We start from the raw sequence: 115,343 nt of genomic DNA, 5'->3' as shown, positions 1-115,343 counted from the left end.
TGCCGCGTCCGTGAGCCACTGACGCCAAAGACACGAAGGGCCGGGAAGACGTCCGTGGGACGCCGGCTCCCGGCCCTCGTGCTGACGGATGGCTACTGGTCGTCGCAGGGCGTGCCCAGGCGGGCGCCTTCGTACACACCGAGCTCGTTGTAGATGAGCGGCAGGTTCTCATCCACGGGCACCTGGCGCAGCTCCAGCCGGCGCTTGGTGTTTTCAATCCACATGGCGGGCTTCGCCTTGTCGAGCAGCAGGCGGAGGTCACCGCGCTTGGTGGAGAAGATCTCGCCTTCGGAGTCGGAGATGACGTTGGTCATCTTCTGGGCCTTCAGGCTGCCGCGCGGCCCGATGAAGACGCGGTAGTTCTTCTGCTCCGCCTCGTGGAAGCCACGGTCCACGAAGTAGTAGGCGCCCTTGGTGTCACGCAGCAGCGCGTAGGGCACGAACTTCTGCGGGTTGGGCTGGAAGGTGGCCTTGCGCAGCAGCTCCGCGGCCGGCTCACCGTCCAACATGGTGAGGTCAATCTTCTTCTCACCGCAGGTCAGGGAGCAGGTGCGCTCCTTGCGGTCAATCTCCACGCTCGACATCACCCGCCAGTCGATGCCGCGGAAGTTGGGGTTCGCGCCCTTGTTGAAGAAGCGCGGGTCCAGGAAGGACGTGGCCGACGTGTAGGGGCCGGGGCGGGGCACCTGGACGAACTGTTTCTCATCGCCGTAGTAGAGGACGGCGTTGGTGTCCTCGTCGTCGGGCGTGAGCGCCACGTAGTGGCCCTTGCCGTCGGTGCACACCGACGTGGCCTCCAACATCATCTTCTCGCCGAGGTTGGACTCCTTGCCCCAGGGGGGCTGGATGGGCTCGGCCGCCATGGCGGCGGTACACGCGAAAGACATCGCCGCGAAGGCGAAACGCTGGAATCGCATCGTGAAGGCTCCGACTACAGGTTCTGCTTGAAGTACTTCGTGGCGAACTTGTCCTGATTGGGGGCGTCGCGGGAGGTCGTCCAGATGACGCGGTCCGCTTCAAGCTTGGGTTCCAACGCGGAGCCGAAGCGGCAGCTGACCTGCTTCACCTTCTCCTGGATGGTCTGCTTCGCGATGGCGGACGCCGTACACAGCTCCTTGAGGCTGGTCAGCGGGGTGCCACAGAAGCTGGAGATGCTCAGCTCCTTGAGCTGGTCCTCGTTGATGCTGCTCCAGTCGATGCGGGCGGCCACGGACGTGCCACACGCGTTGTTCATCTCTTGGAGGGTGGCGGCAAATTCCTTGTTGTGGCCGGACTCCTCGCCCTTGCGGTCGAAGGCCATCAGCTTCGTCAGGGTGCCATCCTTCATCTGCTTCTGGTGCTGCGCGTAGACCTCCTCCGGCTTCAGCGCGGCGGTCTTCTTCTCGTCATAGGCCAGGCGGATGGGGCGCTGGCGGCCGGGCACGTAGAGCTCGTACTTCGTGTCCCGCACGTGCAGGGCCGTGTACTTACGGCCGTGCCACTGGGTGCTGTAGTTGAACTGCTCGGTGCTGCGGGTGCTCCAGTCGTTCTGCTCGTAGGGGAACACCAGTCCGTCGAACTCCGAGCCCGTGCCCTTCACGCGCAGGATGAACTTCTTGTCGGAACGGGGCGTGAGCGGCACCACGGCCACCTCTTCGCCCTCCGTACCGGAGTACACCTTGCCAGCTTCCACCGGCGCGGCGGCCAGGGCAGGCGACGCCCCCAGCGCGACTGCCGTGACAATCACTGCGACCATGTTTCTCAAGCGAATCACCTCGTGTTGCATGAGGGCCCCCCAACCCGGATGGCCCGCTGTTTCAGAGCTCGATGTCGTGCTTCTGGCAGAACTTCTTGACCTTGGCACGCTCCGCTGACGCGACCTTCGGCCACTCGCTGACCGCACCTCCCAGGTCCTTCTGCTGGCAGTAGGCGCGAGTGAGCAGCGAATACGCCGCCATGGAGCGCTTCGTGCGCTGGCTGCTGCGTGCCAGCGCGATGGCGCGGCTGGCGTCACCCGAGGCCAACGCGCTTTCTCCGTCCTTCAACAGCTTGCGGACCTGCTCGGGAAGTTCTTCCTTGGGCTCGGGACGCGTCACCGGGCGCGAGGTCGGCTTGTCGGGCGGGGTGACAGCGGCCACCACCTGCTGCGGGTTGTCTGCGTCCGGCGGAGTCTGCGTGCCGTTGGCCTGCTGCGTGCCGTTTGCCTGCTGCGTGCCGTTTGCCTGCTGAATGCCGTTTGCCTGCTGCGTGCCGTTTGCCTGCTGCGTACGATTGGCCTGCCGCGCGTCCTGGGGCGCGCGGGCGTCCGCCATGGGCGTCGTGGGCGAGCCCGTGGCGGAGGTGCCACCCTTCATCCACCAGACGAGTCCCACGCTGGAGGCCAGCAGGACCGCCGCGGTGGCGCCGATGAATGCACCGCGCCCCTTTGCCGCGGGGGGCGGTGAGACCGGCGTGGACGGGGCGGACAACAGCGCCGCGGCGGCATGGGCTTCGGCGGCGCCCGGGATGGGCACGGGAACGCTCACGGCCGTGTGGTGCTGAGCGGGGCGTTCCGGCACGGGAATGGCCGGAAGCTGCTTCGAGATGAGCGTGGGCTCCAGGCCAGGCGGGTCGATGAGCGACGCGGCGGACAACTGCGCCACGCCCATCTGCCCCGTGGCGGATGGACTGAAGCCCTGCTGGCCGGTGCCGGGCGCCATCGTGGAATCGAAGCCCTCGCGGCCCGTGTCCGGTGCCACCTTCAGGCTGCCGGGCGGGACGGTGGCGGATAGTGAGGCCGGGCCCGCGGAGGGCAGCGCGATTCCGGACGCCGGGGCCTGGGGACGCGGGGCGGGCTGGTTGCCCGCCGTGGTGGACAGCGAGTGCAGCGGCGTGCCCGTCAGGTCCGCGATGAAGGAGGAGACGTCCGGGTAGCGCTCGTCCACGCCCTTGGCGAGCGCGCGCATCACCGCGGAGATGGCCTCCGGCGTGGCCTCGGGACAGAGCGGGGCCAGGGGCTCGGGCGGCTCATAGACGACGCGGAAGATCATCTGTGCGAGGCTGCCTGAGCCGAACACGGGTTTGCCGGCCATCATCTCGTAGACGATGCACCCCAGCGCGAATACGTCCGTGCGTGCGTCGATGTCCCGGTTCTTCCCTTGGGCCTGCTCCGGAGACATGTACTGAGGCGTCCCGATGATGGTCGCCTCCTGCGTCTGCACCGTCGTGGAGCTGAGGACCTTGGAGATGCCGAAGTCGAGCAGCTTCACGCGCTCGCCCACCACGCCACCGGAGTCGGTGGGCACCAGGAACACGTTGGCCGGCTTGAGGTCGCGGTGGATGACGCCCGCGCCGTGCGCCGCCTGGAGCGCCGAGCCCATCTGCCGGGTGAAGGAGACCACGTCCTCCATGGGCAGGCGCCCGCGCTCCAGGCGCTCCTGGAGGCTCTCACCGCGCAGGTACTCCAGCACCAGGAACGGGTTGCCGTTCTCCAGGGTGTCGTAGTCGAGCACCTCGACGATGTTGGGGTGGCCCAGCCGCGAGGCAATCTCCGCTTCCCGGCGGAAGCGCGCGAAGATTTCGGGCGTCAGGTGGTCGCCGCCACGCAGCACCTTGACCGCCACCTGCTTGCCGGGAAGCCGCAGGTGTTGGGCCAGGTACACCGAGCCCATTCCTCCCCGTCCCAGTAGGGAGACAATCCTGTACGTATTCCGCAGGACCTCATCAATGCGGAGGTCACCATCAGCGGGTAGGGTCATGGGGCTGGGACTCTCAGGCAGGGCATTCCGGGGAAACTTCGCCCATTCCATCCTCCCACCCCCCCATGAGGCAACCCTCCTGATGTCGCAGCACACCCAGCCGGGTCGTAGCATGCGACGAGACTGGGCGTCCCACCGGCAGCCTGCTAAGGAGGCGGGCGTATGCCGAAGGCCAAGACTCCCAAACCCCCGGACTCACTCGAAGTTCGAGTGCGCCGCATCCACAGGCGGGACCTGAACCGGACCTGGGAGTTCCTCAAGCTCGTCTTCCGGGACGTGAACCGGGAGACGGTGGAGTACCAGCGGCCTCGCTCCAAGCGGCGATTCCTGGAGGTCTACACCTCGGAGTGGATCGAACAGCTCCTCTATGAGGTGGACGGTAGCATCGTCGGTTACTCGGAGTGCGCCTTCGAGGCCACCGGGGACGACAACTGGGTGAACCCCCGCTGGTTCGAGAAGCGGGGCATGCGGCCGCTCTTCGTGGAGGAACTGGCGGTGCACCCGGACTATCAGGGGCGGGGCGTGGGCAGCTTCATGTTGGATCAGCTCCAGCACCTGGCCCGGACGCGGGGCTGCACGCACCTGGTCCTGGAGGTGGCGGAGAACAACGAGTCCGCCCTGACGTGGTACCGGACGCGGAGCTTCTACAAGCTGGATGCCGCCATCTTCATGGCGCAGAAGGTGCCCGGCGAACCGGACCTGCTGCCGCCGCGCCGGTTGAAGCGCCGGCAGAAGCCCACCGTGGAGACGGGGACGCCCTCGACGGGCCCCATGCCGGAAACCGCGCCCACCCGGGCCCGGGCCGCGGCACGCAAGGGGCGCGCGCCCGCGGCGAAGAAGAAGAGCAGCTGAGGCTGCTCAGTCTTCGAACGAGGCCGCCGCCCGGGGCCCGAGCGGCGGCACGCGACACAGGACTTCGGTGTCGCTCAGGCTGGCTGAGGTAGGCGGGACGCGTCCGGCGCCGGCTCGGTGGCGACCGCCGTCGTCGCGGTGAGCGCGGGCTGTGGCACGGGCGCGATGATGGACTCGCCCACCGTCTCGCCGTGCTGGCTCAGGTCCAGGCCTTCATCCTCGTGCTCGCGGGTGACGCGCAGTGGGACGATGCGGTCCACCAACTTGTAGAGCAGGAACGAGCCGGCGAAGGAGAACACCGACACCAGCACCAGCGCCAGCATGTGCATCATGAAGGTGCGCGTCTCGCCGTAGATGAGGCCCACGTCCTTGGCCAGCACGCCCGTCAGCACCATGCCCACCACGCCGCCCAGGCCGTGGCAGGGGAAGACGTCCAGCGTGTCGTCAACGGAGGTGCGGTTCTTGAAGTGCACCGCCGCGTTGCTCACGAAGCTGGCGACCAGGCCCACGAAGATGCTCTGCCCCACGGTGATGAAGCCGGCCGCGGGCGTCACCGCCACCAGGCCCACCACCGCGCCGATGCACGCGCCCATGGCGCTGGGTTTGCGGCCGCGCAGCCAGTCGAAAGCAATCCATCCCAGCATCGCCGCCGCGGACGCCGTGTTGGTGGTGGCGAAGGCCAGCGTGGCCAGCGATGAGGCCGACATCGCCGAGCCCGCGTTGAAGCCGAACCAGCCGAACCACAGCATGCCCGTGCCCAGCATCACGAAGGGGATGTTGGCGGGCGCGTGCGTCGTGTTCTCCACGTGCACCTTGCGGCGGCCCAGCACCAGCGCGCCAGCCAGCGCCGCGAAACCCGCGGACATGTGCACCACCGTGCCGCCCGCGAAGTCGAGCACGCCCCACTGACGGAGGAATCCCTCCGGGTGCCACGTCCAGTGCGCCAGCGGCGCGTAGATGACGAGCGTGAAGAGCACCATGAAGAGCACGTACGCCTTGAAGCGCACGCGCTCCGCGAACGCGCCGGTGATGAGCGCCGGGGTGATGATGGCGAACTTGAGCTGGAACAGCGCGAACAGCATCAAGGGGATGGTGGGCGCCAGGTCCGGGTGCGTCTCACCGCCCACGCCGCTGAACATGAAGAAGGTTCGCGGGTCGCCGATGAGCCCATGGAAGCTGTCGCCGAAGCACAGGCTGAAGCCCACCACCACCCAGAGCAGGCTGATGACCGCCATGGCGATGAAGCTCTGCAGCAGCGTGGACACCACGTTCTTCAGCCGCACCATGCCGCCGTAGAAGAAGGACAGGCCCGGCGTCATCAGCAGCACCAGCGCGGTGGCTGTGAGGAGCCACGCCGTGTCCGCGGTGTTGATGGGCCCCCCTTGCTTCAACTGCGCCGCCGGTTCGACCAGCAACCCCGCCACACCCACACCCACCAGAAGGGCCATCGCCAACCACTTCTTCATTGCGCCTCCGTCTGGAAGAATGACGCAATGCATGATGTGGTGTGTTCGCGCTAGATTCAATCCAGGCTGGGCTTATTTTGCGCCCAGGCAGGTTAAAATGGTCCGGATTTAGTCTAAGTGGATGCTGGCTGGCGGGCGGGGGCTCACTTCACCTGGAGGCGCCCATCCTTGATTTCCAGGTCTTCACCGCCCTTGAGGACCACGGTTCCCGCGTCCGTCTTCACGGAGCAGGGCCCGGAGCCCTGGATGGTGACGGAGGCCGTCTGGCTCTTGCCGAACGTCACCGACGTCTTCACGCCGCTGCACACCACGGACCACGAGTGGTCGCGCGAATCGCGGTTGTAGTAGCGCACCGTCACCGCGGCCCACGCGGCGGAGGACGCGAGCAGGGATGCAACCAGTGTCACCGCGGCGAGCTTCGTCTTCATGCCTTCTTCCCTGAGTCAGGAGCGTTGGTGCCGCGCACACTGGAGCACGGAGTTGGTGCTTGTCCATGCCTCGCGCGTGACGGCAGGCCGAGTCATACGACGCATCCCTGACAGTCGCCCGGACAGACAGGTGCTTTGCCTACGTACAAACCACCACGCCTCAGTGGGTGGGCGTGGGCAGGTCGGAAACGTCGGTGGCGTCCACGTCGGGCGCGCCGCGCTCCAACTCCCCGGAAGATCGCCATCCGCCAACGATAGTGCGGCGCACGAAGGCAGCACCGGCAGGAGCCCACGAGGGCGGCTGCGGTCGACATGGCCGCCGGCGAGCGCAGCCTGTCGCGCTCACGTAGCACCGACCAGGGGGCAGGAACGCCCTCCGTGGCCACCGAAAATTCGGGTCCAGTGCCACGCGTGCGTTGGCAAACGCGTGATTGCGTGCACGGTACTGCGAATGGGGCCCCGAAGAGTGCAGGGGCCCCAGCCCGCGGTCGTCGCCGCGGAACAGACGGTCTATGAGCAGAGCAGCCGCGCGAACCACGGATCGCGCATGATGGAAATCCCATCCATGAGGTGCGTAAGCCTCAACGGAGTCGGTGAGGATGTATCATCGTCGACTCCGCCGAGAGCTGGCATCAGTGAATGGAGTTGGGGATGGTCAATGCACCGCTGACCGTGGTCGCGCTGGCTCTCGGAACATGGTCATACGCGGTCATTGGCTGTCCGGAGCGCGCATAGCCTTCCGAGCGAATCGCGTCGATGTGGAGAAAGGAGGTGCCGGGCGGAAGCAGGTCCGGAGGAATAACGACGGAGGTCGCGTCCCCGGCGAGATAGATGTGAGCGCCACCCACGCGAGAGGGCGCTCCGAGTGACACGACATAGCCGTCGGGCGCGCCGTCCGCAGGCGCCTGCCAGGAGATAACCTGAGGTCCGCTGGTGAGCGTTCTCGGGAGGTATCCGTCGGCCCCATCCACCATCAGGGCACGGGGCGGTTGTACAAGGGGACGAATGGGCCGGCCCGAGAGGTTCGCAACACGATCCACCCATGCAATTGAGCCGGTGGTGAAAAACTGATTCGCCCCGGGGGCGCGGGGAATGCGAAGGCTCACGAACGCACGAACCAGCACATCCCGGTTGGATGGATAGGGGTTTCCATAGACAAGGGTGGTCTGGACATCCTCCGCCATGGATGGTGGGCGCAACATCGCCGCGAGGATGGGCCCATTCGTGGGAATCCTCACATCCGCTTCCCCGGGGATGGTGGTGACGATGGAGAGCACGAGAGGACGCGCCTGGGCGCCTGGATGCGTTTGCTCGGCGAGGGCCTTGAAGTCGGAGACCTTCCAGTCCACGGAGAGTGAATGCGTGCTGGGCACAGCTTGGAGGCTTCCTTGGATGGGCATCAGATGGGTGCCGTCGAAGTCGAGCGGGGGAAGCTGAGCGGAACGCACCATGGAGCTGTATCCGAGTGGAGTGCCCTCGGGCAGCGTCTCGGCCTGTCGCGGGGCGTACTGGTGCACCCAAATCCTATCCCCGCGTTCTCGTTCGAAGACTGGGACAGTGTCCGTGGTGCCGATACTCCTACCCGAGTCGTTCCATGAGGTCTGGCCTTCGGCGAGTCCGTCAGACATCGCCAGAATCGCGGAGAAGGGAACTTCTTCGGACATGATTTCTAGCGAGTGGCCCGGCGCCTCGGGCGGCGTTGGGAATGGGCTGTACTGCCAGGGTTCCAGGTGAGTCAGCGAGATGTCCGCATAGACGAACGACCTGTCTTGCAGCCGAACATCGGGACGCCCCACGAGGTTGATACTCAGGTCCACGTCACGAGCGCGGGTGACGACGTAGTCCGTGCCCACCTTTACGTAATACGTTCCATCCGGCACGTTCGAGAAGATGACCTCTCCAGGGCCGCCGATTCTCCCCGGAACTTCATTCAGCGAGGTTCCGTCCGCGACGAAGAGGGAGATGGGCGTCCTCTCGAAGTCCTCGGGGCGCATCTCGATTCCCCCGGGCGAGTGGTAGCGTCGCACGCGTTGGATGCGCACCTGGAGGGCCGGGTCCTCGTGCGGCCCCGCATCCGGAGAAGGGCCCGCATCCGGAGAGGGGCCCGCGTCGGGTAATAGGCCCGCATCGGGTATTGGGCCCGCGTCGGGAGTCGGAGAAGGCGGCTCTGGGTCGGAGCATCCCAACGCGGTCATACAAAGCAATAGAGGTAATGCGAGTGAACGGCTCATCGACATGATTCGTCCAATGAGTGCCCAGAGGCCCGGCCGCCAGCGGGAGGTGTGCGCTGTCTTGCGGCCCCTCGCTTGGAGCGAGCAGCCGCCGACAGGCGCGGTTGTACATGGCGGTCTTGGAAATATTCCAATCAAAGAGACGAATGATGGGTGTGCAGCTTTATGCACACCCTCCCATCCGCTTCCGGTGCCCGGCCAGTTGACGATTCATGCCGTCTGGGCGGAGCTCAGCCCCCGGCAACGGCCATTCCGTCCTTCATCTCCTCCGACGCCTTCAACACGAGCACGTCTCCAGTCTCAATCGCGCCGAACACCTCGACCTTCTCGCCGGCACGCATGCCGCGCGATACAGGCACGCGCTTCGCCGCGCCATCCTGCACCCGCAGGACGTAGGTGCCCATTCCGCTCTCCACCAGCGCCGTCCGGGGAATCATGACGGTGGGTCCCTGCGAGGAGAGCGAAATGCTCGCGTCGGCGACCATCAAGGGCAAGAGCGCCCCGTCCGGGTTGTCGACGTCCGCCTCGATTCGCTCCGCGCGAAGTGCCGCGTCGAGCGCCCCCGCCCTCCGGGTGATGCGCGCGGAGAACTCGCGCCCCGGGAGCGAGCGTATGGTGAACTTCACTGTCTCACCCAGCCGGACATAGGGGCTGTACGCCTCTGGAATCGACACGTGGAGCCGAAGCTTCTGGACGGTCCGCACCACCAGCATCGGCTTGTGCGAGCCCCGGCCCGAGGGGCCCACGTAGGTCCCGAGCTCCACGTTCCGTTCCGTCACGACGCCGTCGAACGGTGCCCGCATCACCAGGTAGCTCCGCATGGCCAGCAGCTCGTCGTAGTGCGCCTTGGCGGCGACCACTTGCGCGGCATCCGCCTGCTCCTTCGCCCGCGCCTGGTCGATCGCGTCGCGGGCCACGGCACCCTCGGTCGCGCTGGTCCGCACGGTGCGCTCGTAGCTTGCCTTCGACGCGACATGGAGCGCCTCCATCGCGGCCCACCGCGCCCTGGCGGATGCGAGCTGCGCTTCAATCTCCGGCGCTTCGAGCGTCACCAGCACGTCGCCCTTCCTGACGACGTCGCCGATATCCACTCGGAGGTGCTTCACGTAGCTGTTGACCTTCGCGTACACGTCCACCGTCTGGTCCGCGACCAGCTCGGCCGGAAGTCGCATGTTCGACGCCAGCTGGGATGCCTCGACCCGGAAGGTCTCAGTGGCTGCGCGCGCGGTGGGCACGGTGGCCCCCACGGAGGGCTCTGCGGTCCGGCAGCCGCTCACACTCGCTAGCCCACCGAGGGTCAGCAGGATGCACCAGCGGTTCGCTCGTGTACGCATTTCAGGCAGCTTCCATGGCATGGTGTTCACTCTCCACATCGGTAGGGTCAAGAGACCGGGACGTCGTAGGGACCGCGTCCTGCGCCCAGGCGAACGCGAGCGGCAGGCCGAACAGCACCATCAGCGTCGACGCGCTCAGGCCACCGATCACTGCTCGCGCCAGGGGGGCCATCTGGTCGCCGCCCTCCCCATGCCCGATGGCCATGGGCAGCATTCCCGCGAGCATTGCCAGCGTCGTCATCAAGATGGGGCGCACGCGCAGCGATACGCCTTCGAGCGCGGCGAGGGGCGCGTTCGCGCCCGCCTTCCGGCGCTGCTCGGCGCTCGCCACCAGCAACACGCCGTTGGCGATGGAGACACCGACGGCCATGATGATGCCCATGTAGGACTGGAGGTTGAGCGTGGAGCCGGTGAGTCGCAGGGAAATGACTGCGCCCAGCACGACGGCCGGCACCGCCGTCAGGACCACGGTGGCCAACCGGAACGACTGGAAGCTGGCCGCGAGCAGCAAGAAGACGACCAGGACCGCGACTACCAGCCCGTTCGCGAGGCTGCGCATGGTGTCGTCGAGGACGACGGAGAGTCCCGCCATCTGCACGTTGACGCCCTTGGGCAGCTCGCCCATGGATGCAATCGCCGCCTGCACGTCGCGCCGGGCCTGCGCCAGGTCCTTGCCGTGAATATTCGCGGTAACCGAGGCGAACGCCATGGTCCCCAGGTTGTGCGTCTCCCCGTACGCGATGCCAGGGGTGATGGTCGCCACGTCTCCGAGGACGGGGCGGGTCGCGTTCTTCAACAGCGGCACCTGCGCCAGGTCCTGCTCGCTGTTCAGCTCGCTCGCGGGCGTCTGGACCTGCACGTCGTATGCGATGCCCATCATGCCCTCGACCCACATGTTCTTGGACGTGTAGCGCGAGGACGACGTGGACGCGGTCAGGGAGCGCGTGACGTCCTGCATGTCGATGCCCAGCTGGGCCGCGCGAATCCGGTCCACCTCCACGTTCAGGGCCGGGTAGCGCAGCGACTGCTGCACCTGCTGGTCTCGCAGATAGGAGATGCCCCGGAGCTTCTCGAGCAGCATCCCCGCGTATTTCTCGTTGACCTTCTTCTTCATCCCGGAGAACCGGACCTCGATGGGATACAGCGCGCCCTGACCGAGAATCTTCTCCGTGATTTCCACGGGCTCGAACGCGACCTGGACATCTGGCATCGCCTCGCGCACTCGCTGCCGGATGCGCTCCTTCAACGCGTCGATGTCGCCGACGCCACCCTCGAAGGCGACCTGCAGGAGCGCCTCGTGGGGGCCCGCGTTGTAGAGATAGATGGGGCTGATGGCGAACGATGAGGGGTGCTGGCCCACGTAGGCCGAAGAGATTCGGACCTTCCCGGCGCCCACGACTTCTTCGACGAGGCCCATTGCCTGGTGGACGACCTGCTCGGTCTTCTCGATTCGGGTTCCCTCCGCCGCGCGGAGCCGCAGCTGGAGTTGGCTGGAGTTGACTCTCGGCAGCACGTCCTTGCCAATGCGCTGGAGCGAGACCACCGCCAGGACGATGAGGCCTCCCACGCCTGCCAAGACGAGCAACTTCCTGTGCGGCAGCATGCGCTCGATCACGCGGCGCACGCGCCCAGGGGGGAGGCTGGCGCCCTCACCGCCCGGGGGCGGGCCGTGCTGCTTGAGCATCCAGTTCGCCAGCACCGGCACCAGTGACTGCGAGAGCAGGAAGGAGACGACCATCGAGCATCCGATGGCCAGCGCGAGCGGCCGGAAGAGCGCCCCGGGGATTCCGCCCATCGTGAGGGCGGGCGCAAAGACAGCGAGGATGCACAGCAGGATGAGCAGCTTCGAGAAGGCGATCTCCAGGCACGCGTCCCACACCGCCACCGCCACCGCCTTGCCGCGGTGGAGGTGCTGATGGATGTTCTCGATGGTCACCGTGCTCTCGTCCACCAGGATGCCAACTGCGAGCGCCAGGCCGGCCAAGGTCATGATGTTGATGGTCTGGCCAAACAGCTTGAGGAACAGCACGCCGGAGATGATGGCGATGGGAATCGTGATGATGACGATGATCGCGGAGCGCATGTCACGCAGGAACAGCAGGACCATCAGCCCCGTCAGCACCGCGCCGAGCACGCCCTCCGCAATCAGCCCCTTCAGGGCCCCCACCACGTAGACGGACTGGTCGAACTCGTAGGAGATGTGAACGTCGTCGGGCAGGTTGCTCTGGATTCGGGGGATGGACTCCTTGAGCTGCTGTACCACGTGCACCGTCGAGGCATTCCCCGCCTTGGCGACGTTGAGATAGACGGAGCGCTTGCCGTTCACCAGGGCGTAGCCGGTGGCGATGTCGGCACCGTCCTTCACGGTCGCGACATCCCGGACGTAGACGTTCGCCACCGAGCCCTTGAGGAGCGGGATGTTCCCGAAGTCCTCCACGGCGCGAAGGGTGCTGTTGGTCGGCGTGATGTAGGTCATGTCACCGACGTGGACGTTCCCGGAGGGCGCCGTCACGTTCTGGCGAGCGATGGCCTCCACGACCTGTTCGGGCGTGAGGTTGTGCACGCGCAGCTTCTCCGGCTCGATGTTGATTTCAATCGTGCGCGGGCTGCCGCCGAACGGGGGCGCCGTCGTGAGGCCGGGGATGGAGATGAGGAACGGCCGTGCGGTGAAGTTGGCGATGTCCTGGAGCTGGTTGTTGGTCTTGCTCTCGCTGCGGAACACCAGCTGTCCCACCGGCTGCGACGAGGCATCGAAGCGGATGATGAAGGGGGGAGGCGCGCCGGGGGGCAGGAACACCTGGGAGCGATTCGAGAGCGCGTTGATCTCCGCGACCGCTTGCCCCATGTCGGTGCCTTCGTAGAACGAGAGCTTCATCAGGGTCAGGCCCTGGGTGTTCTTCGTCTCGATGTTCTTGATGCCGTTCGTGAACAGCATCATGTTCACGTACATCTTCGTGAAGTACCCCTCCATCTGTGCTGGCGTATACCCGTTGAAGGTATGCGCGATGTAAACGACAGGGAGGTTCATCTCCGGCAGGACGTCGACCTTGATATCTTTGGCCGCACGCACACCAAAAAAGACCATGGCGACGACCAGCACGAGGACGGTGACGGGCCTTCGTAAGGAGACCTTCAGGATGCTCATTGCTTCTTCACTCCACGGACCTGCTGCAGGAATTCGTTGAGGTCACCGGCCGCGGCCGACTTGAGAAGAAGGGCTTGCCAGATGCCGTTCTGGGCGAGCTCGAGGTCGACATCGGCCCGGGTCGCGGAGAACGTCGCCTGGGTGAGTTCGACAATCGTCCCGAGCCCACTGTCGTAGCGGGCCTTGCTCTGCTGGAACCCCTCCGCGGCGGCGTCCCGTTGCAACACGGCGTGGTGGGTCACCTCTCGCGCCAGGGAGAACTTGTGCTCGGCGAAGCGCGCCTGGGCAACCAGCTCCTGGGTGGCCAGCTCCTGCTCCTGGTGGAGCGCGCGGGTACGTGCGTCCTGCGCTGCCTCGCTGGAGAAGCTGCGCAGCACGGAGGTCAGGTTCCAACTCAATCCCAACCCGACCATGGTGTTGCCCCGATCGATGCCGACCCCGCCGAGGTACCCGCTCGAGAACGCGCCCTGGTCCTGCGCGTAGTTGGAGCGAAAGCCCGAGCCGCGCCCCTGCAACATGCCGAAGGCGAAGAGCGTGGGCAGGCCCTCGGCCGCGGCCACCTTCCTTTCCTGCTCGCCGCGGCGGACCTTCCCTTCGTGCTCCGCGAGGACGGGATGCCCGGGCGCGACGTGCGCTGGCGCGCCGGGCTCGGGCGTCGACTGGTGGAACGTCGGCTCAAGCTGGAACTCGCGATACGGAACGCCCATCAGGACCGCAAGCTCCTTCGATGCCAGGAGCTCGGCGTCATAGGCCTTGAGCTGGAGGGACCTGGCGTTGGCGAGTTCGGCGCGCGCGAAGGAGACATCCACCCCGGGGACCAATCCGTTCTCGGCGTGGCTCTGGACGGACTCGAGCACGACCTCGAAGCGTGCCACGCTCTGCTTCTGGATGTGGGTGATGCGCTGAGCGGTCGATAGGTTGAGGTACGCGTGGGTGACGCGAACCTCATGCTGGAACCGCGCGAGCTCGAGTTCGCGCTGTTTCAGTTCGTGCGTCCTCTCCGACAGCTCAATCTGCCGGTCGAGACGGCCGAAGGTGGAGACGTTCCAGTGGACGAGCACCGAGTACAAGGCGCCGAACGCCGCGTTCCAGTTCTGCTCCGGCAACGGGAGACTGGTCGATGCATTGGAGGGGCCGCCAGGAGAATAGAGCGTCCCATGCAGGGCATTCACGGTGCCGAACGTCTGCTGCGCCGACAGCATGACGTCGGGGAGATAGCTCTTCCGGATATATGACACATCATGCTCGGCCGCGTCGCGACGAGACTGCTTCGCGCGGATGTCACCGTAGTTGTGAAGCGCGGTGTCCAATGACTCGCGCAGGGTCAGCGTTTGAGCCGGGGCTTCGGCCGGAGATAAGGCAACGGCGAGCACGGCGCCGAAGCCTGAAATGGCGGCGGCGCCACGCGAGAGCAATGCAAACCCGAACACGACATCTCCTTGGTGATTCACGCACAGCGACGAGGTGCGCCGAGTCTGCCGTCCGCGGATGCGTGCGAGCGAACTGGCTGACTCGACGTGTTCCTAGGCGCGTCAGGCGTGGAGCGTGACACCTTGAGAATTGTTGGGGTCCGACGGGGGCCGCGCTGCGGGGGCTCACCAAGCCGCCCGCGCCATTCGTGGGCGGCGTCCGGGACTTCCCAGCGGGGGCTGACCTACCGGGACGCCCCCGCAGCCTGACGCGAGTAGGCGGCGAAGGTCTGGTCGTTCTCGAAGTAGAGCGCGGAGTTGTCCTGGGTGATGCCGATGACGGCCGTCGCCTTGTCCACGGGCCGCTGACTCACCGGGTCAGTCGCGGTCCGGAACGTCGCGTTATTCGCGAGCCGGTCCTTGCACATCTCGCAACAGCCGTAATACGTGCGCCCGCTGACCTCGACCGGTATCTGTGGCCGGCCCATGTGCTGGTCGTTCACCATGCAGACAAGGCTGCGGTCCGTGACGAGGGTGAGGTGGCCTTGCTGCCCCGCACTCTGTTCAGGGACTGGAGGCGCTGGCGTCATCTTCATGGTGGGCGTGGCCTGCTGTGTACAGGCCCCCGCGAGCATCATCAGTCCTACTACAGCCCAGATATTGGCTCTCATCGTCATGTCTCCCTTTGAAGGGTCTCCGCCAAGCCGGAGTTCACGATTCTCGAGCGGCCGAACGCCTCATGACCTGGCGGAGGCCAGGGCTCCGAGGGAAATTCGGGGCGATGGTGCGAGTCCGCGCCTCGGCGGGCGTTCGAGAATCAATCGCGTTTGTTCAGGAGTCATTCTTTCCGAAAACGCGGCGCAAGAGGCCAGGAACAATCCCTGCTCCGAAGCCCATGCCAAGGCCGACGACGCCCGATGCGCCCATGCACGCGCAGCCCATGGCGCCGGTAAGTAGCGCGAGCCCGGAGGCGGAGACCCAGAACCAGGGGCCCGCGCGACGCTGGAGGCTGACCCCCGACACCGCCATTCCCGCGACCACACCGCCGAGCACACACGCAGGGATGCACAGGTAGGAGCAGTTGGCTGTGCCACAGGTGTGCAGGGCGCCGGTGCCGAGCGCGAGCGCGAGCGGGACGAGCCCCGCGATGACGCCAGGCAGGAACGCCTTCTGCGGATCGCGGCCGTGCCAGAGCATCATCGCTCCCATGAGCGCTGTCGCCAGGCCGAACGTGAGAGGTGGCGCGGGCCGGCTCGCGAGAAGGGCGGCAATCGCGGTGACGACGACAATCGGGAGCACGCCCACGAGCGCGCGTCGCAGCCTCGCGAGCTCGTAGGTCCGGCGCACCCGTCGTTGAAGCAGTTGGATGTCAGTCGAGCCCATAGAGCCTCCTGAAAGCCTTTCGGAGCCGGTCCAGTGCGCGCTCACGGCGCTTTCGCAGCGTGGCGCCAGAGACCGACGCGGCCTCGTCCCAGAACGTGGCGATGAGCACCTCGCGGTCCAACTCCGAGAGCTCTCCCAGGGCGGCCATCGCGGCGGCGGTCAGGTCCCGCTGGAGGAACTCCTCCTCCGCGTGAGGTCCGGCGCACGAGGGCATGGCGTCCGCGTGGGATTCGCGCCGGCGATCTCGGCGGCGCGCCAGGGTCCGGCACTCCCAGCCCGCGATGGCGAGGGCCCAGGGCATCGCCGGACGGGTCTTGTCGAAGTCGGAGGCGCGTTCGAGAATCTTGTGCATCGCTTCCTGACCCGCGTCAGCGGCGTCTGCCTCGTTCCTGAGCAGGCTCAGGCATAGCTTCTGGATGGGGCCCCAGAGCAACTCGAAGACACGCGTGAACGCGACCCGGTCGCCCTCGGCGAGCCGTGCCATCAGCGCATCGAGTTCAGAGACCGTGCGCACGCTCATGCTGAATGCTTCCGGTTCAGGCCCGCACCTCGAGGGAAGTCACCCTGCTCCCCTGTGAATCGGTCAACCCAGCGACATCGGGGCACGAGCAGGAGCCCTCCGGCCCGCGCAAGCTACCTGTTCCTGCTCCGTCGCGAAGTCAACAGCGGTATGCATCAAGAAGGTCCTCTGGGACGGGCCTCATGCCGTCCTCGCCCCTTCTAGGCGGCACGGGCGATGAGCGTGACAGGCCTTCGTTCGAATTCCCCGGACATGGCGCAAGGCGTCCCGTCACCCAGGCGCCATCCTGGCAGAGGCCCGGACCTTCCCTCCCAGGGCATCCAGGCCCAAGGGGGGGGGAGCGCCCCTGTGCCAGGGAGCTGGGGCACTGTCACGGAGGGGAGCGGTCGATTTCCTGCAATCCTTCCGCTAGCAACAACCCAAACGTGGGTGCCCACGACGGACAGCGCCGCGTCGAGCCCGAGAAGGGCACCACCTCCGCCGCGCCCACTTCCAACGCCACAGGCGCCCAGAAGGAAGTCCAGTCTGCGAAGGCCCGGCTCGACGACTACAACCGCTGCCACCCTCATCGCGGATTGAAGATGATGTCACCCCGCGAGTTCCGTACTGCCAATTTCCAAGCCTGAGCTGTCCGATTTGACGGGGGCAACTCCAGGGGGCCTGCCCCAAATTCGGTCGCTGCGTCATGGGGGCGCCAAGGCCACTTCATGCAGTGCGTCCTTCGGCGGGTGGGCCTACGACGCTCCGGTGTGAGGACGAAGACTCGGGATGGGGACCGGCATATGTCCGGTCCCCGACTGGCGAGGTGTCCTGCGGGAGGATGTCCCAGCGTCGCAACCAGGTGCACGGTGGCTGACCCACTCCTTCCGGATCGCCCCATGTTCAAAGCCCCCAATTCCGACGTGGTCGCCAGCGCGGCCGAGTCCGTCGACAGCCGCCCCCTCCTCACGTCGCTGTCCGACGTGGGGCTCCTTTCCAAGGAGCGAGGACGCGCGCTGACGGACAAGCTGAACCGCTTCTTCGAGGCGGTCCGTGCCCCATCAAAGAAGACCGACGAGGCGTTCTGGACGGCGTTCCAGCAGGAGTTCGGCTTCGCGACGGTCGCGCCCTCCGAGCGCGTCACGCCGATGAACGCCGCCAACCTCTGCCCGGAGCCCACGGCGCTCATCGAGTCGCTCAACGAGCTGCGCCTCGAATACAACCTCAACGTCTCGCAGCAGATGCGCACCGCGCAGGGCGAGCGGGTGCTCCAGTTGGAGCGGACGCGCAAGAGCCTGGCCGCCGGCCTGGGCCTGAGCGACCCGACCGACCTCGCCATCGTGCGCAACGCCACGGAGGCGAACAACGCCATCAATTGCGGCTTTCGGGGCTGGAGCGCGGACGGGAATGACACCGTGGTGATGTGGGCGGAGAACCACCCCACCAACCGCGAGGCCTGGAAGATGCGAGCCGAGTGGCCCGGCGGCCCGACGCCCTTCAAGGTGGAGGAGGTGTCCTTCCCGACGAACGCCCCGGAGGCGGACATCGCGGCGGCCTTCATCAATCGAATCACCGAGCGCACGCGCTTCGTGACATACACGGAGACGGCCAACAGCAATGGCTTCCGCATGCCCGAGTCGGTGATGCGCGCCATCTGGGAACACGTGAAGACGAACCGGCCGGACTGCCATGTCCACATCGATGGCACGATGGCGTGGGGCGCGCGCCCGCTCAACCTGGCGAACGCGTACTGCCACAGCCTCGTCTCCAGCGCTCACAAGTGGTTCCTGGGGCCCAAGGAGACGGGCATCCTCTTCATGCGCAATGAGAAGGCCCGGAACTTCATGCCAAGCATCTTCGGGTACGACTACCGCATCGTCATCGTGCCGTACCGGGAGCTGCCGGAGAACGCGCTGAGGTTCGAGCTCATCGGGCAGCGCGACGACGTGAACATCATCGCGCTCGACCTCACCCAGATGATGTGGACGGTCCTGCAACCGCGCAGACCCCACGAGCGCATCGCCCAACTCGGCCAGCACCTCATGTCACGGCTCCAGAAGTCGGGGAGCCGGTGGAAGCTCGTCACGCCAAGCGACTCGGCGCGCAGCTGGGGAGTGGTGCGCGTCGAGGCGCCGAAGGAGCACCGGGAGAAGACGCTGTACGACTGGCTATACGAGGACCCGCGCTACCGCATCGCGGGCTCCGGGGACCACATGACGTTCCGCCTGTGCCCGCACATCTACAACACGATTGCAGATGTGGATCGGGCCGTCGATGGGATGAATGCCTGGTACGAGGACAGGCATTTGTGATGGGCGCAGGATGCTCCCAACGTGGCTCAGACGGACGCCCCTGGCCGCTCGCCTGATTCTTCCGGACGCTGCTCCGGGGGCGCCATGAACTCGGGGCCTACGGGCTCGGGCACGGACTCGTTCACCACCGAGTCCGTGTACGTCAGGGCCTCGTCGTCGAGTCTCCAGCCAATCACGTCCCGCAGCGGCTCCAACTCGCCGGGGTGGCGGGCTCCCCACAGCGCCACTGTGACGCCGGGCTGGTCCAGCACCCAGCGGACCGCGAACGGGAGCACGCCCTTGTCGTAGCGCTCGCGCGCGAACTGCGCGAGCCGCTGGACGGCCTGCAGGTACTGTGCGTAGCGCGGAGGCAGGAACTTGGGGTCGGTCTGTCGCAGATCGTCTCCTTCGAACCGGGTGTTCTCGTTCATCGTCCCGGTCAGGAGTCCCCGGCAGAGTGCGCCGTAGGTGAGGGTAGCCACGCCATTCGTACGGCACCAGGGGATGATTTCCTCCAGGGCTTCCCGCTCGAAGAGGTTGAGCGGGGGCTGCGCCGAGGCGAGCGGCGCCACACGCCGGAATCGCTCCATCGCGTCGATGGAGTAGTTGGAGACGCCGATCGCGCGGATCTTTCCGGCGCGCTGGAGGTCGAGCAGCGCCTGGGCAGTCTCCTCATAGGGCGTGGAGAAGTCCGGCCAATGGACCTGGTAGAGGTCGATGTAGTCAGTGCGCAGGCGCCTCAGCGAGACCTCGAGCTCCTGGATGACCTGTTGTCGCGATGAGTTGCGGATGACTCCGTCCCCGCGCCGCTCCAGGCCCACCTTGGTTGCCACGACGACCTGCCCACGACCGCCACGTTCGGCGAGCGCCCTGCCCACGACCTCCTCCGAGTGCCCGAAGCCGTATGCCGGCGCGGTGTCGATGAGCGTGATGCCCAGGTCGAGCGCCGCGTGGATGGTCCGCACCGACTCGTCGTCGTCGGTGCCGCCCCACTGTGACCCGCCCATGGCCCAGGTGCCCAGGCCCACGCGGCTGGCAGGGGCCGAAATGCCGAGAATCGATGCGTACTCCATGGCTCTCCTCCGTGTGCGTATTGCTGCCCTCATCGGGGGGCGGCGCGGCCTCGGGGCTGGCGTTCAGGATGGATGGTGCATCGGCGGTGTCGCTCCGCCGCCCGTCGGCAGCGCCTTGATTCCCCGCTCGATCGTCGAATTGCAGCCGTGGGTCGTTGATGCGGGCGCCACGAGCGCGTCCGGGACCTCCGGCTTGACCAGGGGGCTCGCACGTGCGGATGCGTGCCCGGCCGGTTGGCGGGGGCCTCTTCGGGTTTGCATCGTTGTCCCACCATGCCTGGCTGCGAAACGCCCCTTTCGTGTCATTCGTCGCCCTGGCACATCGGTGTGCACCGCGCACCTGCGAATCAAGCTGTCGCCTGACAGGGGCAGGGAGCCGACTCGCACTGCCCGGCTGACGAGGGAGTGGCACTGCCGCACGGTGCGGCCGTCTGGCCCCTGCTTTCCGTCGCGAGGGCGTGCCTATTTGAAAGACATACCCGTCATTGAGCGAGGTGCGGCATGCATGCGGTGGCAGTGTTTCCAGGGACGCGCGAGGTTCGCCTCGTCGACCCGTCGGAGCCTCGGCCCGTGACGGGCTCTCAGGTGCTCCTGAAGGTCCTCGAAGTGGGCATCTGCGGCACGGACCGGGAGATCGGTGCCTTTGAATACGGGACGCCTCCTCCGGACTCCGACCACCTCATTCTCGGGCACGAGGCGCTCGCGGAGGTGGTGGAGACGGGCCCGGACGTCACCCTGGTCCGCGAGGGAGACCTCGTGGTCCCCACCGTTCGCCGTCCCTGTCCCCATGCGCGCTGCCGTCCCTGTCGCGCGGAGCGTCAGGACTTCTGTGTCACGGGGGATTTCCGGGAGCGGGGCATCAAGGCGGCGCACGGCTTCCTCCGGGAGTGGGTGGTGGAAGAGGAGGAGCACCTGGTCGTGGTGCCCCGCAAGCTCTCCGACGTGGCGGTGCTGGCCGAGCCGCTCTCCGTGGCCGCCAAGGCCGCGGAGCAAGTACAGGCCATCCAGCGGAGGCTGCCCTGGGAGCGCGCACGCGTGCGAGTCCTGGCACTTGGCGCCGGGCCGGTGGGGCTCCTGGGCGCCATGAGCATGGTGGTGAACCACTTTGACACCTTCGTCTACTCCCTGGAGCCCGCGGCCAGCGAGCGCGCGAACCTCATCCGCTCCTTCGGTGCCACCTACGTCTCCGGACAGGACGTGCTCCTCGGGGAACTCGGAAAGAAGATCGGGACGTTCGACATCATCTACGAGGCTGTGGGCGTGTCGAAGGTCGCGTTCGCGGCCCTCGATGCGCTGGGGCCCAATGGGCTCTTCATCTTCACCGGCATTCCCGCGCACGGCGGCCCGAACCCCGTGGATACGGACACCCTGATGCGCAACATCGTGCTGAGGAACCAACTGCTCCTCGGGACCGTGAACGCGAGCCGGAGCGCTTACGAGCTGGCGCTCCGCGAGCTGGAGCAAGCGATGTTTTTGTTCCCGCAGAGCGTGCGCGCCCTCATTACCCATCGGGTTCCCATCCAGGAGGCGCCCGCGCTCCTCACGGGACCCGGTGGCATCAAGCAGGTGGTTCAGCTGGCTTCATGAGTGAGGAGTCCTGGGGCTCCGACCCGGGGCCTGCTCCGCCGCCGGCCCGGAGCCTTGTGATGGCGGGCCGACGCGGCTGAGGCCCACTCCTCTGCCCGGGCGCGCTGGGGCGGAGCGTTGCGCGAGCCCGCCTCACATCCCAATGTCCAGGCATGTCATCCCCCCTCGAGCACTACGGCCTTATCGGCGACCTGACGACCATTGCACTGGTATCACGGAGCGGCTCCATCGACTGGATGTGCCTGCCGCGCATCGACTCCGATGCCTGCTTCGCCAAGTTGCTCGGCACAAACGAGCATGGCTACTGGGGCCTCCGGCCCACAGTGGAGGTCCGGACCGTCCAGCAACGCTACCGGCCGGAGACGTTGGTGTTGGAGACGGAGGTGACCTGTGACGGCGGCCGGGCGCGCATCATCGACTTCATGCCTCCGGGGGAGACTGAGCACGACATCATCCGCATTGTCGAGGGGCTCGAAGGTGAGGTCCCGATGCACTCCGACCTCAGGGTGCGCTTTGCCTATGGCAAGTTGACCCCCTGGATTCAGTGCAACAGCCACCGCGCTACCCTGACCTCGGGGCCAGACGCGCTCGCATACAGCAGCCCGGTTCCGCTCGTACCGGACTGGGACGCGTCCCGCCTGGAAGCGGACTTTGTCGTCCGCGCCGGTGAGCGGCTCCCCTGCTCGCTGACGTTCTATGCGTCGCACATGGCTGCGCCGGGGCACCCTGTCGATGCGGAGCGGGACCTGGCGCGGACTGAGCAGTACTGGCGTGAATGGGCGAGCCGGTGCCGATACGAGGGCTCTTTTCGCGACGCCGTGGTCCGCTCGCTCATCACCTTGAAGGCGCTCACCTATGAGCCGACCGGTGGCATCGTCGCGGCACCGACCACGTCGCTCCCCGAAGAACTCGGCGGAGTCCGAAACTGGGACTACCGCTACTGCTGGCTTCGAGACGCATCCCTCACGCTCGAAGCGCTGATGCGAGGAGGCTACCTCGATGAGGCGCGGGCCTGGCGCGACTGGCTGCTGCGTGCCGTCGCGGGCGCTCCGGCTGAGGCGCAGATCATGTACGGCGTCGCCGGCGAGCACCGTCTCCCCGAGGTCGAGCTGCCATGGCTTCCCGGCTACGAGGAGTCCCGGCCGGTGCGCATCGGAAATGGCGCGTATGGCCAGTTCCAGCTCGACGTCTATGGTGAAACGCTGAACGCCATGTACGAGGCGCGCGCGTACGGGGTACCGGAGGCCGGATCGCTCCCCTGGGACACGCTGAAGGTGCTCGTCGACTTCGTGGAGAAGAGCTGGCAGCGTCTGGACGAGGGCATCTGGGAGATCCGCAGCAAGCGCCAGCTCCACTTCACGCACTCGAAGCTCATGGCGTGGGTAGCGGTGGATCGAGGCGTCCGCTTCGTCGAGCAGTTCGGTGCCAACGCGCCGGAGAAACTGAAGAAGCGCCTGCCCCGCTGGCGCGCGCTGCGCGAGGAGATCCGCGCCGACATCCTGGCGCGTGCCTACAACTCGCGCGTGGGGGCCTTCACGCAGTCCTATGGCTCGGACGCCCTCGACGCGAGCGTGCTCCTGATTCCGCACATGGGCTTCCTGCCTGCGGATGACCCGCGGATGTTGGGCACTGTCGCCGCCATTGAGAAGGGCCTCACCAAGGCTGGGTTTGTGGAGCGCTACGTGTCCGAGACGGGCGTGGACGGACTGGCGGGGCATGAGGCCACGTTCCTCATCTGCAGCTTCTGGCTCGTCGACAACTACACCATGGTTGGCCGTCTCGACGAGGCGGGGGCGCTGTTCCAGCGCCTCGTCTCCATCCGGAACGACCTCGGGCTGCTGGCCGAGGAGTACCACCCCGGGCTGCACCGCCAGCTTGGCAACTTCCCACAGGCGTTCTCACATGTCGGGCTCATCAACAGCGCCGTGTTGCTGGAGGCCAAGCGGGCAGGGCGGGACGTGTCGTTCGCCGCCATGGCCGCCGCGAGCATGCACTAGGCGCTCGAGGCGCAACCACTCCCCAGCCCCACTTTAGCCAGGGCAGGTGTCGCCTGTGTCAGGAACGCAGTCGACTCGGCTGACGTGCCAAGCTGACCACCCGAAGGGGGCGAGCGCAACGCACCCGCTCCCCCCACCGCGCGGGCTGGCACACTTCCGCCTGGAGGTCGCTATTGGCCGGGCCTTTTCCATTGCTACGACGTACCCGGCCTGCCTCACACGGACAATGACTTGGAGCACCTGTTTGGCAGTTGCTGCTACCACGAGCGCCGGTCGTCATCTTGTGCCCCACGTGACATGCAGAGCGTGTCGATGTTGCGACCTCCAGTGGGGGCCCGCTCATGTGTTAGCGGCCGTGCGCAGCGCCGCGAGGAATTGCTGCACGACCGGCGAGTCCGCTTGGCCGTCGTACACGAATTCGACGTCGAAGCGGCCGTCGAGCTCGTCAATCGCGACCAGCCGCACCGTGCGCGGGCACGTAGGTGAAATGCTCTCCGGCACGAACGCGTAGCCCATTCCGGCTGCGACGAGTCCGATGAGCGTCGGGATGTCGCTGCCGACCTGCGCGATGCGCGGCGTGAAGCCGGCCCGTCGGCACTGCTCGAGCAAGAACCGGTGATGCGCTGCGGACCGTAGTGGGTCGAACCAGACGAACGGCGCGCCTGCGAGCTCGGCCAGTTGACGAGGCGCGCGGAAGCGCTGGCCCGGCGTGGATAGCATCGCGAGCACGAATCGGTCGCGTAACAGCCGCATGCCTGACAGATGCGGTGCCTCGCTCTGTCGCCACGCCATGATGCCGCCATCGAGATCGCCGCGTGATATCGCAGCCGCCTGCTCGGCTGATAGCATTGGCGTGATCGACAGCATGACGTCCGGACAGGCGCTCCGGAAGGCCTTGAGAACGTTCGACACCATCGGCAACGGGAAGTAATTCGGTAGCACGCCGAGACGCAGCTCGCCGAGCTGGCCGGCCGCGCTGCGCAGCGCACGTTCGCGGCTGCCCTGCAGCTCGGCGAGTAGGCGCGTAGCGTCCTGCAGGAAGCTCGCGCCGGCTGCTGTGAGTGCGATGCCCGTCGAGCGGCGGATGAGCAGCGGGGTGCCGACCGCTTCCTCAAGCTCGCGGATCTGCCGGGAAAGCGCGGGTTGCACAATCCCGACTGCGCGGGCACCGGCCATCATGCTGCCGGCCTCAGCGACCGCCACAAAGTAGCGCAGATGGCGCAATTCGACCTGTCGCACGCGATGCCTGTCCGTTCCGTCGATATACCTATGAGGCATGACGGGATGTACTGAAGAGTATTGGAAAGTATGAGGGGGCGCAGCTTAGGTTGTCCAGTGTCACGACAGCTGTCCACATGTTGCGGACGTTTGTCGCACTTCGTTATATGCCACTCCATATCCAGACCCCCTACATCCGTTCGCAAGCTGCATCCCGCCGGCTCGGCAAAGACGTCCTGTTCAAGCTCGAGGCGATGCAGCCGTCCGGCTCGTTCAAGCTGCGCGGCGTCGGTGCGGTATGTGACGCGCGGCGCGCGGCAGGCTCCCGTCGCTTCGTGTCGTCGTCGGGCGGCAATGCGGGCATTGCGGTCGCCTATGCTGGTCGCGAACTCGGCGTGCCGGTGCTCGTCGTTGTTCCGGAGAGCACGTCCGCGCGCGCACGCGACCTGATCCGTCTCGAAGGCGCGGAGTTGATCGTCCACGGCGCGTCTTGGGCAGAGGCGAACATGTTTGCGCAATCCGTGATTCGCCCTCATGACGCGTTCGTGCATCCATTCGACGAGCCAGAGCTGTGGCAGGGCCATTCGACGATGATCGACGAGATGGCGGCAGCCGGACCGAAGCCCGACGCGGTCGTGCTGGCAGTTGGCGGCGGTGGGTTGCTGTGCGGCGTTCTCGAAGGGCTGGCTCGCAACGGCTGGTGCGATGTGCCGGTTGTCGCGGTCGAAACCCAAGGCGCAGACTGCTATGCGCGTTCGATTGCGCAGGGTCGGCCAGTCGAATTGCCTGCGATTACGAGTGTCGCCACGTCGCTCGGCGCGAAGCGGCCTTGCGACGCGGCGCTTGAGTGGGCGACACGCCATGCGGTCGAGAACATCGTTGTGTCCGATGCGGCAGCAGTGGCCGCCTCACTGCGGTTTCTCGACGAGCACCGGATTCTGGTGGAGCCCGCGTGCGGGGCCGCACTGGCCGCGCTCGACGCGACATCGTCGGTGCTTGCCGCCGCGTCACACATCGCGGTGATTGTCTGCGGTGGCGCCACGGCTACGGTTGAGTATCTGCAGGCATTGAGCAGCCGGGAGCGATGACAGCGGGTCGAACGTAACGCCACGGAGGTTTCTCTCCGATACCAGCCAGTACAACTTGGGGGGCACGGCACCGGGCTCCTCTCAAAGCAGCGCTGGTTGATGGCACGACGGCGGGGACCGTCGCGGTCCGCTGGTGAGTGACGTCCTTCTTCGGCCTGGGGGCCGCCGGGTATGCCGAGCGCTACGACAGCGCGCCGCTGGAGGACCCGGGCCGACGCAATTCATGGCTCGCCCTGTTTCTTCGAGGGCGATTCCGCCACGGAGCAACCGGATTCAGGGGTGGAATAGCCACTCCGGCCATTCCTTCACTCGACAAGCCTCACATAGCCTTGCCGAAACAGGGACCACGTCCCTCCCTGTTGGGTGGGGGACTCGTACTGATTGAAGAGATCCGCGTAGGTGCGGTCCGCACCGTTGTTCTCGGCCGACATAGAGAGCCATGCCAGCCCCAGAGGGAGTCGGGTCACAGGCGTCAGCTCCGCGGGTAGCTCGAACGGCGTGAACGATGTCATGTAGCTGGGGGCCGTCAAGCAAGCCAGAGGGTGCATGGACTGTCGAGCCGTGGTTCGCTTCGCTCGTAATAGCAGCACTGGCGCCCAGCCTGCGTCGAACGGGTGTGGTCGATGCGCACCACCGCCGCGTGGTGTGATAGCCGTACGCCGCCGCCGATGGCACTCGTGCCACCTGCCATCCGCGCTGCCCGGGTGCCATCTGCGTCTACCTGGGGCATGACGAACCTGTGCGACCCTGCGCGCCTCGCTCACTCGCATTGACGCGCCTTCCAACGTGGCCTCGCCGCACGCATGACGCAGCGCTTAAATTAGGAAGGCACAGGGTAAGCGCTCTCCCGTTCTCGCGTGCGGTGCGTGGACGACTCTCTGGAGGAGGTTGACGAGTGCACGAGTACGATTCGATCGCGGACTGGTATGCATCCCACCGCGCAGGCCACATGGGCGTCCCGGAAGTGACAGCGCTCGCGGCCTCACTTCCGGCCGGTGCCTTGGTGCTGGACGTCGGCTGCGGCACTGGACTGCCGCTGACACGGGTGCTGCTGGAGCACGGCTGCCACGTGATGGGCGTGGATAGCTCCCGCGAGCTGCTGGCGCGATTTCGAGTGAACTTCCCCCACGTGCCGGTGATCTGTGCGCCCATCCAGTCGTGTGAGCTTCAGGCGCGGACCTTCGACGCCGCGATCGCGTGGGGGGGCCTGTTCCACCTGCGCCACGAAGAGCAGGAACAGGCGATCGCCAATATCGTCAGGGCATTGAAACCTGGCGCCATGTTCCTCTTCACCTCGGGCGACGCCCACGGCTCCATCGACGGCGAGCCGATGAATGGCGTGCCGTTCCGCTATCACTCGTACAGCGTCGACGGGTATCGCGACCTGCTGCGCGCGCATGGACTCACGCTGGAAGCGACGCACACGGACCCAGGCGGGAACGTCTACTTCCTGTCGCTCAAGACTGGATAAGGTGGCTTCTCGCCATCCGTGACACCCTGGCCCGAAGCGTTCCTGATTGCGGCGGCCTTGGCTTGTGAATCGAGTTCGAGGGCACGGCCCGAAAACTGGGCAGAAACCCATGCCTTTCGCCCACCTTGGTCAGCGCGAGGCTTCTCGGTGGAAGTCCTTTCTTCGGGCCTGTCCTGACACGCTTCCAACATTCGGGGGGTAGAGTCTGCGGCCCCATGGTGCCCACTCCCTCTGGACCTCCTGTTGCTCGCGCCTCCTCGCTCCGGTTGACCCGGGCGACCGCCACCGCCTTGTCGGCGATCCTCTTCGTCCTGGGCTGCGCCCAGCCCGCCCTCGTCCTGTACAACACCGGGACGCGGCAGGAAGACTCGATGTGGGGCGTGTCCCTCCTCCTCGTCGGCTGGTTGGGCGTGTTCGTGATGCAGTGGGGCTGGTTCGCAAATCCCCTGCTGCTGCTCACGCTCGCCCTGCTGTTGATGGGCAAGTACCGGGGAGCCTTCTGGGTAGGCGTCGTGACGGTGCTCGTCGGACTCTTCACTTTGTCCTGGTACCTGCACTCCATCCCCGCGGACGAGGCCGTTAGCCCGGACCGGCAACTCGAACTGCTCTATCCGACCCTCGGATACTTCTTCTGGATGGGCAGTCTGCTGGTGGGACCCGTCAGTGCGTCCATCCTCGCGAAGAAGGAGGCCGAAGCGAAAGCCGCCGCATCCCGTGCCCCCGTGGCCGTCTGACTGCCCCCTCGCGGACTTCCCCCCTGTGTCAGGGAGGTTGTCGCCCTGGCAGGGTGGCAGAGCCGATGACGTCCCCTCGGGGCCGGCGGGAGTTGAGCGAAGCAGATTCCAGACTCGTTGCCGCCACAGTAAGGCGGTGGCGGCAACGAGCGAGGGACGGAGACCATCATCCGGTCCCACGCCCCACCTCACGCATCAGGGCTCAAGGGCCGCACTGCGCGGGGCCTGAGTTATCAGAGAACACGTTCCCCAAGCTCGGCGCGGTGAAATCCGTGGTGAAGGTGTCATAGTTGGGGGTTTTCGCGCGAGTGATTCCGCACCCCATGGAGTGACGAAGCGTGGTCTGGGTAATGATGGGACCCTTGTCAACGATTACCCTGACGTTCGCGTTTGGGTTCCCATCGCTCGCGTGCGAGCCGCCGTACTCGACCACGGCCTGCGTCAGCTTGCTCGCAGCCGTCGCCATCTCGCCGAACACAAGGCCCTGCCAATGGCCAGACATGGGGAACTCCGCGTCGGCCGTCAGCGTGATGGGGACCTCGGCCGTTCCCTCGGCACGCAGATTTCCACCCTCTCCCGTGCCGATCTCGAAGTAGCTCAGGCGACCGAAGCGCAGCGTGACTCCCGGGCTCAACGTCAGCGTCGGAGTGGTTGCGCCATCGACATAGACGGAGTCCTCCATGGCGTAGGGGACGCCAACGTTGACCCAGGTCTGCGAGCGGTCCACCTGCCCGCCCGGCGACCGGATGACGTTGCGTCCGTTGGACATGAAAACACTGTCACCCGGGAGGCTTCCGAGTTGGTTGACTCCCATGTAGATGGGGGCATTCGCCACGTCCGTCACTGTCAGCCCCATTGAGTTCGAGCCGAAGGCACCTTCGTGCATGAACGTGATGCCCTGGGACGCGCTGTGCTGAATCGTCACGTCCTGAAAGTTGGGACGCACGGTGCTTCCACTCACGATGATGCAGGCATCGTTCGCGGCGCCGTAGCCCGAATTCGAACCACAGTACTCAACGACGGCGTGGGAGATGCTGCTGGAGGTGGCCCCTTCCAAGAAGTACACGCCCTGCCACTGGCCCGGAGCCGGCGAGTCGGCATTCGTGGTGAAAGTCACCGGCTTCTCCGCTGTCCCCTGGACCCGGAGCGCCCCGCCCTCGCTGCCGTAGCCAATCTCGATTGATGCGCCATGCTCAAAGCGGATGTTGCACCCCGCTTCGATGGTGAGCACCGGGGTGCCGGGACCCGCAACGACAATGTCATCAAGGACGATATGCGGGTTGTCCACCTCGCGCCACGTCTCGCTGGTCAAGATGCTTCCGTGTGGATGAATGGCCCCCCGAACCGTTAGCGTCAGGTTCCCGCTCTTGTTCCCCGATGCAGCGGTGACCGTCGCAGTCCCTGCCCCCATTCCCGTCACCGTCCCGTCCCGCTCCACACGCACGACGGAGGGTTCGCTCGAACTCCAGGTAACGTCGTCAAGCACCACCGGCTGGCCACGGCTGTCCCGCCCCGAGGCGGTCAACGCGAGCACTTCATTGACAGCGAGAGTACTCTTGCTCCCCGCGACGGTGATGGTGGAGTCCGTAGGCGTGGGCCTGGGAGGGGGAGGATCATCTCCCTTGCCAGGTTCGGTGCCACAGCCAGCAACGAAGAGGGACAAGAGCAAACAACACATACGAGAAGCGCGCATGGCACTTCCTCCAAAGGGTGAGTATTGCGCGCATCCGTATCGGTGCGGGCTACGTGGGAACTCAAGCCCTATTGGACCTTCCATGCGGGGCGTATCAAGGCGGCTAGTGGTTTTCCACGAGGTGCAAGTCTCTCAGCCCTGCGCCCCCCAGAACGCGGCGATCAACTGGGCTCGGCTCTGGTTGCCAGACTTCTTGAGGATGTCGGTGATGTGTACCTCCACCGTGCGCTCGGCGCACCGTAGGCGGTTCGCGATGTCCCGGTTCGAGATTCCCTGCGCGACCAGTTCCAGGACCTCGGCCTGGCGGGCCGTGAGCGTCCCGTGCCAGGCAAGGAGCCGTCTGCGAGCCCCCGTGGAGCTCCCGCCTCGTGGCGTTCTCAGGAGTGCGCTGACCTCCGCCTGGAGATGGGAGATTCGCTCCAGCATCAGCAGGTGGGCCTGACTGGCCACCTCGCTTCCGAGAGCGAAGGCCGTTCGGGAGGGCGGGAGCAGGAACCGATAGACGGCTCGACGCGGCGCGAGCTCCATCTCCACCTGAGCCCGGGGCAGGCCGATGAGCCGTGGCGAGTTCGCGAGCGAGGCGCTGCAGATGCGGAAGAACGCCGGCGAATCGCGCCAATCATCTGGCAGCGAAAGTTCGAGCTGGAGCCGATCCGGCCCGAGCAGCTTGCTCCGGACCATTATCCGAGGATGCGCCCAACTCCCGACGGAGATCACCAACCGGAGGAGCTGAAGAGGCGAAAGTACCCTTCGGGCCACCGCCAAAATCTCGGGGGTTTGCTCGTTCACCGCCAGTGCGAACTGCTCGAGGCCCCCCAGCGGACTCCATGCTTGTTCGATCCGGTCGTTGAATTCGCAGAAGGAATCCCAACTGACTCTACGAAGCGGTCCGGTCAGCTCGCGCTCCTCGACGGACGGCTTGCCCAGGAGCGTCGCGCGAGGGACTCCATGGCGTTCGGAGACGTACAGCCCAGCCTTGATGATAGAGATAGGGACGTGATTCAAGACGAAGAGCTGAGCGTCAGTCTCGGTTCAGAGAAATGGGGGCACCCTATTACTCCCCGAGGGACTCTACAAATTTGTGCGCCCCCCAGTGCCCGAGATAGGTAAGCGTTCAGGGGGGCTGGGCGGTTGAAGAAGGAGCAGGCGCGCAGTCGGCGGGAGGCTTGTCGCTCGCTGACGCGGCGTGGGACATGAGACACGGCCTGTCGAGGCCGAGGTCGACCCCAAGGATGCGCGCATCGCGGAGCTCGAGCGTCAGGTCATTGTTGGGTTCCCCTCTCACGCGATGGCGGCATGCGAGTGCGGCGCTACCAGTCCGTGGAATTGCCGCCGCTCAAGGCCCACGTCACGCAGAGGTGTTCCGCCCTCAGGAAACCTGTGATCGTTGTGCCTTGAAGTGGCCGATGACGTCCGCGTGGTCTCCCTGGATCAGGTAGCTGCGGGCCTCATCGGGCCAGACCTGCGAGACGCAATTGACGAAGCCATCGTTGTCGGCGGAACGAAGCCGCCGTTGTGCTTGGGGGCAAAAAGCTCGCTAATCGTATGCGTGCGGCATCGTCGTTGTGGAGGATTAAAGGCAGTCAGCGTGTGAAGTATGTTGAACAGGGTTGGTGTCCACGACTTGCTCGGTGGGGAGATGGTTACGATCGATCGGACTCGGATTTGATACTCTTCAATGAAAGCAGCCTCTTTCTCGAGCTCGTCACCCTCGGCATGGGCTGGACTCGGGAATGCAGGGGAGGAGGGCGCGGCCAAGGACCCCCAACCCCACGCCCCGCAATCCGCGCGCGCCCTCGTACATAAGGCGGAGAAACAGGCGGGAAGCGCTCACCTGTGGGACGGTGCTGCCTAGCCGGTGTGCGAGCGCGGTTCCCCGGTGAGGCGTTGAGATGAACTGCACAGTACGAAGCTACTTGAGCAGTGGGGAAGGTGGGTCCGCACTTCTTGCCTCCTCCTATCTCCGAAGGTTGATGAGAAGCTGGCGGAGGTCGAGGCCTCCCGTCGAATGGCCAATCATATGGATGTCGTCTTCAGGCGCTATCGCCCTACGAGCCTGCAGCTCAGACAGCCATAATTGGTTGGGGACGCTGTGGGGAGCGCGAGGCTTCTCGGTGCACGCTTCCAACCTTCGGGGGGGTAGAATCCGCGGCCCCATGGTGCCCACTCCCTCTGGACCTCCTGTTGCTCGCGCCTCCTCGCTCCGGTTGACCCGGGCGACCGCCACCGCCTTGTCGGCGATCCTCTTCGTCCTGGGCTGCGCCCTGCCCGCCGTCGTCCTCTACAACACCGGGTCGCGGCAGGAGGACTCGATGTGGGGCGTGTCCCTCCTCCTCGTCGGCTGGTTGGGCGTGTTCGTGATGCAGTGGGGCTGGTTCGCAAATCCCCTGCTGCTGCTCACGCTCGCCCTGCTGTTGATGGGCAAGTACCGGGGAGCCTTCTGGGTAGGCGTCGTGACGGTGCTCGTCGGACTCTCCACTTTGTCCTGGTACCTGCACTCCATCCCCGCGGACGAGGCCGTCAGCCCGGACCGGCAACTCGAGCTGCTCTATCCGACCCTCGGATACTTCTTCTGGATGGGCAGTCTGCTGGTGGGACCCGCCAGTGCGTTCATCCTCGCGAAGAAGGAGGCCGAAGCGAAAGCCGCCTGAGTGGCTGCGGACTTTGCCTGCTGCGTGCTCAGATGGCACCGCGAGAGTGAAAGCCGCACGCGGGCACGACGCCGCGACCGAACTCTGGATAGGCGCATGCCTCGGTTCAACTGGGCTTGCGCGTGATGGACACGAATCCAGTGGGGACTGGCTTACCGGGCACCCAGTTCTCCATGGCGCTTGAGAGCTTTGTCACCTGTTGCGCGAGTGGGAACACCTGTTCCGGAATCCGGGTCTTGTCAAACCATGCCGACTGCTCGCCCTCCGGAGTTTCTCGCTCGAATTCGACGCTGGCCGAGGACTCGGACGCGTCGAAGTCCAGGTCATCGGGGTCCAGGTCCGCGACGCGGTTCCAGGCGTCGAGTTCCGTCTGGGCGAGCCGCGCGTCGACAACGCCCCCTTGGGGAAGCTGGAGTTGAACAGCACCGCTCGAGTGCACTGTCAGGGTGCGGTTGCCGACGGTCCACCGCGTGAGCGCACCTTCGATGACGGGCGATTGAAGCGGGTCGTCCGCGAGGTCGTCTTGAGAGGGCAGTGCGCCGGGATAGAGGTCTTTGGCCGAAGTGAGAGGCTTGGCGGGGGTAAACTCGGTGCGTGCGCGCCACGAGCCAGTCCCCAAAAGCCAGGTGAGGAAGTCGCGCGCGCGTGCCATCGATTCGGGATGGCCTCGCTGGTCGATTCTCACACCGTCCGGGTGAACGGAGACCAGCACACCCTCGGTTGGGAACTCGGTGGGATTTTCGATGCGCCAGTCACGTGCATCACGGGCGGCCCGCACGCGTCCGGCGAGGAAGAACTGCTTTCCATTCACGGGATCTCGCCAGGCCCAGGGCAGGGCGCTGAGGTGCGCCTCAATCGCCGCGACGTCGACCGGGCCATTGGTGCGGGTGAGCCATGCGCTCTCGAACGTCACGACAGGTGCCTCCACGGGTAGAGCAGGTTTACGGCTTGGTCCTTGTCCTCATGTGCCCGGATTCGACGATCTGCTTCTCGAACTCCTTATACTGCGTCTGGTTGCTACCACTGTTGTACGGGTTCGTCACGGACTCGGGGCCCTTGGGCACAGGTTTGCCGTCCGGGCCGATCTTGAACGCTACACTGCTCTGGCCCACCGGGCTGTTGACCCCGAGGGACAGGACCTCGATGCTGTAGCTCGGCTGCGGGGTAAACATGTCTCCCTGCGGCTTGAACCGGACGACCGTGCCATCCGCATAGAGGTATGTCTCATGCGGCTTGCCGTTGGGGAGCGTGGTGTCGCCCAGCTTCTGTGCGCGGCCCGCTTTGACCTCCTGCCGCAAGAATGCCTGCATCTCCGTGGTGGAGAAGTCCTTCATTTGCGGCGCGAGCCGCTGCGCCTCCGCCCCGCGCGTCCCCCCGATGAACGCCGTCAGTGTGGCTTGGTCGTTGGCGTTGATGTTCCACGTGCTTGGGTTCTTTATGACTGAAGCGGCACGGCGCTGAGCTTCGGCAAAGGCAACCTCGTTGGCTTTCTTCTGTGCCGCACCCTTGGCCGCCGCGGTCGCCTTCTTCCCTGCCTGCTTCGGATCTGCCCCGTTGAGGCGTTCCGCCGTGTAGTGCTGCGAATACGTATCGCGCCAGACCTTGTCGACTTGCGAGAGGGCCGTGGGATCGCCCGTAAAGTCCATCTTTCCGGCGATGTCCCTGACGGCGTTGGGCGCCTGCTTGCTCAGGCGCTCATCTACCTCGGTCTTTATTGTCGCCCCGTCTTCGGCGGCGACGAAGCCGCGAGCCGGAGCCAGTGAGTCGAGCTGCTGCTCGTGCTTTGCCAACTGGGTGCGAAGGCTCTCCAACTCGCGCGCCATGTCCGCGCGCTGTGCCGCGGTCGGGGCCTGGTCACCGTTGTCCAGGCTGCGAAGGCGGGCGTCGAGCGTCTTCTGCACGGTCTCCAGGTCGCTGATGATGCTGCTGAGCTTCTTCACCTCAAGCTGAGATTCGAAGCCCTGTGTCCCATGGCCCGGCTTCTGGGTGAGGGCCTGGAGGGCGCGGTCGCGGAGCTGGCGCACCTCTCCAAGAGGCCCCTCGTACTTCTGAAGCGTTCGGGCCGTCTCAAGGTGCGCCTGGATCTGGGCAGGCGTGGCGGCGGGGCCGGCCTCGATATGGACCCGGCGACTGTCTCCATAGCGCACCCGGACGGAACTGCCCGCCAGCTCCGGATTGCGCACCACGGGAATCTCTCGAGGCTGGAGCCCCTTGGCCAACCCCGCGGACGTCAAGCCGCCGGTGGCTCCTCCGAGGACGGCCCCCGTGCCGGCCTGCACGGCCACCTGGCCCAGGCCATCCACAAGGCCGTTCTGCCACGTCTCGCTGCGCGTGGCGGCATCCACTGCGCCGCCGGCCGCGCCTCCGACCACGCCTTCCTTGATGCCCTGCTTCGTGGCCGCGAGGACCGTGTTCTCCACGGCCTCCTTTCCCGCCGTCGTGGTCACGCCCTTCGCGGCGGACGAGGCCGCCACGCTGGCGCCCTTGGTCACGGGAAGGATGACCGTTCCGCCCTCGACGGCGCCAATCAAGGCTTGCCGCCCGGCGTCCTCCCAGCCCGCGGCGCCGCCCTGCATCACCTCGTAGGTGAGGGCCCGGGTGGTCGCGCCCAGCGCTGCATAGCCCGCGATGGCCAGTGGGGTCGCCGCGCCGCCGGTGAGCACCACGGCCGTGGTGGTTGCCGCCACCACCGCGACTGTCGCGGCGCCCTCGGCGAGCGAGTCCTTGCTGCTCTGCAGCGACTTCACGTCATCCGTGGCGAACCCGACGGAGCGGTTGGCCGTCGCGGCGTCCCCGGTCTGGATGGCCTTCTCCGCGTCGCCCAGGGTCCGGTTGAGCCGGTCGTTGTCGGACTCGCCCTTGATGGCGCCCTGGACGTTGTCCAGGACCCAGGAGCCGAAGCCGGACTCGTTGGCCTGCTGCTCACGCAGGCGGCGCACCCGCTCCTGGGCCGCGTTGGGGGCCTTGTCGTCCACCGCGCCCAGGTCGAAGTCCTGCTTCAGCAGCTCCAGGTGGTCCCGGCCGCTGAGCTCCGAGTCCAGGCGGGAGCGCAGGTCCTCGCCATACTTCTGCTTGTAGGCGGCGGAGATGTCGTTGATCTCCGCCTTGGACTTGCCTTGCAGCACGTTGCGGATGGCATCCTCGTCGGTGCCCGCGCCATCCACGGCCAGCCGGAGCTTCTCCGCGTCGGCAGCCGCCTGGGCCTGCTTGTCGCCTTCCTTGGGCGGGTTGAGCAGGCGCAGCGTCACGTCCTTGTCCGCGCCGTCCCACTTGCGGATCTCGTCCTCCAGGGACTTGCCCGTCATCTTCTGGTACTCGGCCTTGATGCTGGCCAGCTCCTCGGGCTTCTTGCCCTCGAGGACGGCGCGCACGCCCGACTCGTCCGCGCCGAAGAAGCCATTCATGGCGCTGGTGAGGCGGGCCGCGTCCGCCTTGGCCGGGTTGTCCTGGAGCAACCCCATGGCCCGGTCGTAGTCCTCCGTACCCAGTTCGTCCTTCAGCCGGTTCTTGAGCGCCTCGTCCTGCGCGAGAATCTTGCGCTGCTCCGGAGTGGCCTTCTCCAGGCGCTCGAAGATGCGGTCCTCGTCCGTGCCCAGCCCATCCATGTCCTTCTTGAGGCCGTCCTTGATGGACTGGGCCTCCAACTGCTCCCGCTGCTCCGGTGTCTGGGATTGGCCCGCGGCGAGCATGTTGCGAGCCCGCCCCAACTGCTCCGGGTTGAGCGACTTGCCCAGCTTCTCCAGCATGAAGTCCTGGGCCGACTGCCCGGGCTTGAGGCCGCCGTTCATCTCCGCGAACTTCTGCGCGGTGGCCTGCCGCTGCTCGGGCGTCTGCTTTTCCAGCACCTTCAGCAGGTCCTCGTTCGAGCCGAACACGCCGTCCAGCTCCGCCTGGACCTGCACCGCGGCGCTCTTGGCCGCGTCGCCCTGGAGCAGCGCCACGGCGTGCTTCTCGTCCGCGCCGCTCAGTTCGTCGCGGATGACGGAGTCCAGGTCCTTGCCGTAGTGGTCCTTGTAGCCCTTGCGGATGAGGTCGATCTGCTCGGGGGACTTGCCCTCCAGCGTCTTGAATATCGTGTCCTCGTCCGTGCCCCAGCCCGTGACGCCGCCTTCCATGGCGTCATAGAGGGCCGCCGCGTCGCGGTCCGCCTGGGACTGGGTATAGGAGGGGGCCTGCGGGGTGGTCTGGGTTTGAGGCGCGGCTTGAGGAGCGTCCGCCACCATCATCCGCTGGAGCGAGTCCGGGACCTTGGCGTCCGTGATGGCTTTCTGGCGCTCCGCGGAGCCGGGGGGCGCGGCGAAAATCTTCGCGGCGGCGTTCGCGGAGAGGATGCCCGCGGGTTGGTAGTGGGGCTGCTCCTTCAGGTAGGCCTGGAGGTTCGCGTAATTCTTGCCCGTGGAGGGGTCCACGATGCTGTTGCCCTGGCGAATCATCACGTGCCCGGACTGGCCCTCGGCGCCGGGACGGGAGTCCTTGAGGAACACCATGTCCGCGCGCGAGCGTAGGTCGGGCGTGGCCTTCTCCACCCAGTCCGCGGCGACGTCCAGGCAGTTGGCCTTGCCGTCGCGCGAGTTCTCCGTGAGGAGCGAGGAGGACTCCGACAGCGAGGGCCCGCTCTTGGCGTTCTGCGGGGTGAAGCTGGAGTGGTCATTGCGCGCCGCGGGCGGCTTGGGCTCCGCGGGCTTGGGTGCGGGCGGACGTTCCGGCTCGGGAGGACGCCGCACGGGAACGTGATTCGTCAGCCGTCTGCCGTTCCCGGTTCCGTCGATTGCCATTGTGCGTCTCCTCGCCAGCCATCCAGCGGGCATTGCTGCGGCACGGAGCCCCCCATGCCCAAATCAGGTCGAGCGCGGAACTCCTCCTTGTCCTTGTCTGGCGGAGCAGTTCCGAAGTTGCGTCAGTCTTCAGAAGCCTATCATCAACGAATGTAGGTGGAGGGGCGCGGGAGGGGGGAGGTGAAAGACAGCTCCCGAATCCGCATGCGAAGGTGAGTGGTGGTCTCCAGGCGCCTGGGCGGGCCGTCGTCCTGGGATTGGACGTGGGCGTGGGTGTCCACTTCCAGCTCGTACCGGATGGGCCAGAGGCGATCCAAGCTCATCACGCACCCTCCCTGGCCACGGCTCTGCGTGCGGGGTTCGGTGGAGGAGGGGGGCGAGAACAGCTCCATCCTCAGGCCGACCTCCTTCTTCTCCAGTGTCTTGAATTCCACCGTGGTCGTGGACAAGGGCCCCTGGGTCTGGTGTTCCCAACGCGCACCCAGGCCCACCGCGGACGAAGGGAGGAACGTGCCCATCCCTCCGAGCGTCTTGAGCAGCTGTTGCAGGGGCCCGTCGAGGTGGGACGAGAGGTCCTTGGGGAGCGCGACCTGGAAGTGGTTCGAGCGCCCGTGCGGGCTCACGCGTCCCTCGCCACGCAGGCCCGGGAGCGGGGCCAGCTCGGCGCGGAGCGCCTCGGCGTCCTTCACGGGGGTGCCCGCCTTCACGCGCAGGTCCATCTGCTCCAGCACGAAGCGGTAATGGACGTCTCCGTCGTCCCGGGAGATGCGAGTCACTTCCACCGAGAGCGCCATCTGGATGCCGGGTGGGGAAGGCAGCTCTCGGGTCCGGCCAGAGTGGCGCACGGACACATGGCTCTCCGCGCGCACGCCGATGCGCTGGATGCTGCCCGCGAGCGGGCGGAGCTGGAGCAATGTTTGCGGAGCCTGGCCCTGGTGAAGAACCTTCACGAGTGCATTCCTCCCTTCCAATGCCAAAGAGGGGCCGCGAAGCAGTGCCGTGTCCGCGGTGGCGACATGGATGCTAGATGAGGGGGGTGTCGAGTGCCAGCAACCGCTCGGCATCCGCGCGCAGACCCCCTGTGTCAGGGAGGATGTCGCCTGGGCGGACTCGCCGAGCTGTTGATGTCCTCTGCGCGCGCCTCACTCACTCGCCTTGACGCACCCCATGATACAGCGACCGGATTTTGGGTAGGCACACCCCGCTCGTTCACTTGTTCGCAGTTGTGATTGCATCGCTATGACTCCCGGTCGGACAGGCTCACTCAGCCTGTGGGTTGCGTGAACGCTTGTGGCGTCGTCCAGCTTTGCCGCGAAAGCTTGTTGATCTGAATGAAATTGAATGGGCGGCTACTTATGGTGCAGGTGTAGCTTTCTCAAAGCGTCGATCCGGCACCAGCCACATCAGCGCACCCAGTACATAGGCCGCATCGGAAAGATATCCATTGAAGAAGGCGGTGATGATGCCGGACAGGTAGAGAATGGGTGAAATCTTGCCCTTGAGGTCGCGTCCGACGGCCAGCGCCAGCGTCGACTTCCGGCCTGCATCGCCACCATGCAGGCTTGCAGCAGCCACCAGGCGAAGGCGCACATCAGGAGTACGAAGCCATAGAGCGCCAAGGCTAGGGGAGCGAAATGGTTTTCGCCCATCCAGCCGGTGGTGAAGGGGATCAACGACAGCCAGAACAGCAGGTGCAGGTTGGCCCACAGCAGGCCGCCGGTGACATGGCTGATGGTGTGCAAGAGATGATGGTGGTTGTTCCAGTAGGTGCCGATGTAGATGAAGCTGAGCACATAGCTGAGGAAGACGGGGAGCAGCGGCTGCAGATCGGCCAGTTCGCTGCCGTGCGGGACCTTGAGCTCCAGCACCATGATCGTGATGATGATGGCGATGACACCGTCGCTGAATGCTTCCAGCCGGTTCTTGTCCATGCTGCCCTCCGTGCACGATTCGAATCGCCTGGCGGACGACCCGAGTAAGGTATGCTGCGCTGCCCTCCAGTACCAATCCTCGCGAACACAACGGGAGCATCGTGAAGAGACACGTCACGATTGCCGCGGTGAGCCTGGCCTTGCTGCGCTCATGTGCGCCAGGGCATGCACCTCGGCGGCCGATGCTGCCAGCAACGGCGCGCTCCTCGCAAATGGTGGCAATGAAGTCTGGGTGCACCGCATCCGCGTCCGTTTAACGTGATGGAGAAAAGCGGAGCAGAATCAGGGACCTGAGTAAAGCCGAGCAGACAGGTCCGCCGAAACGGCGTGGCCAGGAACATTCTTCCGGCATGAGGACGAGTGTTGATGGTCACCAGGAAGTGCAGATTTCTGGTCGTGGACGGCCAGGAGTTGGGAGCTTCGTGGCCAGGGGCAATGCTGGGTGCCGCCGAAAAGCTGAGGAGAGGGGCGCGCGCAGGTGGAGTCTGGGGCTGCGCGCGCCCTGAAAAGTCAGAAGGCCCACTGGTACGCGCCCCTCTCGCCTTGACGCACTGCTTGGTGGACGTGGCGCGCTCGTGACGCGGCGACCAGGCCCGCGTGCCCGTAGGCGATGACGAACCGTACCCCATTCAGTCCTCGCTCAAGGAGCTGGCGCAGCAGTTCCAGCCAGGAGTCCATCAACTCGCTGCGCCCAGCGTCACGTCCAACAGGTTCCGGTGCCCATCCTCTCCCACACCGCAGGCCATCCGGGTTGAGACGTTCTGCACCGTGCACACTGCGCTCGCTCTCATTGCCGCGCTGGCGAATGTGGATTTGACGCGTCAATGTCGCAGCCCCTCTCCGCCAACATGAGTGAGACCGTCCGTACCTCGCAGTTTGTGTGCGGGGCGAACCAGGCGGGGACGATGAATCCAGCCGCTCTGCCGAGGCGACGTCTTCCCTGACACAGGGGCAACCTCCTCTATGCCCATCCCTTCACCTGCCTTTGGACTCGGGCCAAGATGCACGACTGGTTCGAGCGACACCGCCGCTGACTATGTTGGATTACTTCGCGGACACTCCACAATCTCCCCAGGGGCCGGAGCTTCTTCCTGGATGATGTCACCTTTGTGCACGCCATTGTCGCGGTGCTGGAAGTGACGACCGCGCGAAGTGTGTGAAGACGGGCCGTTCGAGTCGCGCCTCTCGCTGACTCTCCCCGAGGAGTTCTTCATGCACCGTGTCATGAGCTGGATGCTCATCCTGGCCACTGTCTGCCTCGCAGCCCCCGTCCAGGCACGCGACTGGTTCGTCCGCGCGGGCGCCACGGGAGGCGATGGCTCGCGGGAAAGGCCGTTCGCCGACCCCTGGATGGCGCTGGAGCGCCTGGAGGCGAACGACGCGGTCCACGTCGCCGCGGGGCGGTACTACGGCAAGCTGGAGCGTGGCAACTGGGAGCTCGTCTTCCCTGGAGTCCGGTTGATCGGCGGCTATGACGCGGCCTTCCAGGAGCGCAATCCCTGGAAGCACCTCACCGAGCTCACCTGGCGCAAGGGCTCGCCAAACCGTCCGGATGTCTCACTCGCCCGTGTCAGCACCAGCACGCAGCGAGACACGGCAGGCGCGACCATCGATGGCTTCTTCATCGACATGCAGGACACCTATGACTACGTCGGCGAGGGCGGCAACTTCGACGCGGGTGCCCTCCAACGCAACGGCGCCGTGGACCTGGCCAAGGGCGGAGTCCTGCGCAACTGCATGATTGTCAATTCCCTCCACGCCGTGCGCACGTCGCCCGGAGTCGTGGTGGAGAACAACGTCATCGTCAACTCCATCTCCGCCGCCATCGTCTCCAAGGGCGGCGGCGACCAGGACCCGCCCGTCACCATCCGGAACAACACCATCGCGTTCATCTGGGCCACCAAGGCCATCGCCGAGGGCGGGACCGATGGCGCCGGCATCGACGTGGCGAACAAGGCGCTCCTGGAGAACAACCTCGTCGTCCACTCCGACAATCACGGCGCCCAGGTGACGGTGCCCTCCAAGGTGACGCTCCAGGGCAACGCGTTCTGGAGGAACCTCTTCTCGAATGCCGCCTTCTATTTCGAGGGCAAGAAGTCCTCGCTCGATGACTCCGACATCGCGGACGCCGAGGACGTGGGCTTCGCGCGGGCGGGCGGCAACGTGGCCGTGGATCCGCGGCTCCCCTTTGAGTCGGCCTGGTACGAGCGGTTCACCCGCCGAGAGGGACGCGGGCGGAAGTTCGACGCGAAGGCCTGGGAGGAGACGCGCACCAGCGCGGGCCTCCCCGCTACGGGCGAGCCCCTCTCCCTCTTCGCGCCTGCCTATCCGCCGGGGGCCGTCCCCCAGCTCGTCACCCCAGGCAATGCCTCAGTCGGGCAGGGCGCTCGCGCGACGGGACTCAAGCTGGCCTTCTCCACGGCCTCCGCGGCGGCACCAGCCAAGGTCTACGCGCGGGTGAGTCTCGCCAGCATCCAGGCGAACCCGAAGAGCCACGACGGTAGGGACGTGGAGGTCATCGTCGGGAGCCAGGGAGTGGCGAACCCGGACAATGGCCCGGTGGGTACCTCGCGAGAGACCCACAAGGCCGTCTTCCTGGTCGACGAGAAGAACGAGGCGCGCGCCACGGGACTCTTCAGGAAGGGGACCGCCGCCGAGCGCGTTATCGACGCCATCCCCAACTACGGCTCGGGCCCGCCCAGGGACCTCTTCGTCGTGCGCGGCACCGCGAGAGCCCGCGAGGGCCATCCTCGGTACGCCCTCGTCATCGACTCGGTCGAGCCCTTCGAAAAGGAACTCGCCATGGCCCCCCGTCCGAAGGGACGGGACTGGTTCGTACGTGCCGGCGCGACCGAGGGCGATGGCTCACGCGAGCGGCCCTTCAAGGACCCCTTCCAGGCGTTGGAGCAGGCCCAGCGCGGAGACCGCATCCTGGTTTCGCAGGGCGAATACGGCGGCAAGCTGAAGAGCGGCAAGTGGGTGGTGGATGGCAAGCAATACCTCACGCTGCTCGGGGGATGGGACCGGGACTTCCAGCGCAGGGACCCCTGGAATACTCCCACCCTCCTCCACTGGCCGCCCGACTCGAAGACGTCTCCGCAGGGGTACCTGCTCGAGGGCAATGGCGACCACACCGGGCTCATCGTGGATGGCTTCGTCTTGGATCGCCGCACGCTCAACCGGTATGACCCGGACGGCTTCCTCGACCTCAACGTCTCTCCCGACAGCGAGCATGTCTGGGTGTCCTCGCCGGAGACGGCGATTCGCAACTGCACCTTCGTCAACGGCGCGGGCGCCGCGGTCCGGATGAGCAACGCGGTGACGTTCGAGAACAACATCGTGGTGAACATGGTCTCCGACGGCATCCGCGTCACCGGAGGCTTCGGCACGCGGCCCGCGAGGATTCGCGACAACACCTTCCTATTCGTCTGGAACCGCAACCGGCCCCATGACGGCTCCAGCTCCACGGGCACCGGGGTCGCGCTGGGAGGCAACGCGCCCGCGGTGCTGGAGGGGAATGTGTTCCAGTACATCGACAACTTCGCGGTGCGCTCCAGCGCCAATCCGGGCGAGGTGGTCCTGACGGGCAATGCGTTCTTCCGCAACTGGGCCACGTTTCGCGCCACGCAGGGGACACCACCGCCCACGGTGGACGAGAAGTCCATGCACCTGCTGGCAGACCTTCCTTTCAAGAAGCAGGAAGGCAACATCGTCGCCGACGGAGGATTCGACCTGGACCCCGCGCTCTACGCGAGCTGGTTCGCGCGAACCTCGAAGCAGACCAGCCGCTTCACCGTCGAGGAGTGGGAGCAGGTCGCGCCGCCGTCCACGGGCGCGGAGCCGGCGAAGGCCGGGTTGGGCAAGGCGTTTGACTGGAGGGCGGCCGCGAAGCTGTTTCCAAAGAACGCCCAGGTGAAGGGCGCGCGGCCGAGAAAGCTGGAGAACGGGGGATGACCATGAAGAAGACGCTGACCGCAGGGATGCTCGCGCTGCTTGTCGCCCTGCCCGCGGGGGCAGATGAAATCGACGACAAGGTGCGCGCCATTGAAGACAACCTCAGTCGCATCAAGGACCGGCTCGACGGCATCGTCTCGGACTCGAGTTCCAGCGACATCGACTCCGCGCTCGACACCCTGGGCAACGTCAGGAATGACGTGGAGCGACTCAAGTCGCTGAACCCGCCGAATGACCCGGGCAGGACGATGGCGAACTCCTACCTGGACTACATTCAGAAGTTCCGGGAGTCGGCGCAGTACCTGAAGCGGATGAAGGACGCCCAGGTGAAGGCGGACGAGTCCCGCCTCGCCGAGCGCTGCACCGAGGCCGACCGGAACCTGAAGTCCTTCATGCAGACGTTCGTCGACAAGAAAGACCCGACGGGGGTCTTCAAGATTCCAGATGAGGCCGAGAAGATTGGCCGCACCTACAGCGACGAATACCGGAAGCACCAGGAGGTCCACAGCGAGCTGGACCGCTGGCTGAGTTATGCACGGAGCTTCTCCGAGTCACACAACCGCTGGTCGGACGTGAAGTCCGAACTCCACGATGGCGTCAGCGATATCTGGGACCGTTGGACGCGGCGGATGAACGAGACGAAGTCGACGTGCGTCGAGGTCGCGAAGGGCAAGGACTCCGAGGTGGTGAAAGAAGCGATGTCGAAGCTCAGCAACTTCGGGCAGATCCGCACGGTGATACGCAAGAAGCTCGATGAGCGGCTGCTGACCATCGCCTCGAAGGTCAAGGACCTCGACTCGCGCAGCGGCGATGCGTCCTCGGAAATCATCGAGGCACTTCGCGCCGTGGATGACGTGCTCGGCTTCCTGGGCGACCTGAAGGACATCCAGGGCGAGGATTCGGAGGCCCGCCAGCTCGTGGAGCGCTGGCCGTCGCACACGCGGGCGCTGAAGGAAGCCATCGAGTCGATTCGCAGGCTGAAGTCCGAGCAGTACTTCCTCGAAGGAGACGTCCGAGCCTGCCGCGCGGACGAGGTCCGGCTCCAGGAGGCGATTCGTCAGCACGTCGGCAACAAGGACGACCACGCGCAAGGGGTCGTGAAGCTCAAGGAGATGTCCGACTCGCTCGAACGGACGTGGACGGGCAAGAAGGCGGAGACCGACCGCCAGAAAGAGGCGATGGAGCGGCGCGCAGCGGCCGCCAAGTCCTTCTCCTTCACCGAGGGAAACTGGTCGAGCATCAAGAGCAACCTCGATGCCTCCGCCGACAAGATACTCGCCTACTGGAACACCCGGCGCTCGGAGATCTACGAGAAGGACCCCTGCAAGAACCTTGTCCTCGGAGAGAAGAACCCCGACGTCGCGCGCGCGGGGCAGGAGCTCAGCCGCTACGCGGTGGGCATCGCGGAGAACTACCGCTCACTCCGGAAGGACTTTCGGGAATGGGAACGCGATGTCCTCGCGTTCCGGAAGACCGCGCAGCAGGACGCCGATGCAATCCGCGAAGCCTTCTGCAAGGAGTACGACTGGGAGCAGAAGGTGAAGGAGATTTCGGACGGCTACGCGTCGACGCTCAATAGCCAGTGGGGTTCGCTCACCGGGCGATATGACCGCATGTTGAAGGCCGTCGAGGTCCTCGTCACGGCGAACAAGGTCAAGTCCGCACCGGCGCTCCAGCGTGCGCTCGTCGCGAGGATGAAGAGCATCGAGAATATCAAGGAGGGCCAGATGCTCGGCTCGAACAGCCCGAAGATCCAGGCGCACATCCGATACGGAAAGGAAGAGCACCGGCGCCGCCAGTCGTCGAGCTGTCCGCAGGGAGCCGAGCTCTACATCGAGGGCGATCACTGCGACAATCCGAACCCGCGTTACAAGGGCCGCGGCTGTCTGATCGACTGCATCCGGGACTGCCAGGTACTGGAGATCAAGCCCGACAACATCGCCGAGATGAAGAAGGGTGAAAAACAGGGGGAAGCGTACACGAAAGCGTTGCACAAGAAGTACAAGGCGCTCGGTGATGCCATGTTCAAGGAGCCCGGCTACGAGGAACTCGCGGACTGCGAGGACAAGAGCAACAAGCGGCTCAATCTCAAGGAACACTCCGTGCAGCCGTATCCGTTCTGTGCGGACCGGGACGGGAGCTTCTTCCCGCTGCTGTCCGACATGCCCACCGACCAGCCGCCAGAGAATCCGGAAGGGGGCTGAGAGCCCACCCGCTCGAGACGTGAGGTTGCTACAGTCCTGAGACACAGCGCATGACGAAGCATCCTCACGAACTTGACCTGACGAAGCTTCCCCACCTCCGCTCGGAGGAGGTGAAGCGCATCGGTTGAACCCTTTCACGCGACATCTACCTTGACGCTCACCGTCTCCCGCCTCCCGGCAGTTGCTGCCGCGAGTGGTGGAAACCTTTGGTGAGCACTTTGGGGGGGGGACGGCCGACGCGGGGCTGACGGCCGCGCGGAATGAGTCTTGGTGCGAGAGTGGGGTAATCACTACTGCTTCGGGCTGAAGGCCAACCAGCCCACCCTGCACGAGTACGCCATGCGAGTTATTGCCTCCAAGCAGTGCCCGGCCCGCTCTCGCACCAAGGAACGGGCGGTGGTGCGCGAGCTGTGGACGCACGCGCTGGCGCCCGACGAGGTGGACTTCCCCGGAGCGCGACTGTTGCTGCTGGTGCGTCAGCAGCACTGGGACGATGAGAACAAGCTCGTGGTGGAGGACTACCGCTACTTCGTCACCTCCCTGGACACCACCGTCTTCAACTTCAACCAACTGTTGCGGTTGGTGCGGGTGCACTGGGGTATCGAAAACCGACACAACTGGACGCTCGACGTCGTCCTGGTCGAGGACGCGCGCCAACCCTGCCGCCCGATGCGCACGGCCCTGGAGGTGGTGGCCTGGCTGTGGGCGATGGCCTTCAATCTGCTCTACTGCTTCAGCGCGCGTCTGCCTCTGGACGGCCGGCCGTCACCTCGTGGAGTGGACACGCGGCCTTCTCACGAAATCGCAGACACCCGAGAACGCATCAGGCCAGCCCCCAGCCCCGCGTCCGGCGGGAGGGCGCCGTCAGGGCTCGGTGTCGAGGGCCAATAACTGCTCGGCCTCCGCGCGCAGAGGCCCCGAGGGGACGGCGGCTATGACTTGGCGTGCCAGGTCCCTGCCAGCCTCGACCTCACCTCGTGACAGCAGGACGCGTGCGAGATTGAGGGCGGGCTCCACTCGCCCATTGCTGCGCTCCAGGGCGAGCGACAGGAACTCACGCGCCTCGTCCAGGGCCTCGGCCTCTCCCGCGGACTCGCGCAGCGGCAGCAGCCCGGCCGCATTCGCGGCGAGCCAGTCTCCTGGGTCCGACTCCATCAACTGGCGATAGAGTTCCAGTGCCTGCTCGGGCCGCTCATGCTCCAGGGCTTCGGCCCAGGCCAGCCGCGTGGCAGAGGAGGCTTCCCCAGACTGCTCCAGGGCCTCGCAGAAGCTCACGAGCTCCTCGATGCGTCCCAGGCTCAGCAGGACCTGCGCCTTGTCGGCGTTGAACCCCGCGTGCTCCGGATGTGCGCTCAGCGCACGCTCCAGGAGCATCAGGCCCGCCTCGAGCGCGCCGTCGCCCGCCAGCAGCGAGCCTAGCAGCCCCTCTACCCAGGCTGGCTCGTTCACCACGGGCAACGCGGCCTCCAACAGTTGCCGCGCCTCATGGCGCTGTCCCTGGAGCAGGAGGATGCGGGCAAGTGCCGTGTAGCTGGCCGAGTGACTGGGATTGAGGTGCAAGGCATTCTGGAGGGACGCGATGGCCTCCTTCGTCTGGCCCAGCTCCAATTGCACCGTGGCGAGCGTGAAGGCATACATCCACTGTGCTGGCTCGAGCGCGGCGACCCGCTTCAGCGGCGCCAGCGCGTCCAGTGGTCGTCCCTGTCCCGCGAGGAAGTCCCCCAGCGCATGGGCGACCTCCGCGCGCTCGGGTTCGTCCGCCTGGCACTGGCGCAGTAGCGCCTCCGCGGCGGCGGGCTCGCCCGTCGCGACTTCAACCAGGGTGCCCACCCAGCGCAGTGGCCACTGCGCGCTTGCCTCTGGCGGCGCGCGAGCGAGCGTATCTCGCGCGGTTGAATCCCCCCCGCAACGCCACGCAGCGCCCCTGCGGTTCGCGCGTGGCGACCTCCTTCCGCGGTGTTCCGAAGAGCGCCAAGGTCGCCTGCGCTCCTGCCTCACCCGCTGGGGCGACACGTCACGACTTCCCCGTGACGTGTCTCACGGCCGTGTGACATGCCAAGGGCCTGGCGGCCTGCTCGGCGCCTCGTGCCGCTGACACCTGGCCAGGCAGGGCGTGACGCGGCGCGTGGGACGTGACGTCACCGTGACACTCGACTCCGCTCGCCACCTTCGGGCCCGACTCCCCGTCGCTGGTGCTCCTTCTGGCTGACATAGGAATCTCTTTGGGTCGTTTCACGTTCGTTTCTTCGGCGGCTCGTTTCCCGTGAGGCAAGGCTGTCTCGACTTGGACGAATTCACCGGAAGGGTTGCCCTGGTGCGCGCGTGAGTTCGTCGCGGAGGTTCTCCTTGCGCACGGCTCCCGGATGGCTGGGAGTCCTCTTGTTCCTCCTGTTGTGCCCTGCCGTCGCGCCGGGTGCTCAGGAGCTCGGGTTGATGCAGGTGGGCGGCGCGCGCCCCTTCCAGGCCGAGTACATCACCGAGGTCCTCTACGACCGGGTGGGGCTGCTCTGGATAGGAACTCGCGAGGGCCTCTACCTCCACGACGGCCAGGGCTTCCGCAAGTTCCAGTACGAGCTGGGCAACCCTGCTTCCCTGGCAAGCAACGCGGTGCGCACCCTGCACGAGGACGCCCAGGGACGGCTGTGGGTCGGCACGATGACGGGTGGCTTGAGCCTCGTGGACCGGGCTCGCTGGTCCTTCCGGCACTTCCGTCACGACTCCAGCAACCCCGCCAGCATCCCCCATGACGGTGTGTTCACCCTGGCCGACGCCGACGATGGGCGCCTGTGGGTGGGCACCCACGCGGGACTCGCGCTGCTGGACCCGGAGACGGGAGTGGCGGAGCGGATTCCGCTCCAACCAGGCGGGGGCCAGGAGTTCGTGATGGCCCTGAAGCACGACCGCACGGGTGCGCTCTGGGTGGGCACGCTCTCGCGAGGACTGTTCCGACGCGGGCCCGGCGCCACGACGTTCGAGCTCATCTCTTCCGAAGAGCGAGGCCCTGGCTCCAGGGACATCTTCAGCCTCGCGGCGGACCCGGACGGCGGGATGTGGGTGGGCACCCGTGACGGGCTCTACCGGGTAGAGCGCGACGAGGCCTACCTGCGCCGCGCCCGGCTGTCTCCACCGGAGATCGCCCAGAAGGTGAAGATCGTCACGGAGCTCGAGCCCGATGGACACGGGACGCTGTGGATCGGCTCCTTCGGCGGTGGACTCCTCCGCGTGGACACGGCGACGGGCGAAGTGCGTGAGGAGCGTCTCCCGTCCGCGGGGCCTGGCTACGAGCACCGCATCGACGAAGGCGCGCTCACGTTCGACGCCGCTGGCAACCTGTTCATTGGCACGTTCGGGATGGGCTTGTTCTACGCGCCCTTCCGGCAGGAGACCTTCAGGACACTGCGAGGAAAGGCCGGGAACTCGGCCTCCGGGCTGACGTACGAGGACGTGTGGGCGGTGATTCCGGATGGCGACAGCCACCTGCTCGTGGGCAGCTTCGGCGGAGGCGTGGACCGGGTGGATGTGCGCTCGGGGCAGGTCGTCCCACTGCCTGGGCCCGTGTTGGATGGCGTCGACACTCGAGGCGTCCTCAGCCTCCTGCGCACCCACGACAGGGAGCTGTGGGTCGGCATCTCGATGGGCGCCTATCGCCTGGACCCGACGACAGGCCAGTTGCTCAAGTTCTACCGTCGCACGGAGCGCGGGGCGAGCGACCATCCTGGCTTCGTCAACACGCTGCTGCAGGACGCTCGTGGCCACGTCTGGCTGGGCAGCGGGGGACAGGGGCTGCAGCGCTACCGGCCGGAGACCGATGACTTCGTGGCCTTCCGTCACGAGCCCTCGAATCCTCGCTCCCTTTCCGATGACTTCGTGACGGTGCTGCTGGAGGACCGGCGCGGGCGCTTCTGGGTGGGAACGCGCTCGGGCGGACTCAACGTCTGCTCGGCCAGCGAGGACACGGTGGAGTGCATGCGCCTGGGCTCTGACTCGACGCTGCACTTGAGCCACTACTACGTGAGCACGCTCATGGAGGACCCTTCGGGCGCCATCTGGGTGGGGACCGTGGGCGGAGGCCTCCAGCGGGTGTCTCTCGACGACTCCGGGCTGCCGGTGTCCGTGGACCTCTGGACGAGCACCGACGGGCTCATCGACAACAACGTGATGGCCACGGCGCGTGCCCCCGACGGGGGTATCTGGGTGGGGACTCGCGCGGGCCTGTCACGGCTGGACGTGGCCACGGGGGCATTCGAGAACTACGCCGCCTCGGATGGTCTGCCCACTGACTCGTTCAACCCGGCGGCGGTGACGCTCCTGGGCGGCCGGCTCTACTGGGGGAGCTCCAAGGGACTCGTGGACCTGGACCCCTCGGTGCGCCCGCCCCGCGAGCCCTCGCCGCCGCTCATCCTCACCTCCATCGAGGGGCTGGAGTCGGACTCTCTCCCGAACCAGCCGGTGTGGGACCTCCCTGGCCTGGATGTCCCCTGGCGCCAGCCTTTCTCGCTCGAGTTCTCGCTGCTCGACTATGCGCGCAACGGCGTGGAGTACGCCTATCGTTTCACGGCGGAGGAGCCCTGGCTCTCGCTGGGGACGCGCAATCAGCTCACGTTCCACTCGCTCCCTCCGGGGGAGCACTCGCTGCGGCTGCGCGCGCGCAGCCCGGGCCGAGACTGGGTCGAGATGCGTCCGTTCACCCTCCGCGTGGCGCCGCCCCTCTGGCAGCGGACCGATGTGCGCTTCGGCGCGCTGGCGGTGGTCCTGCTCGCGGTGGTGGTGGGGCTGGTGTGGCGGACTCGGCTGCTCGTCGGGCGCAACCTCGCGCTGCGCACGTTGCAGGCGGAGCGCGAGCAGGCGCTCGAGGAGGCGGAAGCCGGGCGTGAGCGCCTGCTCCGCCTCACCATGCGGCTGGAGGCCGCGAAGGAAGAGGAGCGCAAGCACCTCGCCCGCGAGCTGCACGACGAGTTCGGCCAGGCGCTCACGGCGGTCAAGCTCAACCTCGGGTTGATGAACACCTCCGCGAGTCCCTCGGTGACGCGCCTGCCCGAGGTCGTCGCGCTCATCGACCGGCTCATCGGGCAGGTGCGGGCGCTCTCCGTGGACCTGCGCCCGCCGCAGCTTGATGAGCTCGGGCTGGCCGCCGCGCTCGAGTGGTATCTGCGCGAGGTGGCCCGGCGCAGTGGCGTCGAGCTCGTGTTCACCGCGTCGTCGGCGCCTCCCTCGCTGGGCAAGGGGCGGGACATCGCCGTCTTCCGAATCATCCAGGAGGCGGTCACCAACGCCCTCCGACATGCCTCCGCGCGCCGCATCGACGTGCGGCTGGAGACCGTGGGGCGCGTCATCCGGCTCGAGGTGCGAGATGACGGCAAGGGGTTCGACGTCAACCAGGTCCTCACGGGCCGGGGGCCGGGCAGCTTCGGCGTGTTCGGGATGCAGGAGCGGGTGCGCGACCTGGGGGGACACTTCGAGGTGACCTCGCGTCCGGGGGAGGGGACGCGGGTGGTGGCCGAAGTGAGGGCGGACGTGCGGGAAGACTATTCCGGAGGACCACATGCGCGTGTTGCTGACGGATGACCACCAGTTGGTGCGAGCAGGCCTGCGTGCACTGCTGGAGTCGCTGGGTGGGGTGACGGTGCTCGCCGAGTGCGGCGATGGGCATGAGGCCCTGACGCTCACGGACAAGCTGCAGCCGGATGTGTTGCTCCTGGACCTCTCGCTGCCGGGGCTCAATGGCATCGAGGTCGCCCGGCGCGTGCCGAAGCTGAGCCCCTCCACGCGGATCCTCATCCTCTCCATGCACACGTCGGCCGAGTACGTGGCCCAGGCCTTGCGCGCGGGTGTGGCGGGCTATCTCGTCAAGGACTCGGCGGTGGAGGAGCTCAAGGTTGCACTGGAGTCCGTGTGGCAGGGCCGCACCTACCTGAGTCCCGCCATCTCACAGACCGTGGTGGAGGGCTTCCTGCGCATCACCGACGATGAGAGGCCCGCGGCGAATCCGCTGGACCGGCTTACCTCGCGGCAGCGGGAAATCCTCCAGCTCATCTCCGAGGGAAACGGCACGCGCGCCATCGCCGAGCGGCTGCAGGTGAGCGTGAAGACGGTGGAGGCGCACCGGACGCAGCTGATGGAGCGGCTGGCCATCTATGACGTGCCCTCGCTCGTGCGCCTGGCGGTCCGGTATGGGCTCGTCCCGGGAGAGTCGTCGTGACGTAGGGGATTCCTGAGGGGAGGTTAGGGGGCTCCCCGATGGTGGGGCTCTCCGACGGGGCCGTAGGGTCGTCGTGCGTCCCAAACCGTCATGGAGACCCCCCCGCCCATGAGACTGATTTCACGCCCCTCCTTCTCCAGCGCCGCGCTGGTGGGCCTGCTGAGCGTCGTGCTCACCGCCTGCGGCTCGGACCCGAAGCCCCCCGGTGAGCCCGATGCCGGAGGCGGAGGAGTCCCGTCCTACGCCGTGGGCGGCACGATGTCGGGCCTGCGTGACGACGCCCAGGTGGTGCTGCGCAACGGCGAAGAGTCCCTGCGCGTCACCACCAATGGTTCTTTTGCCTTCAGCCAGAAGGTCGAGCGAGGTGCGGCCTACGCCGTCACCGTCCAGTCGCCGCCTGAGGGCGCCTCCTGCACCGTGGAGAGCGGCAGCGGCACGATGGGCAACGCGGACGTCACCAGCGTCGCCGTCACCTGCGGCGCGAACACCTATCCAGTGGGCGGTGTCGTCTCTGGCCTTCCCGAGGGTGCCTCGCTCGAACTGCGGAACAACGACGGGCCCGTGCTCACCGTCTCCGCGAATGGGCCGTTCCGGTTTCCCGCGGAGGTCGTCGACCTCGCCGGCTACTCGGTGACGGTGCAGTCGTCTCCGGCGGGCCATGCCTGCACCGTGGAGCGCGGCGCCGGCACGGTGAAGGGCTCGGCCGTCACCGATGTGGCCATCACGTGCGCGGCGAACACCTTCGGCGTGCGCGGCTCGCTGTTTGGCCTGACGCAGGGGCAGTCGGTGGTGGTGAAGAACAACGGGGGCGATGCCATCACCATCACCGCCAGCGGGCAGTTCGCCTTCGCGACGCCGGTGGCCTTCGGCGCGAGCTACGACGTCACCGTCGAGGCGGTGTATCCGGTGGCCTGCACCGTGAGCCGGGGGACCGGAACCATGGGCAACCAACCGGTGACGAACGTGAGCGTCAGCTGCAAGACGACACGGTTCTCGCTGGGTGGCACCGTGACGGGTCTCCTTCACGCAAGCTCGGTGGAGCTCACGAACGGCACGGAATCGCTCCGCGTCAACACGGACGGCTCCTTCGCCTTCGTCGGGCCGGTGGATGACCTGAGTGGCTACTCGGTGACGGTGAGCTCGCCGCCCAGGGGCCAGGCCTGCGACGTGCGCAATGGGACGGGCACCGTGAGCGGGGCGAATGTGAACAGCGTGGCCGTGACCTGCTGGGCGTTGGAGTACTCGCTGGGCGGAAGCGTGGCGGGACTCTCGGGGGGACAGTCGGTGGTGCTGAAGAACAACGGAGAGGATGCGCTCACCGTTGCGTCAAATGGCTCCTTCACTTTCTCGAAGCCGGTGTCCTACTGGAGCACGTATGCCGTCACCGCCGAGGCTCGCTACCCGCTGATCTGCAGCGTGCCGAATGGCACGGGCCGAATCGAGGTAGGGGGCATCGCGGACGTGGTGGTCTCCTGCACCACGCGGTCCTTCACCGTCGGAGGTGAGGTGGCGGGGCTCGTCGAGGGAACCACGTTGGAGCTGTGGAACAACGAGCAGGAGCGTCTCACCGTTTCCGCGAATGGGCCCTTCGCCTTCCTCCAGCCGGTGGCGGACCTGAGCGCCTACTCCGTCTCGGTGAGGACCCAGCCGGAGGGACAGTCCTGTGAGGTGCGGCAGGGCACGGGCACGCTGGGGGGCGCGACCGTCACGAGCGTGTCGGTCGTCTGCTCGCCGATGTCCTATCTCGTGCGCGGCACCGTGGCAGGGCTGGGGGAGGGGCAGTCGGCGGTGCTGAGGAACAACGGAGGGGATGACCTCACGGTCTCCGCCGATGGAGCCTTCGCCTTCCCGACGCCGGTGGCCTTCGGCGCGACCTATTCCGTCACGGCCCAGGCGACCGCGCCGCTGGTGTGCACCGTGTCGAACGGTACGGGCACGATGGGCGAGGGTGACGTCACCCGCATCGAGGTGCTCTGCGGCACGGCGTCGTATCCCGTGGGTGGCAGCGTGAGCGGCCTGGCCGAGGGCGCCATGCTCGAGCTCCAGAACAACGGCGACGAGGTGCTGCCGGTTTCGGCCAATGGTGCCTTCACCTTCGCCCAGCAGGTCGCGGAGCAGGGCAGCTACTCGGTGACGGTGAAGACTCAGCCGGAGAACCAATGCTGCGCCGTGAACTCCGGCGGGGGGACCGTGAGCGGTGCGCCCGTCACGAACATCGTCGTCACGTGTGAGAACGTCTACCGGCTGCGCGTCAGTGTTTCGGGGCTGACCGGCACGCTGGGGCTGAAGTCCGGCGCGGACGCCCTCACGGTCGCCACCGACGGGGAGTCTTCGTTCCCGCTGCCGCTGCGTCCTGGCGAGGCGTATGCGGTCGAGGTGAGCCGTCACCCGATGGGACAGACCTGCGAGGTCTCGGGCGGAACGGGCACCATGGGCGAGGCCCACGTCACCGTCATGGTGGCCTGTGAGGCGAACGCGATGGTGGTCCGGGTGGGCGCGGGCGCCGCGGCCCTCAACTCGAATGCCACGGAGGTCTTCATCGATGAGTACCGCCCCATGGGTGGTGCTCCCGTGCGCACCTTCGCCATTCCCGCCTCGAGCGCGGCGGGGGCGGCCCGCCTCACGGTGTCCGGCAGTGATGTCCAACAGGGTTTCCTCTCGCGCTCGGGCAATGGTCGCCTGCTCACCTTCACGGGCTTCGATGCGGACGTGGGCCTGGCGAACGTCTCGGGCACGACCGCATCGGCGACACCTCGGGTCATCGGGCAGCTGGACCTCGCGGGGACCTTCACCCTCCCTGTGCGTCTGAGCGATGCCTATGACCGAGACCAGGTGCGCGGGGCCTCGACGGTGGACGGTACCGGCTACTGGCTGTCGGGTCGAGGCGGCGGCATCCGCCATGCGCTGCCTGCCGAGAACACCACGGTGTCGACAGCCATCTCCACGGGCGTGATGGACACCCGCTTCGTGAGCCTGTTCGACGGCCGCGTCTACTTCTCGCTCGGAACCCCTCCGATCCCGAATCCCCAGGGCTACAACCAGGGCGTCCTGACGTTCCCCACCGAGCAGCCCACCGCGGCGGTCGCGCCGAACCAGCTCCCCTCGCTCTCGATGGTGCTCAACTCGTCCGGCTTCGCGCTGCTCGATGAACGTCCCGAGGTGGCCGGTGTGGACACCGCTTACGTGTCCATCAACGTCAACCAGAATGCGAACCAGGGCGGGACTCCGGACACGTTGCGCCTGGAGAAGTGGACCTTCGACGGGGTGAGCTGGAGCAAGGTGTCCAGCTTCGTGCCCACCTTCGCCGTCGCGGGGACCACCACCGTGCGTATCGCCACCCATGGCGTCTCGGCGGTGCGGACTCCCCGAGGAGTTCGCGTCTACGTCACCACGTACCTGTCGAGTGGTGGTGGCGCGGGCAACCTCCTGGTGTCCTTCCTGGATGATGGAAGCTCGTTCACGCCGTCCGTGCGTGTCGTGGCCACGGCGCCGGCCAACACCAGCTTCCGAGGCGTGAGCGCCAGCCCGCTGCCCTGAGTCGTGAAGCGCGCGGCATCAGCGCCCCTAGGGGATTCCTGAGGGACTTCCAGGGGCGCCCCCGATGGTGCGCGCCGCCCGAATCCGTACCGTTTCGTTTCCAACTCCATGGTTGCTGTTCGTCGCACGCGCGGCGGTTTGCTGCAGAGAGGTCCATCCATGTCAGTGCGTTCCCGTTGTCGTCTGCTTCACCCCGCGTTGCTGGGGCTGGTCGCGGCGGCAGTCCTTGTCGGCTGCAGTAGCGAGAAGTCCTCCCCCACCGTGAAGTCCCTGCGGATTACGCCCGAGAGCTTCTCTCTCTCCGTGGGCATCGGCGCGGACGTCACCGCGACCGCCACCTTCTCCGATGGCAGCACGCGGGACGTCACGCGCGAGGCTTCGTGGTCCTCGACGGATGCCGCCATCGGTACGGTGTCCTCCGAGGCGGGCGCCGCGCCCCAGGTGCGCGCGCTGGCCAAGGGGCAGACGACGCTGCGCGCGACCTACTCCGACGTCTCCGCGCAGGCGCGGCTCGACGTGACGGATGCCACGGCTGTCTCTCTCTCCATCGAGCCGAAGGACTTGTCGCTCGCCGTGGGTCTCACGCGGCAGCTCGCCGCCACGGCTGTGTTCTCGGATGGCACCTCACACGGGCTCACCAGCGACATCACCTGGTCCTCCTCCAACGAGGCGATTGCCGCGGTCTCCGCGAGCGGCCTGGTTCGCGCCGGTTCGCCCGGAGAGGCCACCCTCAAGGCCCGGTTCGGAACGCTGGAGGCCACCGTCAAGGCGACCGTCACCGCGGCCGTCGTGACGTCGGTGGCGGTGACTCCGGCTGACGCCTCGATGGCTCGGGACAGCACGCTGATGCTGACCGCCATGGCGACGCGCTCGGATGGCACGACGGTGGACGTCTCCAATGAGGCCACCTGGAGCTCCAGTGACGCGAGCATCGTGTCGCTGAACAAGCGCGTCGCGAGCGGCGTCGCGCTGGGCCGTGCCCAAATCACCGCGACCTTCGCGGGCATGAGCGGCGGCACCGAGGTGACGGTTTCCGAGGCCGTCGCGCTCGCCGTCACGCCGGCGGCGAGCATGCTGATTGAAGGCCACCCGAGCCAGCTCCACGCCGAGGCCACGCTGTCCAACGGTCGTACCCAGGATGTCACCGCGAGCGCCGCCTGGACGAGCAACACGACGGACGTGGCCGTGGTCTCCATGACCGCGTCCACGCGTGGGCAGGTGACGCCGGTGGGGCAGGGCTCCGCCACCATCACCGCGACCTTCAACGGACTTCGCGGTACCGGCCAGGTGAGCGTGTCGAAGCTGAACATCACCAGCGTCGTCCCGACGTTCCAGACGATGGAGGATGGGGTGGTCTCCTTCACGGCGCGGCTCACCAAGGCCCTGCCGCCCTCGACGCGGCTGCGGTGGCGCGTGTCGGTGATTCGTCACAACCCTCCGGCCGATCTCCACCTGCCTCCCACCGACAGCCCCGTGGTGGGCCAGCCGGTGCGCTACTTCTCGGGCGCCGCGGGTGAGGTGGCCGACCGGCCGGAGACGTGGACGGGCGGCTCGGAGACCGACGCGAGCGGCGCGGCGTACATGAGCCAGGAGTCGGGCTTCGAGTTGGGTGCGACTGAGCTTCAGGGAGCGGAGGGCCACACGTACTCCTTCCGCACGCGGTTCGCCATCAAGGGCGACTACACGTTCAACGTCGAGCTGTTCGAGGTCGGAGCCGCGGGCGAGCTGGCTCGAATCGGGGATGCCGCGGAGCTGCGCGCCACCGTGGGCACGATGCGCGCGACGGATACCTCCGAGCTGCTGCTCTTCACCGCTTCTCCCTCGGCGGGGGCCCAGACGGATGAGGAGTCCTTCCCGCAGGCGTTCGCCGTGCGCCCGGATGGCTCCCAGTTCCGTCAAATCACCCAGGCGCCCACGCCGTTCTTCTCTCCGCGAGACGTCCACTCGGAGGTGATTCGTTCGCCGGACCGCAAGTCGGTGGTCTGGGTGGACGGGCGAGACAAGTTCGGGGGCGTCTACTTCCAGGGGCTCCTCTACATCGCGGACGCGGACGGCAGCCGGGTGCGGCGCCTCACCCAGGCGAGCTCGTTGCTGTGCGGAGAGCGCATGCCGGAGTTCTCGCCGGATGGGCAGTGGATTTCGTTCTTTAGGTCGTGCATGCGCGACCCGTACCCGGGACGTGATGGCCTCGAATTCACCTTCATCATCCGCGCTGACGGGACGGACGAGCGCCGCGTCCTCATCAATGGCATCAACGACATGCCGCCGCCCGTTCCCATCTCGCCGCTGGTCTTCTCCTCCTTCTCGCGCGACAGCAAGACGCTCTACACGGTGGAGTACGCGCTGAACGGCACCCAGCTCTGGGCCTTCTCGCTGGAGGATGGGAGCGCGCGCTCCATCATCAACTTCTCCGTCCAGGGGCAGGAGATGGCCTCCATCATTCGGTTCCCGATGGAGCTGCCCAACGGCGATCTGCTGTACCACTACGGGAACGAGGACGTGTGGTCGGACACGTGGCTGGAGCGCATCCGGCCCGACGGCACGGGCCGCGAAATCGTGCGGCCCGTCATGCTCGGCAGCAGGAGCGAGTTCCTCCAGTCCCTCTTCACGCTCTCTCCCGATGGCACGAAGGTCGCCTACACCGAGCGGGACCCGGTGACGGGGAGCAACACCATCATGGTGTCCAACCTCGACGGCTCGGAAGCCGTCTCCATGGGGACCCCTCCGACCTACTTCGTGCGGCGCATCTTCTGGGCTCGCTAGCGCGCATGCCGAGCACATCCATCCCTCTTTCGAGGTCCATCTCGTGAAATCGCTCCTCAAGAACCTCGCCGGTGTCGCGCTGGCGTTCGCGGGCACGCAGGCGGGTGCCGACTCCCTTCCCAACTACGATGCACTGCTTGAGCGCTCGCCCGCTCCCGGAGCCCGCTCGCTCCTGGAGGACAGTGAGAGTCTGGGCGGACAGGTGCTGCACCGCGAGCACCGGCTCGGCGTGCCGACCTTCGTCTGGGCCTCGCGGCCCGCGCAAGGTTCGGCGTTCCCCCCGTCGCTTCGCGCGGCCAGCGACTACGCGCGGATGTCTCCGGCGACCGCGGCCCGGCTCCAGCTCGATGCGCTGGCTCCGTTCCATGGCGGCCGGTCGCTCTCGCAGGTGGGGACTTCGGTCGCCAGCGTTCGCCGGAGCCCGCTGGGCTCCTCAGTGGTGACGCTGCGGCAGGAGGTGGGTGGTGTCGAGGTGTTCCGTGGCACCGTCAACCTGCTCCTCGACAAGGAGAACGTGCTGGTGGCCGTCTCAGGTCACCTCTCGCCGGACGTGGGGCAGGGCAACAAGAGCCCCGCGCGCTCCTTCCGGATGGGGGCTCCCCAGGCCGTGGCCGCGGCGTTCGCGGACCTGACGGGGCAGTCGCTCGATGCCAGCCTGTTGCGGCTCACGGGCGGGGCCTCGGGCCGCTACTCGCATCATGAGCTGGTCCCCTATTCCCGGCCGCTCCCGGTCGGGTTGCGCATCCCTGCTCGAAGCAAGCAGGTGCTCTTCCAGCTTCCCGAGGGACTGCTCCCCGCCTACTACGTGGAGCTGAACACGAGCGCCGCGGGCTCCTCGGCTTCGGATTACTACTCGTACGTCATCGCCGCGGAGGACGGCCGGGTGCTGTTCCGCAAGAACCTCACGGCGGACGCGGCGCACAGCTACCGCGTCTGGGCGGATGCCACGTCTCCGTTCACTCCGTTCGCTGGACCGTCGGGCAACTCGCACATCCCGCACCCGACGGGGACGCCGGATGGCGACGTGCCGCTCTTCGTCGAGCGCAACCTGGTGACGCTCGACAACGCGCCCTTCAGCCGCAATGACCCGTGGCTGCCCGTGGACGCCCAGGAGTCGGTGGGCAACAACGTGGACGCGTACGCGGACCTGGCCTCGCCGGACGGGTTCGGCGCGGGGGACCTGCGCGCGGCCATCACGGGGCCCGCGACGTTTGACTATCCGCACAGCTTCAACCTGCTGCCGTACGAGACACCCCAGCAGATTCAGTCCGCCGTCACGCATCTGTTCTATGTGAACAACTGGCTGCACGACGCGTACTACGACGCGGGCTTCAACGAAGCGGCGGGCAACGCCCAGCATGACAACTACGGGCGGGGTGGGCTCGGGGGTGACAGCATCAAGGCGGAGGCGCAGGACTTCGGTGGCGTGAACAACGCCAACATGTCCACCCCGGCCGACGGTGCCCGGCCGCGGATGCAGATGTTCATCTTTCCCGGAGGCACCGCACGGAGCTCCGTCGAAGTGACGGCCCCCGCGAGCATCGCGGGACCGTATACGTTCGTCTCCTCGCAGTTCGCCCCCCGCGTGTTCTCGGTGTCCGGCCGCGTGGTCGAAGGGTTCGATGCGGAGAACGTCGACGGGCCTTCCACGACGGATGGCTGCACGGCGCTCACCAACGCCGCGGAGGTGGAGGGGAACATCGCCCTCTTCGACCGAGGCACCTGCGGCTTCCATCGGAAGGCACTCACGGCCCAGGCCGCTGGGGCCATCGGGGTCGTCATTGCCAATATCGATGGCATGTCCATGCCCGAGGGGATGGGCATCGAGAACGGGCTCTCGCCGTCGCGCATTGGCGCGGTGCTGATTCCGAAGGGGGACGCGGACCGCATCCGGGGGAAGCTCACGGAGGGGGTGCAGCTCTCGATGATTCAGCGCCCCGAGGGTGACCTGGACGGCACCATCGACACGAGCATCGTGGCGCACGAGTGGGGGCACTACATCAGCAACCGGCTCGTCCATGACGGAGCGGGCCTGGGCACCAACCAGGCGCGCAGCATGGGAGAGGGGTGGGCGGACTTCCACGCCCTGCTGCTCTCGGTGCGCGAGGAGGATGCGCAGGTCGCCTCGAATCCGAACTGGACGGGCGTCTTCCCGGTGGGCGACTTCGCGACGCGGCACATGAGCGCGGACGCCGCCTACTTCGGGATTCGCCGCCTGCCCTACTCGGTGGACTTCCGCAAGAACCCGCTGACCTTCAAGCACGTCTCCAACGGAGTCCGTCTTCCCAGCGGCGTGCCCTATGCCTTCGGAGCGGATGGGAGCAACAACGCCGAGTACCACAATGCCGGCGAAGTCTGGGCGACCATGCTGTGGGAGTGCTACGTCGGGCTGCTGCGTGACTCCTCGCGGCTCTCGTTCAACGAAGCCCAGCGGCGGATGAAGAGCTACCTCGTCACCGCGTACACGCTGACCCCGGCCTCGCCGACGTTCCTGGAGGCTCGCGACGCGCTGCTCGCGGCGGCCTATGCGGGAGACCCGGCGGACTACCAAATCTTCGCGGAGGCGTTCGCTCGGCGTGGCGCGGGAATCGGCGCGGTGGCGCCGGACCGGGCCTCCACGAACCATGCGGGCGTGGTGGAGAGCTTCCGCACGGGCGCGGACGTGGTGTTCGTCTCGGCGGAGCTCACCGAGGACGGCAGCGAGAACACCTGCGACGCGGACGGGTATCTGGACAACGGCGAGAGCGGCGTGCTGCGCGTCACGCTGCGCTCCACGGGCACCGCCCCGCTGCAGGCGACGAGCATCACCGTCTCGTCGAACAGCCAGGCCGTGCAGTTGGCCAATGGTGGGGCGGCGAGCTTCCCCACCATGGGGCTGTACGAGACGGCCACGGTGGAGGTGCCGGTGCGGCTCTCGGGCGCGGCGCCTCGCTCGGTGGTCCACTTCAACATCTCCTACCGCGATGCCAACGGGGTGACTGCGAGTGACAAGAAGGCGACGCTGAGCGCCAAGGTGGAGCAGGACGAGCTCCCTGGGGCCTCGACGACCGAGAATGTGGATGCGCGGCTGCTGCCATGGACGATGACGTCCGCGGTGGGCGGCGTCTCCTTCACCGTGAACGAGGATGCCGGGTCTGAGCGCTCCTTCCATGGAGAGGACGTGGGGCGCGCCGCGGACTTCGCGCTCGTCTCGCCGCCGCTCCATGTGGGCAAGGCGGGCTTGTCGTTCACCTTCCGCCACCGCTACGCCTTCGAGGCGTCAAGTGGAGAGTTCTTCGACGGCGGTGTCCTCGAGCTGTCGGAGGATGACGGCCAGACGTGGACCGATATCGGAAACCGCATCACCTCCAACGGGTACAACGTCACGCTCACGAACTACGAAGGGAACGTCAATCCGCTCACCGGGCGCCGAGCCTTCGGCGGTGCGAGCTTCGCGTTCACGCAGAAGCAGATGGTGACGTCGAGCGTGAACCTGGGCACCGCCTCCGCGGAGAAGGTGATTCGCATCCGCTTCCGCATTGGCACGGATGAGGCGGCCGGTGGGGTTGGCTGGTTCATCGATGACATCGCCTTCACGGGGTTGGCGAACACGCCCTTCACGGCGCTGGTGGACGAGCAGGGGGTCTGCACGACGGGCCAGGTCGATGCGCAGGCGGGCGAGGACCTGGCGGTCGATGAGCTGTCCGTGGTGCAGCTGCAGGGCAGCGGCAGCAGCCTGGCGGGTGGTGCGCTCACGTACCGCTGGGAGCAGGTGGCGGGTCCCTTCGCCGCGATGAGTGGCGCGGACACCGCCACGCCCAGCTTCACCGCGCCGGAGGTGCTGGCCGATACCATGCTGACCTTCCGCTTGACGGTGCTGGACGGGGGTCTGCGGGACAGGGACATGGTCCAGGTGCTCGTGCGCCAGGTGAACAAGGCGCCGGCGGCGTCCGCGGGCACCGCGCAGACGGTGGACGAGGGGAGCACGGTGACGCTCCAGGGAAGCGCGGAGGACCCGGACGGCGACGCGGTGGTCAGCCAGCAGTGGACGCAGGTCTCCGGTCTGCCCGTCACGCTGACAGGCGCTGATACGCTGACCCCGAGCTTCACCGCGCCCGCGGTCGCCAAGGGGAGCGCGGAGCTCGTCTTCCAGCTCGTGGTGAGTGACGGGCAGCTGAGTGGCGAGGCCGCGAAGGTGAGTGTGACGGTGCGCCACGTGCCGCTCGCGCCCACTGTGAGCGCGGGGGACGATGTGTCCACCTTCTCGGCGAAGTCCGTCACGCTGACGGCCACGGCCACGGACCCGGAGCAGGGGACGCTGACCTACGCGTGGAGCCAGAGCGAGGGCCCCGCCGTGACGCTCCAGGATGCGACGCAGGCGCGTGTCCAGTTCACCGCGCCTGAGGTCTCGGCCGCCACGGAGCTCGTCTTCGTGGTGAAGGTCTCCTCGGAGAGTGGCCTGTCCGCCGAGGACCGGGTCACGGTGACGGTGAGCCCGACGCCCCCGGCGCCGAAGGAGTCCAGCGGTTGCTCGTCCACCGGGACGACTGCCGCGCTCCCGCTGGCGATGGCGTTGCTCTCGCTCCTCGTGTGGAGGCGGCGCGAGGACTGACTCCGTCCTGACGTTGCCTTGAGGCAGTGAAGAGGGGCGGTGGCACATGCGCCATCGCCCCTCTTGTTGTGTCTCTCATGAGCGGTGTGCGACCCTTCGGCCCTGCTCGGGAGTCGACTGGGGCTGGCCCAATCACATTGACAGGACGGCCGTCGAGAGTGCCCTGGCGCTGGACTTCACTGCTGGACCTGCAACTGCTGGCGCCCGACATCCAGGAGGAGGTGCTGTTTCTCGAAGCCGTCGACGGGAAGGAGCCCCTCCGCGAGCGGGCCCTCCCTCTGACGCTGGCCGCGCCGAAGAAGTCGAACATGCGGAGAATGGCCACGCATTCGAGGCCTTCCAGACGAGCAGTCAAGGTGCCACTAACGGCACTGTGGCGAGGCTTCTCAGCGTGGCCTGCTTGCTCACGCGCTGCCAGTATTGGAGGCTTTGCTCCAGCGCAGGATAGCGACGCCCCGGTTTCACGACAAAGAATCTGGCGAAGGTCCTGATTAGCGTCTCCTGCCCCTCCCCGTCTCCATCGGAGAAGGCGACGGAGAGATAGGGGCGTCGAGAGCTGAGGTGAGTATAGATGTTGTCAGAAGCCGTAGGCGTCTGAGGAAGCCAGCTCAGTGGTAGGTCCACCTCCACCTGCGCGGGGGACGTCCAGCGTACCGAAGGCAGTGACGTGTCCTTTCGTGCGGGAGGGCGGAGCCACATGGCCACGGGAGTACCTGCCTCGGTGCGCGCGACAGCCAACTGCACCTGTGCATCCGAGGGGGCGGTAGACTTTCGTTCGGCCCACCACAGTTCAAGGTGATCCGCCGCGAGGACGGCCTTGGGGGTGGCGTCCTTGGAAGGCACTGTCCTGTCATCCTCCAACTGAGCGATGACCCTGAGCATGTCGCCGCGACGCCGGAGGCGCACCTTCAGGCCCGTATCCCCATTTCCCGTCCATTGCTTCTGGCTCGAGGAAACGTGTCCCGGGGGGAGGGGGGATGAATCCACGTTGGATACAAGCAGAACCGTTGTTTCAGTCACGAAGTCTTCTTTTTCACTCACGGAGTCTTCGTCGTCGAAATCAGGGTCCAGATTGGTGCACCTCATCGTGGCGCGCTGCGTCTGTAGATTCACCGTCTCCGTGCATTGGTAGCCGCTTTCAACGAACTGCATGAGCATGGGGCCATGCTGGTCGAAGCGGAGGCTGAGCTCCGCAGAGTTCGTCAGGTTCCGATACTTGAGGACGAGGGCCTTGCTCGAGTCTGGGGTATTGGAGGGCGGAGAAGGGATGTCGAACGCGTCCGTGGTCTCTATTCCACCCAGAGCGAAGCGCTCACCGCGAGCCAGCCCCACCAAGACGACCGAGTGCCCAATAAAGCCGTCCGCTCCCTTGAAGGCGTAACAGACCACCTCGTCATCCCGACCATCTCCGTCGAGATCCACCTGGTACCGAGTGAAAACCTCGGGCTTCTCCTCCTTGACGCGAGCATCGAACCAAGTCGCGAAGGGGCTGGGTCGAGGTGCGAGCGGCGCAGATGAGGGCGGCGCGGCCAGCAGGGTGAGCAAGGGAAGCCAGTGCGAAAAGACCATGGATGAAACTCAACCCCAGGCACTTCTCGCAAACAAGGTCGTCCTCCTCGCGCAGTATCACTGCGCATCTCGCCTCCACTCTGCCGCCGAGGTGGCAGTGCCCGCAGCCGAGTAAGAGCTCGCCGTCCCCCGTCGTGACCAGCGCAACCGAGTCGTGAGACATCCTGTCACTTGGAGATTCCGACTTGCTTCGCAGCTGCAGGAACGCGCCGGCTCCGTGCGCGCCGCGCTACGAGAAGCGCGCCGCCAACTACCTGGCGATGGTTCTCATCGCCTCCAGTCGTCTCTGGCTCGAGTTTGCGGACACGGTCTAGACTGAAGCGATGTGGCGCCGTTATCCCCAGTGGCTCGATGCGGGCGAACCCGACGGAGATCCGCTCGGGGCGCCAATGCTGTGGCCCGATGGGCGTCACATCGCCGCGAACGGGCGCGGGCGCATCTTCCTCTGGAGTCTGGCGACTGGTGAGTGCACGCGGGTCCTGAAGACGGGGGCCATCTGTCGGAATGGAGAGCCCTCGTTCCGGCTGGCGGGTGAAGCCGAGCTGGGCCGCGTGCTCGAGGCGCACAAGATCCGCGGCCTGGCCGTCTGGGACTCCAAGGACTGGCGGCGCGTGCAGACCTTCGAGGGCCACGGAGAGGAGGTCCAGGCCGCCGCGGTCGTCAGCGAGGACCGCGTCGTCTCCATCAGCGGTGACAGCAGCGCGCAGCTGTGGGACGCATGGACGGGCGAGAACCTGCGCAGGCTGGAGACCGGACCGCTCTACGCGCTCGCGCATGCGCCCGCCCAGGGCCTCGTCGCCGTGGGCGGAAGCAACGGCGCCGTGCACTTGCTCGAAGGCCTCACGCTCAACGTCCGCGCCCACTTCCACCTGCGCATGGCCACCGCGCGCCATGAGCCCCTCGGCGCCGAGCGCAAGAATCAGCTCGGCATCGTGTGGAACCGCCCGTCGAACACCCTCCGGGCGCTGGCCTGGCACCCCGACGGAGAGCACCTCCTCTGCGGGTCCTGGGACTTCGTGGCCCGCATGTTCCACAGCCGCACCGGCCGCGTCGTGCGGCAATGGCAGGGCCATGCGCACTGGGTGGACTTCGTCGCGGTGGAGCCCTCGCGCGGGCTGCTGTGCACCGGGAGTTCCGATGGCACCGTGCGCGTCTGGTCGCTCGACTCCACCGAGTGCCTCGCCGTGCACGACGTCGGCCACGCCGACCTGGGCGGCCTGCTGGTGCACGACCGGACGCTCTACGTGACGTGTCGGCGGGAGCTGTTGTCGATGCCTCTGGACTAGCACAGCGCCTTCCCATTGGCGGTCGAAGAGGAGTGGTTCTCGGGGCGCATCCTGAGAGAGAGGGCCCATCACTCGGTGGGCTCTGCCTCATTTCAGGAGCCTGCCTCGCGAGTCGCCGGGCAGACTGCGCGACGACCGCGCGCCTCGCTCACTGGCCTTGACGCACTGTCGAACGTCGCGGCGGCGCCCCGATGATGCAGCGACCGAGTTTGGCTGACTGGGGCGAAGGTGGGCACGACTGCAGCGGTTGCTGGGGGGACCGAGCGCTACCGCCGCAGTCATCGTGTTACGACGGTGCTCACGGACGTTGTTCGACGGAAGCACCGCGAAGCGATGCGAGAGGCACTGGCAACCGTGCGGCCACAGGACTCAGCGGCATGGTACGCCTGCGATGGCTACTGGCCTCAACCGCCGTGAGCACCTTGTGGCTCATTCGATGCAATGTCATATGCGAAATGTCTGGCGTTGAGCGCCTCGATGTCCTTGGGGGTGGGGCGCTCGCGGGCGGCACCGAGGTCGCGGGAGCGCTCGACTCTCTGCCAACCGAGGGGCGACGGCCCATTCGCAGTGGCGGGTTCCCGCCACCCTCACCCGCCACGGAGCAACACCGGCATGGAGGCGGCCGCCAGCACGGCCGCCTCCTCAACTCCAACTGGACTGTCGTCTTCACTTCGGAGCCTGCCCATATTCACCCGCGTTCTTTACACCCAAGGGGGGGAGGCGCGATGGCCAGGAAGATGAAAGCGGTGCAGGTGATGCAGGCGAAGGGCCCGCTCGAAGTCGTGGAGCGGGACGTCCCCGAGCCCGGCTCCGGACAGGTGCTCATCGCCGTGGATGCGTGTGGCGTCTGCCACAGCGATGCGATTACCAAGGAGGGGTGGATGCCCGTGCAGTACCCGCGGGTGCCCGGCCATGAAGTGGTGGGCCGCATCGACAAGGTGGGGCCCGGGGTGACGGCGTGGAAGGCGGGCCAGCACGTGGGCGTGGGCTGGCACGGGGGCCACTGCGGCCAGTGCCCCGCGTGCCGCGTGGGCGACTTCGTCACCTGCGACTTCCAGCAGATCTGCGGCATCACCTACGATGGCGGCTACGCCGAATACATGCTCGCGCCCCAGGATGCCCTGGCCCGCGTCCCGGACGGCATGAAGTCCGAGGACGCCGCGCCGCTCTTGTGCGCGGGCGTGACGACGTTCAACTCCCTGCGGAACATGGGCGCGAAGCCGGGCTCCCTGGTGGCGGTGCAAGGCATTGGCGGCCTGGGGCACCTGGCCATCCAGTTCGCGCGCAAGCTGGGCTACCGCGCTGTGGCCATCTCGCGCGGGGCGGACAAGCGGAAGCTGGCGACGGAGCTGGGCGCCCATGAATACATCGACACGGAGAAGGGCGACGTGGGCAAGGCGCTCCAGGCCCTGGGCGGCGCGCGCGTCATCATGATGACCGCGTCGAGCAGCAGCCTGGCGGCGGACATGATTGGCGGCCTGGGCCGCGATGGCGTCCTGCTCTTGCTGGGCGCGGGCGCGGAGCCCATTCCCGTTACCAGCCTGCAACTCATCATGAAGCGCCAGCGCGTCCAGGGCTGGCCCAGCGGCATTCCCCAGGACTCGCAGGACACCATGGACTTCAGCGCGCTCACAGGCGTGCGCTCCCGGAACGAGGTGTTTCCCCTGGAGCGCGCTGGCGAGGCCTTCGAGCGAATGATGAGCAACCACGCCCGCTTTCGCGTGGTGCTCAAGATGCGATGAGCAGTGCACCGACTCCTCATGCTGGCCGTCAACATTGAAAGCTCGGGATTGTCAGAATCGGCTGCCCTGGGTGGTTAACAAAATTGTTAACCATTCTCGGTCTCTCTCCCCAAAACGAGCGAAAGAGCGTTCCAGAGAGCCCGTTTGGCGGCGGCGAAGGGCGGGCATCTCGCTCTGGGGGCAGAGGGCAGAGAGCGCCCTCTTCATCACCGCGAGGCAAAATCCCTTGTGATTCAGGGGCTTATGCACGAAGGCCAACAACCGGCCTTGCTGAATTCATCAGACAGAGCCTGGCGCGTCATTCCGCGGGCGCAGAGCCCTCGCGGTCATTCACCGGGGAAAACTGACTGGCGCTCCGTTCTTGCTCTTGCTGGGCCTCGACCCAGGGTTTGATACAGGAGGCCGGGGCGGCGTGCTCCACGCAGCCTTTCGGAGGCGCTTGCCCATAGAAGCCTCCACACTGCGTGAGATTGAAGACAATGGCCTTCGCTGTCTCTGGGGCCCACTGCTCACGGAATACCACCTCTGCGGCCTTGCGGCAGCGGGGCGTGTTTCGCAGGTAGAGCACCCGGTCCGACCACGCCCATTGAGTGTCCAGGTCCAATCCCCCGTCCTTCGGCTCCGGGAAGAACTCATCCACCAGGTCCGCCGCGCTCAGAGGTGCCTGTTGCGCTCGATACACCGTCTCCGCGATGAACTTTCGGCGAGCCGTATGCTTCAGCTTCGTCACACGTGCACGTACGGTGGCGAGTTCCCGCGGTGAAAGCCGCCTCACCCAGTCATCCCGCTGGTCTTCGAACAGTCCCTCGCCGCGGCGTGCAGCCTCCAGCCAGGGCCTCCATTCCGGAGGTGCCGTCAGCCAGACGCCCACCCGCTCCATCCGATTCGACGAGCGCATTCCTTCCGGATGGAACGTCTGGATGGCCAGCAGGACTTTGTCCTCGTCATCCCAGTTCAGGATGGAGAATGCCTCCGGCTCCAGCGTGAGCCACTTCGGATGTGCACAGCCCGCCGTGAGGAGTTGCTCTCGGCCCTTCGTGAAGGAGGGCTGCTCCTTCACCATCGAGGGGGAAGGACAGCGCTCCTTCGATGGAACATCCGGCATCTTGAGTATCGCTGCGAGGACCCGGCCTCCCTGTCTTGTTTCCTCCAGGTATTCACCCAGCGAAAAGCGATATTTCCCGCGATATTCCACCCGCATGGACTCGGTGATGTATCCGCCCGAGTCGCCCATCCACGTCTGCATGAACCGGGTTGTCACCATCGGTCCGATGACACTCAGAATGTCGATGCGTGTATCCGGCTCTTTGCTCGGCAGGACAGGCCCATCGTCCTGCAACACCGTCATCCGCTGCGGGACACCGTCGACGTTCCAGGTCAGCACGCGCTGGGCAGGCTTCGGCCGGGCTGAACTCGCTGGACCCTGGGCCACGATGACGAGCAGGCAGCCCAGACACCACCCTGTGAGATTCATGGTGACGAGTCTACTTCGAATGATTCCCGAGCGTGGTGAGTGGTGAGGCCCGGTACACGGAACTCATGGCGATGTGTGGGCAGATGCCACCGCCCCGGCGCCGATCTGCCTGACGCCTTCCGTAACGAGCTGAAGCGCCACCGTAAGGCGATGGGTCACTTCGGACAGGGGCTTTAGGCGGAGGAGGCAGCGGCTCGCCGCTTCCTGCCGTGAGCGTATCTCTCAAGAGTGCGTTCATTGCCCATAGCGAGCCCGTGGACTGGAACGCCGCTTTTCAGACCGGGGAACGACGCGCCGTGCTCAGCGTTGTTGCTGACGGGGCGAGGCCGGTTGGCCCTGCTGCGGGGCGCCGCTTCCGCTCATGCAGCGCTGCATCCGTTCCGCCATGTGCCGGACGTCCTCGACCTGACTGGGGTTCTTTGCGGTGAGGTGCAGAGTGGCCCCTTCTTGCGTCTGCTCCATCTGCACGTCCGCCATTCCGCGCATGGGGCAGTTCATTCCCGCGCCGCCCATTCCCTGACCCATCATGCCGCTGCCCATCATCCCACAGGCGCAGCCTGGCTGTTGCCGTGTCGACTCATCCGCCTGGCGTCCCGCGGACGGTGGCTGGGAAGCCCCTTGGGCTTCAGCAAGTGTGCCGATAAGAAGCCCCGTGGTGACGAGTAGTCCATATCCAAGCTTCCTCATGCTAATTCCTCCCGGAAATTGGAATTGTCCACCTATGAAAACTCATGCCGGGGTCGGGAAATGGCCTGCTGCCCCTCCCGCCATGAAGCGGAGGCTGCCGGGGCATGGCTGTTCGCTTTCTCTCCGCGCTGCACTACGCTGCGCGGACTGGCGCGATGCCGTGCATTCCCGAGCGGCCGTACCACCGGGCCCCTATGTCAGGGAAGTTGTCGCCTCGGCGGATACACTGAGCTGCCGATGCCCTCTCGCGCGCCTCGCTCACTCGCATTGACGCGCTGCCGAATGTGGCCTTGACGCACCCATGACGCAGCGAGCGAATTTCGGGTAGGCACAGGGACGACCACGCCGTCCTGGACCTGTTCTTCTTCGCCGCCGGGGAGCCCCCCCACGGCCGCCCGTGATTGGCCTAGGCTGGTCAACCTCGGCATCGCCCGCTGACCGGTCAGCACGTCGGGGCCCCACCGTACGGTGAGGCCCCGACAGCTGTCCGTAGCGACCTGGCGCGCGGGTCAGTGGAGCCGACCCGGATGAACCCACGTCTCAGGTCATCGGCGGGGATCCAGAGAGTGGAGACGCCCTGCGGCCGTGTCGCTACTGCGCCTGGTAGTCCCCCATCGGGATGTCGACGTAGGATGAGCCGTTGGCCGGCTGGAGCACTGTCACGGTACCGGCCGTGGACGCGTCGGCCAGGAACTTGTCCTGGGTGTCCACGACCAGCAGCAGGCTGTGACCCGGCGGCAGGTCGTAGTCGGTCAGCTGGAACCCGAAGTCCACCGCGGTCGGCTGGTCGGCCTGCTCGTTGTGGATGGTGTAGGCGGCGCTGGTGACGATCCGGTCATTCTTGCCGTCATTCACGTCGAACAGGTACGCCACCAGCGTCACCGACTTGTTGGCGGGCTTGACGGTCAGGTGCAGCCGCACCTCACCACTGATCCGCTGGCGCTGGGGGAACAGGTCGCTGCGCCAATACACCGCGTGCTCCGACGCGATGTCGGCGGTCTGGTACCGCATCGGGAGGGTCAGACGCTCCCGCTGGCCCGTCTTGAGCAACTCCGCAGCCACTTCCGCTGCCGTGTTGGCCCCGGCGGTGAAGGCGTACTCCCAGGGCCTGGTGTCCGGCTCCCTGGTCATGCTGCCCGGTTCCCGGCCGGGCGCCCTCAGGTGGAACCGCTGGGGGGAGCGCACGAACGCCTCCCAGTCCGGGAACTTGTCGGCCGCCCGGAGCGGGTGATGCATCGGTTCGACCACCACGGTGTTGCCGTCGAGTTCGCCGAGGCCCTTGAGGTGGTAGTCGAGCCACCACCGCATCGCGTCCGTGGGACGGCTGCCCAATCCGGCCAGCCCGGTCAACTCGCCCGCGCCGTGGTCGCCGACCTGCACGATCAGTCGCTTCGCCGGAGCGCTGAGCTTGTTGAAGAACTCGACCACCGCGTTGTTGGAGAACAGGGTCTCGTGCCAGTAGGTGCAGAGCAGGATCGCGAGGTCCGGCCGGTCGAGACGTTCGAAGATGTCGGGTGCGAGCGGCGACCGTTGGGCTGCGAAATCCAGCAGTTCGGGCATGTGGGCCCGATAGTCGGCGGACATGTAGCGCTCGAAGAGCCGCGCCGTCTCCGGATTCAGGTATGTCGGGTGCGGCAACGTGGGCTCGCCGGGCTTCGGCGGGAACGGTTCCCGTTCGAACAGCGCACGCAGCGCGAGGAACGCCTGCATGTGCCGGGTGCCGTTCTCGAACAACCCTGCCGCCAGGTCCGCCCAGGCGCTCATCGCGGCGACGGCCTTGACCCGAGGGTCTTGGGCGGCAATCAGCAGGCTCTGTCCCGCGCCGTAGGAGGCGCCGACGAAAGCGATCCGGCTCGGATCAGCCGCGGGTAGGTTGGCGAGGACAAAGTCGATCACCGCGCTGCCGTCCCTCTGATCCTGCGGCCCGGCCACGTCGATCAGCCCGGTGGAGTCGGCCAGTCCTCGCTCGCTGTAGGCGAGCGCGATGTACCCGGCCCGCGCCAGCACGGGCAGCAGTCCGGCGCCGTCCTCGATGATGGGCACCTCGACACTCATCGTCTCAGACTGCTCCACCCCGGGCATCGGGCCCGGCGGATAGGTCAGGCCCATCCAGTATGAGCGCCACCCCATCGGAGCCAGCGGTGACGGCAGGATGACCACGGGGAAGGGGCCGGCCCCTCTGGGCATGGCGCAGTACGCATCGAGGTCCACGCTCTTACCCGGTTCGGAGTGTTCCGGGTCGACCGGCACGCGGACGGAGAAGTGCTCGATATCGCTGATGACCCCGGACTTGACGCTGCGGGGGGGGATCGACGGCCCATAGACGGAGTCGAAAGCGCTGGACGGATATGACGAAGCAGACACGGGGAGTTTCCTCGCGGTTGAGTTGGGGACTTCAACAACATATCAAGAGTGTGTCGAGCTTGGTGTTGAGCTGTCGGTGGGATTTTGTGATTGACGGATATGTCAGATGAACTTCGGCGGGACGCCGGAGCCCGGTCGGGCACGCCGAGCGGCCGACTGTTCTTCTCTCGCTCCGACATCGAAGAACACCCTGCCATCACATCGGGCATGTCCACGGAAGCGGGTGACGCTCACATGTGGGCTCACCCTAGTGATGGACAATCCTTCCACCATTGAGATCTTTGTTGAATTGACAGAGGAATGGGAGTGTGTCTGGACCACCCCACCTGCCTCGACTTCAGGGCTGGGAGTCCAGCCGCTCCAACAGTCGGACCAGCTCTGCGAGTGAGTTCACCGCCAGCTTCTCCATGACGCGCGAGCGCTGCAGGCGCACCGTCTGCTCGGCCGTGCCCAGCTCAGCTGCGATCTGTTTGTTGAGAAGCCCCAAGGTCACCATCCGACACACCTGCCACTCCCGAGGGGTGAGCGTGGAGAAGCGGGAGCGCAGTGCCTGATGCTCCTGTTCGACAATGCTTGCCGCCCGGTCCTGGGCCAGCGCCCGCTCCACGGCTGCCAGCAACTCCTCGGTGCTGAAGGGCTTGGAGAGAAAGTCCACCGCTCCGGCCTTCATTGCCTTCACCGCCGCCGGCACATCCCCATGTCCGCTGATGAAGACGAAGGGGTGCAGCCAGCCTGTCCGGCGCAACTCCTCCTGCAACTCCAGGCCGTTGAGCTCCGGCATGCGGAGGTCCATCACCACGCACCCCGGGCGCGGTCCGGGGCCCCTCTCTAGCAACCGCCTCGGGTGGGAGAATTCCTCCACCGCGTATCCTTCCACCTGGAACATGCGCGTGAGGCTGCGCAGTACGGACGGGTCGTCATCCATCACGAACACCGTGCTCCGTGTGAGTGGTGGAGACAGCTTCACGGCGAAACCCCCTAGGCGCCTGTCGCCTCTTCTTGGCGAAGCGCTCCCAGATTACTCGTTCGGACTCCGAGAACGCACTCTGGGAATTTCTACCTGGGGTCGTCGCCGCGCATGCAGGCCTGGACTACATTCCTGGAGACTGAATGCGCCCCCTGGCCTTGCTGCTGTTGTGGCTGATGACGCTCCCCGCCGAAGCCTCCACTCGCGCGAAGACGGTGCTGCTCTTTGTGCCGGAGGATGCCACGATGCCGGCCATCGCGGACCTTACTCAGGGCTTCCGGCGAGCGATGACGAGCCAGGACGGCGAGCAGCGCATCATCAACATCGAATCCCTGGACATGGGCTGGTTCGGGGGCCCGGAGTACGAGCGGGCGCTGCACGACTTCTACCTCGTCAAGTACCGTGAGCAGCGACCTGATGTCATCGTCGTCTACGCAGACGCAACTCCCTTCGTGCTCAGACTGCAGCATGAGCTGTGGCCACGGGTGCCGCTCTTCTCCGTCTACAACGATGCCTTCCTGGTGGACACGCTGCCCCAGAGCCCCTACGTCAAAGGGAACTGGGCAGACCTGGACGTGCCTGGCACCGTTCGGACGGCCCTGCGGCTGCTGCCGGATACGCGCCATGTCGCCCTCGTCCTCGGCTCCAGCCAGCGGGAGGTGGACGCCTGGGATTACGTGGAGCAGGAAGTGCGCGCCGCTGCGCCAGGTCGTGAATTTATCGGCCTCAAAGGACTGACGTTGGAGAAATTGCGGCAGCGAGCGCGCGCGCTCCCCGCGGATACCGTCATCATCGTGGTGGCCTTCATGCAGGACACGACGGGGCAGAGCTTCATCACCCGCGACGTGACGAGCCTACTGCGCGCCGATGGGAGCCCACCCCTCTTCAGTGTCCACGGGACGATGCTGGGGAGTGGCATCGTCGGAGGGGTGCTGATGGATTACGAGATGCTGGGCCGGGACATGGCGCGGCGAACCCTCCAGGTGCTCCATGGCGAGCCCCTTGCTTCCCTGCCGTCCGGGGCCCTGGAGTCCAACCAAACCGTCTTCGACGGCCGCGAGCTGGTGCGATTGCACATTCCTACCAGCCGGTTGCCGCCCGGCAGCGTAGTGCGTTTTCATGAGCCCGGCCTCTGGGCACGCTATCGCTGGCAGGTGTCAGTCATTCTGTGCGCGGGCCTGTTGCAGGCGGCGCTCATTGTCGTGCTGCTACTGGAGCGACGACGGCGTCTGGGGGCACAGCGGTTGAACTTGGTGGTGCTGGACTCATTGCCGGGCTCCGTGGCCATCCTCGACCGGAGCGGGATGGTGCTGCGCGCCAACCCGCCCCCGAGCCTGCTTGAGGGCCTGAGTGGCCAGTCTGGCGGGATGGCTTGGGCGCCGGGAACCTCCTGGCTAGAGCCCTTCCGGGAGGTGGTGCGCACGGGCCATTGCGAACTGGAGGCGGTGGTGGCGCTTGTCCAGGACGTGCTCGCCGGGTACTCACAGGAAGGCGTGGTGGAGTTTGGCGGACTGACGCCGGGTGCCTGGTTCGAACTGCGCGCCCGAAGGCTCGAGCGATCCGAGGGCGGGGCTGTTGTCTCCGTGGTGGACGTCACCCCGCGAAAGCGCGCTGAACTGGAGGTGCGCCAGGCCCGGGATGAGCGAGCTCACTTGGAGCGCGTGGCCGCCGTAGGAGAACTGGGCGTCTCCATCGCCCACGAACTCAATCAGCCCCTGGCTGCAATCCGCACCAACGCAGAGACGGCCCAACGACTCCTGGAGCGCACGCCCATGGATACGGCCCTGCTGCGCGAGGTGCTCCAGGACATCATCTCCGACGACCAGCGGGCCGGCGAGGTCATCCGACACATGCGAACGCTGCTCAAAAAGGGCGAGTCGCAGCATGCCCCCCATGATTTCAACGCATTGGTGCGTGGGATGGCGCACTTGGTGGACATGGACGCTCAGCTCCGCGGGGCTACGCTCACGCTTGAGCTGGCCGACGCACCCCTCCTCGTATGGGGAGACAACGTGCAGCTTCAGCAGGTCGTTCTCAATCTGCTCGTCAACGCCCTGGATGCGGTGAGCCCGTGTGCCCCCGGGGAGCGGCAAGTGTGGGTGCGCACCAGGGCAGAGGTCGGTCGGGTGGAGCTGGTGGTGGAGGACACGGGGGTGGGGCTGAGTGAGGAAGCCTTGGACCACCTCTTCCAGCCATTCTTCACCACCAAACAGGAAGGGCTGGGCATGGGCTTGTCTATCAGCCGCTCAATCCTCGAGGTGCACCAAGGTCGGCTCCAGGCCGAGTGCCGCCGCGCAGGTCGCGGCGCCCTCTTTCGTTGCTCCCTGCCATCTGCCTGATACTAATTACTCATATCCTCGACGGCTTCCGAAGAAGAGTGGGTGGTCTGCTCCCCAGTTTTCGGACCAGTTGAAGAGTGAGGGAGGCCATGCGCATGAAGCGGCATGTAGGAGCGGAGTCTCCGCCGGGTCAAAGGCCTGCAGGCATCAAACCGTGCTGCGCCACGACCTCGCGAATTAGGGCCTCATCCTTCAAGACGATGCGGTAGAGCGCCCGGTAATGGTCGTTCGCCCAGAAGTCGAACACGCTCCTCGCTGTTTCCTTCCCGGCGGTGTTCTGTAGGGCGGCGTACTCCAGGTAATTGACGAGAAGGTGGAGATAGGACGACTCCACGTCCACTGCTCCCTCGGGGAATCCTGTCGGTAGGGTCGGATACAGCCCGTGCAGGGCCGCCATCGCGCGCTCGGTTTTCGTTCTGTTCGCGTCGAGGAACCAGTGCATTTGCTCATGTATAAAGGTCGAGAGCAGGTGCATGTCGTTGTCGAGATGCCGCGTGTGGAGCGTCAGCACGGGATGGCTGTGAGGAATGGACCTCTCATTGACTCGGACCGTGTTCGTATAAATCCACGGGTCGACCTCGAACTTCTCCAGTAGACGGCGGAGTTGCTCGCGTGTCTTCTGCTCAGGCACTGAGTCGTTTGCCAGGGTGATTTCAAGTGGAGGGGAAGCCGTGCGCCTTTCAGAAGGCGCAACAGGGGGCGAAGTCTGACAGGCAAGGGTGAGGCCCACTGACAGCATCAGAATCACGCGCATGAGTGCGCTCTAGCACACGCCTTCATGGAGCATAGTGGTAGCCGCGCACATGAGTGCCTGACCGCAGAGGCTTGCGTGGATTCAGGATGAGTCGGGTGCGGAGGCGGAGGACGGGCGCCAGCGGTGCGGCAGCAGTTCGTCCAAACGGGCCGCGGGGTGGGTCCCACGCCGCATCAGCCGCTCCTGGATGTCCACGACGAGCAGCGCGGCCTGGTCCTGCTTGAGGCGGAACGTGGGCATGGGGCTTCTCCTTGAGAGGCCCCATGGAGACGCGAACGCCGCGCGCCCGTCGAGCACGGGACGCGCGGCGCGCCGCACGGGTGGACGTTCCGGCCCGGGCGAGCGTCATCCTCCCGCCCTGGGCCGCGCCGCGCTCAGGGCGCCACGTATACGCGCGCTACCACCTCGGTCGTGTTGCCCGCGGCGTCCGTGGCCTGGACGTGGACGAGCGACCAGTCGCGATGCACCAGGTTCACCGTGTGCCGCAGCACGTTGCTGCCCGCGGGCACGTCCTCCATCACGATCCCCTGGGTCACCACCGTGGCGGGGCTGGCGTCCTGCTGCTGGATGACCATCGAGACGACCGGGTCGGGGTTGGTCTCCTGCTCGGTGGGCGACAGGATGACGAGCACCGGCGGCGTGAAGTCCGCGGACACCGTCTGCTCGCGCCACGTCGCGTGCCCCAGCGCGTCCACGACGGTCAGCCGGACCGCGTGCGTCCCCTCCGTGAGGTGAAGCTGGGTGGAGACGTAGCCGCCGCCCGCGTCGGGCATGACGGGGACGGGCGCGCCGCCATCCACGGTGAAGTACGCGGAGACGATGCCCGTGCTGCTGCGGCCCGCGGTGGCCCAGCCGCACGCCTTGATCGAGGTCCCGTTCGTGTAGCGGGGCAGGCCGCACATCGTGAGCTCCGACGCCCAGCCGAGCACCACCTGAGCGCTGTCCGTGGCGGTCGCGGTGCCGTCATTGGCGGTCAGCGACACGGTGACGGTGCCGGCCCCGTCACACTGGATGCTCGAGACCGGGGCTGACGGCGACCCGAAGGTGCAGTGCACGCCCGGGGGCGCCACATAGCTCCAGGCATAGGTGAGCGGGTCACCATCCGGGTCCGAGGCCGAGCCCCGCAGCGTCAACTGCTGGGAGGCCATGCCCTCCAGGTCGGGCCCGGCGTCCACGATGGGCGGGGCGTTGGGCTTCGTCCAGGTCACCAGCACCTGGTCGGTCACCGAGCCGATGCTCGCGGTCACCGCATCCTCGCCGGGTGTGGTGCCCTCAAAGCAGAACTCGGCCTGCCCGTCGGCGGTGGTGTTCACGGAGGCCAAGGCGGAGTTCACTCCGGACGAAGCGAAGTCCACTCGCACGCCCGCGAGCGGCCGGTCCGCGGCGTCCCGGACCGTGGCCGTCACGCAGTAGAGGTCCCCCACGACGGCGACGCCCTCTCTGGGCGACAGCGTGAGCTTGCTCACCTCTGCCACGGGCGCCAGGGCCATTCCTCCCGGGTAGCCATAGGAGTCGTAGGCATCGAACCCATAGAGCATGACGCCGAAGGGCTGCGGCGCGGACAGGCGGTGCGCCCCCAGCGCGACGGGGAGCTGGGCCCCGGAGAAGCCGCTGGTCCCGATGGCCTGGAACTGGCTCGCCGGGATGAGCGCCCCGTCCAGCATCACCTCGGCCACGACGTCGTTGGGGACCACGATGTTGGCGAAGTTGCTGCGGAACCCCGAGCTCGGAGTGGTGACGGTGTACTGGGCGGCGAACTGCTCGAAGGGCGGCACCAACATCATGAACGGGTCGGACGGGATGCCATCGAAGCCCGAGCCATTGGAGTACTGCGTCACGAGGATGGGCTCGTTGGCGGTGATGCTCGCCGAGCCCTGGATGTTCGTCTGGAACACCTGGCCGCGCTGGAGCTGCGCCACCACCGCGCCGTTGAGACTCACCTGCGTGCCATCCCTGGCGGCCGCGAAGCGGAAGGTGTCCCCGCCGAGGCGTGTGGCCAGCGGCACGGTCACGAAGCGCCGCCCCCACGTCGAGGTCGGGGGGAGCTGCTCCACCAGGTAGTCACAGGCGATCGTGGTGCCATCCGGGATGTTGGCGCACTGATGCCCGCCGAAGACCGCCACCGGGCGCGTGGCATGAACGAGGGTTCCGGAGACGTCCGAGGGCGCGGCCCCCGTGCTGCGAAGCTGGTACGTCTGCCCCTTGTTCAGCGCCACGTGGAAGGGCACTCCCGCGGCGTGGTTGCCCACCACACTCGCTGGGGTGATGGTCACCTCCGTCGCGTCCTCCGTGGCCACGACGGAGAACTGCGAGCCGTTGACGACGTTGACGTTCGGATAGGCCTGCACCACGTAATCCGTGCCCAGGCTCGCGGTGGGCAGGCCCAGGAACGCATCCGTCGTTTGCAGGAGCCGGTTGAGCCCATACACGGAGATGTCCGCGCCCGCGGTGACGTGGATGCCCTTGGGCTCCACGCCATCCACGGCCACCTGTGCCACCGAGGAGGGCAGCGCCACCGCCGTCACCTGCCCCGGCGTCACCGAGAAGTCGAAGGACAGCCCCTGCCCCGGAACGCGAACCTGCCCCGTCGTCGTCGTGTCACCGGCGATGAACAACGTGAGTACCGCAGTGGCCTGGTAGTTCCCCGGGAAGGCCAGCCAGAACTCGCGGCCCCGACTGGTCGCCTTGCTCAGTCCGTGCACGCGCGCATCGTCCTTGCTCGCGAGCCCTTCTGGAGCCCAGTCCTGAGAGGACTCCTCCACACACCCCATCATCAAACTGCTGACCGCAGCCGCCAGGGCCAGACCGGCCTTCATCCGCATGAGCACGCAACCCCCTCTGTTTTCCTTGGTTGAACGACTGTTCACTTCTGTTTAGGTGTGCCGAAATGAATACAAAACAGACAAAACGCCCGGGCGCTCCCTGGGACACGCGGTCTGGGAGGCCAGGGGAAAGTCGTCAGCGCGACATCTCGATCGGCGGAACGGCGCAGCACCCGCGGATCTCCCCCCAAGGGGCCATGGCGCCCAGCTCGGCCTGGCGCTCACCTCCGCCGCCTGCCAGCGGCCCCGGGAGCTCGCGCGGGACAGCAGAGGTGGATGTGTCCGAACCTCAATGTTGCGTAGTGCCCTGGGTGCTTCCGACTCCGCCTCGCCGGCCCAGGCAGAACGATGACTGCGCGCCTCACTCCCTCGCATTGACGCACTGCCGAACGCAGCCTTGGCGCGCGCATGACGCAGCGACCGAAATTTGGGTAGGTACAGGGAGGGTCCACAGCTCCAAGTGGACGGCTTTCTGGAGACGCTCGAGGAGGGCTGCGTCGGTCCAGGTTTTGTTTTGCACAGGGAACTCTGAGGTTGATGCGAGGTGCCGTGGATGGATGCGCCGGCGACGAGAGCAATGTTCGCGCCAGGGCTTGCGGAAGAACGGCTCCAGTCATTTCAACTCCTTGCGGTGATGCCAGTCTCCGGGTGCCAGGGGAATCCCGTGTCACTGACACGTCAGTGACGGAGGCTGACGTGTCCGCCAACTTTGCGCTGGGCGTGGTGAGAAGCCTGCGGGCGGCCAGGCCGTGCTCGCCCGCCGCGCTCAAAACCAGGCGGAAGTGCTCGTCCCTCTGGTCTGCTCCCCAATTTTCGGACCCGTTGAAGCGTGAGAGAGAGTCCTCGCGGCCGGGACGCCTACGTCGAAGTGACGGAGGCGGACGGCACTCTCCGCGCCACCATCCTCGGAGTGGATGAGGAGGTGCCGCGCACGACGGGGCCTACGCTCCAGGCACTGGAAGAGCGCTTTGGCAGCACATCCGCCCGGGTCGCACGCGCAGCCCAGCAGCGTGACGCTGCTGACGCGCTCGCGGACTGCGTCTACGTCGCCCTGCAGCACGTGGTCCTCACGGTGGAGGGGCTGGAGGCGCCGTCGGCTGGGTACAGAGCCACCTGCGTGCGGAGACGGAAAGCCGCTACTGGCTCGACGGAAAGGCACGTGCGCTCCCGGAGATCGGCGTGCTGGGTGAGGCCTTCCGCGCGGCACGTACACCATTCGCGCCGGTTGCTTCGGTGGCCACGTCCTGCAGCGGCACGGTCGCGTACAGCGACTGAGTCCGTCCGCCGTCGCGTTGCCGGGCCGCCGCCTCGAAAGGGGGCGGTGGTCTTCGGCTTCCGGGCTGCTCCAGCGTCCCATGCCGGGGCATCGCCAATCTGCCCGTGCATGAGGTGTGCGCCTTCGCGGAGTTCTGTCTCCAGGCCTTCGAGCGATTGCGCGGAGGAGCAGGGAACGAGGTCTCACGCATGCCGGGACTCCCTCCGATGCGTGGCCCGAGCGCACCTTGACTTGTCAGAAGCGCTCGGGCACTGCCCCTCCATTCGATGCGCACTCTTCTCTTCGTCCGGCGCGACACCGCACCCCCGCAGTCCCACCATGAAGCCCTGTCACGGGGCACCCGTTTCCTTCATGCCGCGCTGACCTCCTCCGGCTCCGGCGAGGGCGCGTACTTCCGCTCCCAGGTGCGCAGCCGGCTGCTGGAAACGGCGCTCACGCTGCACCTGCTGCGGCGCGAGGGGCGTGAGCCGGAGTGGCAGGCGCGCCTGCGCGACCATCTGCTGCGCCATCGCGAAGACGCTGACGCCTTCGTGGGACTCCTGGCGGCTCAGGCGGTGGGGCACGCGCCGGGAACGCACGCGTTCGCCGCCCTGGAGCGGATCCTCCAGGACCTGGAGTACACCCACGGCCGCAAGCGGCGGCTGCTGTTGCTGCTCCTCATGGAACTGGACCTGGTGCCGTTCGATGCGACCCCCCTCACGCCCGACGCGGCGGAGCCCACGCTCCACCTGTTCAATCGCATCTATGCCGCGGCCACCCGGCTGCTCATCGCGAGGCGGCAGGGCGAACGAATCGACACCCGGCCCGAAGCCACGTTCCTCCGAGAGACCCAGGGCGCCCGGGGTGGCTGGGAGCAGCAGGTGTTGACGACCCTGGTGGTGTTGATGGCCATCGGTCGCGACCTGCCCGACGTCTTCGAGCGGGGCCTGGGATTCCTCGCACGCCATGAGCGCGAGGACGGGGGGATGCCTTTCTGCGACAACATGAACCTGTGGACGAGCGCGCTCGCGGGACTCGCCCTGTGCGAGGTTGCGCCCGATGACCTCTCCGCGCTGCATCCCGTGGGGGAATACGTCGTCGCCCAACAGAAGAGGCACGTGGAGGGCTGGAGCTTCACCGAAGCGATGCTCCAGACAGACGTGGACACGAGCACGCAATGCGCGCAGCTGCTCCTCCAACTCGATGCGCGGCGCTACCGGGAGGCCATCGCCGGGGCCCAGCGCTACCTGCTGGGCATGCAGCGCGAGGACGGGGGCTACCCGACCTATACGCGCGAGGACAGCTCCGAGGTGACGATGACGGCCAACGCCGTCCTCGTGCAGGCGCTGGGGCTGGGCCAGGACGCGTCCCTGCGGGAGCCGCTCGAAAGGGGGCTGTGCTTCCTCATGGCCCGGCAGCACCCGGATGGCTCCTTCGAGCGCAGCTGGAGCCTGTGCGAGACCTACAGCCTCTTCCGTGTCCTGTGGGCCCTGTCGGCCTGTGAGGACGCGGGTGTCCGGCACCCGGACCTGGGAACCCTCCGGGAGCGGGCCGTGCGCTTCCTGGCCTCACGTCAGCGCGGGGATGGGTCCTGGGGTCAGACGGCTGGCGAGCCCGGTGACGTGCTCAGCACGGCCTATGCGCTCGCGTCCCTGTCGCTGCTGGGAGGCTCCGACCGCATGGACTCCGCGGTGGACTACCTGTTGTCCCAGCAGGACGCGCGAGGCGCCTTCCCCAGCCGGCCGGATGTCGTGGGTCCACGCCCGCTGGTGTTCGATGAGCCGCTCCTCGGAACCGTCTTCGCCGTGATGGCGTTGGGCATGGCCCTGCGCGGCGCTTCGGGAGGGACGTCATGAGCCGGGGAGAGCTCATCCTCGTGCGCCATGGTCAGTCCTCCAGCAATGCCATGAACCGCGCGACCGGAGAAGCCGATGCCGCGCTCACGCCGCTGGGACAGCGTCAGGCGGAGGCCGCCGCCCAGGCCATCGCCGTCCGCCCCGTGGCCGCACTCTACACCAGCGACCTGCGGCGGGCCGTGGAGAGCGCCTGTGCCCTCGAGCAACGGACGGGGCTGACGGCGGTGCGGACGGATGCGCTGCGTGAGCGCTCCCTGGGACAGCTTTCGGAGCTGCCCTTTCCGGAGCTGGCGGCGCGCCATCCGGAGGACTGGGCTGCCATCGAGTCCGCGAACCTGGAGGCCCGTCCGCCCGGGGGCGAGTCGCTGCGGGACTGCTCGCGACGGTTGCTCCCCTTCCTGACGCAACTGTTGACACGGCACGAGGGAGAGCGCGTCGTCCTGGTGTCCCATCGCATGCTGCTCGACCACGTCCTTCGCCTCGTGCTGGGCGTGGAGGAGACGCAGCCGCGCTGCACCTTCGACACCGACAACGGTGGCATCCATCGCTTGCAGCACTGGGATGGCTGCGTGCGCTTGCTCGAACTCAACGGCACGAGCCATCTGCGCTGAATCACGCGCTTCAGCGCCGACGTGATAGAGAGAATGGCCTGGAACCTCATGGGCTCCGGGCTCTCGTCTCATCAGGTCTCACGCGGAAAGCGTGCATCAGCGTCTCCCTGTGCCAGGGAAGTTGTCGCCTCGTCTGGGGCGCCTCGCTCACTCACATTGACGCACTGCTGAATGTGGCCTGGACGCACCCATGACGCAGCGGCCGGATTTTGGGTAGGCACAGCCACCACCCCACCTCGCACGGAGCCGGCTGGCAGGCGACTGGCGATCAGCTTGCCGAAATGAGGGGAATGCTCAGGCCCAAGGCTTCACTCGCTCTTCCGTATTTTGTGGTTCCAATGGGCATGTAGGTGGTTCTGGATTGAGCAGTGTGCCCTGCTGACAAGTGAAGATATGTCGTTTGCTTGTGTGAGGGATGAGGGGCGTGCTGTGAATTGATTTCACCTTGCGCGGAGAGGTCATTTCTTCCGCGACCGCCTTGTGAAGACGTTCTGTGCAGCCTTGATTTGCAGATCAGGCTCTGTCTGAAGCTCCACGTCGGATGCGACCGGATTGGAACCTCGTCCCGCGATACAGGCCAGAGAAGGAGTCCGTTTGTTCCGGCGCCGCTAGTGCGCCTGTCTGTCATCCATATCCCAGCCCCCAAAGGAATTAGTCGATGGTACATTTTCCCAGAAGCACCATTCAACTCTGTGTGACGCTTCTCATCGCCTGCGGAAGCGCACCCGCTCCAGATGATTCGATCGACACAGTCGTGGCTCATGAGTCTGCCATAAATAAGTCGGAACGCCTCTACTGTGGTCTCATTGTCCACCGGGTGATGATTGCTGGGAGTCCACCCGTCTACTCCATCATGGTTGAGGCGGTGAATTGTGGCGACCCCCGCAAGTACATTGAGATAGGTAGATCCATCGGCCATGATCCCGTGCTCGCTTTGGTAGAAAGTGAGCTGGGTGTCGTCGCGACCTACACCCAAAAGCAAAGCATCAGTGGCAGTTCACCCATTACCCTCGGACTGGTCCACGTCGAACCGACGTCGCTGACAATCGTCAGACGAACAAATCTGGCTGTGCCCTTTGGCGCAGGCAACGTCTACTCGGGCACGCCGCTGGTGGACGAAGATGGGACAACCCTCTTGGTCTCGGGCACCAAGAGCGGTGTTTTCCAGGGAGAGGTGGGCAACAGCAATAACTATGCCGCCATCTATGCGGATTTCTTCACGAGTACAAAGGCGCCTACCATCTACACGTATTGAGCGGCAGCCCTCGTCAAGAACAGCGACTGAGCTTCTCTGCGAGCCAGAGGGGGCGCGTCAGCCAGCCCTCTCTGTATTCGAGCAATACAACCCTGGGGTTTCTCCAGTCGCAGTGAGGGAAGCCGCGCACCCGCACGCCGCTCCCGTGTCAAGGCGCCTCGAGTTCCGCGCGGGCCTTCTCGATGGCCACCACGCCTCCAGAAGCTCCTTCTTCTCCTTCGCAGCCCCCTGTGTCAGGGAAGATGTCGCCTCGGCTGACGTGCCGAGCTGACCATCCGAAGGGGGCGAGTGCAGGCGGTTGCGGTGCCGTACACAGACGCATTCAAGACGCAGATGGATGAGACATCCTCGGGTACGCCCGCCTTGCGCATCCGCTCCGGAGTGGATGTCCATTCCGCCGGCAAGTACAGCCGCATCCCGATGCAGCCGCTGCTCTTCTCTCCCGCCAGATGCAGACTGACGGCCACGTGGCAGTTGTCCGTCCGGCCCAACGTGCCCGAATACTGCCGCGCGACGCCTGCCGAATGCTTGCCCTTCTTGGGGACGCCCGTGTCGTCCAGCACCAGCGCCTCGATGTCCGGCAGCTCCGCCTCCAGCTTCAGTGCCAGTCGGCGCATGACCTCCTCGTCCGCCCACGCGCTGCCGCTGACGCACTGCTGGAGGCGCTGGCGCATAGCCTCTTGCTCGCCAGCATCCTCCACCAGTCGCCCCGCCATCGGGGCAATGCTCTTGCGCTCGCCTTCGAGCAGCAGGCCCTTGACGTACCAGTTCATTGCCCGTCGCCGCTCCACGCGGCCCAGGCCTGAAACATCGACTCAAGGAAGCTCTCCAGCGCTCCCTCCAGCCGCTTCAGTTGCCTCGGCGTCATGCATGGGGAACAGTCCTCTCCCCCTCACGCATTCTTGAAGTGACCAAGTCGTATTAGGGTTGAGGCGCCGGTGAGCGAGCCTCGGGAGCCTGGAGAACCAGGTCTCCTGGTCGGGGCCCCTTGTTGGCGCGCCAGCCGGGGGCCAGCTCCAACACCCAGCCCTCGCCTTCCCAGCGTGCATCTCGGGGGCCCGACGGGGGGGCGTTCACCGTGGCCGTCTTCCAGTCCGAGGAGAGGAGCACGTCGGAGGTCGTAGTGAGCGAGCCCCACGCATCGACGATGCGGGCGCCGGGATACACCGTGCCGTGCTCGGCGAGCGGGATGAGCTCACCGGGGTTGAATTGGATACGCATGCGCACCAGGGGGAGGTGTAGCACGGGGCCCTCCACCAACTTGTTGCGCAGCGCCTCGGCCCGGGCCTGGGCGAGGCGGGCCCGCTCGCGTTCGGTCTCTCGCAGAGCGGCGCCTCCGTAGCGCGCTTCGCGCTCGGGTGAGGGCTCGGGCGTGCCCAGCCGCAGTGCGTCCTGGAGCAGCGTTCCCAGGTCCGCCCCAGCGAGCGCTCGGGTACGCCACCCCTGGGCGCGGGGGCCCGCCTCGTCCAGCAGGAGGCCATAGGCGGGTCCTGATGCATATGCGAAGGAGCGCACGAAGGAGCTTCGCTTGACGGCATCGTCGAGGTTCTCCAGCGCCAGGGCCCGCCTGCCACGTGCGTCGGCCACCGCCAGCGCCACACCCGTGTATTCGGCGAGGCCTTCGTGCTCCTCGAGGAGCCCTTCCGCGACCGCCGCTTCAGGGAAGCGCGTTCGGCGCTCGCGACGGAACACGAGTGCGTCCTCGACGGCGCGGGTGCGGACCGAGGGGGTCGTCGCGCGCAGGGCGGCCGCGAGGGCACGCCACTCGAGTTGCAGCAGCGTGCGGCCCTCGATGCCATCGAGGTGGGCATTGTCCTTCTCCCGCCCTGGGTGGCCCAAGGTGGTGCGGAGCCGATGAAAGGCCTCGTGGGCAAGCAGGGCACGGCGACGCGCGGGGGCATCGGGCAACGGACCTTGGAGCTGGACCCAGGTGGTTCCCGCCCAAGTCAGCGCCGTGTTGGCGATGGTGAGTTCCGAGGGGAACACTCCCACCCAGGGCCCTGTTTCCGATCCGCTCGGCCAGGTGCTCGCGACGAAGACGCGCGTGACGGGATGGACGACGAGGAGAGGGGCACACAGCGACTGTCCCCACAGTCGCCGTCCCGCGGCGTCACACGTTCGTTGGAATTCCGCGAACGTCGAGGTGAGTGCCCCTACCTCCAGAACGTCGGGCACTGTCTTCACCTCGGGTTCGGCCGCGGCCGAACCGAAGCTGGAGAAGCAAATCGCCGCCACAGCCACCTGCGCGAGCCTCACCCGTCGAAGGAATCTCATCGAGCCATTGTATCGCGCCGGATTGTTGAGACACCAGGTTGGTTGTATTCAGGCTGCCTGCTTCGACTGCATCAGCTCCCGCCGGGCCTGACTCGGCGAGAGGAAGTGGTGGCGCTCCAACAGCCAGTGCTCGTTGTCGCGCTGTGCCCACTCCAGCAGAGCCCGCCGCAGTTCCTCCACGGTGGAGAAGGTGCGCACCCAGAGCAGTTGCTCCTTGAGGGTGCGAATGAAGTGCTCGGCACAGCCGTTGCCCTCGGGTCGGTTCACGCAACGTCCAGCCAGAGCGCGGCACCTGCACGGTCTGACGAGACGCTTACCGCGCCCGGGCCAACCTCCAGGCCTTCCCCGATCGCGAGTTCGAGGGTAGGCTCACTTCCAACCGCAGCGATCCGCAGTCGTGACGTCATCGCGAGCAGATAGCCTTGGCGCGCCCGGTCGACGATAAGAGTCTCCTCGCTCCCCGGAACGAGATCCACCCACCACAATCGCGCATCGGCTCGGAGCGGCATCTCGGGATCACCCGCCAGCAACTGGCGACCTTGGCCCGCGAGCTCGCGAGTGAAGTACGCGGGCGCCCCGCCGAACGTGTTCGGCTGAAACCAAATCTGCAGCATTCGCGTCGGCTGGTCGGTGTCGTTGCCTTCGGCGTGGACGATTCCGCTGCGTGCAGAGATCAACTGAGCGGACCTTGGTCCGAGGGTCACGCCGTGCGCCTGGTCACCGTGATGCGACAATGAACCGTCGACTACGACGCTGAGAATATCCATCTCGCGATGTGGGTGGATTGGGAAGCGCGAGTGCGGCGCGAACGTCGCGTCAGCGAGCACGAGAACGGGTCCCATGCGTCGCCCTTCTCCTGCCCTTGGGCCCACCGTCGCGACGAAGTGATCTCGAAGCGAGAGCCACGTCAGCGTGGTGGTGGGAAGGGATTCGATGGTGCGATGAACGAGGTGGGGCATCGATTGTCTCCTAGGCCGAAAGCATCCGGACAGCGCGAGGGCGCTGCCCCCGATCAGGACGGTGCGCTTGGACAACGTCACGCCTTGATTCCGAAGGGGGCGTCGATCACGTAGCACCATCCCTCGTCTGCCCCGCGCCGCATGACGTCCGACTTCATCGTCGTTCTCCTGGGTCCGTCGTCGAATGACGGTACCCACGATGAATAGTTGGTCTCGGCGCGATTGATGACTCCGCGTCTTTGCACATATCGTGTGCGTTCATGCACATGTCGTGGGACGAGATCCAGACCATCGAGGCACTGGTACGAACGGGCAGCGTCGAGGCAGCCGGGCGCGAGCTCTTGCTGCGGCACTCGTCGGTGTCCCGCCGCATCGCGGGACTCGAAGCGCGGTACGGGGCGGTGCTGTTCGTGCGCGGCTCGCGGCTTGTGCCGACCCCGCTGGCGGCGGAAATCGCGCTCCGCGCCGGAACGATGCGAACCCAAGCAACCGAGGTGGCGGGTCTATTGACCGCGGAGCAGCGGGGACGGCAGCAGCGAGTGGTGATTACGACGAGCGACGTCCTGGCTCCGCTCTTGTTTCTGGCGCTGTCCACCATCTCACCGACGCAATCCGTGGAAGTCCTGGTGAGCGACCAGGAGATGGCTCTGGTGCCGGGACGCGTCGACCTCGCGCTTCGTCCGAAGCACGAACCGGGTGGCGCGCTCCGTGGACGTCGGCTTGGACGGTTGCGGATCGGGGTCTATCGAAGGTCCAGCGGGACGGCGAACTGGATACTTCCGAGCTCGGCCCTCCGCGCCAAGACCTCGATGCAGTGGTGGCGCTTTGTTCCGAAGGATGCACCCGAAGCCGTTCTGTGTGACTCGCTGCTCGGGATTCGAGATGCCTGCTGTGCCGGACTCGGACTCGCGGCATTTCCGAGCTTTCTCGCTCATGGAGACCCTCGGCTCCGATTGGAGAGAGAGCTCGAAGGAGGACCTCCGCTCTGGCTCCTCGCGCCGGCTGCTCGCGAGGCGGCAAGGGGCCTCAAGGGGACGCAGGACGCCCTCTTCCGGGCCCTGCGCGCGACCGAAGGGGCCTTCGCGAAGTAGGGTCAGCAGGCCACCGCACGTCGGTACCAACGCTCGGCGAAGATGAAGTCCCGCATTCGGCATGGCCTCCATCCTTCCATCGGCCGGACGGCGTGGCCCGTGCTCGGTGATGGGCTCAGGCGCTGCGCAGCTTTCGTCCTGACGGGTTGCCGTCGTTCGCGGGCGCAATGGACTGGAACGTCGCTCCCGGCTTGCACCCCTTGGGGACCAGGGACTTCGGAAGGATGAGCACGTAGCGGACCTCGCCGGGGACCGTGCCCCTGCGCAGGGTCCGCTCGGGCTCTTGCGCGACGCTCCCCGGGGCGATGCTCTCCGCCAGGTCGAACCCGCGCGTGCGACAGAACCGGAGGTGATCCACGTTGACGTGGCGATGCAGGGCCTGGGCGCCCGGCGCGTCGAGCAGGAGTTGGAGCCCGTGCAGGGGAGCGGTCACCCGATGGGTGGAGTGGTACGCCGCACCCAGGCGGGTGGCGTGAAGCCTCACGGCCCACCACTGGCGTCGCCGCCTGGGAGCAGTTCGACGCAGGCGAGTGGAGCATCTTCCTCTCCGAGTTCGACGGGACCTCCTGGCTCGAACCCGTGCGCGTCGCGCGCAATGTGGCCAAGCCCCGGGCGGCGCGAAGTGCCCAGAGGAGTGTCGTCGCCTACCAGCAGGTGGGCGCCACCGGGAAGGTGGACATGTACGTCGTGAGCCACGAGGCTGGCACGCTGGGCACGCCCACTCTGGTGGAGCGCATGACGGCGACCAATCCCGACCTGGCCCTCGTCCACGGGGCTGGTGGATTCCTGCTCGCCTGGGGAGATTGGGAGATTCGCTCCAGTCTGAGCATGGACGGGCTGACCTGGGCTGCCCCGGTGAATGCCATTCCCCGGGTGTTCGACGAGCGGTGGCAGGGCACGCGGCTGGACGCAGTGGGGGCCTGGTTCGTGGTGACGGCCCGCAGGAGCATCGTCATGGAGGCGCGCATCCACACCGGAGGGGCCTGGGCACAGAACACCCAGGAGTTCAATGACCCCCGGACCTTCATTTCGTCAGTGATGGGACGTCCCTGCTGATAACGAAGGGGTATGCCAACGAGATCCGGTGGATTGTCTCGGATGGCGCGGGATGGCGCCAGGCCCACACGATGACCCCGGGGCTGGGGGGCTACGCCCTCGTGGCAAACTCTCCCCAGGGCCTGCGCCTGCATACGGGCAAGGCGTGGTGGAGGTGGGGGGGCTCGGACTGGGTGCAGGTCGCCGCGAGCAGCCGTCCTGACTGGGCCAACACGGGGGCGATGCGGTGCGACGCGAAGGGCTGTGGCGCGGTGTCGGCAGTGCTGTCTTCATCAGCCGACTCCACCCGTGAACTGGTCCTCTCCTACGCTGCGGGCACGGGCGCGTTCCTCACCGGCACTTCACCCGGTGCGGCGCCTGCATCCGTCCTCGATGTCGTGAGCTGGGACTACGAGGCGGAGACCTATCGGGCCACGTGGCGGCAGACCGTGGAGCCCCAGGTCTACGCGCTCCACGCCAGCACCCGCCTGTGACGTCTCGTGCGGCACGGTGACGCGGGCGCCGGAGTCAGCACCAGGAGGTCCGTGTTCATCCTGGAGAAGATGCGCGCGGCCATTTCCATGCCGATGCCCTCCACCGCGGTCGGTGCTGGAATGCGCGGGTGAAAGCCTCCCTGCGAGAGCAGGGAGAAGGCCAGGTTGGGTCGTGTCCTGGGGCCGCCGCTCGGCTCAGTGGGCTGCATGGGGGGCATTGCCCCTCACGGGACGTGGGCGTCGACGATTTCGACGTTGCGGAAGTCCTCGCAGGGCTTCTTGAGGCCTATCAGGTACGTCATCGAGCGCAGCTCCAGCGCAAGCGGCCACCGCGCTCGCGCTCAGAGGCCGAAGCCTCACCGAAGTTGCGCACGCCGCGGGCTTCTACGATTCGGCCCATTTCTCCCGTGTGCCTGCCCAAAATCCGGTCGCTGCGTAAATTCCGACCTCTATCAATCAGGCGATAGGGCCCGGCGGCTCGTCGCGCGCCTCGCTCACTCGCATTGACGCAATGCCTGAAGTGGCCTTGGTGCGCCCATGACGCAGCGACTGAGCTTTAGGTAGGCACAGGTGCCTCGGGGATTCCGACCCGCGTCGCCGCTACGGGAACTCGCTGGCCCCGTGCTCACCGCGTTCACTCGCCTTGATCCGCTCATGACGCAGCGACCGGACTTCGGGAGGCACAGGGGGGCGGTCCGTTCTCCTCGTCCCATGTCCGGGCAACACCGGACGGCCCCGACCTATTTGTAGACACGACCTGGGCGTTGTTTGCCTCAAGGGACTTCCCCCCGTCCAGAATGTCGTAGGCTCGGGCGAAGTTGACCGCCTTGGCGCTGCGGATCGCCCAAATCGTTTCTCAATCCTTGTCCGCTGGGGCCTTCGCCGCGACCGGCCGGATGCTGAACGGCACGTCGACGTAGGAGTCGATGGTGTTCAGCGCCCGGGCCATGATCGTCGGCCGCTCTCCTCGAGCCATGGCCAGCCGCATCTGGGCCTGATGCCAGGCCGTGACGTAGCGGAGCTTTGGCGGGGTGAGGTGGATTCCCCGACGCATCGAGCCCTTCAGGAGCTTCCACGTGAGCCGCTGTCCCAGCCCCCAAGGCAGCCTGTACGCCTCGCGCCAGCGCTCCGGCAGGAGACCGGCGGTGAGCACCTCATCGAACTGTCCCCGGGTGAACGGCGAATTGAAGAGCATGTCCGCCAGCTCAAGCGCCGTGTCTCCCACGCCCAGCCGCTCCCCCGCCAGCTCTCCGTTGTACCACTCGTAGAAGGACTCGAGCGTGGGCGGCACCTGCTCCGGCAGGAGCCCGAAGTACGCCGCGGCGCGCAGCGTCTCCTGATAGTAGCGGCGCTTCTCCTCGATGCTGAGCGGCCGCACGAATGTGTCGAAGATCAGCATGGCGGTGTCGATGAGGGTGGCGTGCACCCAACGCAGCAGCGAAGGTTCGTTCGCGCGATAGGGGCCGGAGCCCTGCGGGCCGACGCCGTCCGGAACCGCGCCGTAGACGCGGCTGTGCACGCTGTGGATCCGCTTCGCGGCGCCCGTCGCTTCCGAGAGGCCACCAAACTTGAGCTGGTACATCGCCGTATAGGTGCGTCGCGCACGGCCGAGCAGGTCATTCCGGAAGTTGCTGTTCTGGGAGATACCGTAGGCCACTGCCGGATGGGCGAGTTGCAGCAGGATGGCGCGCAGTCCGCCGAGGAGGATCACCGGCTCGCGATAGAGCACCCAGGTCACGCTGTCGGGGCCGTAAACGCCCTCGACCTCACCTGCCGCGTGTTCTCGCATGTAGTCGAGACACTTGCGGAAACGCTCGCGGTCCTGGTTGATCTGCTGCTCCACTTCCGGAGGGGGCGGCCACCGCCTCGGGTTCGTCTGTGTATTCATGAATTTATCCCCATCATGCTTGTCACAGCAATCGCTTCTCTAGCAGGTCGGCCCCTATCACGTCCGCGCCCGCGCGCTATCTCCCCGGCGACACCGGAGTATAGCCATTGGGCCTCCAGCGCGCGCGAGTGCAACCCGAAGCCGTGGCCCTCCATGCGCGGAGTGGAGCCGTGAGCGAAGAGCATGGGGCGTGCCAGCGCCTCATTCCGCGACTCCAAGGGGGGCGCACGTGCATTGGTGCATCGCGCCAGGTGCTTGACGCGTCAGCGGGGGGGCTTGACGCGTCAGTGGCCACGTCCATTTGTGACACCTTGTACCGTGTACCGCACCGGATTGATGAGACACCATGTTGGTGGTATTCAGGCCGCCTGCCGCGACAGCATCAGCTCTGGTCAGGCCTGACTTGACGAGAAGAATCCATGACGCTCCATCAACCAGTGCTCGTTGTAGCGATGGCCGACTCCGGCAGGCACCTCCGGAGCTCCTCCACAGTGGAGAAGGTGCGCACCCAGAGCAGTTGCTCTTTGGTGATACGGGTTCGGCGCTCGGCGTAGCCGCTGCCCTCCGGACTGCGAATGGAGGATGGCCTGGAGACGGCTCCCAGGAAGCGCAGTGCGTCCTGGAGGCCCTCGGAAGTGAACCGTCTGCCGCGGTGGTAGCGGAGGCCAACCCCGTGGCTACGCCTCGCCCGTACGCCCCGAAGCAGGTCTTGATGCCCTGACGAAGGGGCTTGGGGGCTTCGAAGCGATTTCCCACGCTGGCCGCGTGGATACGGACGCATTCGGAGGTCGCGTGGTCGACGGCGATGAAGACGATGGTTTGGCCCTCCAACATCGTCATGGTGCAGGCCGCGCCAGTGTTCCACATGACGTCCGGAGCCTCGGTGGTACTGGTGCCCTACTGATGGCGTGGGCCCAGCACTCATCGGGCGTGGACTGGTTGCTGCCGAGTGCTCGTCTCGCGCATCTCTCGTCCAGATAGAACGACGACCGCGCGCGCCTCGCTCGCTCGCATTGACGCACTGCCTGTCGCAGCCTTGACGCACCCAGGACGCAACGACCGGATTGGGGGAGGCACAGCTCCAGAAGCCCATGGGACCTCCTGGACTCCTCCTCGCGGTGACACTTCGATGCGGACCGAAGCGAGCGCGTGCTACCACTGGCCCGTGGACCCAAACACTTCGGGCGCCGGGACGCTGACCCCGGCGGACGTGCGTTACATCACCGAGCACTTTGTCCCGCTCAACACGGTGGCAGCGGGCCGGCCGGAAGCCCCGGACGAGCTCCAGGCCCTCATCGACTCAGGACACCTGCCCCAACCCACGTACACGCTCGCCGATGGCACGGGCATGTACCCGCGCGACCTGTTGGGCCTCCTGGACGCGGCCGTGAGCCCGGACGCGGTGCGCGCCCATTTCGACGGGCGCCTGCTGCGCATGGCGGTTCGCTTCGGGACGGCCCTCACCCAGGAACGGCTCGACGCCGAGTGGCGCGGATACCTGAAGGGCCATTACGGCGCGTGCCTGCGCGTCGTCACTCCGGAGCACATCTTCTGCAAGGAGTGGCTGGTTCGCCGACTGACAAAGGCCCTCGCCGCTCCCGCTCCGGAAGAAGAGGCATGGTGCGCGCGGTTGCGCACCGACGTGGAGGCATTGGACGCCCTGGAGCGCGAGTTCGCGCCGTGGGACCGGATCCGTTTCGGTGGTCCGGTGTCACGCGACCGGCTCATCGCCGCCCCCCGGCTGCGCTACCCACACCTCTTCGCTCGTGCGGGGACGCCTTCGGGAGCCAGCCCGGCGTGTTGACGGATCCGGACATCGCATCGGTCGCGACGGCGGTGGGCGAGCCGTCGCGGGCCGCCATGCTGGTGGCGTTGCTTGAGGGCCCTCCGCTCGCGGCGCGGGAGCTGGCGCGACGCGCGGGCGTGTCCGCGCAGACCGCAAGCAGCCATCTGGCGCGGCTGGTGGAAGCGCGCCTCCTGACGTCCCGGGCGCAGGGCCGGCAACGGCTGTTCCAACTCGCGGGGCCGGAGGTCGTCACGTTGCTGGAGGCCCTCGCGGTGCTGGCGCCACGGACACCCGCCCACCTCGTGACGGACGGGCGCGGGGCCACGGCGCTTCGCGAGGCGCGGACCTGCTACGACCACCTCGCGGGCCGGCTCGGGATCCGCGTGACGGACTTCCTCCTTGAGCGCGCGTTCCTCCAGCGCCATGGGGACGCGTTCCAGGTGACGCGGACCGGGGACACGTGGCTGCGCGACTTCGGCATCTCAATGGAGGTACTGCGCGCTGGCCGCCGGCCCCTCACGCGCGCCTGCCTGGACTGGAGCGAGCGCCGCCCCCACCTCGCGGGCGCACTGGGCGCGGCGCTGACCGAACGATTCTTCGAACGCGGGTGGCTCACGCGGTTGCGCGGCACGCGCGCGGTGCGGCTCTCAGAGCGAGGGCGGGCCGCGCTGAGTGGCGAATGGGGAATGGCCATGGATGGGAGCAACCCGGTTTCGTGGACACCCGCGCTGTGATGGAAGGAGCACGGGATGTCCGCGACTGACGAGCAGCCGAGGCAGCCCCGCCAGTCGTGCCGTGAGTTCTCGTGTGAGCTGGCGGGGCCCGGGGGGCGGGCTGTCAACTGGGAGAAATTGAAGGTTGCTGATGGCAAGGGGCTCAAGGATGGATTTGGCCCGGGCGGACAGCAGGGGCTCACAGGAGCCTTCGTAAGCAGGGAAGGGCGCCTTCGGCAGCGCCCCTGGGCTGATTCGCAGCTTGATGGGGGCTGCCACGAACACAGGGCGCTGTTGCCACGAAACTCCCCTGAGTCGCTTCTCGGGTGGCGGCCCTTCGTGGACATGGCAATCTGCTGGGGCCGTTCGGGGTACAGGGTGGATTATGCGTCAATTCACCCATATTCCAGCGCACCCCGCCGACCGACGGGCAGACTGGCTACTTCACGGGCGTCAGGATCGGCGCGCCCTGCTTCTTGATCAGGAACACGAGGAACCTTGCCGGCTTTGTCTTGCTGGCATTGCGCCCGACCGTGTGAATATCGTCAGGGCCTTCGTGGAAGGTCTCTCCCTCCCTGAGCGTGACCTCCTTGCCGCCCTTCACGCCCATCACGATGCTGCCTTCGAGCACATAGATGAAGCCGTGTGCATCATGGCGATGGATCGGGTCGGCACCGCCCGGACCATATTCCACAACGATCATCTCCACTTCCTTGCCCGGATACTCGGGCAACGGCTCCGTGAGCAGCGGCTTGACGCTGACATCGGCCGCGGCTACGGCGGGGCTTGCCCTCATCAGGCACGACATCGCCAGGGTTGCCACAATGAAAAGAACGCGTTTCATGGCATCACTCCAGACCGGGGATTTCTGAAAGTCGTCAAGATGTTGCGTCATGGGTATCTCCTGCAGGGCTAAGGGTTCGGGCTCGCGGCGCCTGCGTGGCCTCAGTCGACCACGCTTACGACGCTGTGCATCCATTCGCGTGTCATTGCCCGTGAAAGCAGGCTGCATAGCCTGCCGCAAACAGCTGCTCCGGATTGGTGTCGCTGCCCGGACCGCCCAGTGTCGCGGGCAGACGCAGATCGAGGATCAGATTGTCGTCATCGGATCTCGCGATGCCCGATGCGCGGCCATGCGCGGCCTCGCCGCCCGACACCGTGACGGTCGTCGTGTAGCGCGCGGTAAATCCCTGGCCCCGATACTTGTCGAGCAGCGTAAGTGGCGGAGGCCGCAACCTCTTGTTAGCCATCGGGTGTCTCTAGACTACTTCGCTTGTGATGGCAGCCAGTCTTCGAAGCGGATGCGGCCAAGGCGAGCCTCGCCTTCCGGCACGAGCGTGTCTTCCTTGAGTTCGGCGCCGAAATACCGCGCGGCGGGATCCGCCACAACGCGGCGCGTATCGCCAATCCCCTTGAGATAGCGTTGCGCCAGATCACTCATCCTGAAGCGTTCCGGCCCCGCGATATAGGCAATACCGTTGAGCGGCGCGGCAAGCGCGGCATCGGCCACGGCGTGCGCCACGTCGTCCGACGCGATCGGCTGGAGCAGTGCGGGGGGCAGCGCAATCGTGTCGTCCTGTCCGGCCGACTGCACGATGCCACCCAGAAACTCCAGGAACTGCGTCGAGCGAACAATCGTGTAGGGAATATCGGCCTTGCGGATCAAGTTCTCCTGCGCGATCTTGGCGCGGAAGTATCCGCTCTGTTCGAGCTTGTCGGTGCCCACGACCGACAGCGCAACATGGTGCGCCACGCCCGCTGCCTTTTCGGCCGCCGCCAGGTTGCGGCCCGATGTCTCGAAGAATTCGAGTACGGCCCGATCCTCGAACGAAGGCGAGTTCGCGACATCCACTACGACCTGCGCGCCGGACAACGCCTGCGCCAGACCCTCGCCCGTCAACGCATTGACGCCGGTTCCCGGCGAAGCGGCAACCACCTCATGGCCCTGTGCAACCAGTCGCGCCACGACCTTCTTGCCGATCAGGCCGGTACCGCCGATCACAACAATCTTCATGACGCTTCCCCAGGCTGAAGGTGGAATGAACCTACGTGCATGCTAAGTAATGCCGCGCGCCGCCACCAGACCGCCTGGGGACGCACGGTGTTTCCTGTTTTGCATCAATCGGACGCGGCAGCGCACCAAAGCCTCGCGCGCGGGCGCCCGAGAGGGCTAGGGGCTGTCCCCGATTAGCGCAGCCAAAGAAGCATGGATGCGACGTGCAGGACGGCGAGGTAGCTCGTCGCGGTCTTGTCATAGCGGGTGGCGACGGCCCGAAAGCGCTTGAGATCGTGGAAGAAGCACTCCACCCGGTAGCGCAGCCGGTACAGGGTGCGGTCTAACGGCGTCGCCCGCTTACGGCTCGGGTTTGAATGGATGACAGGGTTCATCCCGAGCTTTCGAACGTTGGCGCGGATGCGGTCGGCGTCATAGCCGGTATCCGCAATGAAAGCGGCGCCCTCGGCGTGCACCATAAGTTCTTCGGCCATTGTGGACTCGTGCTACTGGCCGGGCGTCAGCGCGACGTGGAGCGGCTTACCTCCCGTCGTAGTGACGGCGTGAACTTTCGTTGAAAAAACCCCTCGAGAACGCCCCAGAGCATTGCTTCGGAACCCCCTTTTCCGCCCGCGGCGTCCTGATGCGCCCGGACGACCGATGCGTCAGCATGGGAGCCAAGCTCATCCACATCGAGCCGCAGCGCCTTGAAGATGGCTTCCCAGCGCCCAGTCTTCGTCCAGCGATGGAACCGATTGTAGACCGTCTTCCAGTGACCGAACCGCTCGGGCAAGTCCCGCCACTGCACCCCGGTCTTCACGCGCCACACCACTGCGTTGATGAAGTCACGGCCCCCTCGCTTCGAGCGAGGGCCGCTCCTGGAGCCCAGCAGGGGCTCGATGCGGCTCCACTCGGCATCGCTCAGTTCATGTCGGCGCACAGCCCGCGTTGATCATGCCTAGCGCCAGGCAGCAACTCAGATTGAGGCCCTGCCCCAACGTGCCAGAAAGGCCGGCACGCCGGGTCGACTCTCGAACACGAGATCAGGGACAGCCCCTAGCCCCCTCGCTTCAGCCAAGCCGCATGGACAGCTCGACGTCCTCCGCGAACGGCGTCGAGAGATAGCCACTCCTCGGGTCCCGAACCCGAGCGAGGTAGTCAGGGCTGTCGTCGGCGTTGTCGGCGACAACGAGAGCCCCCGGGCGGAGCCGGCCCTCGAGCATTCGCAGGATGTCCGGGTAGAGTGCCTTCGCCCCGTCGAGCAGGAGCAGGTCGATCCGCGGGGGGAGCTCGAGCGCGAGAGTCTTCAGCGCATCTCCTTCGCGGATCTCCACCAGGTCCGCGAGGCCTCCCGCTTCGAGGTTCCTTCGAGCACGAGCCACCTTCGACGGCTCGAACTCACTCGTGATGACGCGGCCCCCACCATTGTCTCGGAGCGCGGCGGCCAGATGCAGCGTCGAGATGCCGAACGACGTCCCGAACTCGACGACCGTCCGCGCGCCCGAGCTGCGCGCCAGCATGTAGAGCAGGAGGCCCGTCTCGCGCGATACGGCCAGCGCGGCGTCCTTGAGCCGCCCGTAGAAGTCGAGGTAGTCCGTCTTGCTTCGCATCATGCGCTCCCGCTCCTCGCGCGAGAGCGCCGCCACCTCCGGGATGGCGAGAGGCGACACCGCCTCGGCCTCTTGGAATAAGCGTTCGAGCAGCGGTGCGAGTGGGCTTTGTGTCAGCGTGGTCATCGCGTTCTCCGTTCCGTGCGGCATCAAGTCGTGACGCTGGACAAAATGCGATGAATCATTCAGGTTCACAATTCGCATTGACTGGAGCGCGCGTGAGCCCTCGACGAAGTCCCCGGATCTCCACGAGAAAAGAGCCTCAACAGGCGCGCTCGAATGAGCTCGTCGAGGCGGTCCTCCGCGCGGCTATTCAGGTTCTGGCGAAGGAGGGAGCACCGCGCTTCACGATGGCACGAGTGGCCGAGAAGGCCGGCGTCAGCGTTGGGTCGCTGTACCAGTACTTCCCGAACAAAGCGGCGGTCCTCTTCCGACTCCAGACAGACGAGTGGCGACAGACGACAGCTCTCACTCGCGAGCTGCTCGAGGACACGACTCGGCCGCCGCTCGCACGGCTCCGCGCACTGGTTCACACCTTCGTCCAATCCGAGTGCGACGAGGCAGCGGTACGTGTCGCGCTGAGTGACGCCGCGCCCCTCTATCGCGATGCGCCCGAAGCACGCGCGGTGCGGGCATCGAGCAAGGCCACGTTCGAGGCCTTCATGCGCGAGGTCCTACCTGCAACTCCCAAACCGGCGCGCATGCTCGCGGGAGACCTCATCATGACGACGCTCAGTTCGGTGGGTAAGTCATTCTCGGAGAGCCCTCGAACACCCGCCGAGATCGCCACATACTCCGATGCGTTGGCCGACATGCTTTGCGCGTACCTGAAGACACTCTCGGCGGCCCCCTCGGGAAAGGACGTCGCTACCTCGACCGCGGTCGACGCGGAGCATGCACAGCCCCCTCCTCCCCGACGCCGCTCGATGAAGCGGCGGTGATGCCTCCCCGCTCCCTCTCCGAACCAACTACACACGATTCGGGATTTGACCGAGGCAAGTACAAGACCATCTCGAGCGGCGCTCACCGCACGCCCCTGATTCCTCGGAGCCCGGCTGCACCAAGAAGCTGTCACCCCGGGCTTCGTCCTCGCGGAGCGTGGCGCAGGCCCGCGCCCATGTCCACCTCCGGCCGGACCGCGACTTCGACACGGTGCTGCCCACGCTGAAGGAGCGCAGTTCTGCATTCATTCCCGTCGAACCGCACTTCCACCTTGACGTGGCGCCGCTACTGTCTCGGCTGCCGAACGAGTTCGCCATCAGCGAGCGGCAACGGAAGATTGCCGAGCTCAACGCCTTCCGGCCGCCGGTGCCAGAGGAGTGGCTCCCAGTCGCCCATCCCTCGGACGTGGAGAATCCGGAGCGCGTCCTCGAATACTACGGAGATCTGTCCGAAGGTCTCGTGGCTGTGCTTCACTCGGATGTGCCCTCCATCATGAAGGAGACGCCTGAGTCTCTGACGGACCTCGACTTCCACTTCTGGAAGACCCACTTTCCCGAGCGTTACACGCGCGACGTCCTCGACGGACACACGATACCGGCGTTAGGCGCCTATCTGGGGGACGTGCTGGTGCGGCGGTTGGGAGGGACGTGGGTGCTGCGGCAGAAGATGGAAGAGTCCCAGGTGCGGGTGGGTAAGCGCGTCTGGCTGCCGTTCCTCCGGGCCCGCCGGTACATGCAGTCCCGCCAGTCGCTGTTGGAGTATTCGCTCACTCAGTTCTTCCATGAGGCGGAGCGATACCGGCCCTGAGCTGGAGTTCATGCTCCTCGCGCGCCAGGCGGTATCGGCTGGCGTGCAGTCCAAGGCGAGGCGAGCCGTGCCAGGGGCATGACCACAAGCGCCAGTCGGCCAGTGTCTGCCGAATTGTGCTCATGCCTCCTGAGGATGTCGGTTTTTTTCGTCGTGGTGATAGCCGTACCAGTGCATCGCTCGCCCGTCATGACGCGCGTTTTGACGCAGCCTTGACGCACCCATGACGCGGCGACCGAATTTTGGATAGGCACAGCCTCCTCTGCATTGTGCGTGAACATCCACGCGCGTTCCTTGTGTTCCCAGGAGGAGCTCTTCTGCCCTGCGCCATGCCGTGCGTCCGCCCGACGGCCGCCGTCATCGGCGCGCTAACGGGGGCCGTCTGCGCGATTGCCGCAGCCTAGCTGCTGCGCGCGTGTGTATGTGTGCGCGGTTGCGGCGAGTGGAGCGCGACGCGTCGACACGTGCCAGCGCGTCGCGCTCGTGTCACGGCCAGAGCCGTTCGATGCGCCAGCCGTCAACCGTTCGCACGTAACGCAAACGCGTGTGGCGGCGTTCCTCGCTGCCTTGCCAGAATTCGACCGCATGGGGTTCGACCGCGTAGACGGCCCAGTGCGGCGCGACCAGATCCGGCTGGGCCTCGAGGCGCGCGAGCTGGGCCGTCAGCGCATCGTCGAGTTCGTGCTCGGCGTCGAGCACGTCGCTTTGCCGCGCGACAAGGCCGCCGACGCGCGAGCCGAGCGGACGCGCGAGGAAGTCGGCGGCCTGCGCGTCGGGGCCCATGTCGCGCACGGGGCCGCGGATGCGGACCTGGCGGCCGAGCAGCGGCCAGTAGAACGTCAGCGACGCATGCGGATGCGCGGCGAGCTGGCGGCCCTTCGGGCTCGTGCGCGTGATCGCGAAATGCCAGCCGTGCGCATCGACGTTCTTCAGGATCAGCACGCGGGCATCGGGATGGCCGTGCGCGTCCACGGTCGACAGCGTCATCGCGTGCGGCTCGCGCGTGCCGACGTCGATGGCTATCTGCAGCCACTCGGCAAACAGCGCGGCGGGGTCGGCGGGGGCGTGCGCAGTATCGAACGGCGGGTACGGCCCGGGCAAGGATTTGAGTCCGCGCAGCATCTGTCGCATGTCAGGCATCGGGGAGCCTCGTGAAGTCGCAGACGGCGATTCTGGCATGGCTCACGTCTGCGTGCAGCGCGCTTCGTTCCGGAGCATGGCGGGCGTGCGGCAGGGCGGCAGGCGCCGCCGCCGCGCGGCCACACCTTGCCAGTCGGCCGCAGGTCAGCGCAGGAGAGGGCGAACGCGGGCGCATCCTCGGCACGTCTTCCCTGCCCAGAAGTCTCCTTTGGGGGCACGTGGCCCGTGTGGACAAGAGCAGAGAGGCGGGGACAGAGGGTTGTGTCGGCCGAGGACGCGACCAAGACAGTCTGAGAGCGGTCTCGGAGAGTCTGCGCCGCGCGACGAAATCGTGAGTACCCAGTAAAGGCTGGTCGCGTATCGCGCTCTTGGTTAACAGGTCGCCCAATTCGTCATTTTGAATGAGGGAAATGACGTAACCCTGGAAGGTACGACATCGAAAGCCCGGGATTGTCAGAATCGGCTGTCCTTGGTGGTTAACAAAACTGTTAACCACTCTCGGCCGCTCTCTCCCCGAATCGGGCGAAAGAGCGCTCCAGAGAGCCCAATCCGCGGCGGAGAAGACGGGACACCTCGCACTGCAGGGGGAGATGCCGAGAGCGTCCTCGCCAGTACCACGAGGCAAAATCCTTTGTGATTCAGGGGCTTAAGCACGAAGGCCCCGCGATATTCATCGCGAGGCCCGTGTAAAACAAAAGGGCCCTACCGGTTGGTAGGGCCCTTCGTTCAGCGCCCCGAATGAAGCCCTGCGCGAACTCGTTCTCTGCGCTCTCTCTAGAGACTGCGACGGAAAACACGAGAAACATCATGGGGTTAGGTGAAATCGGGAAAATTCGGGGTCCGATTGAGTGGCTGCGAACTTCGCAGTCGTCCCTCCGGCCTAGTGTGAGGTGATGGTATGTGTGCTTGCCTTGCAGGAGTAGGGAAACGGGGGCTACACGAGGATGCCCGCCGTCGGCGCCGCAGCAGCCCCTCGATACCTCAGGCTTCGTTCCCTCCCCTCCACTTCTTCACACGGGCCATGTACCCGCTACGGGGGAGGGCGCTGACCACGTCTTAGACGCGCGCATGACGCAACGACGACGCGCGCATGACGCAACGACCGAATTTTGGGTAGGCACACCCCCATGACGCAGCGACCGAGGCTTGGTTAGGCACAGGTCGATTTCCTGCAACGGTGGCGTCCGGCCTGTCTCTTCCTGTCAGACGGGGGAGGGTATTCCCCCTCCGTGACTCTTCGGGAGGACGAAATGAAGGCGGCGACACGGTACCTGGTACTTCTCTCCATGTTGGTGGTGGGCTGTGGTGACTCGAACGAAGGCGAGGTGGACGGCGATGGAGACAGTTCGGGCTCCGCCCTCAAGTGCGACGCGATAGGGTGGTGTACCTCCTGGGATTCGGACAGCACTCCGGTGACGGACGCCCCGGCGCTGAAGGGAGGCTCGGTGCCGGAGGGGCTGTACCGCCTGGAGCGCGGCTCGGAGGACGCTCGTGCCCTGCTCTTCAAGGGCAAGTCCGTCCTCAAGGTAGGCGGTCTCTGGGGGAACATCCTGGGGACCTGGAAGGTGGATGGGAACCACATGGTCATCACCACGACGAGTTCCTGCTATGGGACCGACGAGGAGCCCTTCAACGAGACCTTTCGTTATGCGTTCGCCGTCAAGGGGGATACGCTGTACCTGCACGAGGATGAGTTCGAGGACATGCCCATCGAGGCTTGGCGCAAAGTGGACTCGCTTTGTGAGGAGAACGCATCGTTTAACTGCAAGGTGAGTAACTGCACCTGCAAGTACGTGGCGAACTCGTCCTTCGATACCTCGGAAAGGTGCTTCTGAGCCAGGACGTCACGGGCCTCCGGCAAAGCCGGGGCACGCGGGTCAGTCGAGAAGCTGCATCAGGTCCGCGCGGGTGATGATGGCGCCGCCTGAGGCGCCTCCCAGCGCGGACTCGAAGCGGGCGCGCTTCTTGTCCTGGGTCATGGGCATCTTCTCCTTTACCGTGCCCTGGGACACCAGCCGGTACGTCATGACCGGGCGCTGCTGTCCGATGCGGTGCGCGTGGTCCGGGGCCTGACTCTCCACGGAGGGTTCCACCACGGGTCCATCAGGAACACGTGGTCCGCCGCCGTGAATATCAACCCCGTGGCGCACGCCCTGGTGAGGTGGGCATCACCGGCGGGCCTTTGGGGCCAGGAACAACGCTGCCATGATACCGCGGTTGGACGTGCCGCTGGCCAAGCGGATGAAGCCCGATGTCCGTCTCGCGCAACTGGGAGGGGCAGGCACGATGATGACCTCGCGCGCCTCGCTCACTCGCATTGACGCAATGCTGAATGTGGCCTTGGCCCACGAGTGACGCAGCGACCGAATTTTGGGTAGGTACAGCCGGGCATGAAGGTCTGCGGCATGGCCCCGCAGCACGGCGAGCTGGGCATTGCGGGGGCCCTGCTCATCGCGCCGGGAGTCCCCTCGAAATCGGTGCTGTCGCAGCGCATTCACTCGCTCTCGACGCCACGCATGCCGCCGCTCGCCACCGCCATCGTCGACACGGAGGGCACGACACTGGTGGATGGTTGGATTACCTCCATGCCAGCGTGCCCCGCGGGGCCCTGAGCCGGGAGGGGGCTTGTGCCGGGCCTCGGGGTGGGCCCAGGCACCTCATGCGGGTTGCTGGACGGTTTCCGACGTGGCCCTGCCGTCATAACGGCCTCATGCGCGCCTCACTCACTCGCATTGACGCGCGTCCTGGTGCAGTCTCGACGCACCGATGACGCCGCGACCGAACTTGGAGTAGGCACAGCGGTAGGCCTGGAGTTGTGGGCGTGGACCGAGTCTGTGCCCCCGCGGGCCTGTCGATGCGTGCTGAGGGACGCGGTCACCCGCCCGTAGCGCTTCGTTTCGGAGCGGGGACATTCTTGCTGGGCGCAGGTGTAGGGGACGGTGGCGTGCCGCCAGCGAGGCGAAAGACCCGGTGGAGAGAGAGCAGGTATCCGGCTTTCGTCCCCTGCCCACTTAGGGTCCACACGGTGCGCCGACCGGCACTGTTGAGCACCCGTGCCAGGACGGTGCGCGCGGGCTCCTGGGTGACAGCATCCACGGTAATGGGGGTCTCCAACTGGAGTCCGGGCGTGCTCCCCAGTTCGACTCGTGTCCCGCTCTGCCGGGTGACCTCGGCGCAGAGGGCTCGGAGGACCTCTCCCAGGGAACGCTCCTGACGAGACATCGTGATGGGAGTGTCCAGGGGAGAGCCCTGCACGGGCGTGATGTGCCAGAGCCCCCCGGCACGCACCAGGCGGAAGCGTGGGGCATCCTTTCCCGCCTGTTGGGCAAGGAGCCGCGTTAGCACCTCCTCCTGAAGCTTCACGTCCGCTCGGGTCGCCTCCGTCACGGTGTAGGTCAGGTCGAGGGGGCTCGCTGCCGGACGAGCCCCCAGTGGTTCTTCGTAGGTGATGCCCCAACCCTCTCGCGTCTCCAGCCGCTTCGCGGCGGTGGCGAGCGGCTGGGGCGAGTCCTTGATGGTGAGTCGGACGTCCTCGCTCCAGGCAGCCCCCCCGGAAAGAAAGACAGTCAACAGAGTGGCGGCACGAATCCCAGATTGCCTCATTGACATGGCATGGCTCCTTTGGCGTGAAAGTACATAGCAAATGCCGTGCCGTGGGGAAGCCCGTAGAATTCCTAGCAGGCGCGGTGCCTTTCCAGTGGCAGCCGCGACAGTTTGTCGTGGGAAGGGGAGCGGGGCTTGTCAGAGCGCGCTCGCAGAGGCCTGGAAGATTTCAATGGGCGCCATTTTATGCCGGGGCTGGAGTGTGTCTTTGGTGTGGCGGGTGTGGGATTTTATTGAAATTGATTGTGTTTGTTTGGTAGGGAATTCCAGTCACTGGCAATCGGAGGGTTTGCCAATGAGGCGACTGCTGGCTGTTGCTGCCTCGATGTGTATGGTGTTGGGTTCCTCGACGGCCCTCGCTGGAGGCGTTGGGGCGGTTTCCCGGAGTGAGGTGTCCGTGAGAGAGGAGGGGCTTGCATCCCGGGCCAATGCCCTGCTTGCCCGGATTCATGAGGAGGGGCTTGTTGCCGTCACCTTGAAGGCTCAGGACCCCGTGGACGTGGGGTTGCTGCGCCTGGTGTCCCAGTTCGACGGGACCCTCGCGGGCACGGCGGAGGCCCGGGCCTTGCTGGCGCTTCGTCCTGAGGCGACCCGTCATCTATCCATCCTGGCGGGAGGTACACCCCCATCCTCGCCCGGGTCGATGTTGGAGGACATCTATACGGTGACGGTGCGTAATCTTACGTTGGCAGACTGGTTCGACATCGTCATCTTCTACAAGCGAGTTGGTTTGTCGGGGGTCGTTTATTTGGAGGCCTTCGACGTCCAGCCGAACGCCGCGCCCGTCTTCCAGATGGGGCTCTGCTCGCAGATGGAGAGCTACGTGGTGGGCTTCTTCATTGGTGATGATCTGGTGGCGCAGATCCCATCCTCGGGCAACATGACGCCAGCGTTGGCGAGCATCTACAACCCGTCGGACATCTGGCCGTGCGCGGACTCGTGGTCCATCGCCGACTGAGCTTGTCGGTAATAGTCACGGGGCAGCATCCTTGGAATGTGCTGCCTGGGTCTCGTGAAGAGCCCCTGTCTCGCACTGGATTGTTGAGACGCTGGGTTGGTTGTAGTTAGGCCGCCTGCCTCTGTATCAACGCTCGCCGGGCTTGTCTCGGCGAGCGGAAGTCGTGATTCTCCAGCAGCCAGTGCTCGTTGTGCCGGGGGGGGGGGCCACTCCAGCAGGGCCCGCCGGAGTTCCTCCGCGGTGGCGAAGGCGCGCCCAGCGCAGTAGTTGCTTGGTGACAATCGTGCGGTCGTGGTGTCAGGGGGCCAGCACTTGGCAGGCTCGACTTGGTGTCGATAGTCAGCCTCACGCATCGACAGCCAAGGCTGGCCGATAGCCGCGCGCCTCGCTCGCATTGACGCAATGCCGAAAGTGGCCTTGGCGCACCCATGACGCAGCGGCCGAATATGGGGTAGGTACAGCTGTTCTCCGAGCCGACCTGCGTTGACGCATGCCTGGGCGCGCTGAATGGAGGAGAGCTTGAAGTCCGCTTCCCCTGAGGTCTCGACATGCGCAAAGTCTCGACGCCCCTCCTGCTTCTCTCGATCTGCGCCGTCGGCATCATCATGGCCGTGGGAGCGACGTGGTGGATGGGCATGACGAGCATTCTCGTCGTCAATGCGTCGGAACGAGAGCTGCGGAGTCTGGAGGTGAAGTTCCCGGGACGCACATGCCGTTACGAAAATGTCGCCCCTCAAGCCGAGGTCCGGTGTGAGGGGCGGGCGGACGGGGATGGCTACGTCGAGGTCTCATACCGCTTCGATGAAGGGGCCGAACTCGGTGTGTTTTCGACGAAGTACGTCAATCCCACGCTGGGATGGCGGGGCTCCATGTTGCTGCGGCCCGATGGCACCATCGACGCCACCAGGGCTCGGTAGCCCCCTGCGTCAGGAAAGATGTCGCCTCAGCGTGCGCGCCTCGCTCGCTCGCATTGACGCAATGCCGAAAGTGGCGTTGACGCACTCATGACGCAACGACCGAGTTTCGGGTAGGCACAGGGGCTCGCTCAGCCTCCCAGCTGGACTTCTCCTCCAGCAAGTACTTGCACCGGCCCGCGTAGTCCGATCCCACCAACGGATTCTGCATGCGTGGGAAGTTCTCCTTGGGCTTATCGCCAAGCAGCAAGTGTGCGCTGTCCCTGTCCTGGACCTTGTCCGGATGAACGTGCAACGGATGGACGAGGCCTTCAGTATCCACCAAGCTCACCTTCGCAGCCGCCCGATTGCGTGTGCGCATGCTTCGCACACTGCTCGCATCTGCGTCCATTGCAAGACCCCTGAATGCGGTGCTATGGCTTGATTGTCATGCAAACATCGGCGGCGCATAGGGAGTCTCTATCGAGACTGCAACGCGTGCCGCCGAATGCATGAATCCACAACGCGGTATCGAGGGCGGGAACATGCTTGAACGATTGCTCGCCGTACTAGGTCCAGTGGCTCTCGTTGCGGTGCCAGCACTGGCCATCAGCTGTGCGCCCGGGGACGGGAGCGACCAAATCGCAGATGAGGTCACGGCTACCGAAGAGGGCACCGTGGAGCAGCGACTGGCCAGTCCCGTATCGCGAAAAAACAACACACCGTGTGTCTATTCCGGAGCGAATGGAACCGGCACGGAGCTCTGCTTCAACGGACTCGGATATTCAGACCGTTTGCCGTTCACCGTGTTGAGCGTACGCCCGAACAACTCGCGCATATGGGTGACCAACGAGCAGGGCGTCGGGGTCCCTGGCGCAACCTGGTACCTCGTTCCAGACCACGGGACGATCAACCTGCCGACAAACTCGGGCGCGACGCGCGTGTGGATCGGATGGCAAGGCGCCAACCATGCATTCGTCCCCGGCAACATCATCCTGGAATCCACAAATGTTCCAGGGGCGGTCCCGTACTGTCTCGATGCGCTGGGAGGGAGTCCGCACAACGGACTCCAGGTCGGCATCTATCCGTGTCATCCATTTGGTGCCGCGAAGTGGCAGATCACTAGCATGCCCTTGGGCGGTGGCGGCGGCTATAAAATCAGCCTGTCTGAATTCTGGAATTACTGCTTGGACTTTTCCTCGCCGCCAGCGAATGCGGGCGCAAAGATCCAGACGTGGGATTGCTATTCCCCCACGCCTCCACAGCAGAAGTGGTTTCGCTCGAACGTCTCAAGCGGGAATGGGCCCCAAGCAGAGCTCCTGTTCACGCGCACGGCGCAGGGAGCCGACTTCTTCCTCGACGTCATGAACGGCACGATCCAGGCATGGCAGCCGGTCTGGGGCTGGCCGTTCAATGGTGGGCATGCGCAGCGCTGGGTGGTCTGGGATGCCAGCCGCAACCACCCGCCGCTCATCAAATAAGTCGGACCACGAGTGGCGGTGTCCCACTCCGCGGCCACCACCGTCGAGCGCCGTCCCGCCCGCCGTTCGCTGGCCGGCAGTCCCTTCAAGCAGACACCAACCGGTGAACGGTTACCTGGCGGGATGTGGGGGCCGCGGGCGAAGATGGAGGAGGCCCAGATGCGCGTTGGGAAGCGCGCTTGGCTGCCCTTCCTTCGTACGCGCCGATATGCATTCCCGCCAGTCGCTCTCGGAATGCTCGCTCACCCAGTTCTTCAATGAGGCGGAGCGGTACCGGCTCTGATTTGGAGCTGGAACTCTTCGTGCGCCAGACCGTGTCGGCTGGCGCGCAGCCCAACGTGAGGAAGCGCCACTCTGTGGGAGGGGCCACAGGCGTCAAGCAGTCCGCGTCGGCCGAGGTGTATCCAATCATCTTGGGTATGGCTGTGTCGGCGCCTCGCTCACTCGCCTTGACGCACTCTCCAGGGGGGCCTTGATGCGCTCATGATGCAGCGACTTGGGGCAGGCACAGGCGTCCAAACAGAGCTACATCGAGATGTGAAGTCATTGGGCACGGACGCCACCGAACATGCGCGAGGTGGAACGCCTGCTGGCGGAGGCCTCGGAGGTGTGCCCGAAGACGGTGGCCGGTATGGCCAGGCAAATCCTCAAGCTCAAGGACGCCCTCTGGACGTTTGTCTATACCGAGGGGGCGAGCCCACCAACAACGTCGCGGAGAGGGACTTGCGCCATGCGGTCATCTTGCGAAAGCCGAGCTTCGGCACCCAGAGCGAGGACGGCAGCCGCTTCGTCGAGCGCATCCTCACCGCCGTGATGAGCCTCAGAAAGCAGCAACGCAACGTGCTCGACTATCTCAAGGCTGCCCTCGAAGCTCATCTCCACGGCACTCCCGCGCCCTCGCTGCTGTCCGGCACGTAACCTCAGTTCACGCTCCAGGTTACATACCCCGTGAACGCTTACGCCGCGTCTGCCTAATCCCTCAAGGGGAACCACACGAAGTGCGGGAGTGTCACGGAGCTCGGGCAAGCTCACATCCCACTCATGTCGATCAGCGGACTTGCCACCGCACCCGCATACGCTCGCCCAATTCCGCAATTACTTCTAGGGGCTGTCCCCGTCGAGAAGTGCCGCCGAGACAGTCTCAGAGCCGCCTCGGAGAGTCTGCGCCGTGCGACGAAATCACGAGTACCCAGTAAAGGCTGGGCGCGTTTCGCTCTCTCGGTTAACAACAACGAGGAGCCCAATTGGCGTCAAAAGGCTCCGAGCCGTCCTGGAGACAGGGAAGCGAAGCAACCCTGGAAGGTGCGACATCGAAAGCCCTGGATTATCAGAATCGGTGGCCCGAAGTGGTTAACAAAACTGTTAACCACTCTCGGCCTCTCTCTCCCCGAATCGGGCGAAAGAGCGCTCCAGAGAGCCCAATCCGCGGCGGAGAAGACGGGACACCTCGCACTGCAGGGGGAGATGCCGAGAGCGTCCTCGCCAGTACCACGAGGCAAAATCCTTTGTGATTCAGGGGCTTAAGCACGAAGGCCCCGCGATATTCATCGCGAGGCCCGTGTAAAACAAAAGGGCCCTACCGGTTGGTAGGGCCCTTCGTTCAGCGCCTCGGGGTGCATGCGGAACCAGCGGGCGATGAGCATCACCTCCTGCGCTTCGTGTGCACGGAAGCCCAGCGTCTCCGGCTCGGGCCGCTCGAGGATTTCACGGGCCTTCGCCTCCAGCGTCTGCTGCTGCTCGAGCGTGACGGGCGCGGGCAGCTCCGCGCGCACGCTGCCCCGGCGCACCACGTAGACGCGGTCATCGCCGCCATGGCCGGGCACCGTGTAGACGAAAGAGAGGCGCTTGAGCATCCGGCTCAGCTCCACCACCCAGCCGCGCATCAGCTCCAGCCGCTCCGCCCTGTCCCGCAGCTCCGCGGCGTATTCGAACTGGAGCCGGCGGGCCGCCAGCGCCATGCGCTCACGCAGCAGCGTCAGCGGCGTGTCGGACGTCCCTTCGAGGAAGGCGCGGGCCTGGGCGACGCGCGCGTCGTACTCCGCGCGAGTACAGCCGCCGGCGCAGGGCGCCAGGCAGCGCGAGAGCTGCCCGCGCATGCACAACGGCACCTGCTTCAGCGGGAAGAGCTGGCCCTGGTCCGCCAGTCGCATGGGCGTGTCCGCCGCGCAGTCGCGCAGCTCCAGCAAGTCACTCACCGCGCGCACCACGTCGGACGTGGCGCTCCGTCCGTGGAAGGGCCCGTAGTAGTCGCCGCTCTCGCTGCTGGCGCGGCTCACCACGCGCAGCCGGGGGACGGGCTCGCGCGTCAGGTGGATGAAGCAGTGGCCCCGGTCCCGCTTGTGCTCCACGTTGTAGAGGGGGCGCTGTGACTTGATGAGGCGGAACTCGTGCAACAGCGCGGCGAACTCGCTGGGCGTGTACTCCCAGACGATGCGGTGCGCGTGGGCGATGATTTCCGCCGCCTTCTCGTGCGCTTCCGCGCGGAAGTACGACAAGAGCCGCGTGCGCACCCTCACGGACTTGCCCACGTAGAGCACTTCGTCCGAAGGCCCCAGCATTCGGTAGATGCCTGGGCGATTCTCGGCGTGCTCGCGCACGTGGGCGAAGAGGGCGGCGACGCGGGATTCCATGAGACGGGAGCGGAGGCCCGCACCGTAACTGGCGAGGGCCGTCGCTGCCATGCCCCGGACCTGTCCGGCTCCCCTGTGAGCCGAAGCCGCTCGGGGAGGTGCCTGCCGGACGTCGCCTCTGGAGGGAAAGCGGTTCGACGAGCGGTGGCGCTGGGTCGCAGGGCGGCGGCCTCGGGTGAAGGCCGCGCGCCCTGGCCCGCGGTGAAGCGCGGCTACGCCGGCTCGATGAAGTTCAGCCGGTAGCCGTCCGGGTCGGTGACGATGAGCTCCCGGGTGTACCAGGGCTGAACCGTGGGGCCGTCCACGGCGGCGCCCTGGGCCTGGGCCCGCAGGAGCACCTCGTCCAGGCTGTGGGGCGCCTCGGCGCGGAGGCCGACGAGCACCCCCGTGCCGCGCCGGCCTTCCAGCTTCAGCTGCGGCGGCGGGGTGACCAGGTACACGTCCAGGGCCTCCGCCCACCGGAGGTGGACGAAGGGGGGCTCGGCGCTCACGCGCGTGAAGCCCAGCGCCTCATAGAAGGCCACCGAGCGCTCGCTGTCCGTGACGAGCAGCTTGACGAAGGCCGCCGTCACTTCGCGAGGCCTTCCGCCTTCAGGGCCTCCTGGACGGAGGGCCGGTCCGCCACGCGGGCGTGATATGCGCGCAGCGCGGGGAAGGGCTCCAGGTCCACCTTGGTGTGCCCGGCCCAGTTGAGCGTCGTGAAGAGGTACGCGTCCGCCACGGTGAACTGGTCGCCCAGCAGGAACGCCTGCTTCGCCACCACCGCCTCCAGCACGCCCAGGCGCTGCGCGAGCCGCTCACGCGCCAAGCGCTTGCCTTCATCCGGGAACGCCGGGTTGAACAGGGGGCTGAAGCCCTTGTGAATCTCGGTGGAGATGAAGTTGAGCATCTCCTGGAGGCGGTAGCGCTCCAGCGTGCCGTTGGCCGGGGCCAGCTTCTTGTCGGGGACCTGGTCGGCGAGGAACTGGACGATGGCGGGGCCCTCGGTCAGCAGGCTGCCGTCATCCAACTGGAGCGCCGGGACATAGCCCTTGGGGTTGATGGCGTGGAAGTCCTCGCCCGCCGCCGTCTTCTTGGCGCGGATGTCCACCTTCTCGGTGGTGAAGGAGAAGCCGCCCTCACGCAGGATGATGTGGGGCGACAGCGAACAGGCGCCAGGGGAGTAGAAGAGTTTCATGGCGCGGATTCCTGCACGACTCCGGCGTCGTTCGCCATGAATTCGGATGCAGGTCGGGCTGCCCCCTGGGTCGGCCCAGCCCAGGTGACCCGCAGGCACTGCGAGTGATAGGGATTCGTGACGGTCGGCACCGGTCCGGGGAGCCCACCGACCGCGTCCCCTCAGCACATGCCCGGCCCCGCGGGCCTGTCCGGATACCTGAACCTATGCGTCTCAAGCAGTCTTTCCTGCTCCCCCTCGCGGTCCTGTCCCTGGGCGTGCTGCCGGCGTGCTCGGACGATGGTGACGACAACCCTCCTGGCAATGACGCCGGCACCGATGCGGGCACCCACGCGGGAACGGATTCCGGCACGGACGCGGGCGACGACAATCCGGGGCCCAGCACCGAGCCCGGCACCTGTCCTTCCAACGCGCTGCTCTGCGAGTTGTTCGACAGCGGCAACGACACCAACGGATGGACGGCCAGCGCGGAGAACGCCTCCGTCCAGGTGGACAGCACGCGGACGCGCAACGGCCCGGGCGCGCTGCACGTCCTCACCGAGGATGGACACGACGAGCGGCAGCGGGCTGGCAAGGCCATCGCGCAGTGGCAAAAGAGCATCCCGGCTTTCGAGACCCGGCTCTTCGTGCGCGCGCACGTCTACATGCGCTCGCTGCCAGGGGTGTTCGGGCAGATGGGCACCTTCTTCGTGCTGTCCAACTTCGGCGCGGACTTTGGTGGCTTCGAGCTCCAGGTCATGCAGGACAGCGGCTTCGCGCTGGATGACTGGTCCTTCCGCGAAGGGCAGGGATGGAACCGCCAGCCCGAGCCCGTCCGGCTGGGCATGTCGGCGGGGCGTTGGGTGTGCCTGGAGTGGGAGGTCCGCCGCGACAGCACGTCGAGCACGCACGGCAACACCCGCGTCTACGTGGACGGCACGCTGGCGCACGACTTCACCAACATCGGCATGCGCGCCTTCAACAACTTCTCCGTGGGCTACGGCTTCGTCCACCCGCTGGGGGCGTCCGGCTCCGAGACGTGGATTGATAACGTCGTGGTGAGCACGCAGCGCGTCGGCTGCGACTGAGCCACGTCGGAGCACGGTTCCTGTCAGGTTGCCCGAGGTTTGTTCGTGTTTTCGTGACACTAAGGCTCGCGCACCTTCGCGTGAGCGCGGACAGACAGGACGCAGCACATGTCGTTGAAGGGCATTGGACAGGAGACGGTGGACATCATCGAGCGGGGCCAGTACCTGGCTCCCTCGGGGCAGTGTGTCCAACTGGGCGAGGCCGTGGAGCGCGCGGTCTCCGGCACGGAGCTGTACCGGCCGGGTGACTTCTCGTGCCTGTCATTCCCCACGGCGGCGAACCCGTCGGCGCCTCGAATCGAAGTCACCGCCGAGAAGACGGGCGCCGCCGCGCGCCGGCTGGTTGAGGCGGGCGCGTCCCATGTGGCCGCGCTCAACTTCGCGTCGGCGAAGAATCCCGGGGGTGGTTTCCTGGGCGGCGCGAAGGCGCAGGAGGAGGACCTGGCACGCTGCTCGGCGCTGTACACGTGCTTGCTCACGCAGCGCGAGTACTACGACGTCAACCGCGCGGAGCCGTCGCCGCTCTACACGGACCATCTCATCTATTCGCCGGACGTGCCGTTCTTCCGGGATGAGGGCCTGACGTTGCTGGAGCAGCCCTTCCAGGTGTCCATCCTCACGGCGCCCGCGCCCAACGCGGGTGTGGCGCAGTCACGCGACCGGGGCATGGGGGGACGTATCCGCAAGGTGCTGGATGCGCGGGCCCTGAAGGTGCTCCGCGTCGCCGCGCACCATGGGCACCGCACCTTGGTGCTCGGCGCCTGGGGATGCGGCGTGTTCCGCAACAACCCCGTGGAAGTCGCGGAGGCCTTCGCGCTGGGGTTGGCCTCGCTCCCGGGCGCCTTTGACCAGGTCGTCTTCGCCGTCTACGAGCGCGGTGGGGATGGACCCAATCTGGGCGCGTTCCAGGCGCGCTTCGGCTGAGCTGTCCTCGCGGACGTGGCAGGAGCGCTGGAAAGCAACGAGGACACATGGCGACGGGGACATTGCGCCGGCCCGACCTCCAGCGAGTGGCTCGGGCGGGGCAGGACGCGAGCCGGAGCGGCGTGGAGTGGGCGGCCCGCGTGGGCTACGCCGCGCGCGGCGGTCTCCGCGGTGATTGGGGTGCTGGCGTTGATGCTGGCCGCGGGCGAGGGGGGCCAGGCGACGGACACCCATGGCGCGGTGGTGGAGGTGGCGCGCCAGCCCTTCGGCTCGGTGTTGCTGGAGATGCTGGGGGGACTGGTGGCCTATGTCGTCTATCAGCTCTGCGCGGCGCGCTACCGGCGCATCCCCACGCCGTGGTGCGGCCCTACACGCGGCGCTGCAGGTGTGACACCGCCGAGGTGAGCAGGGCCTCGGGAGCCACCTGGCCCTGCGCGCCGACCAGCGCGGGGTAGACGTCGATGGGCGCCGCGCAGCCCACCACGAAGTCCGCGGCTTCGCGCAGCTTCGCCAGCGCGAAGTCCGTGCAGTGGATGGTGATGACGGGCAGGAGGCCGGGCTCGCTGAGCCACCTCACGCCGTCCGACAAGTCGTGGGCGCTCACGAAGCGTTGCACCCTGTCGCGCAGCTTGCGGCTCTCCTCCAACGCCGCCGCGAGCCCGCTGCGCCGGTCCCGCTGTGGCGCCGGGACGTAGGGCTCCGAGTCGTCCTCGCGCGGCATGATGATGCTCTCAATCCACATCGGAGCGCCTCCTGACGGAACGACCGGCGCGGCCATGACGAGCAACGAACCCTCGCCCGCTTGGACGCCGAACCGGGACGGCATGATGCACATGTTCGGCGAACCCCGATTCACTGATGGCGCCAAGTCCTTCCCGAAAGGCGTCAGTGTGTAAGAAATCGGAGGAAGGGCCGGGTGTCACCCCGTGGGCTGCGCCCCGCATGTGTCCATGAGTGGATGTTGTACCCGCCCCGCGGAACGGGGTGGCACCTGCCCTACCGTGGCAAATCCACTACGAAGGCGGCGCCGCCTCCGGGCGTTTCTTCCACGTGGACGCGTCCGCCGTGCGCGTCGATGATTTGCCGGACGATGTGGAGCCCCAGCCCCAGGCCGCCGCGCCGCTGGGCGTTGTCGCCCTGGGTGAAGCGCTCGAAGACGCGATCCCGGTCCGCGGCGGGAATGCCCGGCCCGCTGTCCTGCACCACCAGCCGGGTCCTGTCGGGTGCGTGCGTCAGCGACACCTTCACCGGCTTGCCCGTGCCGTAGCGGAAGGCGTTGGTGAGCAGGTTGCTCACCACCTGCTCCATGCGCAGCCGGTCGAAGCGGCACAGGGCCGGCGCGTCCACGTGCGAGTCCAGGCGCACGCCCGCCAGGCGGGCCTCTTCGGCGAAGCGGGAGACGACGTCCGACACCACGCCTGCCAGGTCTCCGTCGGCGAACTGGAAGTCCAGCTTCCCCGTCTGGATGCGGCTGACGTCCAGCAGGTTGTCCACCAGCGCGCCCAGCCTGCGCAACTGGCGCTCCGTGTTGTCCAGCTTCCCGGCGACCTTGTCCGAGCCGAGCGTCGCGCCAGGTGTGGAGGCGCCCAGGCGCCGCAGCAACTGCAACTGGAGGCGCAGGGACGTCAGCGGCGTGCGCAGTTCGTGGCTGGCCATGGAGAGGAAGTCGTCCCGCGTGCGCACCGCCTGTTGCAGCGCGGCCTCCGTCTCCTTCAGCGCGGTGATGTCCAGGATGGCCCCGCGCACCACCGCGACGTTGCCCGTGGCATCGCGAATCACCGACGCCCGGCTGGTGAGCCAGTGCCAGCTTCCGTCCGGCCAGCGGGTGCGGAAGGTGGACGTGTAGGCGTCCACGTGCCGGGTGAAGAGCGCGGCGACCTGGGCCTCCACCTCCGCGCGGTCCTCCGGGTGGATGGAGGCGAGGAACTTCTCGTGCGTCCACTCCGCCTGTGGCTGTGCGTAGCCGTAGAGCCGGTCATGCGCCTCGGAGCGGAACACCTGGCCGGTGACGAGGTTCGTCTCCCAGACGGCCATCTGCGCGGAGTCGAGCGCCACCTGGAAGCGCTCGCCCAACTGGCGGAAGCGCTCCTCGGTGCGCGCCACTTCGTTCTCCGCGTGCTGGCGCTGGGTGATGTCCGTGGCCAGCACCCACGTCTCGTCACCCACCACGCGGACCGTCACCTCCAGCCAGGTCCGCGACGGCAGCTCCGCCAGGAAGCGGCCGCCCTCGCGCGTGGTCAGCGCCGTCATCAGCCGTTCGTGCAGCACCGTGCCCGAAAGCTCGGGCTGCGCAAGCCAGGGCTCCTGGCCGCGCACCTGCTCAGCCGACACACCCAGCAGGGCGGCGGCGTGCGTGTTCAACTCGCGGACGCGGCCGTGGGCGTCGAGCGTGAAGAAGGCCTCGCCCATCATCTCCTGCAGCACACACAACCGGGCCTCGGTGGACAGGCTGACTTCGTCGGCGGCGTGAGCAGGCAGCTCGGTGGTGGTGACTGCGGGGGGCGGCTCCGAGGGACGACCGGGCTCGGAAGACGGAGCGAGTCTCATGGGGGCCGGGAAGGTCTCCCGGCCATCCGGAGGCGTCAAGCCGTCGGGCGTGGCGCTCGCGGGGTCTCCTGGTGTGTCAGGAGGCTCATGGCGCCGGTCCCTGCGCCCCCGTTTCCGGCCCCCCCCAGGC

Annotated in this window: 83 protein-coding genes and 5 pseudogenes (1 of these 88 running past the window's edge); 39 read left to right on the top strand and 49 right to left on the bottom strand. The window is 66.4% G+C overall.

What is annotated here, in order from left to right:
* Positions 1-14, top strand: the 3' portion of a protein-coding gene (locus tag F8M74_RS07710) for a tail fiber domain-containing protein (RefSeq protein ID WP_228559362.1). 1,354 nt of this gene lie to the left of the window's left edge; 14 of the gene's 1,368 nt are visible here — the last part of the coding sequence; its start codon lies off the left edge, out of view; the stop codon is at positions 12-14.
* Between the two features lie 78 nt (positions 15-92).
* Here the strand turns inward: F8M74_RS07710 and F8M74_RS07705 are convergent, their stop codons facing one another.
* The 3 genes from F8M74_RS07705 to F8M74_RS07695 form a co-directional block, all read right to left on the bottom strand.
* Positions 93-917 (bottom strand): hypothetical protein, encoded by an 825-nt coding sequence (locus F8M74_RS07705; protein WP_141257368.1) that lies wholly within the window; start codon positions 915-917, stop codon positions 93-95.
* 14 nt (positions 918-931) lie between these two features.
* Positions 932-1,735, bottom strand: coding sequence for a hypothetical protein (locus F8M74_RS07700; RefSeq protein WP_228559361.1), 804 nt, complete (start codon positions 1,733-1,735; stop codon positions 932-934).
* A 61-nt stretch (positions 1,736-1,796) separates the two neighbouring features.
* Positions 1,797-3,716 carry a serine/threonine-protein kinase gene (locus F8M74_RS07695; RefSeq protein WP_141279463.1) on the bottom strand — a complete coding sequence of 640 codons (1,920 nt, stop codon included), beginning with the start codon at positions 3,714-3,716 and terminating at the stop codon, positions 1,797-1,799.
* Between the two features lie 162 nt (positions 3,717-3,878).
* Here F8M74_RS07695 and F8M74_RS07690 point away from each other — a divergent pair, with 162 nt between their 5' ends.
* Entirely contained in the window at positions 3,879-4,568 is a 690-nt protein-coding gene (locus F8M74_RS07690) for a GNAT family N-acetyltransferase (RefSeq protein WP_141252974.1), read from the top strand.
* A 74-nt stretch (positions 4,569-4,642) separates the two neighbouring features.
* Here the strand turns inward: F8M74_RS07690 and F8M74_RS07685 are convergent, their stop codons facing one another.
* From F8M74_RS07685 to F8M74_RS07645, 9 genes are all read right to left on the bottom strand, one after another.
* On the bottom strand, positions 4,643-6,034 hold the full coding sequence (locus F8M74_RS07685; RefSeq protein WP_141252972.1) for an ammonium transporter: 1,392 nt from the start codon (positions 6,032-6,034) through the stop codon (positions 4,643-4,645).
* Between the two features lie 143 nt (positions 6,035-6,177).
* A complete protein-coding gene (locus tag F8M74_RS07680) occupies positions 6,178-6,462 on the bottom strand; it encodes a hypothetical protein (protein WP_141252971.1) in 285 nt (94 codons plus the stop codon).
* A 632-nt stretch (positions 6,463-7,094) separates the two neighbouring features.
* The gene (locus tag F8M74_RS07675) at positions 7,095-8,693 is read right to left on the bottom strand and encodes a hypothetical protein (RefSeq protein WP_228565686.1); all 1,599 of its coding nucleotides are present in this window, start codon (positions 8,691-8,693) and stop codon (positions 7,095-7,097) included.
* Positions 8,694-8,923: 230 nt separating this feature from the next.
* Positions 8,924-10,027 (bottom strand): efflux RND transporter periplasmic adaptor subunit, encoded by a 1,104-nt coding sequence (locus F8M74_RS07670; protein ID WP_141252970.1) that lies wholly within the window; start codon positions 10,025-10,027, stop codon positions 8,924-8,926.
* A 1-nt stretch (position 10,028) separates the two neighbouring features.
* Positions 10,029-13,172, bottom strand: coding sequence for an efflux RND transporter permease subunit (locus tag F8M74_RS07665; RefSeq protein ID WP_141252969.1), 3,144 nt, complete (start codon positions 13,170-13,172; stop codon positions 10,029-10,031).
* A complete protein-coding gene (locus tag F8M74_RS07660) occupies positions 13,169-14,602 on the bottom strand; it encodes a TolC family protein (protein WP_228559359.1) in 1,434 nt (477 codons plus the stop codon). Before F8M74_RS07660 ends, F8M74_RS07665 begins: the two co-directional genes overlap by 4 nt.
* A gap of 224 nt (positions 14,603-14,826) precedes the next feature.
* Positions 14,827-15,252, bottom strand: a complete 426-nt coding sequence (locus F8M74_RS07655) for a hypothetical protein (protein WP_228559357.1) — start codon at positions 15,250-15,252, stop codon at positions 14,827-14,829.
* Between the two features lie 160 nt (positions 15,253-15,412).
* Positions 15,413-15,964 carry a hypothetical protein gene (locus tag F8M74_RS07650; RefSeq protein WP_141252968.1) on the bottom strand — a complete coding sequence of 184 codons (552 nt, stop codon included), beginning with the start codon at positions 15,962-15,964 and terminating at the stop codon, positions 15,413-15,415.
* The gene (locus tag F8M74_RS07645; protein WP_141252967.1) at positions 15,951-16,484 is read right to left on the bottom strand and encodes an RNA polymerase sigma factor; all 534 of its coding nucleotides are present in this window, start codon (positions 16,482-16,484) and stop codon (positions 15,951-15,953) included. The genes F8M74_RS07650 and F8M74_RS07645 overlap by 14 nt, the downstream gene beginning before the upstream one ends.
* A gap of 878 nt (positions 16,485-17,362) precedes the next feature.
* Here F8M74_RS07645 and F8M74_RS07640 point away from each other — a divergent pair.
* The gene (locus tag F8M74_RS07640; protein ID WP_141252965.1) at positions 17,363-18,775 is read left to right on the top strand and encodes an aminotransferase class V-fold PLP-dependent enzyme; all 1,413 of its coding nucleotides are present in this window, start codon (positions 17,363-17,365) and stop codon (positions 18,773-18,775) included.
* Positions 18,776-18,801: 26 nt separating this feature from the next.
* Here F8M74_RS07640 and F8M74_RS07635 read toward each other — a convergent pair whose 3' ends face one another.
* Complete coding sequence (locus F8M74_RS07635; RefSeq protein WP_141252964.1) at positions 18,802-19,827, bottom strand: aldo/keto reductase; 1,026 nt, start codon at positions 19,825-19,827, stop codon at positions 18,802-18,804.
* 501 nt (positions 19,828-20,328) lie between these two features.
* Between F8M74_RS07635 and F8M74_RS07630 the strand changes: the two genes are divergently transcribed.
* Together F8M74_RS07630 and F8M74_RS07625 are read left to right on the top strand one after the other, a co-directional pair.
* Positions 20,329-21,414 (top strand): glucose 1-dehydrogenase, encoded by a 1,086-nt coding sequence (locus F8M74_RS07630; protein WP_141252962.1) that lies wholly within the window; start codon positions 20,329-20,331, stop codon positions 21,412-21,414.
* A gap of 152 nt (positions 21,415-21,566) precedes the next feature.
* Positions 21,567-23,411, top strand: a complete 1,845-nt coding sequence (locus tag F8M74_RS07625; RefSeq protein WP_141252961.1) for a glycoside hydrolase family 15 protein — start codon at positions 21,567-21,569, stop codon at positions 23,409-23,411.
* Between the two features lie 339 nt (positions 23,412-23,750).
* Here the strand turns inward: F8M74_RS07625 and F8M74_RS07620 are convergent, their stop codons facing one another.
* Positions 23,751-24,650: a LysR family transcriptional regulator gene (locus tag F8M74_RS07620; protein WP_141252959.1), complete on the bottom strand. Its 900-nt coding sequence runs from the start codon at positions 24,648-24,650 to the stop codon at positions 23,751-23,753.
* A 116-nt stretch (positions 24,651-24,766) separates the two neighbouring features.
* Between F8M74_RS07620 and F8M74_RS07615 the strand changes: the two genes are divergently transcribed.
* The 3 genes from F8M74_RS07615 to F8M74_RS07605 all read left to right on the top strand — a co-directional run bounded on the left by F8M74_RS07615 (position 24,767) and on the right by F8M74_RS07605 (position 27,922).
* Positions 24,767-25,717, top strand: a complete 951-nt coding sequence (locus F8M74_RS07615) for a pyridoxal-phosphate dependent enzyme (RefSeq protein WP_228559355.1) — start codon at positions 24,767-24,769, stop codon at positions 25,715-25,717.
* A gap of 895 nt (positions 25,718-26,612) precedes the next feature.
* The gene (locus tag F8M74_RS07610) at positions 26,613-27,188 is read left to right on the top strand and encodes a class I SAM-dependent methyltransferase (RefSeq protein ID WP_141252957.1); all 576 of its coding nucleotides are present in this window, start codon (positions 26,613-26,615) and stop codon (positions 27,186-27,188) included.
* Between the two features lie 215 nt (positions 27,189-27,403).
* Positions 27,404-27,922, top strand: coding sequence for a hypothetical protein (locus tag F8M74_RS07605; RefSeq protein WP_141252956.1), 519 nt, complete (start codon positions 27,404-27,406; stop codon positions 27,920-27,922).
* A gap of 202 nt (positions 27,923-28,124) precedes the next feature.
* On the opposite strand, the gene F8M74_RS07600 is transcribed toward F8M74_RS07605, so the two are convergent.
* Positions 28,125-29,600: an Ig-like domain-containing protein gene (locus F8M74_RS07600; protein ID WP_228559372.1), complete on the bottom strand. Its 1,476-nt coding sequence runs from the start codon at positions 29,598-29,600 to the stop codon at positions 28,125-28,127.
* 147 nt (positions 29,601-29,747) lie between these two features.
* Positions 29,748-30,296 carry a helix-turn-helix transcriptional regulator gene (locus F8M74_RS07595; protein ID WP_141252955.1) on the bottom strand — a complete coding sequence of 183 codons (549 nt, stop codon included), beginning with the start codon at positions 30,294-30,296 and terminating at the stop codon, positions 29,748-29,750.
* Between the two features lie 1,475 nt (positions 30,297-31,771).
* Here F8M74_RS07595 and F8M74_RS07590 point away from each other — a divergent pair.
* Positions 31,772-32,266: a hypothetical protein gene (locus F8M74_RS07590; protein ID WP_141252954.1), complete on the top strand. Its 495-nt coding sequence runs from the start codon at positions 31,772-31,774 to the stop codon at positions 32,264-32,266.
* Between the two features lie 106 nt (positions 32,267-32,372).
* On the opposite strand, the gene F8M74_RS07585 is transcribed toward F8M74_RS07590, so the two are convergent.
* From F8M74_RS07585 to F8M74_RS38630, 5 genes are all read right to left on the bottom strand, one after another.
* Positions 32,373-33,179 (bottom strand): hypothetical protein, encoded by an 807-nt coding sequence (locus F8M74_RS07585; protein WP_141252953.1) that lies wholly within the window; start codon positions 33,177-33,179, stop codon positions 32,373-32,375.
* 28 nt (positions 33,180-33,207) lie between these two features.
* Positions 33,208-37,041 (bottom strand): annexin, encoded by a 3,834-nt coding sequence (locus F8M74_RS07580; protein WP_141252952.1) that lies wholly within the window; start codon positions 37,039-37,041, stop codon positions 33,208-33,210.
* Positions 37,042-37,184: 143 nt separating this feature from the next.
* Positions 37,185-37,991, bottom strand: a complete 807-nt coding sequence (locus F8M74_RS07575) for a hypothetical protein (protein ID WP_141252951.1) — start codon at positions 37,989-37,991, stop codon at positions 37,185-37,187.
* Positions 37,992-38,444: 453 nt separating this feature from the next.
* On the bottom strand, positions 38,445-38,972 hold the full coding sequence (locus tag F8M74_RS07570; protein WP_228559353.1) for a TMEM175 family protein: 528 nt from the start codon (positions 38,970-38,972) through the stop codon (positions 38,445-38,447).
* A gap of 510 nt (positions 38,973-39,482) precedes the next feature.
* Positions 39,483-39,797 (bottom strand): transposase, encoded by a 315-nt coding sequence (locus F8M74_RS38630; protein ID WP_368667178.1) that lies wholly within the window; start codon positions 39,795-39,797, stop codon positions 39,483-39,485.
* 387 nt (positions 39,798-40,184) lie between these two features.
* Between F8M74_RS38630 and F8M74_RS07560 the strand changes: the two genes are divergently transcribed.
* The 3 genes from F8M74_RS07560 (at position 40,185) to F8M74_RS07550 (ending at position 46,021) form a co-directional block, all read left to right on the top strand.
* Positions 40,185-42,926: a right-handed parallel beta-helix repeat-containing protein gene (locus F8M74_RS07560; RefSeq protein WP_141252950.1), complete on the top strand. Its 2,742-nt coding sequence runs from the start codon at positions 40,185-40,187 to the stop codon at positions 42,924-42,926.
* Positions 42,923-45,130, top strand: a complete 2,208-nt coding sequence (locus tag F8M74_RS07555) for a hypothetical protein (RefSeq protein ID WP_141252949.1) — start codon at positions 42,923-42,925, stop codon at positions 45,128-45,130. The genes F8M74_RS07560 and F8M74_RS07555 overlap by 4 nt, the downstream gene beginning before the upstream one ends.
* A gap of 270 nt (positions 45,131-45,400) precedes the next feature.
* Positions 45,401-46,021 carry a hypothetical protein gene (locus tag F8M74_RS07550; RefSeq protein WP_141252948.1) on the top strand — a complete coding sequence of 207 codons (621 nt, stop codon included), beginning with the start codon at positions 45,401-45,403 and terminating at the stop codon, positions 46,019-46,021.
* On the opposite strand, the gene F8M74_RS07545 is transcribed toward F8M74_RS07550, so the two are convergent.
* Positions 45,995-46,960: a tetratricopeptide repeat protein gene (locus tag F8M74_RS07545; protein ID WP_141252947.1), complete on the bottom strand. Its 966-nt coding sequence runs from the start codon at positions 46,958-46,960 to the stop codon at positions 45,995-45,997. The genes F8M74_RS07550 and F8M74_RS07545 overlap by 27 nt on opposite strands.
* Positions 46,961-47,476: 516 nt before the next feature.
* Between F8M74_RS07545 and F8M74_RS07540 the strand changes: the two genes are divergently transcribed.
* From F8M74_RS07540 to F8M74_RS07520, 5 genes are all read left to right on the top strand, one after another.
* Positions 47,477-50,695, top strand: a complete 3,219-nt coding sequence (locus F8M74_RS07540; protein WP_228559351.1) for a two-component regulator propeller domain-containing protein — start codon at positions 47,477-47,479, stop codon at positions 50,693-50,695.
* A complete protein-coding gene (locus F8M74_RS07535; protein ID WP_011556093.1) occupies positions 50,673-51,329 on the top strand; it encodes a response regulator transcription factor in 657 nt (218 codons plus the stop codon). The genes F8M74_RS07540 and F8M74_RS07535 overlap by 23 nt, the downstream gene beginning before the upstream one ends.
* 108 nt (positions 51,330-51,437) lie before the next feature.
* Entirely contained in the window at positions 51,438-54,866 is a 3,429-nt protein-coding gene (locus tag F8M74_RS07530) for a hypothetical protein (RefSeq protein ID WP_216619723.1), read from the top strand.
* 261 nt (positions 54,867-55,127) lie between these two features.
* A complete protein-coding gene (locus F8M74_RS07525) occupies positions 55,128-57,629 on the top strand; it encodes an Ig-like domain-containing protein (RefSeq protein ID WP_162294980.1) in 2,502 nt (833 codons plus the stop codon).
* A gap of 43 nt (positions 57,630-57,672) precedes the next feature.
* On the top strand, positions 57,673-62,220 hold the full coding sequence (locus tag F8M74_RS07520) for a myxosortase-dependent M36 family metallopeptidase (RefSeq protein WP_141252945.1): 4,548 nt from the start codon (positions 57,673-57,675) through the stop codon (positions 62,218-62,220).
* A gap of 351 nt (positions 62,221-62,571) precedes the next feature.
* Here F8M74_RS07520 and F8M74_RS37750 read toward each other — a convergent pair whose 3' ends face one another.
* Positions 62,572-63,789 carry a hypothetical protein gene (locus F8M74_RS37750; RefSeq protein WP_228559374.1) on the bottom strand — a complete coding sequence of 406 codons (1,218 nt, stop codon included), beginning with the start codon at positions 63,787-63,789 and terminating at the stop codon, positions 62,572-62,574.
* A gap of 323 nt (positions 63,790-64,112) precedes the next feature.
* Between F8M74_RS37750 and F8M74_RS07505 the strand changes: the two genes are divergently transcribed.
* Together F8M74_RS07505 and F8M74_RS07500 are read left to right on the top strand one after the other, a co-directional pair.
* The gene (locus tag F8M74_RS07505; protein WP_141252944.1) at positions 64,113-65,075 is read left to right on the top strand and encodes a WD40 repeat domain-containing protein; all 963 of its coding nucleotides are present in this window, start codon (positions 64,113-64,115) and stop codon (positions 65,073-65,075) included.
* Between the two features lie 725 nt (positions 65,076-65,800).
* Positions 65,801-66,817, top strand: a complete 1,017-nt coding sequence (locus F8M74_RS07500; protein ID WP_141252943.1) for an alcohol dehydrogenase — start codon at positions 65,801-65,803, stop codon at positions 66,815-66,817.
* Positions 66,818-67,115: 298 nt separating this feature from the next.
* Here F8M74_RS07500 and F8M74_RS07495 read toward each other — a convergent pair whose 3' ends face one another.
* From F8M74_RS07495 to F8M74_RS07480, 4 genes are all read right to left on the bottom strand, one after another.
* Positions 67,116-68,291, bottom strand: coding sequence for a hypothetical protein (locus F8M74_RS07495; RefSeq protein ID WP_141252942.1), 1,176 nt, complete (start codon positions 68,289-68,291; stop codon positions 67,116-67,118).
* A 300-nt stretch (positions 68,292-68,591) separates the two neighbouring features.
* Positions 68,592-68,834 carry a hypothetical protein gene (locus F8M74_RS07490; protein WP_141252941.1) on the bottom strand — a complete coding sequence of 81 codons (243 nt, stop codon included), beginning with the start codon at positions 68,832-68,834 and terminating at the stop codon, positions 68,592-68,594.
* A gap of 735 nt (positions 68,835-69,569) precedes the next feature.
* Positions 69,570-71,342, bottom strand: a complete 1,773-nt coding sequence (locus tag F8M74_RS07485) for a CocE/NonD family hydrolase (RefSeq protein WP_141252940.1) — start codon at positions 71,340-71,342, stop codon at positions 69,570-69,572.
* Between the two features lie 337 nt (positions 71,343-71,679).
* Positions 71,680-72,309: a response regulator transcription factor gene (locus F8M74_RS07480; RefSeq protein ID WP_228559349.1), complete on the bottom strand. Its 630-nt coding sequence runs from the start codon at positions 72,307-72,309 to the stop codon at positions 71,680-71,682.
* A 143-nt stretch (positions 72,310-72,452) separates the two neighbouring features.
* Here F8M74_RS07480 and F8M74_RS07475 point away from each other — a divergent pair, with 143 nt between their 5' ends.
* Positions 72,453-74,648 carry an ATP-binding protein gene (locus F8M74_RS07475; RefSeq protein ID WP_141252939.1) on the top strand — a complete coding sequence of 732 codons (2,196 nt, stop codon included), beginning with the start codon at positions 72,453-72,455 and terminating at the stop codon, positions 74,646-74,648.
* 130 nt (positions 74,649-74,778) lie between these two features.
* On the opposite strand, the gene F8M74_RS07470 is transcribed toward F8M74_RS07475, so the two are convergent.
* The 3 genes from F8M74_RS07470 to F8M74_RS07460 all read right to left on the bottom strand — a co-directional run bounded on the left by F8M74_RS07470 (position 74,779) and on the right by F8M74_RS07460 (position 78,224).
* On the bottom strand, positions 74,779-75,402 hold the full coding sequence (locus tag F8M74_RS07470; protein ID WP_141279457.1) for a hypothetical protein: 624 nt from the start codon (positions 75,400-75,402) through the stop codon (positions 74,779-74,781).
* 81 nt (positions 75,403-75,483) lie between these two features.
* A complete protein-coding gene (locus tag F8M74_RS37745; RefSeq protein ID WP_228559347.1) occupies positions 75,484-75,642 on the bottom strand; it encodes a hypothetical protein in 159 nt (52 codons plus the stop codon).
* 134 nt (positions 75,643-75,776) lie between these two features.
* Positions 75,777-78,224 (bottom strand): Ig-like domain-containing protein, encoded by a 2,448-nt coding sequence (locus tag F8M74_RS07460; protein WP_228559345.1) that lies wholly within the window; start codon positions 78,222-78,224, stop codon positions 75,777-75,779.
* Positions 78,225-79,766: 1,542 nt separating this feature from the next.
* Between F8M74_RS07460 and F8M74_RS07455 the strand changes: the two genes are divergently transcribed.
* The 3 genes from F8M74_RS07455 (at position 79,767) to F8M74_RS07445 (ending at position 83,201) form a co-directional block, all read left to right on the top strand.
* A complete protein-coding gene (locus tag F8M74_RS07455; protein ID WP_141252936.1) occupies positions 79,767-81,335 on the top strand; it encodes a prenyltransferase/squalene oxidase repeat-containing protein in 1,569 nt (522 codons plus the stop codon).
* Entirely contained in the window at positions 81,332-81,946 is a 615-nt protein-coding gene (locus F8M74_RS07450; RefSeq protein ID WP_141252935.1) for a histidine phosphatase family protein, read from the top strand. The genes F8M74_RS07455 and F8M74_RS07450 overlap by 4 nt, the downstream gene beginning before the upstream one ends.
* Positions 81,947-82,604: 658 nt before the next feature.
* Positions 82,605-83,201 carry a hypothetical protein gene (locus F8M74_RS07445; protein WP_141341402.1) on the top strand — a complete coding sequence of 199 codons (597 nt, stop codon included), beginning with the start codon at positions 82,605-82,607 and terminating at the stop codon, positions 83,199-83,201.
* A gap of 233 nt (positions 83,202-83,434) precedes the next feature.
* On the opposite strand, the gene F8M74_RS07440 is transcribed toward F8M74_RS07445, so the two are convergent.
* The 4 genes and pseudogenes from F8M74_RS07440 to F8M74_RS07425 form a co-directional block, all read right to left on the bottom strand.
* On the bottom strand, positions 83,435-83,974 hold the full coding sequence (locus F8M74_RS07440) for a transposase (protein ID WP_141252933.1): 540 nt from the start codon (positions 83,972-83,974) through the stop codon (positions 83,435-83,437).
* A 148-nt stretch (positions 83,975-84,122) separates the two neighbouring features.
* Positions 84,123-85,475 carry a hypothetical protein gene (locus F8M74_RS07435; RefSeq protein ID WP_171410119.1) on the bottom strand — a complete coding sequence of 451 codons (1,353 nt, stop codon included), beginning with the start codon at positions 85,473-85,475 and terminating at the stop codon, positions 84,123-84,125.
* 48 nt (positions 85,476-85,523) lie between these two features.
* Positions 85,524-85,733, bottom strand: a pseudogene (locus tag F8M74_RS07430) (hypothetical protein); the annotation flags it as partial.
* Positions 85,734-85,738: 5 nt separating this feature from the next.
* Positions 85,739-86,434, bottom strand: coding sequence for a pirin family protein (locus F8M74_RS07425; protein WP_228559341.1), 696 nt, complete (start codon positions 86,432-86,434; stop codon positions 85,739-85,741).
* 266 nt (positions 86,435-86,700) lie between these two features.
* Between F8M74_RS07425 and F8M74_RS07420 the strand changes: the two genes are divergently transcribed.
* Positions 86,701-87,525, top strand: a complete 825-nt coding sequence (locus F8M74_RS07420) for a LysR family transcriptional regulator (protein WP_228559339.1) — start codon at positions 86,701-86,703, stop codon at positions 87,523-87,525.
* Between the two features lie 115 nt (positions 87,526-87,640).
* On the opposite strand, the gene F8M74_RS07415 is transcribed toward F8M74_RS07420, so the two are convergent.
* Positions 87,641-88,009, bottom strand: a complete 369-nt coding sequence (locus F8M74_RS07415; RefSeq protein WP_141341399.1) for a hypothetical protein — start codon at positions 88,007-88,009, stop codon at positions 87,641-87,643.
* Positions 88,010-88,104: 95 nt separating this feature from the next.
* On the opposite strand from F8M74_RS07415, the gene F8M74_RS07410 reads away from it, so the two are divergent.
* The gene (locus F8M74_RS07410) at positions 88,105-88,581 is read left to right on the top strand and encodes a hypothetical protein (protein ID WP_141252929.1); all 477 of its coding nucleotides are present in this window, start codon (positions 88,105-88,107) and stop codon (positions 88,579-88,581) included.
* A gap of 101 nt (positions 88,582-88,682) precedes the next feature.
* Complete coding sequence (locus F8M74_RS07405; protein WP_141252928.1) at positions 88,683-89,054, top strand: hypothetical protein; 372 nt, start codon at positions 88,683-88,685, stop codon at positions 89,052-89,054.
* Positions 89,055-89,910: 856 nt separating this feature from the next.
* Here the strand turns inward: F8M74_RS07405 and F8M74_RS07400 are convergent.
* Positions 89,911-90,942: an oxygenase MpaB family protein gene (locus tag F8M74_RS07400; protein ID WP_141252927.1), complete on the bottom strand. Its 1,032-nt coding sequence runs from the start codon at positions 90,940-90,942 to the stop codon at positions 89,911-89,913.
* 1,129 nt (positions 90,943-92,071) lie between these two features.
* Here F8M74_RS07400 and F8M74_RS07395 point away from each other — a divergent pair.
* Together F8M74_RS07395 and F8M74_RS07390 are read left to right on the top strand one after the other, a co-directional pair.
* Entirely contained in the window at positions 92,072-92,746 is a 675-nt protein-coding gene (locus F8M74_RS07395; protein WP_141341396.1) for a DUF6058 family natural product biosynthesis protein, read from the top strand.
* Entirely contained in the window at positions 92,740-93,462 is a 723-nt protein-coding gene (locus F8M74_RS07390; protein WP_141252924.1) for a helix-turn-helix transcriptional regulator, read from the top strand. The genes F8M74_RS07395 and F8M74_RS07390 overlap by 7 nt, the downstream gene beginning before the upstream one ends.
* Before the next feature lie 418 nt (positions 93,463-93,880).
* Here the strand turns inward: F8M74_RS07390 and F8M74_RS07385 are convergent, their stop codons facing one another.
* From F8M74_RS07385 to F8M74_RS07360, 6 genes and pseudogenes are all read right to left on the bottom strand, one after another.
* Positions 93,881-94,336, bottom strand: a complete 456-nt coding sequence (locus F8M74_RS07385; protein WP_228559337.1) for a cupin domain-containing protein — start codon at positions 94,334-94,336, stop codon at positions 93,881-93,883.
* Positions 94,337-94,439: 103 nt separating this feature from the next.
* Positions 94,440-94,559 (bottom strand): annotated as a pseudogene (locus tag F8M74_RS38435) (organic hydroperoxide resistance protein); the annotation flags it as partial.
* A gap of 146 nt (positions 94,560-94,705) precedes the next feature.
* Entirely contained in the window at positions 94,706-95,455 is a 750-nt protein-coding gene (locus F8M74_RS07375; protein WP_141252923.1) for an SDR family oxidoreductase, read from the bottom strand.
* A gap of 173 nt (positions 95,456-95,628) precedes the next feature.
* Positions 95,629-95,928 carry a transposase gene (locus tag F8M74_RS07370; protein WP_141252922.1) on the bottom strand — a complete coding sequence of 100 codons (300 nt, stop codon included), beginning with the start codon at positions 95,926-95,928 and terminating at the stop codon, positions 95,629-95,631.
* A gap of 26 nt (positions 95,929-95,954) precedes the next feature.
* The gene (locus F8M74_RS07365) at positions 95,955-96,374 is read right to left on the bottom strand and encodes an IS5 family transposase (protein ID WP_141252921.1); all 420 of its coding nucleotides are present in this window, start codon (positions 96,372-96,374) and stop codon (positions 95,955-95,957) included.
* Between the two features lie 130 nt (positions 96,375-96,504).
* Positions 96,505-97,104: an O-methyltransferase gene (locus tag F8M74_RS07360; RefSeq protein ID WP_228559335.1), complete on the bottom strand. Its 600-nt coding sequence runs from the start codon at positions 97,102-97,104 to the stop codon at positions 96,505-96,507.
* 158 nt (positions 97,105-97,262) lie between these two features.
* Between F8M74_RS07360 and F8M74_RS07355 the strand changes: the two genes are divergently transcribed.
* Together F8M74_RS07355 and F8M74_RS07350 are read left to right on the top strand one after the other, a co-directional pair.
* Positions 97,263-97,985 (top strand): TetR family transcriptional regulator, encoded by a 723-nt coding sequence (locus F8M74_RS07355; protein ID WP_141252920.1) that lies wholly within the window; start codon positions 97,263-97,265, stop codon positions 97,983-97,985.
* Between the two features lie 157 nt (positions 97,986-98,142).
* Positions 98,143-98,793, top strand: a pseudogene (locus F8M74_RS07350) (hypothetical protein); the annotation flags it as partial.
* A 486-nt stretch (positions 98,794-99,279) separates the two neighbouring features.
* Here F8M74_RS07350 and F8M74_RS07345 read toward each other — a convergent pair.
* Positions 99,280-99,933, bottom strand: a complete 654-nt coding sequence (locus F8M74_RS07345) for a pyridoxal 5'-phosphate synthase (RefSeq protein WP_205604097.1) — start codon at positions 99,931-99,933, stop codon at positions 99,280-99,282.
* Positions 99,934-101,183: 1,250 nt separating this feature from the next.
* On the opposite strand from F8M74_RS07345, the gene F8M74_RS07340 reads away from it, so the two are divergent.
* Positions 101,184-101,768 (top strand): hypothetical protein, encoded by a 585-nt coding sequence (locus F8M74_RS07340; RefSeq protein WP_141252917.1) that lies wholly within the window; start codon positions 101,184-101,186, stop codon positions 101,766-101,768.
* A gap of 42 nt (positions 101,769-101,810) precedes the next feature.
* Here F8M74_RS07340 and F8M74_RS07335 read toward each other — a convergent pair.
* A pseudogene (locus F8M74_RS07335) lies at positions 101,811-102,182 on the bottom strand (helicase); the annotation flags it as partial.
* Between the two features lie 156 nt (positions 102,183-102,338).
* Here F8M74_RS07335 and F8M74_RS07330 point away from each other — a divergent pair.
* The 5 genes and pseudogenes from F8M74_RS07330 to F8M74_RS07305 all read left to right on the top strand — a co-directional run.
* Positions 102,339-102,545: a hypothetical protein gene (locus F8M74_RS07330; RefSeq protein ID WP_228559333.1), complete on the top strand. Its 207-nt coding sequence runs from the start codon at positions 102,339-102,341 to the stop codon at positions 102,543-102,545.
* Between the two features lie 1,466 nt (positions 102,546-104,011).
* Positions 104,012-104,494: a hypothetical protein gene (locus tag F8M74_RS07320; RefSeq protein ID WP_141252915.1), complete on the top strand. Its 483-nt coding sequence runs from the start codon at positions 104,012-104,014 to the stop codon at positions 104,492-104,494.
* Positions 104,495-105,042: 548 nt separating this feature from the next.
* Positions 105,043-105,411, top strand: coding sequence for a hypothetical protein (locus F8M74_RS07315; RefSeq protein WP_141252914.1), 369 nt, complete (start codon positions 105,043-105,045; stop codon positions 105,409-105,411).
* 653 nt (positions 105,412-106,064) lie between these two features.
* Entirely contained in the window at positions 106,065-106,868 is an 804-nt protein-coding gene (locus F8M74_RS07310; protein WP_162294979.1) for an RICIN domain-containing protein, read from the top strand.
* Positions 106,869-107,493: 625 nt separating this feature from the next.
* Positions 107,494-107,786, top strand: a pseudogene (locus tag F8M74_RS07305) (transposase); the annotation flags it as partial.
* A gap of 626 nt (positions 107,787-108,412) precedes the next feature.
* Here the strand turns inward: F8M74_RS07305 and F8M74_RS07300 are convergent.
* From F8M74_RS07300 to gstA, 3 genes are all read right to left on the bottom strand, one after another.
* A complete protein-coding gene (locus F8M74_RS07300) occupies positions 108,413-109,498 on the bottom strand; it encodes a UvrB/UvrC motif-containing protein (protein WP_141252911.1) in 1,086 nt (361 codons plus the stop codon).
* Positions 109,499-109,710: 212 nt separating this feature from the next.
* Positions 109,711-110,070 (bottom strand): VOC family protein, encoded by a 360-nt coding sequence (locus F8M74_RS07295; protein ID WP_141252910.1) that lies wholly within the window; start codon positions 110,068-110,070, stop codon positions 109,711-109,713.
* Positions 110,067-110,675, bottom strand: a complete 609-nt coding sequence (gene gstA, locus F8M74_RS07290; RefSeq protein ID WP_141252909.1) for a glutathione transferase GstA — start codon at positions 110,673-110,675, stop codon at positions 110,067-110,069. Before gstA ends, F8M74_RS07295 begins: the two co-directional genes overlap by 4 nt.
* Before the next feature lie 206 nt (positions 110,676-110,881).
* Between gstA and F8M74_RS07285 the strand changes: the two genes are divergently transcribed.
* The 3 genes from F8M74_RS07285 to F8M74_RS37735 all read left to right on the top strand — a co-directional run bounded on the left by F8M74_RS07285 (position 110,882) and on the right by F8M74_RS37735 (position 113,071).
* Complete coding sequence (locus F8M74_RS07285) at positions 110,882-111,742, top strand: hypothetical protein (protein WP_216619721.1); 861 nt, start codon at positions 110,882-110,884, stop codon at positions 111,740-111,742.
* A gap of 108 nt (positions 111,743-111,850) precedes the next feature.
* Entirely contained in the window at positions 111,851-112,666 is an 816-nt protein-coding gene (locus F8M74_RS07280; RefSeq protein WP_141252907.1) for a TIGR02452 family protein, read from the top strand.
* A 171-nt stretch (positions 112,667-112,837) separates the two neighbouring features.
* On the top strand, positions 112,838-113,071 hold the full coding sequence (locus F8M74_RS37735; protein WP_239004905.1) for a DUF1206 domain-containing protein: 234 nt from the start codon (positions 112,838-112,840) through the stop codon (positions 113,069-113,071).
* Here the strand turns inward: F8M74_RS37735 and F8M74_RS07270 are convergent.
* Both F8M74_RS07270 and F8M74_RS07265 read right to left on the bottom strand, forming a co-directional pair.
* The gene (locus tag F8M74_RS07270; RefSeq protein ID WP_141252906.1) at positions 113,034-113,408 is read right to left on the bottom strand and encodes a hypothetical protein; all 375 of its coding nucleotides are present in this window, start codon (positions 113,406-113,408) and stop codon (positions 113,034-113,036) included. The two genes, F8M74_RS37735 and F8M74_RS07270, sit on opposite strands and share 38 nt — an antisense overlap.
* Before the next feature lie 254 nt (positions 113,409-113,662).
* Positions 113,663-115,343: PAS domain-containing sensor histidine kinase (locus F8M74_RS07265; protein WP_240462278.1), on the bottom strand; the 1,681-nt coding region annotated here is incomplete at its 5' end.

Origin of the sequence: Myxococcus sp. CA023, from assembly GCF_010998615.1 — a bacterium.
Classification (GTDB): domain Bacteria; phylum Myxococcota; class Myxococcia; order Myxococcales; family Myxococcaceae; genus Myxococcus.
The sequence above is the reverse complement of the archived record's forward strand: the minus strand, read 5'-3'. Positions and strand labels throughout refer to the sequence as shown.

Excerpts from the sequence above, each read along its gene's own strand:
- F8M74_RS07495 (WP_141252942.1), bottom strand. The coding sequence starts at position 68,291 with ATGAATCTCACAGGGTGGTGTCTGGGCTGCCTGCTCGTCATCGTGGCC.
- F8M74_RS07420 (WP_228559339.1), top strand. The coding sequence starts at position 86,701 with ATGTCGTGGGACGAGATCCAGACCATCGAGGCACTGGTACGAACGGGC.
- F8M74_RS07640 (WP_141252965.1), top strand. The coding sequence starts at position 17,363 with ATGTTCAAAGCCCCCAATTCCGACGTGGTCGCCAGCGCGGCCGAGTCC.
- F8M74_RS07370 (WP_141252922.1), bottom strand. The coding sequence starts at position 95,928 with ATGGCCGAAGAACTTATGGTGCACGCCGAGGGCGCCGCTTTCATTGCG.
- F8M74_RS07590 (WP_141252954.1), top strand. The coding sequence starts at position 31,772 with ATGGTGCCCACTCCCTCTGGACCTCCTGTTGCTCGCGCCTCCTCGCTC.
- F8M74_RS07375 (WP_141252923.1), bottom strand. The coding sequence starts at position 95,455 with ATGAAGATTGTTGTGATCGGCGGTACCGGCCTGATCGGCAAGAAGGTC.
- F8M74_RS07300 (WP_141252911.1), bottom strand. The coding sequence starts at position 109,498 with ATGGAATCCCGCGTCGCCGCCCTCTTCGCCCACGTGCGCGAGCACGCC.
- F8M74_RS07630 (WP_141252962.1), top strand. The coding sequence starts at position 20,329 with ATGCATGCGGTGGCAGTGTTTCCAGGGACGCGCGAGGTTCGCCTCGTC.
- F8M74_RS07315 (WP_141252914.1), top strand. The coding sequence starts at position 105,043 with ATGCGCAAAGTCTCGACGCCCCTCCTGCTTCTCTCGATCTGCGCCGTC.
- F8M74_RS07555 (WP_141252949.1), top strand. The coding sequence starts at position 42,923 with ATGACCATGAAGAAGACGCTGACCGCAGGGATGCTCGCGCTGCTTGTC.
- F8M74_RS07435 (WP_171410119.1), bottom strand. The coding sequence starts at position 85,475 with ATGAGATTCCTTCGACGGGTGAGGCTCGCGCAGGTGGCTGTGGCGGCG.
- F8M74_RS07670 (WP_141252970.1), bottom strand. The coding sequence starts at position 10,027 with ATGCGTACACGAGCGAACCGCTGGTGCATCCTGCTGACCCTCGGTGGG.
- F8M74_RS07455 (WP_141252936.1), top strand. The coding sequence starts at position 79,767 with ATGCGCACTCTTCTCTTCGTCCGGCGCGACACCGCACCCCCGCAGTCC.
- F8M74_RS07560 (WP_141252950.1), top strand. The coding sequence starts at position 40,185 with ATGCACCGTGTCATGAGCTGGATGCTCATCCTGGCCACTGTCTGCCTC.
- F8M74_RS07425 (WP_228559341.1), bottom strand. The coding sequence starts at position 86,434 with ATGCCCCACCTCGTTCATCGCACCATCGAATCCCTTCCCACCACCACG.
- F8M74_RS07500 (WP_141252943.1), top strand. The coding sequence starts at position 65,801 with ATGGCCAGGAAGATGAAAGCGGTGCAGGTGATGCAGGCGAAGGGCCCG.
- F8M74_RS07700 (WP_228559361.1), bottom strand. The coding sequence starts at position 1,735 with ATGGTCGCAGTGATTGTCACGGCAGTCGCGCTGGGGGCGTCGCCTGCC.
- F8M74_RS07655 (WP_228559357.1), bottom strand. The coding sequence starts at position 15,252 with ATGAGAGCCAATATCTGGGCTGTAGTAGGACTGATGATGCTCGCGGGG.
- F8M74_RS07695 (WP_141279463.1), bottom strand. The coding sequence starts at position 3,716 with ATGACCCTACCCGCTGATGGTGACCTCCGCATTGATGAGGTCCTGCGG.
- F8M74_RS37745 (WP_228559347.1), bottom strand. The coding sequence starts at position 75,642 with ATGCCCACGTTCCGCCTCAAGCAGGACCAGGCCGCGCTGCTCGTCGTG.
- F8M74_RS07690 (WP_141252974.1), top strand. The coding sequence starts at position 3,879 with ATGCCGAAGGCCAAGACTCCCAAACCCCCGGACTCACTCGAAGTTCGA.
- F8M74_RS07400 (WP_141252927.1), bottom strand. The coding sequence starts at position 90,942 with ATGAATACACAGACGAACCCGAGGCGGTGGCCGCCCCCTCCGGAAGTG.
- F8M74_RS07490 (WP_141252941.1), bottom strand. The coding sequence starts at position 68,834 with ATGATGGGCAGCGGCATGATGGGTCAGGGAATGGGCGGCGCGGGAATG.
- F8M74_RS07440 (WP_141252933.1), bottom strand. The coding sequence starts at position 83,974 with ATGAACTGGTACGTCAAGGGCCTGCTGCTCGAAGGCGAGCGCAAGAGC.
- F8M74_RS07615 (WP_228559355.1), top strand. The coding sequence starts at position 24,767 with ATGTTGCGGACGTTTGTCGCACTTCGTTATATGCCACTCCATATCCAG.
- F8M74_RS07580 (WP_141252952.1), bottom strand. The coding sequence starts at position 37,041 with ATGGCAATCGACGGAACCGGGAACGGCAGACGGCTGACGAATCACGTT.
- F8M74_RS07595 (WP_141252955.1), bottom strand. The coding sequence starts at position 30,296 with ATGGTCCGGAGCAAGCTGCTCGGGCCGGATCGGCTCCAGCTCGAACTT.
- F8M74_RS07280 (WP_141252907.1), top strand. The coding sequence starts at position 111,851 with ATGTCGTTGAAGGGCATTGGACAGGAGACGGTGGACATCATCGAGCGG.
- F8M74_RS07570 (WP_228559353.1), bottom strand. The coding sequence starts at position 38,972 with ATGGACAAGAACCGGCTGGAAGCATTCAGCGACGGTGTCATCGCCATC.
- F8M74_RS07475 (WP_141252939.1), top strand. The coding sequence starts at position 72,453 with ATGCGCCCCCTGGCCTTGCTGCTGTTGTGGCTGATGACGCTCCCCGCC.
- F8M74_RS07605 (WP_141252956.1), top strand. The coding sequence starts at position 27,404 with ATGGTGCCCACTCCCTCTGGACCTCCTGTTGCTCGCGCCTCCTCGCTC.
- F8M74_RS07680 (WP_141252971.1), bottom strand. The coding sequence starts at position 6,462 with ATGAAGACGAAGCTCGCCGCGGTGACACTGGTTGCATCCCTGCTCGCG.
- F8M74_RS07340 (WP_141252917.1), top strand. The coding sequence starts at position 101,184 with ATGAAGGCGGCGACACGGTACCTGGTACTTCTCTCCATGTTGGTGGTG.
- F8M74_RS07450 (WP_141252935.1), top strand. The coding sequence starts at position 81,332 with ATGAGCCGGGGAGAGCTCATCCTCGTGCGCCATGGTCAGTCCTCCAGC.
- F8M74_RS37750 (WP_228559374.1), bottom strand. The coding sequence starts at position 63,789 with ATGGTCTTTTCGCACTGGCTTCCCTTGCTCACCCTGCTGGCCGCGCCG.
- F8M74_RS07385 (WP_228559337.1), bottom strand. The coding sequence starts at position 94,336 with ATGACGCAACATCTTGACGACTTTCAGAAATCCCCGGTCTGGAGTGAT.
- F8M74_RS07635 (WP_141252964.1), bottom strand. The coding sequence starts at position 19,827 with ATGGAGTACGCATCGATTCTCGGCATTTCGGCCCCTGCCAGCCGCGTG.
- F8M74_RS07270 (WP_141252906.1), bottom strand. The coding sequence starts at position 113,408 with ATGTGGATTGAGAGCATCATCATGCCGCGCGAGGACGACTCGGAGCCC.
- F8M74_RS07505 (WP_141252944.1), top strand. The coding sequence starts at position 64,113 with ATGTGGCGCCGTTATCCCCAGTGGCTCGATGCGGGCGAACCCGACGGA.
- F8M74_RS07285 (WP_216619721.1), top strand. The coding sequence starts at position 110,882 with ATGCGTCTCAAGCAGTCTTTCCTGCTCCCCCTCGCGGTCCTGTCCCTG.
- F8M74_RS07685 (WP_141252972.1), bottom strand. The coding sequence starts at position 6,034 with ATGAAGAAGTGGTTGGCGATGGCCCTTCTGGTGGGTGTGGGTGTGGCG.
- gstA (WP_141252909.1), bottom strand. The coding sequence starts at position 110,675 with ATGAAACTCTTCTACTCCCCTGGCGCCTGTTCGCTGTCGCCCCACATC.
- F8M74_RS07395 (WP_141341396.1), top strand. The coding sequence starts at position 92,072 with ATGCGGACCGAAGCGAGCGCGTGCTACCACTGGCCCGTGGACCCAAAC.
- F8M74_RS07345 (WP_205604097.1), bottom strand. The coding sequence starts at position 99,933 with ATGCCTGACATGCGACAGATGCTGCGCGGACTCAAATCCTTGCCCGGG.
- F8M74_RS07445 (WP_141341402.1), top strand. The coding sequence starts at position 82,605 with ATGGTACATTTTCCCAGAAGCACCATTCAACTCTGTGTGACGCTTCTC.
- F8M74_RS07600 (WP_228559372.1), bottom strand. The coding sequence starts at position 29,600 with ATGTGTTGTTTGCTCTTGTCCCTCTTCGTTGCTGGCTGTGGCACCGAA.
- F8M74_RS07705 (WP_141257368.1), bottom strand. The coding sequence starts at position 917 with ATGCGATTCCAGCGTTTCGCCTTCGCGGCGATGTCTTTCGCGTGTACC.
- F8M74_RS07645 (WP_141252967.1), bottom strand. The coding sequence starts at position 16,484 with ATGAGCGTGCGCACGGTCTCTGAACTCGATGCGCTGATGGCACGGCTC.
- F8M74_RS07650 (WP_141252968.1), bottom strand. The coding sequence starts at position 15,964 with ATGGGCTCGACTGACATCCAACTGCTTCAACGACGGGTGCGCCGGACC.
- F8M74_RS07530 (WP_216619723.1), top strand. The coding sequence starts at position 51,438 with ATGAGACTGATTTCACGCCCCTCCTTCTCCAGCGCCGCGCTGGTGGGC.
- F8M74_RS07625 (WP_141252961.1), top strand. The coding sequence starts at position 21,567 with ATGTCATCCCCCCTCGAGCACTACGGCCTTATCGGCGACCTGACGACC.
- F8M74_RS07535 (WP_011556093.1), top strand. The coding sequence starts at position 50,673 with ATGCGCGTGTTGCTGACGGATGACCACCAGTTGGTGCGAGCAGGCCTG.
- F8M74_RS07665 (WP_141252969.1), bottom strand. The coding sequence starts at position 13,172 with ATGAGCATCCTGAAGGTCTCCTTACGAAGGCCCGTCACCGTCCTCGTG.
- F8M74_RS07330 (WP_228559333.1), top strand. The coding sequence starts at position 102,339 with ATGGCCCCGCAGCACGGCGAGCTGGGCATTGCGGGGGCCCTGCTCATC.
- F8M74_RS07675 (WP_228565686.1), bottom strand. The coding sequence starts at position 8,693 with ATGAGCCGTTCACTCGCATTACCTCTATTGCTTTGTATGACCGCGTTG.
- F8M74_RS07460 (WP_228559345.1), bottom strand. The coding sequence starts at position 78,224 with ATGCGGATGAAGGCCGGTCTGGCCCTGGCGGCTGCGGTCAGCAGTTTG.
- F8M74_RS07470 (WP_141279457.1), bottom strand. The coding sequence starts at position 75,402 with ATGCGCGTGATTCTGATGCTGTCAGTGGGCCTCACCCTTGCCTGTCAG.